Here is a 115343-nt window from a genome sequence, read left to right on the forward strand (position 1 = left end):
CCGTCAACCCATTCGGCCTGCGCCAGCAGGCGGGCATATTCAGCCACCTGGTCCGCCGTTAGCACGTCAGGAATGTGATACATCATTGCGGTGTCCTCTCAAAAAGGTGGGGCGCGATGGCCCCACGTACAGACTCAGAAATGGACGTTCGCCGTCAGCATAAAGGTACGGGGTTCGCCCGGATGATAGCGATAGCCGCTCTTGTTGATCGAAGCCACGTAATCGGTATCAAACAGGTTGTACATATTGAGCTGCAGATCGAGGTTGCTGTTGACCCGATAGCCCAGTTTGGCGTCGGCGACCCAGTAGCCCTCGGTATGATCCGGGGTACCCACCGCGCCATCGCTGCCCCGGCGCAGGCTTCCGACATAGCGCACGCCGCCGCCGACGGACAAATCGCTGGTGGCCTGATACTGCGTCCACAGCGTAAAGGCATGTTTCGGGGTGTAGGCCAGCGCGGAAGAGCCATCCTGCGCCACATTCTGCCCCTCTGTCACCTTGGCATGCTGCTGGGTGTAGCCGGCGATGATCGTCCAGTCTGGGGTCAGGTTCCCGGTCGCGGAGAGCTCATACCCCTCCACGCGCTTTTTGCCGTATTGCGACCAGGTTCCGTCATCGTTGGCGGCAACTTCGTTTTCAATATCGGTACGGAATAACGCCGCGCTGAGCAGCAGGCGCTTGTCGAGGATCTGCCACTTGGTGCCCAGTTCGCTGGATTTCGCCTTCTGCGGTTTAAAGTCGGTCCGGTTGGCGCTGTTGCCGCTGCCGCTGGCGGCGAGCGCGAAGCTGCTGCCCCCCGGCGGTTGCTGCGAGATGGCATAGTTGACGTAGATATTGCCCTGCTCGGTTAAGCGATACAGCGCCCCGGCCTTCCAGTTAACCAGGTTACCGGATTTGGCGGTATCGACTGTGGTGACCGGGCTGCCGGTCGACTGTCCTGGCGGGCAGGCGACAGCCCCGCGTCCGCTGCCGCCGCAGGCGGTGGCGCTGTCATATTTGGTATGGTAACTGTCGAGACGCAGCCCGCCGTTGACCTCAACCCGATCGGTCAGCGCCAGCGTATCGAAGGCATAAATGCCGAAGGTATCGGTCTGGCCGTTGGCGTTCGCCCCGTTTCTGTCCAGCCCGCCAATCGACAGGCTGCTCACCGGATGATAGAGATTCACCGCCGGGGCGGTCAGGGCGTTGACGCCATAGTTGGTCTGGTTTTCCCGGGTAAACTCCACGCCGGCGCTAACGTCATGGCCTATCGAGCCGGTATTGAAGGTCGAGGTGATATTGGTTTGGTTGGTCAGAATGCGGTTGCTGACATCTTTGGTATTAACCAGCCGTGACCAGCTCCAGGTATTGACGTCATTGATGTCGGGGGCAGTGATATTGCTCGCGCCGCCCATCACCGCAGTCAGGAGATACTCCTGCTTCACCCGCGACCAGCGGGTGGTATTGCGCACGGTGGTATTGTCCGTCAGATCGTGTTCGAAGCGCAGGGTGCCGCTGTCGGTGGTGGATTTATCATAATCGGAGTCGGTGCCATAGAAATTGCTGGTATTGACCTTACCGGCGGAATTGAGCGCGGCATACTTCGGCGAAGGCGCTGAATAGCCCGGCAGGCCGACGGTGGGGATCCCGCCATCCGGGGTGTTGTTCTGCCGGATGTGGAGATAGTTCAGATACAGACGGGTTGGGGTATCGAGTCCGAAGGCCAGCGACGGAGCGATGCCGTAGCGCTCGTTCTCAATCTTATCCCGGTCGGCGTCGTGGGTTTTTTCGCCCATCAGGTTGAGGCGAAACGCGGCGTTGTCGCCGAAGGCCTGGTTAAGATCAAGGGTACCCCGGCGCGACCAGGCGCTGCCGATGCTGGCCGAACCGTCGATCCCGGAGTCAAGACGCGGCTGTTTGCTGATCATATTGATCGAGCCGGAGGGCGCGCTGCGGCCATAGTCCGTGCCGGCGGGCCCTTTGATGACTTCCACCTGCTGGGTATTGAAGGTATCCCGCGTCACGCTGCCGATATCGCGAATGCCGTCCACATAAATACTGTTGGAGGTGTCCACGCCGCGCATAAAGATGGCGTCCCCGGTGGTTGAGCTGCCATTCTCCCCGGCGTAAAACGCCCCGACGCCAGGGACGTTCTTGAGGGCGTCAGTCAGGTTGGTGACGCCCTGATCTTTAATGACCTGTTCGGGGATCACGGTGATGGTGCGAGTGGTATCCACCAGCGGTTTATTAAACTTGGGATCGGCGGAGGCCCCGGGAGAATAAAGCGAAGGCGGGGCGGCTTCCACCACCAGCGTCTCTTCATTATTTTTGACTGATTTTTCCGCTGCCATGCCGGTTGCCGGCGCGGCCCCCAGACACAGACCCGTAAACAATGCCAATGAGTTGAAACTGCCAAACGGCAGAGAAGCGTTTTTTTCCATGATAAATGCAGGCTTATTTTTAGTTATTCGCACATATCACGCCGCGCAAAAGCGACGTTATTCGTCGTCTGGCTTGCGCTGACCCGGCGTGACTCTATAAATGATAAAAAGAATAGTTATCATTCGCCTTAATATTTACACAGAAAAGTTGACGTTTAAACTGATTTCTTCACCACCGTTTACAAATTTCATAAATTTTGAACAAAAAAGGCGAATTAGCTCGGCAAAGGCGGCGGGACAAAGCGGTACATGGCGTGGTGATCTGGGATCAATGACGCCGGGCGGGCGCCGGAGGACGCCCGGAGGCAGGCGTCCCGGCGGGCTTACCAGGGCACCGTGCGGCCCTGGTAATCCGGAAACTCCAGTCCCGGGCGCCGCTGCTTGTCGAGCAGGACGTTCACCAGGCATGGGATGGTCTCTTCGATGGTCAGGGGACGTCGGCCCCGCCGAGCTCGGTGCGGATCCATCCCGGAGCCATCACTACCAGCGGGTGGCAGGCCGAGGTGGGGCGAGCGGCGAAGCTGCGCATGAACATATTCAGCGCGGCTTTACTTCCGCGGTAGAGCTCCCGCTGGCCGCCGAGATTGTTCGTCAGACTGCCCTGGCCGGAGGACATCACGCCCAGCAGCCCCTGCGGCTTGACCGCCGGCTGTGGCAGCTGGTGCGTGAGGTGTGTTGTGAGTAAAAAAAAGCCCGCACAAGTGCGGGCAAAAATACTGGAAGCAATGTGAGCAATGTCGTACTGAATACCTGAGTTATTTACTCAACTATTCAGTAATGAGAAAGATAATATTTCTCATTTAAGATATCAACCCCATCTTTTGTGCGGAAGCGATTTTTATCCAAGGGTAAAGACCGTGCGCTGCTGGATAGCATCAGCGTGATGAACCAGCCGGTGCGCGATGAGCAGAACCTCCAGGCGGCTGGCGTCCAGCTGGAACAGATGCTGTTTCCGCTGCTGATGGCGGTAGGGCGTCATGGCCGGTGGGGGGTGAGCTGGCGGATCATTTAGGGCGCGATTACACCACCGTCAGTCGCCAGGTGAAGAAACTGGAAGCCCAGGGGCTCGCCTGTAAGCAACCGAACTAAATTCTCGCGTGTTGCCGCCCCGGCGCAACAATCATCTTTTTCCGTCACAAATCACGGGTCAGCTCGTCGATATTGTCGGAAAGTATCTCCAGTAGGGATCGCAAATAGATAGTGTTATTTCCCTGATGCCACATCGCGCTGAGGGGAAGGCCTTCGATATGTTTTTTGGGCGCGAGCTTAAGGTATTTCACGCCGTCCGCATTCATATCTTTATATGACGCAGGCACCAGAGCAATGCCCAGTCCAGCGGCAACAAAACTCAGGATAGTCTGCTTCTCTTCGGCATACTGCGCGATGACAGGCATGCTGCCACCCTCCTTGAAAATATTCATTGTCAGGTCATGGCTGTGACGCCGGGTGCCTCTTTCCGGCACGATAACCGGCTCGTGTCGGAAGTCATCGATACTGACTTCGTCATAACTGACCAGGCGGTGGTTAGCGGGCACGGCGAGCACGCAGGTTTCATTGGCGATAAAACGTGTTGTCAGCGTGGCATCAATATGTTCCGGCGGACGTACAAAGACCACATCCAGCCATCCTGAAATGAGTCGGGGGATAAGTTTATGAGATTTATCTTCCGTAAGATGAATGTCTGCCTCCGGAAAACGCCTGACGAAAAGATTAAGCAGTTCAGGAAGTAATCCTTTGGCTGCGCTATCGATAGCTCCGATCCGCAACGTCCTTTTCTGCAGCAGGCTATTTTTACGGAATCGCTGCCGTAGCGCATCGAAATCAGCAATGACCGTTTTGGCCTCATTTAAAAAGGCGGCACCTTCAGGCGTTAGCGACACATTGCGGGTCGATCGATTCAGTAGTCTTATCCCCAAATCATCTTCCAGCAGTTTGATGAAGCGACTCAGTGACGCAGGCATCATTTCAAGTTTACGGGCAGCACGGCCGAAGTGAAGCTCATCACCCAATACCACAAAGCAACGTAGCTGATTTATATCCATTTTTTCACCAAAACCTGATTATGCAAATTATTTATATAAAGCCATGCCGATGATAAAGCGGTTCAAAACTTCATACTGGGTTTATTACAAAACGATAACAACCCTACATCACTATGGAGCATCCGTCATGAAAAACGACCTCGAAAAGAAGGTGATGCGCAAGGTTACCCTGCGCATTATTCCTTTCATCATGCTGCTGTACTTCATTGCCTTCCTCGACCGTGTCAACATTGGCTTTGCCGCCCTGACCATGAATCAGGATCTGGGTTTTTCACCTACCGTTTTTGGGCTGGGCGCCGGCATCTTCTTCCTGGGGTACTTTCTGTTTGAGGTGCCGTCAAACTTAATTCTCCATAAAGTAGGTGCCCGCATCTGGATTGCCCGCGTCATGATCACCTGGGGCCTGGTCTCTGGCTGCATGGCTTTTGTGCAGGGTACGACGAGCTTCTACATTCTGCGTTTTCTACTCGGTGTAGCGGAAGCCGGTTTCTTCCCGGGAATTATCCTTTATCTCAGTTATTGGTTCCCGGCAGCCAGACGCGCGCAGGTTACCGCCATCTTTATGGCCGCAGCCCCGCTCTCTACAGCATTGGGATCGCCTGTTTCTGCCGCCCTGCTGGAGATGCATGGCTTTCTCGGCTACGCCGGCTGGCAGTGGATGTTTGTGCTGGAAGCCTTGCCAGCGCTGATACTCGGCGTTGTGGTTCTGTTCTTTCTTACCGATCGTCCGGCCAAAGCCAAATGGCTGACTGACGAAGAGCGTGCATGGCTGGAAAACACCATGCAGGCCGAGGAGCTGGCCCGGGCGGCAAAACAGAACCACAGCAGCGCATGGAAAGGACTGGCGGATAAGCGGGTACTGGCTCTGGCGCTGGTCTATTTCGGTACTTCTGCCGGCTTGTACACACTTGGCATCTGGTCCCCGCAAATCATCCGCAGCTTCGGTGCTACCTCACTGGAGATTGGCTTCCTCAACGCCTTCCCGGCGGTCATCGGCGTCATCGCCATGATCCTGTGGGCGCGGCATTCTGACCGCACCAGAGAGCGCAGCTGGCATGTGATTGGTGCCTGCCTGCTGGCAGCAGCCGGTCTGATTTACGCCGGTAACGTCAGCACACTGTTTACCGTGATTGTTGCCTTAACCCTGGTCACCGCAGGCATCAGCGCCTCGAAACCGCCCCTTTGGAGTATGCCTACTGTGTTCCTCAGCGGCCCGGCTGCGGCCGCGGGTATTGCCACGATTAACTCCATCGGCAATCTGGGCGGCTTTGTCGGCCCGATGATGATTGGCGTGATCCGCGAGCAGACCGGTAGCTACACCTGGGGCCTGTACTTTGTCGCCGGATTGCTGGCTATTTCGGCCCTCATTGTCCTGATCCTTTCTGCCGGGGCGGGTAAACCGCAAACGGCAGAACTCACTCATCCTCATACTCATTAACCGGAGAATTTACTATGCGTAACTATAAAATTGCCGCCATACCTGCCGACGGTATTGGTCCTGAAGTCATCTCGGCAGGTGTTGAAGTGCTGCATGCACTGACACGCCACGATCCGCAGCTGAAGTTTGATGTGGAGACCTTTGACTGGGGGTCGGACTATTACAAAAAACATGGCGTGATGATGCCGGAAGAAGGGCTGAACACACTAAAAAAATTTGATGCCATTTACTTCGGCGCGGTGGGCGCACCGGATGTCCCTGACCACATCACACTCTGGGGTCTGCGCCTGCCAATTTGCCAGGGGTTTGACCAGTACGCCAACGTGCGTCCAACCAAAATCCTGCCGGGTGTCACCTCACCGCTGCGCAACCGCGGGCCCGGCGATCTTGACTGGGTGATTGTGCGCGAAAACTCCGAAGGTGAGTATTCCGGTAACGGCGGCCGTGCACACCGTGGCTTACCGGAAGAAGTCGGCACCGAGGTGGCCATCTTCACCCGCGTCGGGGTTACTCGCATTATGCGCTATGCCTTCAGACTGGCGCAGTCTCGTCCACGAAAACTGCTGACCGTGGTGACTAAATCCAACGCCCAGCGCCACGGAATGGTGATGTGGGATGAGATTGCCGCCGAGGTGGCGCAGGAATTCCCGGATGTGCAGTGGGACAAGATGCTGGTCGATGCGATGACGCACCGCATGACGCTGCATCCCCAGACCCTGGATACCATCGTTGCCACCAATTTGCATGCCGATATCCTTTCCGATCTGGCCGGCGCGCTGGCGGGCAGTCTGGGCGTAGCGCCGACCGCCAATATTGATCCGGAACGCCGCTTCCCTTCCATGTTCGAACCTATCCATGGTTCAGCTTTTGATATCACCGGCAAAGGCATTGCTAACCCGATAGCAACCTTCTGGACTGCGGTACAGATGCTTGAACATCTGGGAGAGCGTAACGCCGCGGCGATGATTATGGAAAGTATCGAATATGTTTGTGAGAAAGGCATTCTGACGCCAGATGTCGGTGGAACGGCCAGTACCGCGGACGTCACCCGCGCTGTAGTGGAATTTATTGAAGCCAGAGCAAATATCGCCGAGACCGTATAACCATGATAAATGAACAGCCTGCAGAGATCCTGCAGGATATTTTTCAGCATGCTGTCGACAGCGCCCGAGCCGGGCCTGCGATCCTGTCTAACCTGCCGGAAAAACCGCGTGGCCGCTGCGTGGTAATCGGTGCCGGTAAAGCCTCGGCTGCAATGGCAGCGGCTGTGGATGCAGCCTGGCCGGATGTGGATGTGTCTGGCGTGGTGGTGACGCGTTACGGTTACGCGGTGCCTGCTGGTCGCATCCGGATTATCGAGGCTGCTCATCCGGTATCGGATTCGATGAGCGAAGTTGCCGCAATGCTGATTGTGGAAGCGCTGCGCGGATTGACCTCTGATGACCTGGTGCTGGCGCTCATTTCCGGTGGCGGTTCGGCGTTGATGGCGCTGCCCGCACCAGGATTAATATTGAAAGATAAGCAGGCCATTACCCGCGCGCTACTGCACAGCGGTGCCAATATCAAAGAGATGAATCTGGTACGTCGTCATCTCTCCGCGGTGAAAGGCGGCAAGCTGGCAAGAATGGCGCAACCGGCCCGTATTGTGTCACTGATTATCAGCGATGTGCCGGGGGATAACCCGGCAGATGTGGCATCAGGTCCTACTGTCGCCGATGACAGCACGCCGCTTGATGCGCTTCGGGTACTTCAGCGCTACGGTATTCAGACCCCGGAACCTGTTCATAAACTGCTAAGCCAGCCGGCAGGCCCGGTTGAAAGCGTAGTGAACAGCGAAGTAAAACTCATTGCCACGCCGCAGCTGGCTTTGCAGGCTGCCGCGCTGGCTGCGTGCAGACACGGACTGACGCCGCTTATTCTCGGCGATGCGTTAGAAGGCGAAAGTCGTGAAGTGGCCATTGTTATGGCCGGGATTGCTAAATCCGTGAAGCAATATGGTCATCCGGTTTCCGGTCCGGCAGTGCTATTGTCGGGGGGCGAAACCACCGTGACGGTAAGTCAGGGTCAGCACGGGAAAGGGGGTCGTAATACTGAATTTGCGCTCAGTCTGGCCTGTGCGTTGCAGGGAGAAAGCGGTATATGGGCAATCGCCGGCGACAGTGATGGTATCGACGGAACGGAAGATGCAGCAGGTGCGCTGGTATTCCCGGACACGCTAACACGCGGCAAAATGGGTGGTCTAAATGCGGCTAGTTATCTTGATGTACACGATAGCTATAGCTATTTTCATGCGCTCGATGACCTGGTAATGACCGGCCCAACGTTAACCAACGTCAATGATATTCGGGCAATATTGATTGCCTGACCTATCGCTCTCCTGTACCAGGGAGAGCGATATTTTTACTTTCAACATGGTGCAAATCTTCGGTATCCGCCCGCCATCAATTTCCACGTTAAAGCGCATCGCCTGGCGTCAAGGTGTCGATCATCGTTCAGTCTGATGTGCAGGCGTGCAAGATGACGTGGAAGGGGAGCTAACGCGAGGAAATCGCCGCCCGGCGCAAGGCCAGGCGGCTGACGGTCAGGCGGTTTTGGTCGCCGCCTTCAGGCTCTGGACGAAGGCTTTCAGCTCCTCGAGCATGGCCTGCGGCTCATCAAGATGGCGTTCGATGATTTTGACGATGGCGGAACCGGAGATCGCCCCGGCGGCGCCGGCGTCAATGGCGGCGCTCACCTGCTCCGGCGCGGAGATGCCAAAGCCCTGCAGCGGCGGCGCGGCGTGATATTCCGCCAGCTTCTCCACCAGATGGTGCAGCGGCAGCGCAGCGCGATTTTCCGCACCCGTCACCCCGGCGCGCGACAGCAGATAGGTGTAGCCGCGGCCATATGAGGCAATCTGGCGCAGTAAATCGTCATCCGCATTGGGCGGGCAGATGAAAATCGGCGCGATGTTATGGCGCATCGCCGCCTGGCGGAACGGGGCGGACTCTTCCACCGGCACGTCGGCGACCAGCACCGAGTCGACGCCGACGCGGGCGCACTGGGCATAGAACTCATCGATACCCGGGCTGAAGACGAGGTTGGCGTACATCAGCAGGCCGATTGGGATCGTCGGATGCTTCTGGCGGATCGCCGCCAGCATCTCAAAGCACTGCGCCGGGGTCACCCCCGCGGCGAAGGCGCGCAGGGCCGCGCCCTGGATGGTCGGGCCGTCCGCCAGCGGGTCGGAGAAGGGGATCCCCAGCTCAAGGGCATCGGCGCCGCCTTCGATCAGCGCATCGATAATTTTCAGCGACTGCTCCGGTCCCGGATCGCCAAGGGTCACAAAGGGGACGAAGGCGCCTTCCTGGCGGTTTTTTAGTTGGGCAAACAGCGTCTCATAGCGTTCCATCAGATTTCCCCTCGCGCTTTCAGGATGTCGTGTACGGTGAAAATGTCTTTATCGCCGCGGCCGGAGAGGTTAACCACCAGCAGCTGCTCTTTTTCCGGGTTTTCGCGCATCATCTTCAGCGCGTGGGCCAGGGCGTGCGAGGACTCCAGCGCCGGGATGATCCCTTCGTGGCGGGAGAGCGCTTTGAACGCGTCCAGCGCTTCGTCGTCGGTGATCGACACATAGTCGGCGCGCCCGGTGCTGTTCAGAAACGCGTGCTGCGGCCCAACGGACGGGAAGTCCAGCCCGGCGGAAATGGAGTAAGATTCCTCGATCTGGCCGTCGGCGGTTTGCATCATCGGCGACTTCATGCCGAAGTAGATCCCAACGCGACCATGCTTCAGCGGCGCGCCGTGCTCCCCGCTTTCGATACCGTGCCCGGCAGGCTCTACGCCGATCAGGCCGACGTGGGTTTCCTCGATAAAATCAGCGAACATGCCGATGGCGTTTGACCCGCCGCCGACGCAGGCGATCACCGCGTCCGGCAGGCGTCCCTCTTTTTCGAGGATCTGCGCTTTGGTCTCTTCGCCAATCATGCGCTGGAATTCACGCACGATGGTTGGGAACGGGTGCGGACCGGCGGCGGTGCCCAGCATATAGTGCGCCTTCTCGTAGCTGCCGGACCAGTCGCGCAGCGCCTCGTTACAGGCATCTTTCAGCGTGGCGGAACCGCTGTGCACCGGGATCACTTCGGCGCCCATCAGGCGCATACGGAAGACGTTCGGCGACTGGCGCTCGACGTCCTTAGCGCCCATGTAGATACGGCATTTCAGGCCGAGCAGGGCGCTGGCCAGCGCTGAGGCGACGCCGTGCTGGCCGGCGCCGGTCTCGGCGATAATTTCGGTTTTGCCCATCCGTTTGGCCAGCAGAGCCTGGCCCAGTACCTGGTTGGTTTTGTGCGCGCCGCCGTGCAGCAGATCTTCGCGTTTCAGGTACAGGGTGGTGCGGGTCCCTTCGGTCAGGTTCCGGCATTTGGTCAGGGCCGTCGGACGACCGGCGTAGTTTTTCAGCAGGTCGGTGAATTCCGCCTGAAAGGCCGGGTCCTTCTGCGCGCTGACAAAGGCTTCTTCCAGCTGGCGCAGGGCGGGCATCAGGATCTGCGGCACATACATGCCGCCGAATTCGCCGAAGTAGGGGTTCAGTAAAGTGCTCATTATTGCTCCTTAATATGCGCGCAGCGTCTGGAAAACGGAGGCCAGCTTGCTGGCGTCTTTAATCCCGGGTTGCGACTCTACGCCTGAATTGAAATCGAGTCCGGCACAGCCGCTTTTGGCCGCTTCCACACAGTTATCGGCGCCGAGGCCGCCGGCCAGCATAACGTTGCGCAGATCCTGGCCCTGCAGCAGGCTCCAGTCAAAACGCTGGCCGCTGCCGCCCTGGCCGTTGTCGAGCAGATACTTATCGACATGGCGGAGTGTACGGGCCGGCAACGTTTCACCAACGCTCAACGCTTTCCAGATGCGGACGTTATCCGCGAGGGCGTCGCGCAGCGCGTCGATATAGGCCTGGTCTTCATCACCGTGCAGCTGCACGGCGGCCAGCCCCAGGGCCTGGGCGCGGGCGACCACCTCGTCCAGCGGCGCATTGCGGAAGACGCCGACGTACTGCAGCGGCGCGGCGGCGATCACCGCTTTGGCCTGGGCGTCATTTACCGCCCGCGGCGAGGTCGGGACGAAGATCAGGCCGCCGTAAATGGCGCCGGACTCCCAGGCCACCTGGGCATCCTGTGGGCGCGTCAGGCCGCACACTTTGTTCTCGCCGAGCAGCACGCGTTTGACCGCCGCTTCCAGATCCGCCTGCTCCATCAGGGCGGAGCCGATCAGGAAGCCGTTGGCGAAGTGGCTCAGCTCACGCACTTCGGCATAGGTATGGATGCCGGATTCGCTGATCACCGTGACATCCGGGCCGAGACGCGCCGCCAGCTGACGGGTGCGGTTAAGGTCAATCGACATATCGCGCAGGTCGCGGTTGTTAATGCCCACCACCTTCGCCTTCAGAGCGATGGCGCGCTCCAGCTCCTCTTCATTGCTGACTTCGGTCAGCACGCCCATATTCAGGCTGTGAGCCACCGCGGAGAGCTGACGATATTGTTCATCGTCGAGCACCGAGAGCATCAGCAGGCAGGCGTCGGCCTGATAGTAGCGCGCCAGGTAGATCTGGTAAGGGTCGATGGTGAAGTCCTTACACAGGATCGGCTGCGGCGCGACCTTGCTGACGATCGGCAGAAAATCGAAGCTGCCCTGGAAATATTTCTCATCACACAGCACCGAGATCGCCGAGGCGTAGTGTTTGTAGATGCTGGCGATCGCCGCCGGATCGAAATCTTCGCGAATCAACCCCTTCGACGGCGAGGCCTTTTTGCACTCGAGAATAAACGCGGTGCGGGTGCCGGCCAGCGCGTCATAGAAATTGCGCTGCGTCGGGACGACCTCATTCTGAAAACTGGCTAACGGTTGTTGTTGTTTGCGGGCTTCCACCCAAATCGCTTTGTCGGCAACGATTTTTGCTAAAACGGTCTGCATTCTTTACCCTCTTGCCGCTAAGGCGGTCACTCTGTCATAGGCCGCGCCGCTGTGCAGCACATCCAGTACCTGCTGAGCGTTAGCTTTCAGATCTTCATGCCCGTGTAAACGCATCAACATGGCGACGTTGGCGGCGACGGCGGCTTCGTGAGCGGCTTCACCTTTACCTTGTAGCAAGCGCGTCAGAATGTCACGGTTTTCTTCCGGCGTACCGCCCGCCAGCTGCGCCTGATGGTAAGGCGTCAGGCCGAAGTCGTCGGCGGTCAACTGATAGCTTTTGATTTCTCCGGCATGCAGCTCGGCGACCACCGTGGGCGCATGCAGCGAGACTTCATCCATCCCGCCGCTGTGCACCACGGCCGCGCGCTGATAACCGAGTACGCGCAGGGTTTCCGCAATCGGCAACACCAGCTCCGGGCTGTAGACGCCAATCAGCGCCAGCGGCGGATGCGCCGGGTTGATCAGCGGTCCCAGCACATTAAACAGGGTACGGGTCTTCAACTGCTGACGGACCGGCATCGCGTGGCGGAAACCGGTGTGATACTTGGGCGCGAACAGGAAGCAGACGCCCAGCTCATCGAGCGCCGCGCGGGATTTATCGGCGTTCATATCGAGATTAATGCCGAAGGCCGCCAGCAGGTCGGAAGAGCCTGATTTACTGGAGACGCTGCGGTTGCCGTGCTTCGCCACTTTCAATCCACAGGCGGCGGCGACAAACGCGCTGGCGGTGGAGATATTAATGCTGTTGCTGCCGTCGCCACCGGTGCCGACGATGTCGGCAAACAGGTAGTCCGGGCGCGGGAACGGCGCGGCGTTTTCCAGTAGCGCGGTGGCGGCGCCGGCAATTTCCTGCGGCTGCTCGCCGCGCACTTTCATGCTGACCAGCGCGGCGGCCAGCTGTTCAGGCTTCACTTCGCCGCGCACCACGGCGGAGAACAGCTGGTGGCTCTCCTGCTGGCTCAGGGTTTCCGCCTGGTACAGTTTCTCCAGGATCGGCTGGAGGGTGTTGGTATGCTCCAGCTTCTGCAGCGCCCAGGCCAGAGTCTGCTCCAGCAGTCGCGCGCCCTGGGTGGTGAGGATCGATTCCGGATGGAACTGGAAGCCGCACACCCGATCCGCATCGTGACGCACCGCCATCACCATGCCGTTGAAATTGGCGTTAATCGTCAGCCCGGCGGGAATATTGCTGCCGACCAGCGAGTGGTAGCGCGCCACCGGCAGCGGGTTAGCCAGACCGGCAAACATCGCCTGGCCGTCGTGCTCAATGCTGGAGGCTTTGCCATGGAGGATCTCGCCCGCCTGGCCGACATAGCCGCCGTAGGCTTCGACAATGGCCTGGTGGCCGAGGCAGATGCCGATGATCGGCAGCTTGCCCCGCATGCGGGTCAGCAATTCCGGCATGCAGCCGGCTTCGCTTGGCGTACCCGGGCCAGGGGAGAGCATCAGCACCGGGTTGTCCATGGTGCCCAGACGCTCAATCAGCGCCTGCGCCGGAACGGAGTTACGGTAAATGACCACGTTATGGCCGTTGGCGCGCAGCTGGTCTGCCAGGTTATAGGTGAAAGAATCGATATTATCGAGCAGCAGAATGTCAGCCATCAGAAAATCTCCTTCGCGTGATGGGCCTGGGCAATGGCGCGCAGCACCGCGCGGGCTTTATTTCGGGTCTCATCCGCTTCCGACTGGGGAACCGAGTCGAGCACAATGCCGGCTCCGGCCTGGACGGTAGCGATACCCTCCTGCACGTAGGCGGAACGGATGACGATGCAGGTGTCGAGGTCGCCGTGGGCGGTGAAATAGCCCACCGCGCCGCCGTAGCTGCCGCGTCGTTTACCTTCGGCGGCGGCAATCAACTGCATGGCGCGAACCTTCGGCGCGCCGCTGAGAGTGCCCATGTTCATGCAGGCGCGGTAGGCGTGCAGCACATCAAGATCCTGACGCAGTTCACCCACCACCCGGGAGACCAGATGCATGACAAAGGAGTAACGGTCAACCTTGGTTAAATCGGCGACATAGCGGCTGCCCGGGGTGCAGATGCGGGCCAGATCGTTGCGCGCCAGGTCCACCAGCATCAGGTGCTCGGAAAGCTCTTTGTGATCGGTGCGCATTTCCAGTTCGATACGGCTGTCGAGATCGCGATCCAGCGAACCGTCGGCGCGGCGGCCGCGCGGCCGGGTGCCGGCGATGGGGTAGATCTCAATCTGACGGCTGACGGCATCGTACTTCAGCGAGCTCTCCGGCGAGGCGCCGAACAGGGTGAAATCGTTGTCCTGCATAAAGAACATATACGGGCTGGGGTTACTCTTCTTCAGCACATCATAGGCGGCCAGCGGCGACGGGCAGGGCAGCGAGAAGCGGCGGGAAGGGACCACCTGGAAGATTTCCCCGGCGCGGATCGCGCGCTGCATTTTGCGCACCACCGCGCCGTACTCTTCATCGCTCTGGTCAACGTCGCAGCGCATTTCGGCCACGGTGGTGACCGGCAGCGGCAGCGGCGGCTCGTTCAGCTGCTGGCGCAGCTGGCTCAGGCGCTGCTCCAGGCGCTGTTTTTCACTCTCCAGCGGCGTGAACAGGCTTGCCTGGATGCGGGTATGCTTGGTCTGATGGTCGATGACCAGCAGGGTCTCCGCCAGATAGAAACAGTAGTCCGGGCAGGCAGTGTCGCTCTGCAGCGGCGGCAGATCTTCAAAGCCGGCCACCAGGTCATAGGCGAACAGGCCGCCGAAGAACATCGCTTCACGCTCGTTGGCCGGGACGGTCACCAGCTCCTGCAGGAGACGGAAGGCGTCAAACACTGACAGCGAGCAGAGGCGGGCGTCTTCATCGAGCAGGGAGCTGACCGCCGGGAAGGTCAGGATGCGGCCGTTGGGCTGGCGCTGATTGGCGATCCCGGAGGGCAGCGCGCCGTCCAGCAGCTCCAGCAGCGCGGCGCCGTTGGCGGAGAGGGCCTGAATGGTGACAGTGTCACCGAGGGCAGTGATGCGCAGCGCGCTGTCGACCAGCAGAAGGCTTTTTAAGTCATCTTTGCTGTCGATGTCAGCCGATTCCAGCAACAGGGTGGCCGGACGGGCGCCGCACAGTTGGTGGAATAACGCCGTCGGGTTCTCCCGGTAGATGGCGTCGCTGGTGAGAAGCTCGAGTGCCGGTTTGGATGTTTGCATTATTGTTCTCGCCTGTTCGTATTATTTTTGTCCAATAAAAAGCCCGCTCATTGGCGGGCCGGGTATCTGTATGCTGAATGCAAAACGCGATCACGCCGCCCGTTATCAGGAGGTGCGCCACCAGCTGTGCAGAGTGATAAAGTGCATTTTCATCGTGATACCCCTTCATGTGAACTTGCGTACTAGTTAACTAGTTCGATGGAATAAAGTCAACCCTTGTTTGCAGATTTTCTCTGCCTGTCGGTATGATAATGCGCTTATTTACGTTGATGTCCAGCAGGAGTCCTTTTGAGCGACAGCCAATACGCAGTGATTTACGATCTGCACAGCCATACCACCGCCTCTGACGGGCGGCTGACTCCGCAGGAACTGGTCCATCGCGCCCATGAGATGCGCGTTGGCACGCTGGCGATCACCGACCATGACAGCGTGGCGGCTATCCCGGCGGCCCGGGAAGAGATTGCCCGCGCCGGATTACCCTTGACCCTGGTGAACGGCGTCGAGATTTCCACCCTCTGGGAGAATCACGAGATTCATATTGTGGGTCTCAATATTGATATTGCGCACCCGGCGATGACCGCCCTGTTGGAGGAGCAGAAAGCGCGGCGCCAGCAGCGCGGGCAGATGATAGCCGAGCGTCTGGAGAAGGCGCGCATCCCCGGCGCCTGGGAAGGGGCGCTGCGGCTGGCGGACGGTGGCGCCGTCACCCGCGGCCATTTTGCCCGTTTTCTGGTGGAGGCCGGCCACGCGAAGAACATGGCGGAGGTCTTCAAAAAATACCTTGCCCGTGGGAAAACCGGTTACGTGCCGCCGCAGTGGTGTACAATAAAACAAGCAATTGATGTCATTCATCATTCTGGCGGCAAGGCGGTGATAGCCCATCCCGGACGTTACGATCTTTCCGCCAAGTGGCTGAAGCGGCTGTTGGCCCACTTTAGCGAGCAGGGCGGTGATGCCATGGAAGTGGCCCAGTGCCAGCAGGCGCCCCACGAACGCGCTCAACTGGCCGCCCTGGCCGTGCAGTTTGGTCTTCTGGCGTCGCAGGGATCCGATTTCCATCAGCCCTGCGCGTGGATCGAGCTTGGCCGTAAGCTCTGGCTCCCTGCCGGCGTCGAAGGCGTCTGGCACAGCTGGGAAGCGGCCGCCGAATAAAAATTGAGAGGGAAGTATGAGCCAGTTTTTTTATATCCATCCGGATAACCCGCAGGCGCGGTTGATTAACCAGGCGGTGGAGATTGTGCGTAAGGGCGGGGTGATCGTTTATCCTACTGACTCCGGCTACGCGCTGGGCTGCAAAATTGAAGACAAGGGCGCGATGGAGCGGATCTGCCGCATCCGTCAGCTGCCGGACGGACACAACTTCACCCTGATGTGCCGCGACCTGTCCGAACTGTCAACCTACGCCTTTGTGGACAACGTGGCGTTTCGCCTGATGAAAAACAATACGCCGGGCAACTACACTTTTATCCTCAAAGGAACGAAAGAGGTGCCGCGCCGGCTGCTGCAGGAGAAGCGTAAAACCATTGGTATGCGCGTCCCATCCAACCCTATCGCTCAGGCGTTGCTTGAGACCTTAGGCGAACCGATGCTCTCCACCTCGCTGATGCTGCCCGGCAGCGACTTTACCGAATCCGACCCGGAAGAGATCAAAGATCGTCTGGAGAAAGTCGTGGACCTCATTATCCACGGCGGCTTCCTTGGACAGCAGCCGACCACGGTTATCGATCTCACTGAAGACGCTCCGGTGGTGCTGCGCGAAGGCGTCGGCGACGTGAAGCCGTTTCTGTAATCTGACGAAAAGTGGGCTGAAGCAACGCTCGAAGGTCAGGAGCCTGTCTGGCTCCTGAAAGTCTCATGGGAGAACCTGGTTATGCTTCATGAGCTGATATCGTTAATCAATGTTGTTATTTGGCCCGCTATTGTTCTGTTTTTTCTATGTCGATTTGGAACTGCAATCAACCGGTTTCTTGAAAACCTCAGCCGCCTTTCCATTAAAGGTCCCGGCTTTGAAGTCGAGACCTTCAATAAAGGGGCTGAGTCTAGTGCCAATCTTGCCGCTGCATTGGCCAGCAAAGGTACCATTGCTAAAGGCGAGGGTAATGTAGAGCAAAGCGTTCTGGATGACGTCAACGTAGTGACTCAGGCTGTAACGCCGAGAGTATTGCGAAGAGCGGGTGATGCCGTCATCTTATGGGTTGATGACAGACCCAATGGTAATCGCTTTGAACGTCAGTCCATGGAAGCTCTGGGCATAAGGTTTGTTAATGTAGTATCTACCGACGAGGCTCTCGAAAGACTAAAAAATCAGTCGTTTGATGTGATTATTTCCGATATGAAGAGGCCTGGGGATGATCGTGCGGGATATACTCTCCTGGATGAGCTAAGAAGAAAGGGCAAAGACATTCCATACATTATCTATGCGAGCTCCAATACTGCTCAGCATAAGGAACAAGCAAAACAGCATGGCGCTTTAGACGCGACCAATAATCCGCCGGAATTATTTCGCCTGGTCATGGGGGCGTTAAAAAAATAATTATCCATCAAATCCAGAGGATGGCTTCTGCATTCCACCTCTTGCTATATCCACGCTGGAGGCGGGTTATCTGTAAATTTCCTTTCCCGGATTGATAATCAATGACCCACCAGGTCTTTTCAGGTTCAGGCTGCTCGCAAATTTAAGCGTCCGCGCAAAATCTGTTCCATACTCAAGGCGCAATGTGGCGAACAGAAGCTTTCCCGACGAAGTTAGTGTAGTATGTTCGGCCACGATTACGGGCTCGCGGTGAATGTTTTGCGCATGCCAGCGAGACTTTACGTAAAAAGTATATACGTAACAATGAGTTGTTGATAAAGGCCTCATTGTTTCATAAAGCATACCAGACGCCTGGGAAGGCGACACCTTAAGGAAGCTCAATGAGCGAGAAACTGCAAAAAGTGCTGGCCCGCGCCGGCCACGGCTCCCGCCGTGAAATTGAAGCGAAAATCGAAGCTGGCCGCGTCAGCGTCGATGGCAAAATCGCCACCCTCGGCGACCGTGTGGAAATCGTCCCCGGTTTAAAAATTCGTATCGATGGCCATCTGATCTCGGTGAAAGAGTCCGCTGAGCAGATCTGCCGCGTGCTGGCTTACTACAAGCCGGAAGGCGAACTGTGCACCCGTAACGATCCGGAAGGGCGCCCGACGGTGTTCGATCGTCTGCCTAAACTGCGCGGCGCGCGCTGGATTGCCGTTGGTCGTCTGGACGTCAACACCTGCGGCCTGCTGCTGTTCACCACCGACGGCGAACTGGCAAACCGTCTGATGCACCCGAGCCGTGAAGTCGAGCGTGAGTACGCCGTTCGCGTTTTCGGCCAGGTGGATGAAGATAAGCTGCGTCAGCTGTCTCGCGGCGTGCAGCTAGAGGATGGTCCGGCGGCGTTTAAAACCATTAAATTCACCGGCGGTGAAGGGATTAACCAGTGGTATAACGTCACCCTGACCGAAGGGCGTAACCGCGAAGTGCGTCGCCTGTGGGAAGCGGTCGGCGTGCAGGTCAGCCGCCTGATCCGCGTGCGCTATGGCGATATTTTGCTGCCGAAAGGCCTGCCGCGCGGCGGCTATACCGAGCTGGACCTGGCGCAGACCAACTACCTGCGCGAGCTGGTGGAACTCACTCCGGAAACCAGCTCTAAGGTCGCCGTTGAAAAAGATCGTCGCCGGTTGAAAGCCAATCAGATCCGCCGGGCGGTGAAGCGCCACAGCCAGAGCAGCGCTAACCCGCGCCAGGGTAATAACAGCAACCGCCGTTCCAGTACCCGCAATAAGACCAACGGTTAATGTTGCGCGTTCCGGTGGTTTTGCGCCGGAACGCGGACTTCCTTTCGCCGTATCCGGCCCTCAGTAGTCAATCCCCATCTGTGCTTTAATGCCGGCATCAAAAGCATGTTTCACCGGGCGCAGCTCGCTGACGGTATCCGCAAGTTCAATAATATCGCGATGACAGCCGCGGCCGGTGATGATCACCGACTGGTGGGCAGGACGCTCACGTAGGGCGCTCAGCACCGCCTCCAGCGGCAGGTAATCGTAGGCCACCATGTAGGTCAGTTCGTCCAGCAGCACCAGATCGAGCTGGTCGTCGGCAAGCATACGGCGGGCATGCTCCCAGACCGCCAGACAGGCGGCGGTGTCGCTGTCGCGGTCCTGGGTGTTCCAGGTAAAGCCTGTCGCCATTACCTGGAATTCGACGCCGTGTGGCTCCAGCAGATTACGCTCGCCGTTAGGCCAGGTCCCCTTAATAAACTGGATCACGCCGACTTTTTTGCCGTGGCCGACGGCGCGGGTCGCGGTGCCAAAGGCGGCGGTGGTTTTGCCTTTGCCGTTGCCGGTAAAGACCATCACAATGCCGCGTTCGTCCTGGGCCGCCGCCACCCGGGCGTCAACTTTATCTTTCAGCCGCTGCTGGCGTTCGCGGTAGCGTTCATCACTCATTGGGCAATTCCTGGTTTACGCCCCGGTTGGGCGTCGAAGGTCATTCCCGTCTTGCGACGACTGTCGTCGCCCATCAGCCACAGATAGACGGGCATAATGTCAGCGGGGGTTTTCAGTTTCAGCGGATCTTCCGTCGGAAACGCGCTGGCGCGCATGCCGGTGCGGGTACCGCCAGGGTTGATGCAGTTCACGCGCAGGTGGCGGCTTTGGTACTCGTCGGCCAGCACCTGCATCATCCCTTCGGTGGCGAATTTGGAGACGGCATAGGCGCCCCAGTTGGCGCGACCCTGACGACCGACGCTGGATGAGGTAAAGACCAGCGAACCTGATTCGGAACGGAGTAATAAAGGAAGAAGCGCCTGGGTCAGCATAAAGGTGCCATTGACGTTCACCTGCATCACCTGCTGCCAGACCTCCGGTTTCTGCTCATCCATCGGGCAGATATCGCCGAGCAGGCCAGCATTGTGCAGCACGCCGTCAAGGCGGGGATAGTGCATGCTGATCTGCTGCGCCAGCTGCTGACACGCCTGCGGCGTGCAGGTTAGCAGGTCGAGAGTAAACCAGCGGGGGGAAATACCGCCCTCGCGTTCAATCTCCTGGGCGACGGCGCGCAGTTTTTCGTCGTTGCGGCCAAGCAGAATCACGCTGGCGCTGTAGCGGGCGTAGGTCAGGGCCGCTTCACGGCCAATTCCGTCGCTGGCCCCGGTGACCAGAATGATGCGATCTTTCAGCAAGTGGCGTTGCGGTTGATAATGCACGGCGACTCCTTTGGCGATCGGCTCTCGATCGCGCTTCATCTTTGGTATCTCACTTTTGCGCTGTTATGCCTGAAAGCGCCCGCCATTGCAATCGGCGAAGCGGAAAGTATTCACAAAATTAATATCTTGCAACGATTTCAGCCTCGCTGAAAAAAAACGGAATCCGCTGCGCAGAGGACACAAAGCACAAAGACTTCTCGCCAGGGGCTGATGTACACTGTGCAGCAACGTCAGTGCTTTACACAAGGTGAAAACGTGGAATTACTTGCTCAATATGGCTTATTTTTAGCCAAGATCGCGACCGTTGTCGTCGCTATCGCGGTGATTGCCGCTATTATCGTCAACCTGGCCCAGCGCAAGAAGCAGCGCGGCGAGCTGCGGGTGACGAATCTTAGCGAGCATTATAAAGAGATGAAGGAGTCGCTGGCGGTGGCCCTGCTGGATGGCCCGCAGCAGAAGCAGTGGCATAAGTCGCAGAAGAAAAAGCAAAAGCAAGAGGCGAAGGCGGCGAAAGCGCGGGCGAAGCTGGGTAACGTGGAGCCGGAAGGCAAGCCGCGCGCCTGGGTGCTGGATTTCAAAGGTAGTATGGATGCCCATGAGGTCACCAGCCTGCGCGAAGAGATCACCGCGGTGCTGGCCGCGGCGAAAGCGCGCGATCAGGTGGTGATTCGTCTGGAAAGCCCCGGCGGGGTGGTGCACGGCTACGGGCTGGCTGCCTCTCAGCTGCAGCGCTTGCGTGACAAACAGATCCCGCTGACGGTGGCGGTCGATAAAGTGGCGGCCAGCGGCGGCTATATGATGGCCTGCGTGGCGAACAAAATTGTCTCGGCGCCGTTTGCGATCCTCGGCTCTATTGGCGTGGTGGCGCAGATCCCAAACCTGCACCGTTTCCTGAAGAACAAAGATATTGATATCGAACTGCACACCGCCGGACAGTACAAACGAACGCTCACTATGCTGGGTGAAAACACTGAAGAAGGACGGCGCAAGTTCCGCGAGGATCTCAATGAGACGCACCATTTGTTCAAGGATTTCGTCCATCGGATGCGCCCGGGCCTTGATATTGAGCAGGTGGCCACTGGCGAGCACTGGTACGGGGTACAGGCGCTGGAAAAAGGGCTGGTGGATGCGGTTGAAACCAGCGATGAGCTGCTGCTGGGATTAATGGAAAGCCACGAGGTGATCGGGGTGCGTTATCAACAGCGTAAGAAAATGCTCGATCGCTTCACCGGTAGCGCGGCGGAGAGTGCCGATCGACTGCTGCTGCGCTGGTGGCAGCGCGGACAGAAGCCGCTGATGTAGATGATAAAACGCGAGGCTCTGCCTCGCGTTCTCGTTTAGAGCGGTCTTAATTTACGCCGGTCTTAATCGACAAGGTGATATTTGTCCGACAGCTCATGGGCGAGGTACTTAAACATATTAAATACCGCTGTACTCTTTGGCGTCGGCAGACCCTGCTCATCAAGATAAAACTCACCGCTAAACACCAGGACATTGTTGCGCTGAACGACGTCGGTGGCTTCGATACCGGCTAACGTATCCTCATGTTCGCGAATAAGTTTGTTGGCTTTTTCGAGCAGCGTCTGGCGATCGATTGGTTGGGTTGTACCTTGCATAACGGACTCCTCTTTTTCTCCGGGCGTAGTTTACGCCGCGCGGCGGCGCGGGGCAAATTTTCCATGGACAAAACAGGGGTAATCGTAACCAGTGGAGAAACAGCCGTTTACTGGCGTGATTCGCTTTTGCATGCTAATAAAGTTGCGTAACGAATTTTATCAGGTACAGTGTGACGCTTTCGGCGATCTGGCAACAGATTTGCTTGACATTCGGCCAAAAATTCTTCGTGCTATGTCACCTGACGAAAAAAGGTCAGTAAACTCAAGTGCCTGGTTTTACGGAGTTGAAACAGGTGTTCTGGGTTGATATTCACCGACGGTGCCGCAACATATGAGGCAGTCGCCAGTGGAGGGTGTATGAATGTGCGATGTATTCCTGGATGAATCAAATTAGGTAAAGGTGAATATGGGTAAAGCTCTCGTTATCGTTGAGTCCCCGGCAAAAGCCAAAACGATCAATAAGTATCTGGGTAATGACTACGTGGTGAAATCCAGCGTCGGTCATATCCGCGATTTGCCGACCAGTGGATCAGCTTCCAAAAAGAGCACCGACTCTACCGCCACCAAAGGGGCTAAAAAGCCTAAAAAGGACGAACGTGGTGCTCTGGTTAACCGCATGGGCGTGGACCCATGGCATGACTGGAATGCGCATTATGAAGTACTTCCGGGTAAAGAAAAGGTAGTTTCAGAACTCAAACAGTTGGCGGAAAAAGCTGACCACATCTATCTCGCAACCGACCTTGACCGCGAAGGGGAAGCCATTGCCTGGCACCTGCGGGAAGTCATCGGCGGCGATGAGCAGCGTTACAGCCGCGTGGTGTTCAATGAGATCACCAAAAACGCCATTCGTCAGGCTTTCGAAAAGCCGGGCGAGCTGAATATCGATCGGGTTAACGCCCAGCAGGCGCGTCGCTTTATGGACCGCGTGGTGGGTTATATGGTTTCGCCGCTGCTATGGAAAAAAATCGCCCGTGGTCTTTCTGCCGGGCGCGTGCAGTCCGTCGCGGTCCGCCTGGTGGTGGAGCGTGAGCGTGAAATCAAAGCGTTCGTCCCGGAAGAGTACTGGGAAGTTGATGCCAGTACCACCACGCCGGGCGGCGACGCGCTGCCGCTGCAGGTGACCCATAAGGATGATAAGCCATTCCGTCCGGTCAGCCGTGATGAGACGATGGCGGCGGTATCGCTGCTGGAAAAAGCCAGCTACAGCGTACTGGAGCGGGAAGACAAGCCGACCAGCAGTAAGCCGGGCGCGCCGTTCATCACCTCCACCCTGCAGCAGGCGGCCAGCACCCGCCTCGGCTTCGGCGTGAAAAAGACCATGATGATGGCTCAACGTCTCTATGAGGCGGGGCACATCACCTATATGCGTACCGACTCCACCAACCTGAGTCAGGACGCGCTGAACATGGTTCGCGGTTATATCAGCGATAAGTTTGGTAAAAAATATTTGCCGGAAAGCGCGAATCAGTACGCCAGCAAAGAAAATTCACAAGAAGCGCACGAAGCGATTCGTCCGTCTGATGTGAACGTGCTGGCGGAAACGCTGAAAGATATGGAAGCGGATGCGCAGAAACTGTATCAGCTGATCTGGCGCCAGTTTGTCGCCTGTCAGATGACGCCGGCGCAGTACGACTCCACGACGCTGACCGTGGCGGCGGGCGATTTCAAACTGAAAGCGCGCGGTCGTACCTTACGCTTCGACGGCTGGACCAAAGTGATGCCGGCCCTGCGCAAGGGCGATGAAGACCGGACCCTGCCGCTGGTCAAACAGGGCGACCAGCTGAGCCTGGTCGAGCTGACGCCTGCGCAGCACTTTACCAAGCCGCCGGCGCGCTTCAGCGAAGCCTCGCTGGTTAAAGAGCTGGAAAAACGCGGCATCGGCCGTCCATCGACCTATGCCTCGATTATCTCCACCATTCAGGATCGTGGTTACGTGCGAGTGGAAAACCGTCGTTTCTACGCGGAGAAAATGGGCGAGATCGTCACCGACCGACTGGAAGAGAACTTCCGCGATCTGATGAACTACGACTTCACCGCGCAGATGGAAGATCGTCTCGATCAGGTGGCTAACCACCAGGCCGAGTGGAAAGAGGTGCTGAACCACTTCTTCGGCGATTTTACCACCCAGCTGGAGACGGCGGAGAAAGATCCGGAAGAGGGCGGCATGCAGCCGAACCCGATGGTGCTTACCAGCATCGACTGCCCGACCTGCGGCCGTAAAATGGGTATCCGTACCGCCAGCACCGGCGTTTTCCTCGGCTGTTCGGGCTATGCCCTGTCGCCGAAAGAGCGCTGCAAAACCACCATTAACCTGGTGCCGGAAAACGAAGTCCTCAACGTGCTGGAAGGCGATGACGCCGAAACTAACGCGCTGCGCGCCAAACGCCGCTGCCAGAAGTGCGGTACGGCGATGGACAGCTACCTTATCGATCCCAAGCGTAAACTGCACGTCTGCGGTAACAACCCGACCTGCGATGGCTATGAGATTGAAGAGGGCGAGTTCCGCATCAAGGGCTATGACGGTCCGGTAGTGGAGTGCGAGAAGTGCGGCTCCGAGATGCACCTGAAGATGGGGCGTTTTGGGAAGTACATGGCTTGTACCAACGACGAGTGTAAGAATACGCGTAAGATCCTGCGCAATGGGGAAGTGGCGCCGCCGAAGGAAGATCCGGTGCCGCTGCCGGAGCTGCCGTGCGAGAAGTCAGACGCCTATTTCGTGCTGCGTGACGGGGCCGCGGGCGTCTTCCTGGCGGCCAACACCTTCCCGAAATCACGGGAAACGCGCGCGCCGCTGGTGGAAGAGCTGTACCGCTTCCGCGATCGTCTGCCGGAAAAACTGCGTTATCTCGCCGATGCGCCGCAGCAGGATCCGGAAGGCAATAAGACGCTGGTGCGCTTTAGCCGTAAAACGAAGCAACAGTACGTAGCGTCCGAAAAAGAGGGCAAAGCGACCGGCTGGTCTGCCTTCTTTATCGACGGTAAATGGACGGAAGCTAAAAAGTAACTGACCATTATCAGGCAGGAAAAGGGCGCTTTTCCTGCTCTGGCGGCCGGCAGGGGCCATGGATGCCTCTGCCGTGTCGTTTTCCTTTCTCTCCGCGCTTTTCACCCTCTTATAACCACCTATATTATTTTTCGTTACCGTCTATACAGTGTTGATATAAATGATATAGTGGTTATAGTTAATGCCTTTTTTATTATTAAAACGTCTTATACATCATCGCTTTCAGGATGCGTTGCGGCGCCACTATGGCCAACTGCCGGGAGGCCTGGGCTTCACCGGCGACAAGTTGCCTGAACGTAAAGTGTATTAAGCGGCTTCATTTTACGCGCAAACGGATATCAGCATGAAACTACAACAGCTTCGCTACATCGTTGAGGTGGTTAACCATAACCTGAATGTTTCATCCACCGCCGAAGGGCTTTATACCTCTCAGCCAGGCATCAGTAAGCAGGTGCGTATGCTGGAAGATGAGCTGGGCATCCAAATCTTTGCCCGCAGCGGCAAGCATTTGACTCAGGTGACGCCTGCCGGGCAGGAGATCATCCGTATTGCCCGCGAGGTGTTGTCGAAAGTCGATGCCATCAAATCTGTCGCCGGGGAGCATACCTGGCCGGACAAAGGGTCGCTATACGTGGCGACCACCCATACCCAGGCGCGCTATGCGTTGCCCGGGGTGATCAAGGGCTTTATTGAACGCTATCCGCGGGTGTCGCTCCATATGCATCAGGGTTCGCCAACCCAGATCGCCGAAGCCGTGTCGAAAGGCAACGCCGACTTCGCCATTGCTACCGAAGCGCTGCATCTGTATGACGACCTGGTGATGCTGCCATGCTATCACTGGAACCGGTCGATCGTGGTGACGCCGGAGCATCCTCTGGCCTCCAGGGGCTCGGTATCAATAGAAGAGCTGGCGCAGTACCCGCTGGTGACCTATACCTTTGGCTTCACGGGCCGCTCCGAACTGGACACCGCGTTTAACCGTGCGGGCCTGACGCCGCGCATTGTCTTTACCGCTACCGATGCCGACGTCATTAAAACCTATGTTCGCCTGGGATTGGGGGTTGGGGTGATTGCCAGCATGGCGGTAGATCCGGTCTCCGATCCGGACCTGGTGAAGCTGGATGCCAACGGTATTTTCAGCCACAGCACCACTAAAATAGGCTTCCGCCGTAGCACCTTCTTACGAAGCTACATGTATGATTTTATTCAACGTTTTGCACCCCATCTGACCCGGGATGTAGTGGATACCGCAGTGGCGCTACGGTCGAATGAAGATATTGAAGCGATGTTCAAAGATATAAAACTTCCGGAAAAATAACCACGTTAAAAATAATGGCATTCCGTGTAAGGAGTGCCATTAACTATCATGGCCCTTATTTAACAACTTAAACCTCGAACCAATCACAAAATTAAGAATTTCTGATAACGCGTTTTTCATAATGCCCGTCGCGATCAAATAACCGGTCAAATATATTCCATCAGGCCTAAATTCACTGGATTAATCGTTTATCCATAATTAAGATTTATCTGTACCTGATGATTTGAGCAATTGGTGGTGACAATATGATAAGTAATATCGATTACATGAAACTGGCGATGTCATACGAAAATGACAAAACCGAAATCGATCCCGTTCTGCGTAGTCGCGTATGGGGCGTAGTGTTGGTAGGGCTGGCGATGTTCTGGAGCATCATCGCGCTCACCATCTGCAACATCTGGATTGTCAGCTAAAGCTGTAGGTCATCGTTGTAGATACATGTCATTTTTATGACAGTGAAAGGAAACTGTAATATAAAATCAGTGACCGGCAATACAGGGAGAATATATTTTGCCGCGGGATTCATCCAACCTGAAATCAATCACAAGAGCTAATCGGCCAGCAGGTAATGATTAGCTCTTTTTTTGTCCTCGTGTACTAATACAATATCGCTTAAAAGACCTCTCTGCACTATTTTGGTGCTATTTCCTCTGCGCGTAGATAATTCCCTTTTAACCCCTCTCCGTCACATCAGATTTAGCAATTTGGGTTGTTATCAAAGTGTTATGCCCAGCATGTGTTATCTTTAATGGAGACCCTGAGGAGAATCGGGGTATGCCATCCCTGAGATAAAGGAGGAGCTATGTCGTCAACCCTACGAGAAGCCAGTAAGGATACGCTGCAGGTTAACGCGAAAACCTGGCATTACTACAGTCTGCCGCTGGCGGAGAAGCAGCTGGGCGATCTCAGTCGACTGCCCAAGTCGCTGAAGGTGCTGATGGAGAACCTGTTGCGCTGGCAGGACGGTGACTCGGTGACTGAAGAAGATATTCGCGCCCTTGCCGGTTGGCTGCAGCAGGCCCATGCCGACAGGGAGATTGCTTATCGTCCGGCCCGCGTCCTGATGCAGGACTTTACCGGCGTACCGGCGGTGGTGGATCTGGCCGCCATGCGCGAGGCGGTGAAACGCCTGGGCGGCGATACCGCGAAGGTGAACCCGCTGTCGCCGGTCGACCTGGTGATCGACCACTCGGTGACGGTCGACCGCTTCGGCGATGACGAAGCCTTTGAAGACAACGTCCGCCTGGAAATGGAACGTAACCACGAACGCTACGCTTTTCTGCGCTGGGGGCAGCAGGCCTTCAGCCGCTTCAGCGTGGTGCCGCCGGGCACCGGGATTTGCCACCAGGTCAACCTGGAATATCTCGGACGGGCGGTGTGGAGCGAAGAGGTGAACGGGAAGTGGATGGCGTGGCCGGATACCCTGGTGGGCACCGACTCCCATACCACCATGATTAACGGGCTCGGCGTGCTGGGCTGGGGCGTGGGCGGGATTGAAGCGGAAGCCGCCATGCTTGGCCAGCCGGTGTCGATGCTGATCCCCGATGTGGTAGGCTTTAAGCTCAGCGGCAAATTGCGCGAAGGCATTACCGCTACTGACCTGGTCCTGACGGTCACCCAGATGCTGCGCCAGCACGGCGTGGTCGGAAAATTTGTTGAGTTCTACGGTGACGGTCTGGATACCTTGCCCCTGGCCGACCGCGCCACCATCGCCAATATGGCGCCAGAGTATGGCGCCACCTGCGGTTTCTTCCCGATCGATGACGTGACGCTCAGCTATATGCGCCTCAGCGGACGTAGCGAAGAACAGGTGGCGCTGGTGGAAGCCTATGCCAAAGCGCAGGGCATGTGGCGCCAGCCGGGCGATGAGCCGGTCTTTACCAGTACCCTGGCGCTGGATATGGGCAGCGTTGAAGCAAGCCTCGCCGGGCCGAAGCGGCCGCAGGATCGCGTGGCGCTCGGCGATGTGCCGAAAGCCTTTGCCGCCAGCGGCGAGCTGGAGGTTAACCACCTTCAGCGTCAGCGCCAGCCGGTGGCGTATACGCTGAACGGGCATCACTATTCGCTGCCGGATGGCGCTGTGGCCATTGCGGCGATCACGTCCTGTACCAACACCTCCAACCCCAGCGTGCTGATGGCCGCCGGCCTGCTGGCGAAAAAAGCCGTCGAACGCGGACTGCAGCCGCAGCCGTGGGTGAAAGCTTCTCTGGCCCCGGGCTCGAAAGTGGTGTCGGATTATCTGGCCCATGCCGGCCTGACGCCTTACCTCGACCAGCTCGGCTTCAATCTGGTGGGGTATGGCTGTACCACCTGTATCGGTAACTCCGGCCCGCTGCCGGAACCTATTGAAGAAGCAATCAAAAAAGGCGACCTCACCGTCGGGGCGGTGCTCTCCGGTAACCGTAACTTCGAAGGGCGTATCCACCCGCTGGTGAAAACCAACTGGCTGGCCTCGCCGCCGCTGGTGGTCGCTTACGCGCTGGCCGGGAACATGAACATCGATCTTACCCGCGAGCCGCTGGGGCAGGGCAGCGACGGCGAGCCGGTCTATCTGAGAGATATCTGGCCGAGCGGGGAGGAGATTGCCCGCGCGGTGGAACAGGTCTCCACGGAGATGTTCCGCAAAGAGTACGCGGAAGTGTTTTCCGGGACAGAGGAGTGGAAGGCGATCAAGGTGGAGGCGTCAGATACCTACGACTGGCAGGAAGATTCGACCTATATTCGCCTGTCGCCGTTCTTTGACGAGATGGGCATCGAGCCGCTGCCGGTGGAGGATATTCACGGCGCGCGGATCCTCGCCATGCTGGGCGATTCAGTGACCACTGACCACATTTCGCCGGCGGGAAGCATCAAAGCCGATAGTCCGGCAGGCCGCTATCTGCAGGAGCATGGGGTTGCCCGGCGCGACTTTAACTCCTACGGCTCCCGTCGCGGTAACCATGAGGTGATGATGCGCGGCACCTTCGCCAATATCCGCATCCGCAACGAAATGGTGCCGGGGGTGGAAGGGGGCATGACCCGCCATCTGCCGGACCGCGAACCGGTGGCGATCTACGATGCAGCGATGCTATATAAAGCTGAGGGCATACCGCTGGCGGTGATTGCTGGTAAGGAGTATGGCTCAGGTTCCAGTCGCGACTGGGCGGCGAAGGGGCCGCGCCTGCTGGGGATCCGGGTGGTGATCGCTGAGTCCTTCGAACGTATCCACCGCTCCAACCTGATCGGGATGGGGATTCTGCCGCTGGAGTTCCCGCAGGGCGTCACCCGTAAAACGCTACAGTTGACCGGCGAAGAGCGGATTGATGTCAGTAACCTGCAGTCACTGCAGCCCGGCGCCACGGTGCCAGTGACCCTCACCCGCGCTGACGGTTCGCAGGAGGTGATCGCCTGCCGGTGTCGTATCGACACGGCGACCGAACTCACCTACTACCGCAACGACGGCATTTTGCACTACGTCATCCGCAATATGCTGTAAAACGAAGGGCCAGCATCGCTGGCCCTCTCTTAACGCTGCCGCCGGTATTATTCCGCCGGCTTGCTGTTCAGCAGATGGCCCATCTTGGCGGCTTTGGTGTCCAGATAGTGGGCGTTTTTCGGGTTGCGCCCGACGATCAGCGGAACGCGCTCCACAATGTTAATCCCGGCTTCGCTGAGGATTTCCACTTTTTTCGGGTTGTTGGTTAATAACCGCACTTGCTCAACGTTGAGCAGCTTGAACATATCGGCGCACAGGGTGAAGTCGCGTTCATCGGCGGCGAAGCCAAGCTGATGGTTCGCTTCGACAGTGTCATAACCCTGATCCTGCAGCGCGTAGGCGCGGATCTTATTCAATAAACCAATGTTGCGACCTTCCTGACGATGATAGAGCAGGATCCCCCGGCCTTCTTCGGCGATATGCGACAGGGCCGCCTCCAGCTGAAAGCCGCAATCACAGCGCAGGCTAAACAGGGCATCGCCCGTCAGACATTCTGAATGGACGCGGGCGAGCACCGGCGACTGCCCTGAAATATCGCCGTATACCAGCGCGACATGATCCTGTCCGGTTGCCAGTTCTTCAAAACCCACCATCAGGAAATCGCCCCAGGGGGTTGGCAGTTTGGCTTCTGCCACACGTTTAAGCTGCATGTGATTCTCCAGATTCTGTCAGCACCTGAATGTGCTTTCTGTTTACCGCTATTTTGCCACAACGCCGGGACGTTCTCCTAATCACGAACGGTTAGCCGCGCGGAAAGCGCACAAACGATCTACTTTCCGCTATGATGTTCATCTACAAGGAGAAGGAGAGAAAATGCTGTTGATTGCCCGACGAACCGCTCTCGCGGCGGCGCTGCTGCTGGTCATGCCCCTCACGGTCTGGCTGTCTGGTTGGCTGTGGCAGCCAGGACTGCCGGTGGTATGGCTGAAAAGCCTCTGGTGGGTGACGGAAACGGTGACCCAGCCGTGGGGAATTATCACCCATGTTGTGCTGTGCGCCTGGTTTCTCTGGTGCCTGCGCTTTCGCCTGCGCGCGGCGCTGATCCTGTTCCTCATTCTTGCCGCCGCCATCCTGGTGGGACAGGGGACCAAATCCTGGGTCAAGGCGCGGGTTCAGGAGCCGAGACCGTTTGTCATCTGGCTGGAAAACGCAAGGCAGGTGCCGGTGACGCAATTCTACGCGTTAAAGCGCAAAGAACGCGCTAAACTGGTGCATGAGCAGCTGGCGCAGGCGCAGGACATCCCGCCGTTTTTACGCAAACACTGGCAGAAAGAGACCGGGTTTGCATTCCCGTCAGGCCATACGATGTTCGCCGCCAGCTGGGCGCTGCTCGCTGCCGGGCTGCTGTGGCCGCGTCGGCGCTGGGGCACGATCGCGGTACTGCTGGCGTGGGCGACGGCGGTGATGGGGAGTCGCCTGGCGCTCGGTATGCACTGGCCGCTGGATCTCATCGTCGCTACGCTGATCTCCTGGCTGCTGGTCACGGTGGCCTGCTGGCTGACGCAGCGTCTTTGCGGGCCGCTTTCGCCGCCGGGGGAAGAGGCGCAGGATATTAAAAAACGGATGCCTGAAGCGGAATAATGTTGATTTTAGCGGCATCCGACCGCATATCCTGTCGAGTTGCCGTGCTTTTTCGTTCCACCGCTGCGGCGAAAATGATACTTTATAGGGCTGAAAGCGGGCTTTTTACGCGCAACCCACAGAACGGGAAGTCATGTGAAATATTTACTCATTTTCTTACTGGTGTTAGCAATCTTCGTCATTTCAGTGACGCTGGGGGCGCAGAATGACCAACAGGTCACTTTCAACTATTTGCTCGCTCAGGGTGAATTCCGCATTTCGACGCTGCTGGCGGTGCTGTTCGCCGCGGGCTTTGCCATCGGCTGGCTGATCTGCGGCCTGTTCTGGCTGCGGGTGCGCGTCTCGCTGGCGCGCGCGGAGCGGAAAATTAAGCGCCTTGAGCACCAGATTGCTCCTGTCAGCCCGGCGGCTGTCGAGGCAGGCGTGCCTGCGGTGAAGGAATAACCTCTTATGCTGGAGTTGTTGTTTCTGCTTTTACCCGTTGCCGCCGCCTACGGCTGGTACATGGGGCGCAGAAGTGCACAACAGTCCAAACAGGACGACGCGAGCCGCCTGTCACGGGATTACGTGGCGGGGGTAAACTTTCTGCTTAGCAACCAGCAGGATAAAGCCGTCGATCTGTTCCTTGATATGCTGAAAGAGGATACCGGCACCGTTGAGGCCCACCTGACCCTCGGCAACCTGTTCCGCTCGCGCGGCGAGGTCGACCGCGCGATCCGTATTCACCAGAGTCTGATGGAAAGCGCGTCGCTCACCTACGACCAGCGCCTGCTGGCGGTGCAACAGCTGGGGCGCGACTATATGGCCGCCGGGCTGTATGACCGCGCGGAAGATATGTTCAAACAGCTGGTGGATGAGACCGATTTTCGCCTCGGCGCGCTGCAGCAGCTGCTGCAGATCTACCAGGCGACCAGCGACTGGCAGTCGGCTATCGAGGTGGCTGAACGGCTGGTGAAGCTGGGGAAAGAGAAGCATCGTGGCGAAATCGCCAACTTTTGGTGCGAACTGGCCCTGCAGCAGATGGCGGCCAACGATCTGGATAAGGCGATGGCGCTGTTGAAGAAAGGCGCCGCCGCGGACCGCAACAGCGCCCGGGTTTCGATCATGATGGGCCGGGTGTGGATGGAGAAGGGCGACTACGCCAAAGCGGTGGAGAGCCTCGAGCGGGTTATCGATCAGGATAAAGAGCTGGTGGGTGAGACGCTGGAGATGCTGCAGACCTGCTACCAGCAGCTCGGCAAAGCCGATGAATGGGAAGTTTTCCTGCGCCGCTGTGTGGAGGAGAACGCCGGGGCGACCGCCGAACTGATGCTGGCGCAGATCCTTGAGCAGCGGGAAGGGGTCGAAGCGGCGCAAAACTACGTGACCCGGCAGCTTGAGCGCCACCCGACCATGCGCGTATTCCATAAGCTGATGGACTACCATCTCAACGAAGCGGAAGAAGGGCGGGCGAAAGAAAGCCTTGGGGTGCTGCGAAACATGGTCGGCGAACAGGTGCGCAGCAAACCGCGCTACCGTTGTCAGAAATGCGGCTTTACCGCTCATACTCTCTACTGGCATTGTCCGTCCTGCCGCTCCTGGGCGACCATCAAACCTATTCGCGGCCTCGACGGCCAGTAAGGTCAAAAAAAAGAGGCGCTTTAGTTACAACATACTTATCATTTCTTCCCCGTCACCGCCTGCAGCCCCGGCATCGCCATCGGCCGCGCAGGGCAAAACAGCAGCCTGTTATTTTGTTAGCTTCACAGGTAGAATGCTGCCCGTTTACCTTTTTTGCGCCCTCTGGCGCCCATCAACACTAAGGTCTGGTCATGACGTCAACAGCTATCCCATCTTCCCGCGCTGTCACTTCCTCTCCCGTTGTGGTTGCGCTCGACTATGATAATCGCGATAAAGCGCTGGCATTTGTCGACCGCATCGACCCGCGCGACTGCCGCCTGAAGGTGGGCAAAGAGATGTTCACCCTGCTGGGACCGCAGTTTGTCCGCGATCTGCATCAGCGTGGGTTTGAGGTGTTCCTGGACCTTAAGTTTCACGATATTCCCAACACTACCGCCCGCGCGGTGGCGGCCGCTGCCGAGCTTGGCGTATGGATGGTGAATGTCCATGCCTCCGGCGGCGCGCGGATGATGACCGCGGCACGCGAAGCGCTGCTGCCCTTTGGTCAAGACGCGCCGCTGCTCATCGCCGTCACCGTCCTCACCAGCATGGAGTCCAGCGACCTGCAGGATCTGGGCATTACCTTATCCCCGGCTGACTACGCGGCGAAGCTGGCGGCGCTGACCCAACGCTGCGGCCTCGACGGGGTGGTGTGTTCAGCTCAGGAGGCGGTACGCTTTAAGCAAGAGCTGGGGCAGGCGTTCAAGCTGGTCACCCCGGGTATCCGTCCGCAGGGCAGCGACGCTGGCGATCAGCGGCGGATCATGACTCCCGAGCAGGCTCAGGCGGCAGGGGTGGACTATATGGTTATTGGCCGCCCGGTTACCCAGTCGACCGATCCAGCCGCGACGCTGCGGGCGATCAACGATTCTCTGCGCAAGGGGGCATAATGAGCGATTCCAACAGCCGTCTGGTCTACTCCACCGAAACCGGGCGTATCGACGAGGCGAAACTGGCGCCGGTGCGCCCGAAAGGCGACGGTATTGTGCGGATCCAGCGCCAGACCAGCGGCCGCAAGGGCAAAGGCGTCTGTCTGATTAGCGGAATTGATGCCGACGATGCGGCGCTCACTGCGCTGGCGGCAGAGCTGAAGAAGAAATGCGGCTGCGGCGGCGCGGTGAAAGATGGCGTGATCGAGATCCAGGGCGACAAACGGGATTTACTGAAGTCGCTGCTCGAGGCGAAAGGGATGAAGGTGAAGTTAGCTGGCGGCTAATTGTTATTTCAACCCTAATTAATGGCCTGGTGAAATAACAAGGCCGCGGTGAATGCCGCGGCCTTGAATGTTTTAACGTGCGTAAGTCAATTCGTGTGAATTATTCTTTTATTTCGTCAGATAAATATATTATTTGCCGACCTGGTGACCAATAATACCACCGACTGCTGCGCCACCCAGGGTACCGAGTGCGCTACCGTCAGTTAACACCGCACCGCCGATGGCGCCGGCACCTGCGCCGATAGCAGTGTTACGATCGCGTTTAGACATGTTAGAGCAAGCGCTCAGAGACATTGCTACAGTGACAGCCAGAACAACAGCAGCCATTTTTTTGCTCGTTGAAGTCATCATTTTTTTCTCCTGAATAATCTATTCATGGATTACAGCGCTCCTGTAAGCATAGCCTGATAAAGCAGCTTTAGGGCAATTCCATGAAGTTAGGGTGCGCAGGTATCACGAAAATCACGCAGGTGATAGTCACTTCCTGTTATATCGCTAATAATAATTTTACTTTTTTTAAAATTTAGCGTCAGGTAAAAAGTCTTAATTACCGGCTCGGAATACTCTCAGAGCGTTAACGCGCCCGTCCGACGCTTGGCTGGGACGGGGCGGAGACACATCAGACGTAGGGTACAATATCCACAGTCAGGCCGCTGCGCAGCAACTGCTCACGGCAGTCGTTCGGCAGACGATCGTCGGTGATAACACGATTGAAGCGGCCGGCTGGCCCAAGCGGATAGGGGTGCACCGCGCTGAATTTTGAGCTATCGCTGAGGATAATCGCTTCGCAGTGCTTCTCCAGAACGGCGTTAACCACGTCCGCACGCATCATATCGCGACCGGTAAAGCCGGTTTCCGCCTGCCAGCCATCGATCCCGATAAAGGCTTTACTGAAATGCACCTGCTGGATGAACTGGCGGGTCAGTGGGCCAACCATACTTTCACTGCGTTTCTGGTAAATCCCGCCCAGCAGGATCACCTCTCCCGGCGTCTCTTTCAGCAGATGGGCGATATAGCTGCTGACGGTGATGATGGTGATATCGCCGCGTTCGGCCAGGGTGCGCGCCAGCAGGGCGTTGCTGCTGCCGTTTTCGATAAATACCGTTTCGCCGGCATTCACCAGCGCCGCGGCGCGGCTGGCCAGTTCACGCTTAATGGCGAAATGGGTCATCATGCGGGTTTCGACATCTTCACTGTCCAGTGGGACGGCGTAGCCATGGGTACGGCGCAGATAGCTCTGCTTCTCCAACAGGTTCAGATCCTGACGGATGGTGACCTCTGAAACTCCGGTCATCTTCGCCAGATCGGCGACGCTCATGCGGCCTTTATCGATGACCACTTGCAAAATACTTTGTTGTCGGGCGTTCATAGCAACATCACTGTTAGGGGGCTATACGGCGAGCAACCGGTCAGCATCGCCGGTTGCGGCATGTGGGCGATAATCAGATTTCCCAGGGCGCTTTGGGTGGTTTGTTTTGCTCGGCGTCGTCTGCCGCCAGCGCCAGCAGCTCCGCTTTGAGGATCTCCAGATTATGGATCGCAGAGTGGTAATCACCGGCAACCAGAATATCCAGCACGGTATCGATACGTTGGGCGAGCAGGTGGGCATTCACATCTGACATGGCATTATCCTGGTAACAAAAACGAATGAAATCAATGATGCTAAAAATGGGTGAAAAAGAGAAGCGAAAAAAACGCACAACCTTAATCGGTGCGACGGAAATGGCGGGACAGGGAGGAAAGAAGGAGCGGTTCCCGGAGGAACCGCTGTGATGAGACGTCAGGCAGCCGGACGAGCAATGATGCTACGAGTTTCCATGCGGACTTCAGCGATAGTGACATCGATAACATCGGTCACTTTGTAGACCACTTCTCCCTTAATCTGCACGGTGCCGTTTTCCTGGCTGCAGACCAGTTCGTCGCGCACGGCGTGAAGGAACGGGGCCGGAATAAAGGCGACCGCGCCATTGTCCACCAGACGCACGCGCATCCCGCCGCGGCTGATGTCGATGATCTCCGCCGCAAAGCGGGTATCGGTGCCGGCTTTATCGTTGAGGAAACGGGCATACAGCCAGTCGGCGACATCGCGTTCGGCCATGCGGTTGAGACGACGGCGCTCCGCCATCTGCACGGTGGCTTCATCCTGCGGGCGCGCAATGGTTTCGCCTTTGATGATGGCCTTAAGCAGACGGTGGTTGATCATGTCGCCATACTTACGGATCGGCGAGGTCCAGGTGGCGTAGGCCTCAAGACCGAGACCAAAGTGCGGGCCCGGCTCGGTGCTGATTTCAGCAAACGACTGGAAACGACGTATGCGGCTGTCGAGGAAACCGGTCGGCTGGGCGTCCAGTTCGCGGCGCAGCTTGCAGAAACCTTCCAGGGTGAGCACTTCCGTCGGATCAACGTGTACGTCGTGGGTCTTCAGCAGGGCCGCCAGCTGTTCGGTATTCGCCGGGTCGAAGCCGGTGTGGACGTTATAAACGCCGAAGCCGAGCTTGTCGCGCAGAACGCGGGCGGCACAGATGTTGGCAGCGATCATCGACTCTTCGACAATACGGTTGGCAATACGACGCGGTTCCGCGACGATGTCCAGCACTTCGCCTTTTTCGCCAAGGACGAAACGGTAATCCGGGCGGTCTTTAAACACCAGCGCGTGGGTCTGACGCCATTCGCTGCGACGCTGACACACGTCCTTCAGCAGCGTAATTTGCTGCGCGATTGCCTCGCTGCCCGGCTGCCAGCTGCCGCGGCCTTCCAGCCAGTCAGAGACGTCGTCATAGGCCAGCTTGGCTTTCGATTCGATGGTGGCGGCAAAGAACTCGATGTTGTCTTCAATGGTGCCATCGGCCGCCAGGGTCATCCGGCAGGCCAGCACCGGGCGCACTTCATCGGCACGCAGGGAACACAGGTCGTCTGACAGTTCGCGCGGCAGCATCGGGATGTTGAAGCCCGGCAGATAGTTGGTAAAGGCGCGTACTTTTGCGGCGTTGTCCAGCTTGCTGCCTTCGGCAATCCATGCGGTCGGGTCAGCGATCGCCACCGTCAGCAACAGTTTGCCGTCGGCGCCAGATTCGACATACAGCGCATCGTCCATATCTTCGGTGCTGGCGCTGTCAATGGTGACGAAGTCGAGGGCGGTCAAATCGCGGCGTGTCAGCCCTTCGTCAAGCATCTCGGTGGCGACGCCGTCCGGTGCCTCTTTTTCCAGATTATGGCGCGCCAGCGTCACCCACCACGGGACGAAGTGGTCGTCGCTGAAGGTGATGAACTGGGTCAGCTCCGCGTAAAATCCGCGGTCGCCTTTTAACGGATGACGGCGCATTTCAGCGACGGCCCAGTCACCCTGTTTGAAATCATGCTCAACGCCACGGGCGGCGCGGCAGGGAATGGCGTCTTTCAGCAGCGGATGGTCAGGAACGATAGCGAGGCGATCGTCTTTTTTCTGGACTTTACCGACGAAACGGGTCAGGAAAGGCTCAACCAGCGATTCCGGCTCGGCGCTTTCGCGTTCTTTTTCAGAATGGATCACCGCAACGATACGGTCGCCATGCATCACTTTTTTCATCTGCGGCGGCGGAATGAAGTAGCTCTTCTGAGCGTCCACTTCGAGGAAGCCAAAGCCCTTTTCCGTGCCCTTAACGACCCCTTCCGCGCGCGGCGTTTGGGAATGCAGTTGCTGTTTAAGCTGCGCTAGCAGCGGGTTATCCTGAAACATAATTAGGTATTTTCGTGGCTAAAAGAGCGGCTGACATTTTTACGCGATTATGCCTGTCGCAGCAAGCGCTGTTTCAGCAATTTACGTCTGCTGACGCACATTGCCGAGGGCGATTTTCAGACGATTCATCCAGCCGCACAGCCCGCTCCAGGTTAACAGATCGATCGCTTGTTCCGCTGAGAGTCCATATTCGCCGAGGGGTGTTAACTGGGCGGCGCTAAACCGGTCCGGGGAGCGGGTTAACAACTGTACCGCGGTAACGAGCGCGCGCGACTGAGGATGCTGCCCAAGCCAGCGATGGAGAGCCTGATCGCCCTCCCGTAAATGGCTGGCGAACGCTTCTTCACCGTGCCAGTGGGGGAGCCAGGCGTCAAAACAGGTGGCGCTGCCATTGGTGCGCGCGGTGAGTAAGGCGACCTGCGGGCCAAAGGTATCGTTGCCGCTGAGCTGGCGTAACAGCGTCTCCAGCGGCGCCATCAACTGCGGGTCGCAGGCCAGCAGCGGAGCCAGCGGGCCCAGGCCGGGCAGCGACTGCCAGCTGGCGATGCGCCGCTGGCGCTCGTCATCGGCATACTGCAGATCGGGATCTTCTATGTCGGTTTGCCACTCTCCCGGCGGGATGGCGAACAGGCCGGCGGGCGCCTCCTCTTGCTGCGGCATGCCGGGGATCCAGCGCACCGGGAAGCCCTGCGCCGCCTGCAGCACGGCAATCGCCCGCGCCTGGAAGCCGACGAAACCGATAATCTGGTTGATCAGGATAATATCCCGGCTGGTCAGGCCCACTTCGTCCAGCTGGCTGCGGGAAAGGGCGTTAATGACGGAGGGTGAACCGGCGAGCTGACGGGCGTATTGGGTGATCTGCGCCAGACGACGGTTGCTCTCGCGCGAAGAGTCGGGCCCCGGCAGGGGCGCCAGGCGGGCGGCATAGTGGTTACACAGTCGCTGGACGCCGTAGACCTGGGCGACGGTCAGCGCAGTGCTCAGGCGATCGTAGGCGGTAAAGGTTTGCAGGCGGCTTACCGGCACCTGGTCGGGAAACAGCCCCTCGGCGAGCTGGCGCGCGGGGCGTAGCCAGCCTGTGTGGGCGTGTAGCCAGGCGTCCGGCAGCGTCAGGTCCAGCAAAAAGCGGTCTTCAACATGGGCGGCTTCAGGGACGAGCGGCAGGACATCCACCGGGCAGATTGTTGACTGGGTTTCGTGATACCAGTGGTTTTTGCCATTCACGCGGCGTGGCTCCATGGGCTTTCCTTGTTCGGTATGTGGCGAACCGCCGTTCCGCGGATCGTTTATGCAGAACTATCCTGGCGTAACCCGGAAGCAGGAGAAAATATTGATACGTGCTAACAAATAGCCGATTGGAATAACAGGGGGAGCGCAAGGCCTGGGAAGGGAAAACCCTCCTCACCGGGGCGAGGAGGGGAAGGAACTTATTTCAGTTCCAGCTCGTTCATAGCGGCGATACTGAACCCGCCATCAACGTGAACGACTTCACCGGAGATACCCGCAGACAGGTTGGAGCACAGGAAGGCTGCGCTGTTACCCACGTCTTCAATGGTGACGGTGCGACGGATCGGGGTGACCGCTTCGCAGTGCGCCAGCATTTTACGGAAATCTTTGATACCGGACGCGGCCAGGGTACGGATCGGACCGGCGGAGATAGCGTTGACGCGAACGCCTTCCGGACCCATCGCGTTCGCCATATAGCGCACGTTCGCTTCCAGAGAGGCTTTCGCCAGACCCATCACGTTGTAGTTCGGGATCGCGCGCTCGGCGCCCAGGTAGGAGAGCGTCAGCAGAGCAGAATCCGGGTTCAGCATCGTGCGGCAGGCTTTAGCCATCGCCACGAAGCTGTAGGCGCTGATGTCGTGCGCGATTTTGAAACCTTCGCGGGTGACCGCGTTGACGTAGTCGCCGTCTAACTGGTCAGCTGGGGCATAACCGATAGAGTGGACGAAACCATCGAATTTTGGCCAGACTTTTTCCAGCTCGGTGAACAGCGCGGTGATGCTCTCATCTTCAGCAACGTCGCACGGCAGCACAATGTCAGAACCCAGCGCGGCAGCAAACTCTTCAACGCGACCTTTCAGTTTTTCATTCTGATAGGTGAATGCCAGTTCCGCGCCTTCGCGGTGCATTGCCTGCGCAATACCGTAGGCGATGGACAGTTTGCTGGCGACGCCAGTGATCAAAATGCGCTTACCGGAAAGAAAACCCATAGCTTTAATCCTTATCGTTATTGCTTATTTTTACTTTAACAATCATAACGTTAACATTGTTATTTCAAAATAACTCAAATTTAGCCGGGAATTATATCCCACTGACGACCCCTTGTGTCACGATATTTTTCAGCCGGCCCGCGCCGCGCGGGGCCAAAGCCGATCGCGATGGTTCAAGTATACCATTTTTATCTGCTGACTATTTGAGCGCAATCGCCGCCAGCAGCAGACGCCCATCGGCGCTGAGAGGCCGCAACTCGCCCGGAGCGTCGCCGTGCCAGCAGAGCCCGCTGCCGACGGCGCAGCGCCGTCCGGCCAGATCCCATTCACCCTGCAGCACATAAGCAACCCCGTCAGTGGCCGGTCGCTGCCGGTCGCTCACCACTTCAACCTGCGCGAGGGCTCGCCCGCGCTGGGTCATGACATTGAAGTCCAGTCCAGGCTCAACGATCCCGACGCTGGACAGCGCCCATTCGCCGGGAAACGCCCACGGCTGCCAGCGCGCCAGCGGATGGTCGATCTCCTCCCCGCGCAGCCGTAGCGGTTGCCCCGCCAGCAGGACGATCGTCCGGTCGACGCCGGGAAAAGGGGAGAATGGGCCATCGGCCTGCAGGGTGGCAATGCTCGCGCGCCAGAGAAAAGGCGCATCTACGGAAGGAACGGCGATAATTTCCCGGGTGGCGCCAGCGCCGTTCTTCCATGGCGTGACGGGCAAGGTAGCGTAATCAAAATAGGTGATCATAGTTTGCTCGGCGGAAGTCGGAAGTGGATAGTATTTGTTACACACTTGTCTCAATGTTCTTACAAATTATTTACAACAGGGCTCACAAATCCATCATTGAGCGCGTGTGCGGGTTTGTCAATGCTTGTATATACATGAGCAGTCATCTGCGAATTATCTTATCGCCTTGACCAGAGCCATCATGACAAAACGCGATCGGGAGAATGAAAATGCAACAGCGTATTACTTTCCGCCAGGCCTGCCTGGTCACCCTGTTTTCGGGGCTACTGCTGTCTGGTGGCTCAACATACGCTAAAGAGTGGAAATCGATCACCATCGCTACGGAAGGCGGCTATGAACCCTGGAATCTGACGCTTCCCGGCGGGAAACTCAGCGGTTTCGAGCCCGAGCTTATGGCGAATTTATGCCAGCGGATGCAGATCGAATGCAAACTGGTGGTGCAGAACTGGGATGGCATGATTGCCGGACTTAACGCCGGAAAATATGACGTGATCATGGATGCTATCGTCGTTACCCCAGAGCGCTCGAAGGTCGTGGCGTTTACCCAGGCATACGCAGCCACGCCGGCCTCTTTCATTGCGGTAAAAGGGTCGCTGCTACCGCCTTCGCCGGCGGTCAAGCTTCATGATAATGAGAAAGAGATTCAGGCGGCGATTGCGCCGCTGCGCGCGGCGTTGAAAGGGAAAACCATCGGCATCGCGTCCGGCACCGTGTACACCCCATTTATTGATAAGTATTTCAAGGATATCGCTGACGTCCGGGAATATAACAACTCAGCGGATGCGATCCTCGACCTGCAGGCTGAGCGCATCGACGCGGTGTTTGATGATATTACCTTTGCCAACACCACCCTGTCGCGCCCGGAGAATAGCAATCTGGCATTGAGCGGTCCGCTGATGAGCGGCCCAATCTGGGGAGGCGGTGAGGCGATGGGCGTACGCCTCGCCGATACCGAACTCAAAGCGAAACTGGATAGCGCCATTCAGGCGGCGCTGGCCGATGGGACGGTAAAAAAACTGAGTGAGAAATGGTTTAAAAGCGACGTGACTCCCTGAGCGAGGCAACCATGCTAAATCTTCTGAGTTTGGGTGAAAACGGGTGGGGGACGCTGATCCTCAGCGCAACGCTGACTACGTTGCTGCTGTCGCTCGCGGCGCTGGCCGTCGGTGCGGGGGTGGGCGGCGTTATCGCCGCCGCGAAGCTGTCCCGCCACGCGCCAGCGCGCTGGTTCGGCGCCGCCTGGTCGGTGGTATTCCGCGGTATCCCTGAATTACTGGTGATCTATCTGTTTTATTTTGGCGGCTCAGGGATGATTTCATGGCTGGGGCGTCTGTTTGGCGCAGACGGCTTTATTGAGGTTCCGCCATTTCTGATTGGCGCTCTGGCGATTGGCTTGATCTCCTCCTCGTATCAGGCGGAAGTCTACCGTGCTGCTCGTCTGGCGCTGATGCCCGGTGAAGTGGAGGCGGCTTCCGCCATTGGCATGCCGCGCTGGCGGATCCTGCAGCGCATCCTGTTGCCGCAGATTGTCCGTTATTCGCTGCCGGGTTTGTCCAACGTCTGGCAAATGAGCCTCAAAGACTCGGCGCTGGTATCGGTGACCGGGATGGTTGAACTGATGCGCGCCAGCCAGATTGCCGCTGGCTCTACCCGCGATTATTTCCTGTTCTATCTCATCGGCGGCGGCTGCTATTTGATCCTGACGCTGCTCTCTAACCGCGCGTTTACCCGGGCGGAGAGCCGTCTGAACCGCGCCTGGCTGCGTCGCAGCGCCGCGCAGGCGTAAGGAGCCCATATGATTATCGATTTTGCCTTTCTCGGTGAGACGTTGTTGAAGCTCGGCGCGGCGCTGCCGGTGACGCTGGGGCTCTTTATCTGCTCTTTTTTGCTCGGCGGCGTGTTGGCTCTTGGCGTTCTGGCGCTGCGAATGAGCCGCTGGCCGCTGGCAAGCGGTTTCGCCAAAGGCTATATCCTGATCTTTCGCGGTTCGCCATTGCTGATCCAGTTGTTTCTCATTTATTACGGGCTGGGTCAGTTTGGGGTGATCCGCCACAGTTTCCTGTGGCCGCTGCTGCGCGAACCCTTTATCTGCGCCGTTCTTGCGCTGGCGCTCTGTACGGCGGCCTATACCGCGGAAATTCTGCGCGGCGGGTTGCTGGCGATACCGCCGGGCCAGATTGAAGCCGGCCAGGCTTGCGGTATGTCGCGCTGGCTGCTGCTGCGGCGGATCATTGCCCCGGTGATGCTGCGCTATGCGCTGCCAGCCTACTCCACGGAGGCCATTTTATTGGTCAAGTCGACGGCGCTGGCAAGCCTGGTGACCGTCTGGGACGTCACGGGGGTGGCCCAACAGATTATTCAGCGTACCTACCGGACGATGGAGGTATTCCTCTGCGCGGCGGCCATCTACCTGCTGCTCAATTTCATCATTGTGCAGCTGTACGCCCTGCTTGAACGGCGTTTAACCCCGCATACCATGCCAAATCCGGCGACCGTGTCGCTCAAGCCGATAACCAAAGGAGAGTAAGATGCTCGATTCACGTCCGGTGACCTTATCGGTCAGCGATATTCATAAGTCCTTTGGCTCCCTGGATGTCCTGAAGGGGATCACCATCCAGGCGCAGCAGGGCGATGTCATTTCGATCCTCGGCGCCAGCGGCTCCGGTAAAAGTACGCTGCTGCGCTGCATTAACCTGCTGGAAACGCCCGATGCCGGAGTGGTCAGCGTCGGCGGCGAGACGATTGAAATGAAGCATCATGCCCGCGGGCATCGGCTGGCGGCGAACCCCCGGCAGATAGAGCGCCTGCGCTCGCGGCTGGGGATGGTCTTCCAAAGTTTTAACCTCTGGTCGCATATGACGGTTCTGCAGAATGTCATCGAGGGGCCGCATTATGTGCTCAAACGGGACAAACGAACCTGCATTGAACAGGCTGAGCAGTTGCTGGAGCGAGTGGGGATGTTGAACCGAAAGGATTTCTATCCTGCGCAGCTCTCCGGCGGCCAGCAGCAGCGCGTGGCGATAGCCCGCGCGCTGGCCATGGAGCCGGACGTCATGCTCTTTGATGAACCGACCTCAGCGCTGGATCCCGAACTGGTCGGCGAGGTGCTAAAGGTGATGCGCAGCCTGGCGGAGGAGGGACGGACGATGCTGGTGGTCACCCACGAGCTGGGATTCGCCCGCCATGTTTCCAACCGGGTGGTCTTTATGCACCAGGGGACGATTGACTGCGACGGTGCGCCAGAGGCGCTGTTTGGCAGCCAGGGGTCCGCGCGCTTCAAGCAATTTATCTCCAGCCACCAACAGCCAGGACAGGTCGTATGAAAATGATCCAGTGGGGCGATGCGCCGATACGCTGGCAGGAGGTGGCTTGCGTTGCGCGGGGCGAGGCGACCTTGAGCCTCAGCGACAGCGCCTGGTCGCGTATCGCGCAAGGGCGGGCGATTGTCCAGCATATCGTTAAAGCCGGCGAGGTAGCCTATGGGATCAACACCGGGCTGGGGGCGCTGTGCAATATTACGCTGCCGGAAGCGCAGCTACACCAGCTGTCGCGCAATACGTTGCTCAGCCACGCCGGCGGGGTGGGACCGTTGCTGGAGGTCGCCCCAACCCGGGCAATTATGTGCGCCGCGGTGGCCAATTTCAGCCACGGTAAATCCGGGATCTCCGCCGGGATAGTGCAGCAGCTGTTGGCGTTTTTGCAGCATGGCGTCACCCCTCAGGTGCCCTCCCAGGGGTCAGTTGGCTATTTAACGCATATGGCGCACATTGGCCTGGCCCTGATGGGGGTTGGCGATGTGCTCTGGCAGGGGCGAACGTGGTCAGCGGCAGAGGTCCTGTCGCAGCTAGATCTGCAGCCCATCGCGCCGGGAGCGAAAGAGGGGCTGAGCCTGGTCAACGGTACGCCGTGCATGACCGGTCTGGCCTGTCTGGCGTTAGACGACGCCGAGCGCTTAATGAACTGGGCCGATGTCACCGGCGCGATGAGCTTTGAAGCGCTGCGCGGCCAGCTTGTGGCATTCGATGCCGAGATCCTGGCGCTGAAAGCCAGCCCCGGGATCCAGACCAGCGGCCAGCGGCTGCGTGAGCTACTGGCGGACAGCCGTCTGCTGGCCGAAAGTGAAGGACTTCGCACCCAGGATGCGCTAAGCCTTCGCTCGATGCCTCAGGTGCATGGCGCCTGCCGCGATCAGTTTAGCCACGCGCAGACGCAGATAAATATCGAACTCAACGCCTGTACTGATAATCCGCTGATCCTGGGAACCGTTGAGCAGTGGCGGGTGGTCTCCCAGGCGCATCCGCACGGCGAATCGGTGGCGATGGCCTGCGATTTGCTGGCCATTGCCATGGCTGAGCTGGGCGCCATCGCTGAACGACGCCTTGACCGGCTGGTGAATCCTCTGGTGAGCGGGTTGCCGGCGTTCCTGGTCGCCCGACCGGGCGTGAATTCAGGCATGATGATTGCCCAGTACGTCGCCGCGTCGTTGTGCGCGGAAAACAAGCAGCTGGCGCAGCCGGCGGTGCTGGATAATTTTGTTACCTCGGGTCTGCAGGAGGATCATTTAAGCCTGGGCACCGGCGCAGCGCTGAAACTGCAGCGCCTGCTGGGCAACCTCTATCAGATCCTGGGCATCGAATATTTACTCGCCGCCCAGGGGCTCGATTTTCACGAGCCGAAGAAGCTGGCGGCGGGCACGCGCCGGGCGCGAGACCTGCTGCGCGAAAGCGTGCCTGGCTGGGAGGACGATCGCTGGCTGGCGCCGGACATCGCCAGCGCGGTGGCCATCCTTAAGCGAACCGCTGGCCACGCGCCGGCGTGAGGTCTGCGGGCGAGGTGAATGAGACGGCACTATTTGCCGTCTTTGCGCCAGGCGTCGGCGGTGAGAGCCTCACCGAAGTGGCCGGCGATCAGGCGTCGGGTCAGGTCGTGCAACGGTGAGGCCAGCACATCGGCGGTGCTGCCGCGCTCAACCACTTCCCCGTTATGCATCACCAGCACCTGATCGCTGATGTGCTTCATCATTCCCAGGTGCTGGGTGACATAGATGTAAGAGATGCCCTGTTTCTCCTGCAGCTCCAGCATCAGGTTGATGAGCTGGGAACGCATCGACATATCCAGCGAGGCCAGCGCCTCATCGCAGACGATGACCTTCGGGCGCAGGATCAGCGCCCGGGCGAGGCCAAGACGCTGCTTCTGACCCGGGGCCAGCATATGGGGATAGTAGCTGACGTGGTCCGGCAGCAGGCCGACCATGCGCAGGGTGTCGATGATCTGTTTCTGCCGCGCTTCGGCGTCAAGGTCGGTATTCAGCCGCAGCGGAAAATCGAGGATCTGCGAGATGCGCTGGCGCGGATTTAGCGACGTCGACGGATCCTGAAAGATCATGCGAATCTTCTGGCTGCGGTATGAGTAATCCCCGAAGGTCAGCGGATGGTCATCGATCAGCACCTCGCCGCTGGTGGGCTCCACCATGCCGGCCAGCATCTTCGCGAGGGTGGATTTTCCGGAGCCATTCTCGCCGATAATCGCCAGCGTCTGCCGTTCGCGCAGGGTAAAACTCAGCGGCTTAACCGCCTCCACCGTCTGGCGGTGAAACCAGCCGGTGCGATAGCGAAAGGTCTTACTGAGTTGGCGCACTTCCAGCAATGTTTCGACCATTTCACTCTTTCTCCATGTTCAGCGGGAAATGACAGGCGTACAGGTGATTGCGCGCCCCGGTAAGACGCGGGGTTTCAATACACTCGCGCTGGGCGTACGGGCAGCGCGGCCCCAGCCGACAGCCGATGGGCAGCTGCTCCAGCAGCGGTATCGCCCCCGGCAGGGTGTTGAGACGGCTTTTATGCGGCATGGCGCTGCCAAAATCCGGGATCGCGCGGATTAACGCCTGGGTGTAGGGGTGATGCGGCAGGGTGATCAGCTCTTCGCTGGGCCCGCTCTCCACCGTCTGCCCGCAGTACATGACGTTGATTTTATCCGCCCATTTGCTGAGCATCTGCAGATCGTGGCTGATCAGCAAAATGGTGGTGTTGTTGTTCTGGTTGAGCCGCGTCAGCAGGCGGATAATCTGCGCCTGCGTCGTGGGCTCCATAGCGTTAGTCGGTTCATCGGCGATCAGCAGGCGCGGCTGGTTGGCCAGGGCAATGGCAATCATCACCTTCTGGCACTCGCCTTCGGTCAGCTGATAGGGGAAGCTGCGCATGGCGTCTTTGTGATCTTTAATCCCGACGCGGTGCAACAGCTCGATGGCCCGACGTTTACGCCAGCCCAGCCGCTGCCACCAGCGGCCCTTGTAGGTCCAGCCAGGGATACTCTGGATCAGCTGCTGGCCGATGCGCTCAGAGGGGTCGAGGCACGACTGGGGCTCCTGGAATATCATCGAGACGTTGTGGCCGATCAGTTTCCGGCGTTCGCGGTTCGACAGCCGCAGCAGATCGATGTCGTCGAAACGCATGCGGTCGGCCGTGACCCGCCAGTTGTCTTTTGTCACGCCGCAGATAGCTTTGGCGATCAGGCTCTTCCCGGAGCCGGATTCCCCCACCAAGCCACGGATTTCGCCTTCGGTCAGGGTCAGGCTGACGCGGTCGACGGCTTTTACCCAGCCTTCGTTGGTTTTAAATTCGATGGTTAAGTGACGAATATCGAGTAACGGCATTATTCTACCCCGGCAATGATCGCCCGGCGAATACCGTCGCCCAGCAGGTTGACCAGCAGTACGCTGAGCATAATCGCGGCCCCGGGCAGCATCACGGTCCACGGCGCAACATAGATAAGCTCCAGCGCATCGCCCAGCATCGCTCCCCATTCCGGCGAAGGCAACTGAGCGCCGAGGTCAAGAAAGCCCAGCGCGGCGATATCCAGAATAGCCATCGACAGGGCGCGGGTGATCTCGGTCACCAGGCCGGAGGCGATATTGGGCAGGATGGCGAACAGCAGAATATTCAGCGTCGACGCGCCGTCGAGGCGGGCGGCGATAATGTACTCTTTCTCCAGCTCATCGTGGACCATGCTGTAGACGGAGCGCACCATGCGCGGCAGCAGCGCCAGCCAGACGGCAAACATCGCATGGCTGAGGTGCGGCCCGGCAAAGGCGACGACGATGATCGCCAGCAGCAGCGAGGGGATGGAGAGCAGGGTATCAAGGATATGGTTCATCACCGCCGAGCGCAGGCCGTGGGTCGATCCGGCAATGACGCCCAGCACCAGGCCAAACAGCGTGGCGCCGAGGGTGACGACAAAAGCGCCGCCGACGGTCGGCGCCGCGCCGCTCAGCAGTCGGCTGAGCACATCGCGCCCCAGGTCATCGGTTCCTAGGAAGAAAGAGACTTCCCCATAGCGCGACCACGATGGCGGCAGCAGCTGGTAGCCGAGGAACTGCTGGTCGATGCCGTAGGGGGCGAACCAGCCGCCAAAGACGCAAAGCAGCAGCAGCCCCGCGCAGCCGTACAGGCCGATCATCGCCGTGGTGTCGCCATAGAATTTACTCCATACGGTGCGCAGCGCGCCGGGCGGACGCTTTTCCAGATAAACGCTATCGTAGGGCATACCATTCCTTATGTTTCAGTGGGTTAGCCATGGCACCGAGAATATCGGAAATCACGTTGACAATAATCACCAGCGCGCCAATCACCATCACTCCGGCGGAGATCGCCGCGTAGTCCTGCTGACGAATGGCGTTGATAAGCCACCGGCCCAGCCCTGGCCAGCTGAATACCATCTCCGTGATCATCGCCAGGGTGAGCATGGTGGAAAACTGCAGGCCGAGGCGCGGGATCACCGGCGGCAGGGCGTTGTGCAGCACGTGGCGCAGTAAAATTTTGCGTCGCGAGACGCCGCGGGTGGCGGCCGCCTTGACGTAGTTGGTGTCATAGACTTCGCTGGTGCTAATGCGCATCAGGCGGATCACTTCGGTAGTGGGGGCTACCGCCAGGGTCAGCACCGGCAGCACCATATGCCGGGCGGCGCTGACGATCATCTCATGGCGCCACGGCGAGTCCGAAAGCCAGGCGTCAATCAGCGCGAAACCGGTGACGTTTTTCACCTCATACAGCAGGTCGAAGCGGCCGGAGACCGGAAGCCAGCCGAGGGTCAGGGAGAAGAAGAGGGTCAGGAGCAGCGCCAGCCAGAAGACCGGGATCGAGAAACCGACCAGCGCGACGGCGCTGATCAGGGTATCGGGCCATTTGTTGCGCATCACGCCGGCGATCATCCCCACCGGAATGCCAATCAGCAGGGCAAAGCCGAAGGCGAGGATGCACAGCTCCATGGTCGCCGGGAACACCTCGCGCAGCTGTTCGGAAATCAGCTGGCCGTTAATGCTGGAGACGCCAAAATCCCAGTGCAGCACCCCTTCAAACCAGAACAGCCACGCATTCCACAGGGTCGCGCCCTGCAGCGGGGCATGGGGAGTGAAGTAGCTCAGGCTGAAGCCGACAAAGGTCAGAAAAAAGAGGGTGACCAGCAACAGCAGCAGACGGCGCAGGGTAAAAATAATCATGGTTTTTTCACCTCTTCGGTTTTCTCCCGCGATACGCCAGCGAACGAAGCGTTACCGAAGGGGCTAAGCACCAGGCCTTTCATATCATAGCGATAGGCCTGCAACCGCAGCGACGAGGCCAGCGGCAGGACCGGCAGTTCACGAGCGAGGATGCGCTGGGCCTCTTTGTAAGCGTCCATCCGCGAGGAGAGCTGCTGCGAGAGCAGCGCTTTTTGCAGCACGTCATCAAATTCCCGGTTACACCAGTGGGCGAAGTTGGTTTGCGAGGCGATCGCCGCGCAGCTCAGCAGCGGCCGGAAGAAGCTGTCCGGATCGTTACTGTCCGTCGCCCAGCCGGAGAGCGTCAGGTCATGGTTCATGTCCATCAGCCGCGCCTCCTGGAAGCGCCCCTCCACCGGCATGATGATCACCTTGACGCCAATCTGCGCCATATCCGCCTGGATCAGCTCTGCTGTTTTCAACGGGCTGGGGTTCCACGCCTGCGAGCTGGTGGGAACCCACAGTTTGAGGGTCAGATTTTCCAGCCCCAGGGCCTTCAGCCGGGTGCGGGCCTCCTGGGGATTATATTCGGTAATCTTAGCGTCGTTATCGTAGGCCCACGAGGCGCGCGGCAGCATCGACGCCGCCGTCTCCGCAGTGCCATAGTAGATAGACTGCATCAGGCGCTGGTTGTTAATGGCCAGCGCCAGCGCGTGGCGCACCTCCGGGTTGTCCAGCGGCGGCTTGGCGGTGTTGAAGGCCAGCCAGGCAATGTTCATCCCCGGACGCAGCGTCAGGCGCAGGCGCGGGTCGTCACGCAGGATCGTCAACTGGCTGGCGGCCGGCCAGGCCAGCACGTCGCATTCGCCGGTCAGCAGTTTCGACAGGCGGCCGGTTCCACCGGAGCCGAGGTCGACCACCACCTGCGGCATCAACGGTTTGCCGCGCCAGTAGCCGGGGTGGCGCTGCAGGCGAACATACTGCCCGGAGCGGTACTCAGACAGCTGGAACGGGCCGGTGCCCACCGGCTGGCGATCGAGCTGTTCCTGACGATCGTCCTGCGTTAAGCGGGCGGCATATTCGGCGGAGGTAATCGACGCATAGTGGGTGGCCAGATGCCAGAGGAATGATGCATCCGGCCGCTTGAGGCGAAACTCCACGGTCTGATTATCGAGCTTGCGGACGCTCTCCACGCTGTCAGCAAACTGCAGGCTGTCGAAGTAGGGGAAGCTGCTGCCGTTGACGTTGTGCCAGGGGTGATCGCGGTTAAAAATGCGGCCAAAGGTGAAAATCACGTCATCGGCGTTGAAATCCCGCGTCGGGGAGAACCATGCCGTGCGTTGAAACGGGACGTGGCGGCGCAGGTGAAAGCGGTAGGTGGCGCCGTTATCGAGGACTTCCCAGCTCTCCGCCAGCTCGGGAACCAGCCGATAGGTATAAGGGTCGACGTCAAGCAGGCGATCGTAGATCTGCGCGGCCAGCGTATCGACGATCAGTCCGCTGCTCACTTTCTGCGGATTAAAGGTATTAACCTGGCCGCTGACGCAATAGACGAAACCGCTGTCGCGAATATCGGCGCGGTCGGGGAGCGCAGGGGCGGCAAAAGCCTGCCCACACAGCAGGGAAACCGCTGCCAAGAGAGATGACAATTTCAGGCGCATATTTTCTGTTTGATTATAGAGTTGAACTCTATCTTATTAAGATTCATAGACATTCACCACCGCCTTCAACAAGCCTGAGGGATAATGCGGTTACCGGGTGCGTATAGTATTCAGTCAATTGATTAAAATAGTCGCGGAACCGAGTCTGTATAATGAAACATGGTAACTTTTTATCGCCGATATCGCCAGTCAGCTCTGTTTGGCCGCGGTTGACCGGACGGTGGAAGCGACGCTAACGCCGGGGATAAATTCAGTATAGCGGGGAGAAAGCAGAGGGTCCGACGGGCGGGTAACCCTACCCGTCGGATGTCATACAGGGGGGAACGTATTTGCTTATCGTGACAACGTCACTTTTTGATAATCCATATTCCGCAAATCCTCCAGCAGCCCGGGGCCGACCGGCTGCCACTGCAATCGCTCGCGAGTCCATGCCGAGCTGGCGCGCAGGTCAAGGGCGGTAAAGGGGGCAAACCAGCCGAACCAGGCGTCAGCCTGCTCCTCATCCAGCTGGGTCAGCGGCAGATTTAAGCCCCGGGCGATGACTGCGGCAATCTCCCGTAACGCGATCCCCTCTTCAGCCACCGCATGGTAGCGCTCGCCCGCAGCGCCCTGCAGCAGTGCGCTGACGTACAGGCGCGCGACGTCATCGACATGGGCGGCGGACCAGCGGTGGTTCCCCTCGCCGCGCAGGGCCACCGCGCCGCTGGCGACCGCGCGTTCGATATAGCTGGTCAGCAGCCCCTGGCGCACGGTGTCATGCACCTGCGGCAGGCGAACGACCCGGACGTCCACTCCCGCCTCCAGCAGCTGCTGGCCGGCAAGTTCTGAGGCGGTCCGCGGGCTGGGGTGCGCGGCGTTAAAGCACGACTCGCGGGCCGGGGCGCCGCTCCCGTCGTCGCCCATCAGCGTGCCGGAGGTGATGACCAGCGGCCGCGCGCTGCCCCGCAGCGCCTGGCCCATGGTGAGGATCGCCTGGCGGTCTTTCTCGCAGTTGGCGGCAAAGCGGCTGAAGTCGTGGTCGAAAGCGGTATGGATCACCGCGTCGGCGCTCTCGACGCCCGCCAGCAACGAATCCGGGGCGTCCAGCGTGCCGCGGCGCACCTCGACCCCTGCCGCTTCCAGGGCCTGCTCCGTGGCGTCGCTGCGCGCGAGGCCGATAACCTGATGGCCCGACGCCTGCAGCGCCGGAAGAATACGCGAGCCGATAAATCCGCTCGCGCCGGTAAGAAATATACGCATTATGAACCTCCTGGACGGGTTATCAGGCGTATCCTACCCGCGATGTCATACTATAAAAGTAGAGACATTATCGGGGTATAAATTCTAACAGGCAGACTTACAGGCAGATGATGAACACTTCTGACAATCATGCTTTAGGTGATTTTCTCCGCGCCAGGCGCCAGCGTCTCGACCCGGTAACGTTTGGCTTCCCGGCGGGACGCCGGCGCACGCCGGGCCTGCGCCGTGAAGAGGTCGCCCAGCTCGCCAGCATCAGCCCGACCTGGTATACCTGGCTTGAACAGGGGCGCGGCGGGGCGCCTTCCCGCGAGGTGCTGGAGCGGATCGCCCGCGGTCTTCGGCTGACCACCCCGGAGCGCGAACATCTGTTTATACTCGCCTTCGGCCATCCGCCGCAGACCCGTTTGACGATCACAGATGATATGACGCCGCGGCTGCAGCGGGTGCTCGATGCCTTCGCCATTCCGGCGATTATCCGTACCGCCAGCTGGGACGTGATCGCCTGGAACGCGGCGGCGGCCAGGGTGCTGACCGACTACGGCCAGCTGCCGCTGGCGGAGCGCAACGTGCTGCGCCGCCTGTTTACCCGGCCTGAGGCCCGCTGCACCCTGGAGGACTGGCAGACGGTGGGGCAGCTTATCGTTAACGCCTTTCGCGCCGACGTCACGCGGATGGGCGCCACGACGGAAACTGACCAGCTGATCGCGGAGCTCAGCCAGCAGAGCGTCGAGTTCGCCCGTTTCTGGCAAAGCCACGACGTCGCCGGCCACGGCGAGGGCTATAAGCGCATTCACCACCCGCAGATGGGCCCGCTCGATCTGGAGTTCACCTCTTTTGCTGTGGAGGGCCGCCCCGATCTGTCGCTGCTGGTTTTCAACCCGGCGACGACGGAGAGCCAGCGCAAAATTCACGGCCTGCTTCAGGCGTCGGGATCCTCATCGGGGGAGTACTGAGGGGTAAATTCGTACAGGGCCAGGGCGTTGCTCTCCAGCGAGTCGACCCGCAGCCAGTGGCCGTCGAGTCGGGCTTCCTCCACGCTGAGCGCCGGACGGGCCTGATGCATCAGCCACTGATAATCTTCGGCGTCGGGGCCGCTGCGGCTGCGAAAGGCGTCCACCAGCGGGAACAGCGCGCCGTGGTGCTGATCGAAGAGGTGCTGTTTGATGCGCCAGCGGCCCTTGAGCCCCTGCAGCCGCACACTGTACGGCTGGCTGAAGCGTTGAATAAAAGCCGCTTCGCTGGAGAGCCAGGGGTTATAGACCACCGTATTGCGCAGCAGCAGCTGGTAGTGCCCCTGGTGATGGAGCAGCAGCAGGTTTTTGTCGTGAAACAGGATCTCGCCGCGCAGCCGTCGCCAGAGCCACAGCACCCAGTAAACCGGGCGCGGCAGCCCGTGCAGATAGTGCAGCGCCAGGCTGGAGGTATCCAGCTTGCCGTTGGCGCGGGCTTCGCCCTGGAGGCCGGAGTTTAACCAGAAGCCCGCCAGCCAGACCTGGTCCGCGACCCCCAGCAGATTATCCATCAACAGCGCGCCGCGAAAAAAGCGCCCGTTGGTGTCCCGCGTATCGCCGGTCAGCGTATTCCACGAGAGCAGCCATAGCGGCAGGTTAAGCTGCCGTTGACGCAGGGCGCTGTGGATCTGTCGCAGCTTATGCGCCGGATAGTGCTCGCTGGAGGCCAGACTGCTGCTGTCTGCCTGAGCCAGATCCAGCCGTTCGTTGGCATCCGCCTGGCAGGCGAGAAAATCGGCTTCCGCCAGCAGCGGCGAGTGGAACAGCGGATCGTCCCCGGGCGCGCTGGCGGCAAAGCGGTGCCAGATCCCCAGCTGCGGCTGCGGCAGCAGACGGTGAAGAACCTCGCGCTGCTGCCGCCAGGCGGCCTGGCGGGCCGCTTCGCTGGCCTGCGGCGACCAGTGCCAGACAAAGCGCCAGCTGCTGAGCGTCGTCGGTGGAAAATGGTTGGCGGCGAGTTGCAGGAAGCGCTGCAGCAGATCGCTGCGGGTGGTGACCCCGGTATGCAGGATCACCTGCCAGCCCATCGCCGCCAGCCAGCTGAAGATCTGCTGCAGGTTGTACCAGCAGGCGTAGCCAGCCATCTGCGGATCGTCCCAGCCGGTGCCGAACAGGCGGCTGCTGAGAAAGGCATCGTTGATATCAATGGCATACACCGGCAGGGCGCGGTGCAACTGCTCCAGTTCGCGGCGCACGTCCTCCCGCAGCAGATCGTCCAGCTCGCGCACGGTCACCACCATCCGGGTATGGCGCAGCACCGCGGCGCGCGCCGGTCGCTGGTGCAGGTTGATCTCCCGGGTTTGCGGCGGATTGATCAACAGCGGCTGACTCTCCCGGTCGCGTTGTTCCGGCTCATTAAGGCGGGCGTAGAGCCGGTCCACGGCCACCGGCTGCCAGCGATCGCCCTGCGGCGGGCGCGGTCGGCCCGGCTCCCGGGGGGACCGCTCGCGATACTGGCGCGGCGTCACCCCATGGTGGCGCTTAAACAGGTCGCTCATCATTCGCGTGCTGGCGAACCCCTGCTCGCGGGCAATTTGCTGAACGGGTTTGCGGGTGGTTAACAGCTGATCAGCGGCGTGGCGCAGGCGCAGCGCGGTGAGGTACTGGACAAAACTGACGCCAACCTCCTTGTGAAACAGGCGTGACAGCCAGGCCTCGGAGACAAACTCGGCGGCCGCCACCTCCTGTAAAGAGAGACGGCGCTGATAGTTGGCGTCGATCCGCGCCACTACGCTGGCTATCCTCCGGCTCCATTTTTCAGCATCGCGCCGTGGCGTGAAGGCAATGGGCTGGCTGAAGCGCGTGGCCAGCAGCAGCGCTATCTCACTCAGCCAACGGTTGGCCTCCAGCCGGTAATGGCCGGGATGATTGACCAGGCCGCTCACCAGCAGCTGGCGCATCAGGCGGCGCAGGCCGTCATCGGCATCGCGGGTGCGCGGCGATATCTGGTAGTCGACGGCAAAAAAGGCGTTGTCGAGGCGGGCCAGCCAGCTGGCGGAGAGGGTGAGGATCATCACCGCGTTGCCCCCGGCGCTGCGCAGGCTCCAGCGACGGTTGCGGTTAACGATCGCCAGCGCGTCGACGGCAAGCTGCTGCGGCGCGCCTTCCGCCTCCGCCAGATTTACGCTCCCCTCCAGCACCCACAGCAGCGTCAGCAGATCGCTCTCCGGCTGGCTTAGCTGACGCACATCGCGCACGGTGACGCTAAAGTCGCCTGAATGCTGCTCCACATGGTTCTCCTCTGTAGACAAAAAGCAACCGGTTGTTTTTTGTCATAACCGACATGTATGAAAAACACTCATTCATTTCTCGTCAATATAAAACAAAAAAACGCGCATGAAAGCTGTTTCACCCGCATAAACTCGAAAGTGTCGTGCAAACACAACACAGGAATAACAAAAATGACACATCCGTTGCTTGAAGCCTTGCAGGTCAACGAGGCGCAATTTATTGCCTTACGTCGCCGGTTCCACCAGCAGCCGGAGATCGGCTTTGAAGAGCATCAGACCAGCAGCGAGGTCGCCCGACTGCTTGGCGAATGGGGATACGAGGTTCATCGCGGCCTGGCGGGCACCGGGGTGGTGGGTACGCTGCGCGTCGGCCAAGGAAAAAAACGCCTCGGCCTGCGGGCGGATATGGATGCCCTGCCGATGCAGGAGCGGAGCGGGAAGCCGTGGGCAAGCCAGGTTGACGGACGCTTTCACGGCTGCGGCCATGACGGGCACACCACCACGCTGCTCTACGCGGCTGAATATCTGGCGCGCACCCGCCAGTTTAACGGGACGCTGCAGCTGATTTTCCAGCCCGCGGAAGAGTTGCTGTACGGCGGGCGGGTGATGGTCGAGGACGGTCTGTTTGACCAGTTCCCCTGCGACGCCATCTTTGGCCTGCACAATATGCCGGGTCAGCCGCTGGGTAAAATTGGTCTGCGCGACGGGGCGATGATGGCCTCCTCCGATACGCTGCATATTGAAGTGAAGGGCGTTGGCGGCCACGGCGCGGTACCGGAGCATACGGTGGATGCCACGCTGGTGGCCTGCCATATTACCCTCGCGCTGCAGTCCATCGTCTCGCGCAATATCACCCCGTTTGAGCCAGCGGTCGTGACCGTCGGCAGCATCCAGGCCGGACATGCGCCCAATATCATTAACGATCATGTGTTGATGAAGCTCACGGTGCGCACCCTCAATGAGCAGGTACGCGAGACCGTGCTGCAGCGGATCCATGATATTGCCGTGGCTCAGGCGGAGAGCTTTAACGCCACGGCTACGCTGACTCACGTCAACGGCAGCCCGGTATTACGTAACGATCCGGCGGCCAACGCCATGGTGCGGGAGGTGGCCACAGCGCTGTTTGGCGCAGAGCAGGTGGGCGAGGTGAAGCCGTTTATGGGCAGTGAAGATTTCGCCTTCATGCTGGAGCAGCACCCCCACGGCAGTTATTTCACTATCGGCGCTGGCGACGAGCCGGATCGCTGCATGGTGCATAACCCGGGCTATGACTTCAACGACGCGCTGTTGCTTAGCGGCGCGGCGCTGTGGTGCGGCCTGACGGAACACTATCTGCGTTAATCACCGGAAACGGGAGGGCCATGCAATGAGCACTGTCACCGTAAGCGACACCCCCTATGTCGGCAGCGATCGTCTGCTGGTGGGGATTGTGCTGAGCGTTTTAACCTTCTGGCTGTTTGCCCAGTCGGTGATCAACGTCGTGCCGGCGATGAAAAGCAGTCTTGATATTTCCCTTGAGACCTTAACCCTGGCCGTCAGCCTCAGCGCGCTGTTCAGCGGCTGTTTCGTGGTGGCCAGCGGCGGCCTGGCGGACAAGTTTGGCCGCATGCGAATGACCACCCTCGGGCTGGGGCTGAGCATCGCCGGCAGCGCTATGCTGGTACTGGCCCAGGGGCCGGGGCTGTTCCTCGCCGGCCGGGTGCTGCAGGGGCTGTCGGCGGCGTGCATTATGCCGGCGACGCTGGCGCTGATTAAGACCTGGTACCAGGGGCGCGCGCGTCAGCGGGCGGTCAGCTTCTGGGTCATCGGCTCGTGGGGCGGCAGCGGCCTGTGCTCCTTCGTCGGCGGAGCTATCGCCACCGGCCTGGGCTGGCGCTGGATCTTTGTCTTTTCCATCGCCGTTGCCCTGGCGGCGCTGGCGTTACTGCGCGGCACGCCGGAGAGCCGCAGCGCCAGCGCCAGCCAGCAGAAGCTGGACGTTGGCGGCCTGCTGAGCCTTATCGCCGGGCTGGTGCTGGTGAATCTGTTTATCAGCAAAGGCCACGGCTGGGGCTGGAGCAGTCCGCTGTCGTTGAGCATGCTGGCGGGGGCGCTGATCGCTGGCGCGGTGTTTATTCGCAGCGGGCTGCGCAAAGGCGAGGCGGCGCTGATCGATTTTGCGCTGTTTCGCAACCGGGCGTACGGCGCGGCGGTGCTGTCGAACTTTCTGCTCAACGGGGCGATTGGCACCATGATGATCGCCAGCATCTGGCTGCAGCAGGGGCACCACCTGACGCCGCTGGAGAGTGGAATGATTACCCTCGGCTATCTGGTGACCGTCCTGGCGATGATCCGGGTCGGCGAGAAGCTGCTGCAGCGCTACGGCGCCCGGCTGCCGATGATGGCCGGCCCGGTGCTGACCGCCATCGCCATCGGCCTGATATCCTGCACCTTTCTCGATAAGGCGCTCTATATCGGCGTGGTGTTCGGCAGCAATGTGCTGTTCGGCCTCGGGCTGGGCTGCTACGCCACGCCGTCAACGGATACGGCGGTGGCCAACGCGCCGGAGAACAAAATTGGCGTCGCCTCGGGGATCTACAAGATGGGCAGCTCGCTGGGTGGGGCGATGGGGATTGCCGTGACGGCGTCACTTTTCGCGCTGTTTTTGCCGCTCGGTATGGCCCATGCCGCCCAGTATGCCCTGTGGTTCAACGCCGCCTTATGCCTGGGGGCGATGGCGGTAAGCGCACTGCTGCTGCCGCGCGCCTCTCACAGCTGATGCTTTTTCAGCAGCGCGCGGAGCTGATGATAGGTTAAGCCCAACAGCTCCGCCGCCTGCTTCTGATGATACTTCGCCTGCTGCAGACTCCGCTGCAGCAGGCGTTTTTCCTGCTGTAGCTGAAAATCGCGGAGATCCAGCGGCAGGGCGGGCAGTTCGTCCCCGGACGCGGCCTCCGGCACGGAGGCCGCGGACTGACGGAAAGGGTTGAGGATAATGGCGTCCAGCTCGTGCTCGCTGTCGCCGTGGCGATAGACCGAGCGCTCGACGACGTTCTTCAGTTCACGAATATTTCCCGGCCAGCGGTAGCCGAGCAGCGTGGCGGTGGCTCGTTCGCTGAAGCCGGGAAACAGCGGCAGACCGAGCTCGCGGCACATCTGAATGGCAAACTGGTTGGCGAGCAGCATGATGTCGCTCTGCCGTTCGCGCAGCGGCGGGAGCTGCACCACGTCGAAGGCCAGACGGTCGAGCAGGTCGGCGCGGAAATGGCCTTCCTCCACCATCCGCGGCAGGTCGGCGTTGGTGGCGCACACCAGCCGGACGTTGACCTGCAGCGGCTGGCTGCCGCCCACGCGCTCCAGTTCGCCATATTCAATCACTCTTAACAGCTTCTCCTGCACCAGCATCGGGGCCGTCGCCAGCTCATCGAGAAACAGCGTCCCGCCGTCGGCGCGCTCGAAGCGTCCGGGATGGCGCTTGCTGGCGCCGGTGAAGGCCCCGGCTTCGTGGCCAAACAGCTCCGAATCGAGCAGATTGTCATTCAGCGCCGCGCAGTTCAGCGAGATAAACGGCCCCTGCCAGCGGGCGGAGAGGTAGTGCAGACGGTTGGCGATAAGCTCTTTCCCGGTACCGCGCTCGCCGATGACCAGCACCGGTTTGTCCAGCGGAGCCAGCCGGGAAACCTGTTCCAGCACCTCGAGAAAGCTGTTGGCCTCGCCCAGCAAATTATCCTTGTACTGCGCCATGATGAATTTCGCCATTAAGTAGTGTGATTAACCAGGTGACTGTAGCAATGCCCTGCCTGTTTCGCAACCACTCTGTTTAAAATCAATAAGATAAAAAGTTGGCACGCCATTTGTATTAGCTAAGCCACAGGTGAATGCCTGCAACCAGAACTATGAGGACTGAAATTATGGGTATTTTTTCTCGTTTTGCCGACATCGTGAACGCCAACATCAACTCCCTGCTGGAGAAAGCCGAGGACCCGCAAAAGCTGGTGCGTCTGATGATCCAGGAGATGGAAGACACGCTGGTTGAGGTACGTTCCACGTCGGCCCGCGCGCTGGCGGAAAAGAAACAGCTGACCCGTCGTATTGAGCAGGCGGTCGCCCAGCAGGCGGAATGGCAGGAAAAGGCCGAGCTGGCCCTGCGCAAAGAGAAAGAGGATCTGGCCCGGGCGGCGCTGATCGAAAAACAGAAGCTGACCGACCTTATTGCTCAGCTGGACCACGAAGTGCAGCTGGTGGATGAAACGCTGGCGCGCATGAAGAAAGAGATTGGCGAGCTGGAGAACAAACTCAGCGAAACCCGCGCCCGTCAGCAGGCGCTGGCGCTGCGTCATCAGGCGGCGAGTTCGTCCCGCGATGTGCGTCGCCAGCTGGACAGCGGTAAACTGGATGAGGCGATGGCGCGCTTTGAATCCTTTGAACGTCGCATCGATCAGATGGAAGCGGAAGCGGAGAGTCACCGCTTTGGCAAGCAGCAGACGCTGGATCAGCAGTTTGCCGAACTGAAAGCGGACGATGAAATCAGCGAGCAGCTGGCGGCATTGAAAGCCAAAATGAATCAGTCCAACCAGTAAGTACGATTGCGCGGCGCGGCGTTGCGCCGCGGCTCACCCCCTGTAAGGAGTACACATGAGCATGCTTTTTCTCGCCATTCCGTTGACGCTGTTTGTGCTGTTTGTTCTGCCGGTCTGGCTGTGGCTGCACTACAACAATCGCGGCGCCAACGGGACGCTGACGCAAAATGAGCAGCAACGGCTGCTGCAGTTGACCGATGACGCGAAGCGGATGCGCGAGCGCATTCAGGCGCTGGAAGCGATCCTGGATGCCGAACATCCGAACTGGAGAGACAAATAATGGCTGGACTGGATCTGAATAAAAAACTGTGGCGTATCCCGCAGCGCGGGATGGTCAAGGGCGTCTGCGCGGGTATTGCTCAGCATCTTGATGTCCCGGTGAAGCTGGTGCGCCTGATTACCGTGCTGGCGATGATTTTTGGCCTCTTTTTCTTCGTCCTGGTGGCCTACATCATTCTGACCTTCGCCCTGGACCCGATGCCGGACAGTGAGCTTTACGGCCACAAAGCGCCGAGCAATGGCGATCTGCTGGCCGCCGTGGATGCCGAACTGGCCTCCGGCGAACAGCGTCTGCGTGAGATGGAACGGTACGTCACCTCCGACACCTTCACGCTGCGCAGCCGCTTTCGTCAGCTGTAAATCCTGTTGTTAACGAGTGAGGCAACGCATGAATAGCAAATGGCAACGCGCCGGGCAGCAGGTTAAGCCCGGCCTGAAAATCGTCGGTAAGCTGGCGCTGCTGACCGCGCTGCGTTATGGCCCGGCGGGCGTTGCCGGCTGGGCGGTTAAATCGGTCGCGCGACGGCCGCTGAAAATGCTGCTGGCGGTGGCGCTTGAGCCGCTGCTCAGCCGGCTGGCCAACCGCGTCACGCGCGGGATGAAATAACGCCGCCGTGGGGAAGGCGCAAAAGGATTAACGTTCTCCTGCTTATCCCCGGCAGATAGCTTATGATGACGAGACACACCTTCAGGGCATAACGGACTGGCGATGAAGCGACTGAAAACTGAATTGAATGCGCTGGTCAACCGCGGGGTTGACCGGCATTTACGGCTGGCGGTGACCGGCCTGAGCCGCAGCGGCAAAACGGCGTTTATCACCGCGCTGGTCAACCAACTGCTGAATATTCACACCGGCGCCCGCCTGCCGCTGCTGAGCGCTGCGCGCGAAGAGCGACTGCTCGGCGTCAAGCGCGTACCGCAGCGGGACTTCGGCATTCCGCGATTCACCTACGATGAAGGGCTGGCCCAGCTGTACGGCCAGCCCCCCATGTGGCCAACCCCGACGCGCGGCGTTAGCGAGATCCGTCTCGCGCTGCGCTACCGTTCCAACGACTCCCTGCTGCGCCATTTTAAAGACACCTCCACGCTGTATCTGGAGATCGTCGACTACCCGGGCGAATGGCTGCTCGATCTGCCGATGCTGGCGCAGGATTATCTGAGCTGGTCGCGGCAGATGACCGGACTCCTGCAGGGACAGCGTGCGGAGTGGTCGACCCGCTGGCGGCAGTTGTGCGCCGGGCTGGATCCGCTGGCCCCTGCCGACGAGGCCCGGCTGGCCGAGATCGCCGCCGCCTGGACGGATTATCTGCACGCCTGTAAGCGTGAAGGGCTGCACTTTATCCAGCCCGGACGCTTTGTCCTGCCCGGCGAAATGGCCGGCGCGCCGGCGCTACAGTTTTTCCCATGGCCTGACGTCGATGCCGTCGGCGAAGCCAAGCTGGCGCAGGCCGATAAACACAGCAACGCCGGCATGCTGCGCGAACGCTACAAGTACTACTGCGAAAAGGTGGTGAAGGGGTTCTATAAAGAGCACTTCCTGCGCTTCGACCGGCAGATTGTGCTGGTGGACTGCCTGCAGCCGCTGAACAGCGGGCCGCAGGCGTTTAACGATATGCGCCTGGCGCTGACCCAGCTGATGCAAAGCTTCCATTACGGGCAGCGCACCCTGTTCCGCCGGCTGTTTTCGCCGGTCATCGACAAGCTGCTGTTCGCCGCCACCAAAGCCGACCACGTCACGGTGGATCAGCACAGCAATATGGTGTCGCTCCTGCAGCAGCTGATCCAGGACGCGTGGCAGAATGCCGCCTTCGAGGGGATCAGTATGGATTGCCTGGGGCTGGCGTCCATTCAGGCGACCCAGAGCGGGCTGATTGAGCTGAACGGCGAGAAAATCCCCGCCCTGCGCGGCAATCGGCTGAGCGACGGCCAGCCGTTGACCATCTATCCCGGCGAGGTGCCGGCGCGCCTGCCGGGGCAGGCCTTCTGGCAGCAGCAGGGATTTCAGTTTGAAAACTTTCGTCCGCAGGTCATGGATGTCGATCGGCCCTTGCCGCACATTCGCCTCGACGCGGCGCTGGAATTTTTGATTGGAGATAAACTGCGATGAGCGAACCGTTAAAACCGCGGATTGATTTTGATGGCCCGCTGCAGGCGGAAAAAACGCCGCCGCTGAAAAGAGCCCGCGCCTTCGACCGACGGGAAGCCGACAACTTCGCGCCGGCGCTTCTGGTGACCGGCGAAGAGGAAGAGGGGGCGGCAGAGGCGGTGGTGGAGTCGGTGCTGCGGCCGAAACGCAGTCTGTGGCGGCGGATGGTCAGCGCTGGCCTGGCGATCTTCGGCGTCAGCGTCGTGGCGCAAGGGGTGCAATGGACCGCCAACGCCTGGCAGACGCAGGACTGGATTGCGCTGGGCGGCTGCGCTGCCGGGGCGCTGATCGTCGGCGCCGGCGTCGGATCGGTGGCCACCGAGTGGCGCCGCCTGTGGCGACTGCGCCAGCGCGCCCACGAACGCGATGAAGCCCGCGATATGCTGCACAGTCACGCGGTCGGCAAAGCGAAATCCTTCTGTGAGAAGCTGGCGCAGCAGGCGGGTCTGGATCAGTCGCATCCGGCGCTGCAGCGCTGGTATGCCGCCATCCACGAAACGCAAAGCGACCGGGAAGTGGTCAGCCTCTATGCCCAGCTGGTGCAGCCGGTGCTCGATGCCCAGGCGCGGCGGGAAATCAGCCGTTCGGCGGCGGAGTCGACGCTGATGATCGCCGTCAGTCCGCTGGCGCTGGTGGATATGGCGTTTATCGCCTGGCGCAATCTGCGGCTGATCAACCGAATTGCCACCCTGTACGGCATTGAGCTGGGGTATTACAGCCGCCTGCGTCTGTTTCGCCTGGTGCTGCTGAATATCGCTTTCGCCGGCGCCAGCGAACTGGTGCGCGAGGTGGGCATGGACTGGATGTCGCAGGATCTGGCGGCCCGGCTGTCGGCGCGCGCCGCGCAGGGCATCGGCGCCGGTCTGCTTACCGCCCGCCTTGGTATCAAGGCGATGGAGCTGTGCCGCCCGCTGCCGTGGATCGCCGATGATAAACCGCGGCTCGGCGATTTTCGTCGCGAGCTGATTGGCCAGCTGAAAGAGACCCTGCAGAAAAGCAAAACCAGTCCGGAGAAGTAACCTCCGCTCAGAGACATCGCCGGGCGGCGGTTTGGCCTTGCCCGGCCTGCGAGGTCGAGTCCAGGCTTGCGCACCTGCCGCGCCGCGGGCAATGTCCGGTCATACGCATTCCGCCGCCAGCCACTCGCTGAAGGCGCGAAAGCGCGGGCGCGAGCGGTTCTCCTGCGGACAAATCAGATCATAGCCAAAGGGAGATTCCGCCTCGTCTTCGGACAAGGCTACCAGTCTCCCGGTGGCGAGCAGCGGCTGGATCAGCGTTTTACGCCCCATCACGACCCCGAGTCCATTCAGCGCCATCTCAATGGCCAGCGAGTGGTTGTTCACCGCGTAATACCGGCCGTCAAAGGGTAACGCCTGTCCGCTTTGCTGGCACCACAGGCGCCATTCGGCAAACTGATCCTGCACGTCGGTGGATTCGCAGGCATGGATCCAGACGATCGCCGCCGCGTCACCGCCGCTCAGCGGGCGATACTGACGGCGATACTCCGGAGAGCAGACCGGCAGCAAACTTTCCGCCATCAACCGTTGTTGATAAAGATCGGGATAGCGCGTGGCGCCGTAATAAATCGCGAGGTCCACCCGCTCCTCGTTAAAATCCATCACCCCGGCGCGGACGCGAAACTGTAGATTTAGTCCCGGCCACTGGGCCTGGAAGCGGGGCAGACGAGGCATCAGCCAAAGATGGGCCAGGGTCGGCGCAATACCAATATGCAGCGTGCCGCGCAGATCCTGTTCGCGAATATCCTCAATTTCATCGTTAATCGCCCGCAGCGAATGGCTCAACGTCGTCAGCAGGCGTTTGCCTTCCTCCGTCAGCGCCAGTTTACGCGTCATGCGAATAAACAGGCGAAATCCGATATGCATCTCCAGCTTGCGGATCCGATGGCTGACCGCCCCCTGGGTCAGGTTCATTTCATGCGCGGCGAGGGTAAAACTCAAATGGCGGGCGGTCACCTCAAAGGTCTGCAGCAGCGCAAGGATGCTTTGTTGTTCAAGCACAGGTTGTCTCCCTTATGCATTAATTTGCTTCATGCATAGGCCGATTTAATTCGTTTGTTACGCCAGTTTGGCCGGTTTTAAATAGTTATATCGTAACTAAACCGAGGTATACCATGTCAGGACTCAAAATTGTGGTGATTGGCGGCGGCTCCAGCTACACCCCGGAACTGATTGAAGGTTTGCTTAACCGCTATCACGAGATGCCGGTCGCTTCGCTATGGTTGGTGGACATTGAAGAGGGCAGAGAGAAAGTCGAGATCATCGCCGGACTGGCGCGGCGAATGATCGCCAAAGCCGGGCTGATCATCGAGGTGGTGGCTACCCTGGATCGGGAGAGCGCCCTGCGCGATGCCGATTTCGTCTGCTCGCAGTTTCGCGCCGGCTGCCTTGACGCCCGCATCAGCGATGAACGTATTTCCCTCAAGTATGGCCTGATCGGCCAGGAGACCAACGGCCTTGGGGGCTTCGCCAATGCCTGCCGTACCATTCCCATCGCCCTGGCGATTGCTGCCGATATGGAACGACTCTGCCCTGACGCCTGGCTGCTGAACTTTACCAACCCGTCGGGGATGGTGACCGAAGCGATCCTGCGCCACAGTCGCATCAAAGCCGTCGGCCTGTGTAATGTGCCGGTGATTATGCAAAAAGGGGTGACCACCCTGCTGCAATGCGCTGACGAAAAGGAGGTAGTGATGCAGGTCGCCGGCCTGAACCACTTTATCTTCGTGCGCCAGATCCTGCACAAAGGAAAAGAGTGGCTGCCGGAGGTCATCGCCGAGATCAATGCCGGTCGGGATCCGCTGGTGCCGCGCAACATTCCGCCGTTCCGTTGGCCGTCGCATCTCCTGCAGGGCTTAGGCATGATCCCCTGCGCCTATCTGCGTTATTACTACATGAAGGACGATCTGCTGCGTCAGGAGCTGGCGGAGGCGGGCGGCGAAGGGACCCGTGGCGAAGTGGTTAAGCAACTGGAAAAAACCTTGTTTGAACAGTACAGCGACCCGCACCTCGCGGTTAAACCGAAGGCGCTGGAGGGCCGTGGCGGTCAGTACTATTCCGAGGCGGCCTGCGAGCTGATGAATGCCATCTACAACGACAAGCGCATTATCATGCACGTCAACACGCGCAACAACGGCGCCATCAATGGCCTGCCGGATGACTGTGCGGTGGAGGTCAGCTCGCTGATCACCGCTTCCGGTCCACTGCCCCTCAACGTGGCGCCGTTCCCTGACGATACCCTGCGTTTGCTGCAGCTGATGAAATCTTTCGAACAGCTGACCATCGAGGCCGCCATCACCGGCAACCGCCATACGGCGTGGCGCGCGCTGGTGCTGAATCCGCTGATTGTCAGCGGCGAGAAGCTCGAACAAGCGTTGGATGAAGTGATCGCCCATAACCGCCAGTGGCTGCCTGCCTTCCATGCTTAACCCCCAATTAACCGGCCGGATGGCCGGTTAATTGACCACTGACCGCCTGACTTTACGGCGCAACGCCCATTTTTCCGCCATGCTGTCAATAATTGTTGACAGTTAGCTTCCCGAAAGTCCATTCCTGGCCTATTATTCTCCGGTCATTGGCACTTTTAGGGTGAACACTCCCATGCGTCTTGAAGTCTTTTGTGAAGACCGCCTCGGTCTGACTCGTGAATTGCTCGATTTGCTGGTGCTGCGCGGCATTGATCTGCGTGGTATCGATATTGACCCTATTGGCCGTATCTACCTCAATTTTGCCGAACTGGAGTTCGCCACCTTCAGCAGCCTGATGGCGGAGATCCGCCGTATCGCCGGCGTGACAGACGTGCGCACCGTGCCGTGGATGCCATCCGAGCGTGAACATCTGGCGCTGAGCGCGCTGCTGGTGGCGATGCCTGAGCCGGTGCTGTCGCTGGATACCAAAGGCAGGGTCGAACTGGCCAACCCCGCCAGCTGCCTGCTGTTTGGCCAAAGCCAGGCGAAGCTGCGCAACCATCCGGTGGCGCAACTGATCGACGATTTTAACGTCCAGCGCTGGCTGGAAAGCAGCCCGCAAGAGACGCTGGCGGAGCATGTGGTGGTGAATGGGCAGAACTACCTGCTGGAAGTGACCCCGGTTTATCTGGAAGGGGAGCATAACGAGCGAGTGCTGACCGGCGCCGTGGCGATGCTGCGCTCAACCGTGCGCATGGGACGCCAGCTGCAGACCATGACCAGCCAGGACACCAGCGCCTTCAGCCAGATCCTCGCGGTGGGGCCGAAAATGCGCCACGTGGTGGAGCAAGCGCGTAAGCTGGCGATGCTCAGCGCGCCGCTGCTGATTGTCGGCGACACCGGCACGGGTAAAGATCTGCTGGCGCACGCCTGCCATCTGGCCAGTCCGCGGGCGGGCAAACCCTATCTGGCGCTCAACTGCGGCTCCATTCCCGAGGACGCCGTTGAGAGCGAGCTGTTCGGTGACGCGCTGCAGGGCAAAAAAGGCTTCTTCGAGCAAGCTAACGGCGGCTCGGTGCTGCTGGATGAAATTGGCGAGATGTCGCCGCGAATGCAGACCAAGCTGCTGCGCTTCCTCAACGACGGCACCTTCCGCCGCGTCGGCGAGGATCATGAAGTGCACGTCGATGTGCGGGTGATCTGCGCGACGCAGAAAAACCTGGTCGAGCTGGTGCAGAAAGGGCTGTTCCGGGAAGATCTTTACTATCGCCTCAATGTCCTGACGCTGTATCTGCCGCCGCTGCGCGACTGCCCGCAGGACATTATGCCGCTGACCGAGCTGTTCGTGGCGCGCTTTGCCGATGAGCAGGGGATCCCCCGACCGAAGCTCTCCGCCGATCTCAGTACGGTACTCACCCGCTACAGCTGGCCCGGCAACGTCCGCCAGCTGAAGAATGCGGTCTATCGCGCGCTAACCCAGCTGGAAGGATTCGAGCTGCGTCCGCAGGATATTTTGCTGCCGGACCACGACGTCGCCTCGCTGCCGGTGGGCGAGGAGGCCATGGAAGGATCGCTGGACGACATTACCCGCCGCTTTGAGCGCTCGGTATTGACCCAGCTCTATCGCAGCTACCCCAGCACCCGTAAGCTGGCGAAGCGGCTGGGGGTGTCGCATACCGCCATCGCCAATAAGCTGCGCGAATATGGTTTGAGTCAGAAAAAGGGCGACGAATAATCGCTGAACGCCGGCGACGCTCGTCGCCGGTATCCCGGCCTGCAAAGCGGGCTAAACCTGTATATACTGGTTTTTTAATCCTTTTTCCGGGGTGGTGCATATTGGCGTCGCGTCGCGCGATCGGGCAATGGCTGACATTGCTGCTGCTCTCAATTCTCTTTTCCTCGCTGCTGTTACGCATTCATCTGCCGGCAGCGCTGCTGCTGGGGCCGCTGATTGCCGGTCTCATTTTGAGCCTGCGCGGGGTGAAGCTGAGGATCCCCCGCGCCTGTTATCTGGCGGCGCAGGCTATCGTCGGCTGTATGATCGCCCGCGCCATTAACCCCTCCGTTTTTGGCGTGCTGTTCAACAACTGGGCGCTGGTGCTGGCGATCCTGTTAACGACCCTGGCGATCAGCGGCCTCACCGGCTGGCTGCTGGTCCGCTATAGCGCGCTGCCGGGCGCCACCGGCGCCTGGGGAAGCTCTCCCGGCGGGGCGTCGGCAATGGTAGTGATGGCTCAGGAGTACGGGGCTGATGTACGCCTGGTGGCGCTGATGCAGTATCTGCGAGTGCTGTTTGTCGTCGGCGCGGCGGCGCTGGTGGTGCGCTATGCCCTGGGCAACGAGGCGCAAACAATGAGTCAGGCTATCGTCTGGTTTCCACCGTTGACCCTTCATTTCCCTTTAACGCTGCTGCTGACAGCGGCGGGCTGCTGGCTGGGCGTGCGGCTGCGCATTCCTTCCGGCGCCATGCTGCTGCCGATGCTGCTCGGCGCGCTGGCCCAGGGGGGCGGCTGGGTGATGCTGGAGCTGCCGGAGTGGCTGCTGGCGATGGCCTACGCGGTGCTGGGCTGGACGGTGGGACTGCAGTTTAACAAGGCGGTGTTTCTGTTGGCCCTGAAGACGCTGCCGCAGATTATCGCCTCCATTCTTGGGCTGATCCTGATGTGCGCCCTGATGGCCCTCGGCCTGACCCACATTCTGCAGATGGATTTCATGACCGCCTATCTGGCCACCAGCCCTGGCGGACTCGACACGGTGGCGATTATCGCCGCCGGCACCCGGGCGGATATGTCGTTTATTATGGCGCTTCAGACGCTGCGGCTGTTTACCATCCTGCTGACGGGCCCGGCGATGGCGCGGGCTATTTCCCGCTATGCGCCGCGGCAATAAAAAGCCCCCGCAGAGCGAGGGCTGAGTACATAGCATGTCCGCAGGCGCGATGCCCCCGGACAGTCTGTTATCAGGCTTTCAGGGCGGCCAGCGCGGCGTCGTAGTCCGGCTCTTCGGTGATTTCGTTCACCAGCTGGCTGTAGACAACCTGATCGTTTTCATCGATAACGACCACCGCGCGAGCGGCCAGGCCCGCCAGCGGACCGGCGGCGATGGCGACGCCGTAGTCAGCGAGGAACGAGGCGCCGCGCAGCGTGGAAAGGGTCACCACGTTGCTCAGGCCTTCCGCGCCGCAGAAGCGGGACTGGGCGAACGGCAGGTCAGCGGAAATGCACAGCACCACGGTGTTGTCCAGTTCAGCGGCCAGCTGATTGAATTTACGCACTGATGCGGCGCACACGCCGGTATCAATGCTCGGGAAAATATTCAGTACTTTACGTTTGCCGGCGTACTGGCTCAGCGCGACGTCAGAGAGATCTTTGGCGACCAGCGTAAACGGCTGCGCTTTAGCGCCTGCCTGCGGAATGGTGCCCTGAACAGAAACGGGGTTGCCCTGGAAATGCACGGTTTGTGACATGGTTATCTTCCTGTTTACATATAGTTAACGTCGCGAGTAGTGTATGACATCCGCCAGCTACACGGCAAACCCTATTTAACATTTACCAGAGAGGACAAGGGAATGCGCAACGTGCGAGTGTATGAGGAAGCCTGGCCGCTCCACACCCCCTTTGTGATCGCCCGCGGCAGCCGCAGCGAGGCAAAAGTGGTGGTGGTGGAACTGGAAGAGGACAGTGTGAAAGGGGTGGGGGAATGCACCCCGTATCCCCGCTATGGCGAGAGCATCGCTTCGGTCATGGCCCAGGTGATGGCGATCGGCGAGCAGCTGGAGGCGGGACTTACCCGCAAACAGCTGCAGCGGCTGCTGCCGGCAGGCGCCGCGCGCAATGCCATTGACTGCGCCCTGTGGGATCTGCAGGCGCGGCGCGAAGGCAAAACCTTGCCCCAGCTGCTGGGGGTGACGTTGCCAAACCGGGTGATCACCGCCCAGACGGTGGTCATTGGCACGGCGGATCAGATGGCGGCCAGCGCCGCGGCGCTGTGGCAGAAGGGCGCTCAGCTGTTGAAGGTGAAGCTTGACGACCGGCTGATCAGCGAGCGGTTAATCGCTATCCGTCAGGCGGCGCCGGAGGCTACGCTGATTGTCGACGCCAATGAATCCTGGCACAGCGAGGGGCTGGCGGCGCGCTGCCAGCTGCTGGCGGACCTCGGCGTGGCGATGCTTGAGCAGCCGCTCCCTGCCGACGCCGATGCGGCGCTGGAAAATTTCGTCCATCCGCTGCCAATTTGCGCCGACGAGAGCTGCCATACCCGGGAGAGCCTGCCCAGGCTGCGCGGACGCTATGAGATGGTCAATATCAAACTGGACAAAACGGGCGGCCTGACCGAAGCGCTGGCCCTCGCCGAGGAGGCAGAACGACAGGGCTTTGGACGGATGCTGGGCTGTATGCTCTGCACCTCGCGCGGGATCGCCGCCGCGCTACCCCTGGCGCCGCTGGCGCGCTTCGCCGACCTCGACGGCCCGACATGGCTGGCGGTGGACGTCGAGCCGGCGCTGCGGTTCAGCACCGGCGTGCTTCATCTTTAAGCCTGCCAGCGCAGCAGGTCGGTCATCGCCGGCAGGTAACGCTCGGTTGCCTCGTCGGCGGAGACCGGCGGGAACTCAGCGGTAATGCAGGGGAGTCCGATATCAGCGCACCAGCTGCCAAAGGAACCTGGGGTGTCGTAGCCCACGCTGCCGACCAGCGGTAGTGAGAAGGCGTCGGCCAGCCAGTGTCCCAGCGGGCTGTGTCCCGGGTCTTCGATGCAGGCCAGCGGATCGTGAAAGGAGACCACCCACGCCGGATGGATCTGATGGATCAACTGACACAGGGCCTGGGTCTCTCGCTCCGAGCCCGGCTGTTCGCCGGTCAATAACACCACGTCTCGTTCCGTCGCCGCGCTGTTCCAGCGGTACACCGTTTCCCCTTGTCTCCAGTTAGCGGCCGGAAAGTTGCGGTTGAGGTCAACGCCGCGGGCGTTGGCGCGCAGCCCGAGCTGACAGCCGTCAGGATTGACCGTCAGCACCACGTGGTGGCGGCGCAGCTCCGGCTTCAGGGTGCGCAGGGCGCAGGAGAGGGTCACAATCGACGAATTCTCATCGCCGTGGGTGCCGGCAATAATCAGGCCGCTGCGGCTGTCGGCCATCGGCGCAGGAAACCACAGCAGCGGCGCGCCCAGTTCCGAGCTGCCGTACTGCCGGGTCCCCGGCGGAAAGTCGCCGCGCTGCGGGCGAGGACGTGAAATAGACATAGGGCTTCCTGTGTGTCGTTATTATGTAGTGTTGGCGAAAAGCGTGTTGGAATCAAACCCATTCCCTGAGGCGTGAAATCCGACGGCACATCAATTTTCTATCATATGTTGTTTGCAATTTCAGGTGATGAAACAAATAATTATCGCTCTGTTGGCGGTGTTTTTTCTCATTTTAAAGGGGATCTTATGAAGTATCCTGTCGCTTTGACATGCGGCGCGCTGTGGTTAGCCAGCGTATCTTCTCTGGCCTGGGCGGCGGACGTACCGCCGGGCACGGTACTGGCGAAAAACCAGCTGTTAGTGCGCCATATCAAAGATGAACCCGCCTCGTTAGATCCCGCTAAAGCGGTGGGCCTGCCGGAAATTCAGGTGATCCGCGATCTGTTTGAAGGTTTAGTCAATCAGGATGCGAAAGGCAACCTGATCCCGGGCGTGGCGACCCGCTGGCAGAGCAACGATAACCGCGTCTGGACCTTTACCCTGCGCGATAATGCCCGCTGGTCCGACGGCACGCCGGTCACCGCTGAGGACTTCGTCTATAGCTGGCGGCGTCTGGTGGACCCGAAAACCACGTCGCCGTTCGCCTGGTTTGCCGCGCTGGCGGGGATCGCCAACGCGCAGAACATCATTGATGGCAAAGCCGCGCCGGAGACCCTGGGGGTCACCGCCGTCGACGCCCACACCCTGCGGGTGCAGCTGGATAAGCCGCTGCCGTGGTTCAGCAACCTGACCGCCAGCTTTGCCTTCTACCCGGTACAAAAGGCGAACGTCGACAGCGGGGCAAACTGGACGCGGCCCGGCAGCCTGGTGGGCAATGGCGCCTATGTTCTGAAAGATCGCGTCGTGAATGAAAAGCTGGTAGTGGTGCCCAACACCCACTACTGGGATAACGCCAAAACGGTGATCCAGCAGGTCACCTTTGTGCCGATCAACCAGGAGTCCGCTGCCACCAAACGCTATCTGGCCGGCGATATCGATATCACCGAATCTTTCCCGAAAAATATGTATCAGAAGCTGCTGAAGGATATTCCGGGGCAGGTGTATACCCCGCCGCAGCTGGGCACCTACTATTACGCCTTTAATACCCAAAAGGGGCCGACGGCGGACGAGCGGGTGCGACTGGCGCTGAGTATGACCATCGATCGCCGGGTGATGGCGGAGAAGGTGCTGGGGACCGGGGAAAAACCGGCCTGGCGCTTTACCCCGGACGTAACGGCGGGCTTCACGCCGCAGCCGTCGCAGTTTGAGAGCATGAGTCAGGCCGAGCTTAACGCTCAGGCGAAAGCCCTGCTGGCTGCCGCCGGCTATGGCCCGAATCGCCCGCTGAAGCTGACGCTGCTGTATAACACCTCTGAGAACCACCAGAAGATTGCCATCGCGGTGGCGTCGATGTGGAAGAAGAACCTCGGCGTGGAAGTGAAGCTGCAGAATCAGGAGTGGAAAACCTATATCGACAGCCGCAACACCGGCAATTTCGATGTGATCCGCGCCTCGTGGGTAGGGGATTACAACGAGCCGTCCACCTTCCTGTCGCTGCTGACCTCCACCCACAGCGGAAATATCTCCCGCTTTAACGATCCGGCATACGATAAAATCCTCGCGCAGGCGGCGGTGGAAAATTCAGCCAAAGCGCGTAACGACGATTACAACGCGGCGGAGAAGATCATTATGGTCAAAGCGCCGATTGCGCCGATCTATCAGTACACCAACGGTCGGCTGATTAAGCCGTGGCTGAAAGGCTACCCGATCACCAACCCGGAAGATGTGGCTTATAGCCGTACCATGTACATCGTTAAACACTGATGCGTACTGGCCTCCTGCTCAGGGCAGGTAGCCATAGCTGAACCCGGAGCTGGCGCGGATTACGGCGCCAGTTTCTCCTGCTCACCTTCTCCCGCCACAGTAGAAAACATCACTTTTCTGACGGTATTTTGACTTATTCAACAAAAAGCGGTTACGGTAAATTGCGGATTATACCGTCACAGCTTCCCCGAAATGACGGTAGATTTGAGCAGAGGATACCGTCATGCTGACTGATATCAGGCATAAACTTCTGAAAGCCGGAGTGAAGAACGACAAAATTGCAGACCGTGATGGTCAGTCTGTTTTGGTAACGCTCGCGGCTTCGGCGGCATTCCTGACGATTACGGAATCAATAGTCGGCGTGAAACGCTGGCCACCGGGCGGTATATAACAAGGCGGAATACGCAGAACAACGAGCATCGATGTTGCGTGACTGGGCGGATAGAGTTGGCAGGTGGATTAAGAAATTTAAATGAGTCAGGTACGGGAGAGCAGTCGGTAAATACTTATTTTTGCTAAAATCAGTTAGTCTGGTTCAACAGAATTTGGCGAAAATTAACCAAATTCTGGAAAGAATCATGCGAGCTGCACTCAGAACAGAAGAGTTGATAAAGCTAGTGCCTCTTTTTTTATGTAATTGATAAGCTGGAAAACACTGTGTTTTTACGATACGGTTTTAATGACATCACGGGTTGTTGCCTTTAACTGGGATTAAGTAGAAGCCTGGCTGGACGCGCGTCAGCAGACTTCCGACTTAAGATATGGAGATTGAAATTAGATTGAGAGAATGAGTCTATACTGCAACACGCCAGCCAGAAATTACTTTTTCTTAATTTCCATCACATAGGTAATTGCTGCTTTATCAATAAAATTCTTAACGTCATCATAAGCAGTTTTACCCACAGGTGAATTAAATGCACTAATTGCATCCTCTATTGAATCGAACCAAAGCTCTGAGAAGCCGTCAATAGGAGAGTCCGGATACTTTTCCCGGTCTATGGGATTGAGCACATATCCTCTTAAACCGGGTAACTGGAGTGCGATGGCAGTATGAACATTATCCCAGTAATTAACAAACTCTTCAAAACTCATGTCTTTTTTTCTAATAAGTAAACCTACGTGCTTAAATCCGGCATTGCTTTTCATTGTTACGTATCTCAAAGTTGGGTTGATTATTAATAATAGATATCGATGCTGGCGATGTAATAATTCCATCCGTTTAATTACTGCGATTTTATATGATGTGTGCTCATGTTTGTGAAAGTATATTAGTCTTTCATTTAGTGCTGTGAATTATCATCGTCACGATTAATTAACATTGCCTTATAAGCTCTGTTGAATTGAACCTCCGGTTTCCGGGGCATATAAATTGTTGAGAAGTTCATTATTACTAATTTTCTTAATAAAATAAATGGCGGTTTAGTCTGAAGTGTGTTGACATAGATTCAACAATGATGGCGTAATAACCACTATTGAAGATTTAATGTCAGTTTTAACATTGTAGGCTGTGATGATGGGCGTTGACCAGTGTGTGCATAAGACAGGCTGGGTGGTTATAATAAATTTGAATATTATCAACTCATTAGGAGCTACAGGTGCGTAAAATTGATCACCTTGGCGGCATTACCGCATTTGTCTCAACCGCAAAGCTGGGAAGCTTTACAGCGGCGGCAGAACAACTGGGACTCACAAAATCGGCAATCGGCAAAAGCGTGAGTCGCCTGGAAGATCGTCTAGGACTAAAGCTTTTTCAACGCTCCACAAGGCGATTAAGCCTTACACCTGATGGTGAACGTTTTCTTGAAAGTTGCCAGAGTGCGATAGAAATACTGGAGCAGGCAGAATCAGAACTCTCCTCGCATATCTGCGAACCCTCGGGTCGTTTAAGGGTCGACCTTCCGGCCGCATTTGGTCGTCAAAGAATATTACCGATACTGTTAAAAATTAACCAGGACTATCCAGAGCTTGTTCTATCTGTCACTTTTAGCGAACGCTTTGTTGATCTCATAGAAGAAGGTATCGATCTTGTTATTCGTATCGGTGAACTGGCGGATAGCAGTGCTTTGGTTGCGCGAAGGCTGACAACCCAAAAGTTAGTGATATGCGGCGCCCCTGATTATCTTGATAGCCATAAATCGCCGCTCACGCCCGAAGACCTGGCAGAACATAAATGTATTATGGGTTTTCGACGTAATCAGCCCATATCATGGATCTTAAAAGATAAAGACGGGTTGATAACGAGATGTATTCCTCCCGCAACCCATGAATTTGCGGATGGTGATGCGTTGCTTGCAGCGACGCTGGCCGGATGTGGCCTTTCGCAACTTCCCCTATGGTTAGTGAGGCCGTGGCTGGAAAATGGGCAATTACAAGAGGTATTGGCCGACTATGCTGGCGGAGAAATGCCCATCAGCGCATTGTGGCCCAGGAGTCGGCAGTTGCTGCCGAAGATTCGCTATGTTGTAGACACGCTCGTCTCGGCAGCGGAAGAAGGGCGACTGGATTAGGATGTGGTTTCGGTTTCAGGCCAGGAAGGGTAGTCAGTATAACCTTCCTCGCCGCCGCCATAGGTACCTGTCGGCTTGACCTCATTTAACGGCCAGTTATTAGCCATTCGCTCAACTAAATCAGGGTTCGCAATATAGGGGCGACCAAAGGCAATCAGGTCAGATTTATTAGTGGCCAGGTATTCTTCAGCTTTCGCTTTATCAAAGCCACCAGCAATAATCAACGTACCGGGGTACGCCGCTCTGAATTTTTCAATAAACCCTTCCGGGATTGCCTGTTGCCCGAGTGTCTTTTGGTCACTGAGATGCACGTAAGCGAGGGAACGTTGACCAAGTTTCTTCGCCAGAAGTAACCAAGTCTCTTCTTCGCCGTCAAAAGCGTGCATATCAAACAAATGGCCGAAAGGCGCCAGGCGGATGCCCGTTTTACTGGCCCCAATGGCGTTAGCAATGGCGTCAGTAACCATCAGGACGAATTTTAAGCGGTTCTCGGTATCCTTGCCGCCAAATTCGTCGTTGCGTGTATTCAGGCCGCCATTAATGAATTGTTCTAGCAGGTAACCGTTAGCCGCGTGGATCTCAATACCGTCAAACCCAGCGGTAATCGCATTTCTGGCTGCAATGACATAGTCTTGCACAATCCCCTCAATTTCAGCTGTAGTCAGCGCCTTAGGGGTGGAGACATCGACAGACCCAGGCTGACCATTTACATCATATGCAAAACAATGTGACCCTTCAGCTTTCACCGCGACGGAGCTGACCGGTGCTTGACCATTTGGCTGTAAACTTGTGCTTGAAATGCGACCAACATGCCATAACTGAATGAATATTTTTCCACCACGTTCATGGACCGCTTGAGTCGTCTTTTTCCAGCCTTCAATCTGGCTCTGGTTGTAAATTCCAGGCGTGAACAGGTATCCCTGTCCCTGAACTGATATCTGCGCTCCCTCAGTGATAATCAGTCCAGCAGAAGCTCGTTGAGCATAATATTTAGCCGTTAGCTCATCGGCTGTGTCACCTTTCCTGGCTCTGGAGCGTGTCATAGGGGCCATTACAATACGGTTATTAAGAGTTACATCGCCTAATTTAAAGGGGGAAAACAGTTCATTCATTATTCGTTCCTCAAGTGAATTTTGAAATGATGGGGATTTAAAGCGAAGAAAAAAATAGGGCTTTGTTCCGAACAGTTGTTCCATAAATTCTACAATCAAGACCTATTTGCTTTTGTGTGTTAATTAAGTGTTGGCGGTATCTGGTTTTGTATGCAAACAGACACAAACAATGAGATGATTTTATGTCAGGGTAAGATTGGAAATATTAATATTATTAGGTGTTTATGAATGATTTGTCTGCTGTTCAGTCCGTTGTTTTCGCGTATTAAAAAATTGTTGTTATGCATGGAAACTTGGTGAATCGGCTGAAGAAAAAGTACTATGAAAAATTAAAAAAATAGATAAAATCTAAGTAATTTATTGATTAATATGCGTTTTATTATGTTTTGCTTTTTTTTGAGATAGTTCACAGATTTCGACTGATTGTATCGTTATCGTGAATCACAGCATCACAGTGCTAATCAAAATCTGAATTGGGTGTTACAGTTAAAGCTGGCATGACCAAGTTCCGCATAACAGAAAGTTTATGCATGGGCTTGGTTTTTTTGTTTTTGTGGTTATTGAGGCTTATGGTCAAATGAAAGTACAAAAAATAATTAACAATAACCAAATAATTTGTACGGATCGTAACGGTGATGAGTGTATTGCGATTGGCAAAGGTTTGGGGTTTCAGTCTAAGCCTGGAGAAACAGTTGCACCGGAGAAGATTGAGAAAATATTTAAATTGGACGATACGGGTGTGAGCTCAAAATTTCAGAACCTGGTTAAAAAAATACCCTATGAGCACATACAGGTCACTGATGAAATAATCCAGTATTTTAAGTTGTCACTGGGGAAAAAATTAAGTGATAACATTTATATCTCACTGACGGATCACCTGAACTTTGCCATTGAAAGGACAAAAAAGGGAATAGTCTTTACAAATCCGCTGACATGGGAAACAAAGCGATTTTATAATCATGAATATGCATTAGGTCTGTATGCAATAAAACATATCAAGAACCGCATTGGTATTGAACTGCCTCAGGAGGAGGCCGGTTTTATCGCATTACATATAGTGAATGCATTAACAACTGGGATTTTTGATGAAACTATTGCGATGACTCGTCTCATTCAAGGGGTGTTAAATATTGTAAAATATAATTTTAACATTGAGTTTGATGAAGAAGGTCTTGACTATTATCGCTTTCTGACGCACCTGAGATTTTTCAGCCAAAGGTTACTAAAAAAACAAAGTTATACAAATGGTGACCAGGAGTTTATAAATACTATCCGTAGCCAGTACCCAAGGGAGTATGCTTGTGCGGATAAGGTTAAAAAATATGTTTTTGTAGAATATAAGTACAACATGACAGAAGAGGAAACATTGTATCTGGTCGTACATATAAATCGGCTACTTAATTCAAACAGATAATCAGCCCATTCAATCAATCTACAGATAGAACAGTATATTTTAGTAGTACCTGAGGCACTACTATGCCTACAATATATATGGAGTATGAAATGAATTACAAATCAAATGCTGGGGCTCTTCTTGAAGAGCTCGGCGGGGATAGTAATGTCAAAGGGCTTGTGCATTGTATGACTCGCTTGCGTTTCAACCTGGAAGATGACTCTATTGTTGATGATAATAAAGTCAGAAATATCGCTGGCGTATCCGGTGTTGTCCGACAGGGGAATCAGTATCAGGTTATTATTGGGAAGAATGTTGTTAAGTTCTATGATGAAGTAAAGAAGCTCGTTAATGTTGATGGCCTGACAAATACGGACAATGCACAAGCGAAGAAAAAGAGTGTTCTCGAACGTATCATTGATGTTATTGCCGGAAGCATGATGCCAGTGATCCCTGCCTTGATCGGCGCTGGGATGGTAAAAATTCTGTATCTCATACTTGGTTTTTTTGTGTCGACAGACTCAACTTCGATGAAGTTGTTAGGTGCCATCGGTGATGCCGCATTCTACTTTATGCCGATCCTCATCTCATATGCAGCAGCTAAGCGATTTAATACGAATGCACCATTAGTAGCTGTCGTCACGGCAGTACTTTTGCATCCTGATTTCGTAGCGTTGATGGGGGATGACTCGCAAAAATTACTTTTCCTGGGAGTGCCTGTTATCTCCGCGCACTATGGTTCGACGGTAATTCCCGCTATTTTGAATGCCTGGGTTATTTCATATATTGAGAAGTTCGTCGATCGTATTACCCCTAATATCACAAAAGGATTTCTGAACCCTGCGCTGATTATCCTTATCTCCGCGCCGATCGCATTCTTATTACTCGGGCCATTAGGAGCAATTTTTGGTAAATATCTCGTTTATGTCATCTCATCAATCCCCGACAGCTTCCATATTATTGTGATGGTAGTACTTAGTGCAATCATGCCATTTATTGTCATGACAGGCATGCACTGGGCATTTCTTACGATTACCATACCAGCCCTGGCCACTCCGGGCGGGGAGATGCTGATTATCCCGGCGATGTTAGTTATTAATATGGCGCAAGGTGCAGCTTGTATCGGTGTAGGTATCAAAACAAAAAATAATGCACTTAAGCAGAAGTCATTGGCGGCAGGGTTTACCGCTATATTTGCTGGTTTGACCGAACCCTGTATGTATGGCGTGAACTTACCACTGAAAAAACCTATGCTTGCGGCGTGTATCGCTTCGGGTATTACTGGCGGGATTGTTGGCGCATTTAAATTATCTGCTCATGGTTTTGGTATCGCTTCTCTGGTTGCTATGCCGATATTTATCGATCATTCGAATAACTTAAATCTTATATTAGCTTGTGTCGCTGCTGTTATTGTTATTGTCCTGACTATTCTTTTAACCCTCTTCTTAGGGTTTGAAGACCCGGTTGATGAGAACGCAAAAGAACTGAAAAAGGATGTTCTCCAGGATAAAAAAGTTGTCGCGGTTGAGATGAAAAATATTACTTCGCCCGTTGAAGGTGAAATCATTGCGTTAGGTGATGTATCCGATGCCACTTTTGCTAATGAAATTTTAGGGAAAGGAATTGGTATCCATCCAACGGTAGGCAAGGTTATCAGTCCATTCGATGGCGAAGTCCTCTCTATATTTACCACAAATCATGCCATTGGCCTAAAGTCACTTGATGGTATCGAGCTTCTTATTCATGTCGGGCTGGATACAGTGCAGCTTGATGGCAATGGTTTCAAAGCATTTATTAAAAATGGCGACAAGGTTAAAAAAGGCGATTTACTTATTGAGTTTGATATTGATTATATTAAGTCTGAAGGGTATGACCCGACGACAGTTGTTATCGTAACAAATACCGAAGAATATCAAGATGTCAGTGCATCGATGGATTCTAAGGCTGTATTTAATTCGAACATTCTGGCTATAGCTTGAAGGAGGTGTTATGAGTTTTCCGAATGATTTTCTCTGGGGAGGAGCCGTTGCGGCTAATCAGTGTGAAGGTGCTTTTGACGTTGATGGAAAAGGTCTTAGTATCCAGGATGTTCTGCCCAAAGGCATTATGGCTCCAGTCACTGAGCTGCCCACCTGCGATAACCTGAAACTAAAGGGTATTGATTTCTATCATCGGTATAAAGATGACATCAAAATGTTTGCCGAGATGGGATTTAAGGTCTTTCGGACATCAATTGCCTGGAGTCGAATTTTTCCAAACGGAGATGATTCCATCCCAAATGAAAAAGGGTTGAAGTTTTATGATGACCTTTTTGACGAATGTCATAAATACGGTATCGAACCACTGGTGACAATTTCTCACTATGAAACACCGTTAAATTTATCAAAAAAATATAATGGCTGGGCAAATCGCAGGATGGTGGAATTCTATACGAATTTTGCCACAACGATATTTGAACGTTATAAACACAAGGTTAAATACTGGCTAACATTTAATGAAATTAACTCAGTGTTACATCAGCCGCTGATGAGCGGAGGTATTTTTACGCCTAAAGAAGAGCTCAGTAAGCAAGACCTGTTTCAGGCGGTGCATCATGAATTTATTGCCAGTGCATTAGCGATTAGTAAAGGCCGTGAAATCATGCCAGATGCTAAATTTGGTTGTATGATCTTAAGCATGCCGATTTACCCATTGACACCAAATCCAGATGATGTTTTGGTTGCGATGCAAGCGGAGCATATGAATGATTTCTTTGGCGATGTTCATGTTCGCGGGTACTACCCTGGATATATGAAAAGATACTTCAAAGAAAATAATATCAGGATTCATTTTGAAGATGGCGATGAGAAAATTCTTCAAAATACCGTTGATTTTGTTTCATTCAGCTACTATGTGAGCGTGTGTGAAACGGCTGATAAATCGATCAAACCTGCTATTGGCAATCTTATTGGTGGTGTACCAAACCCATACCTCGAATCTAGTGAGTGGGGATGGCAGATCGATCCGAAAGGTCTACGGATTACATTGAACAAGTACTATGACCGCTATCAAAAGCCACTGTTTATCGTAGAAAACGGACTTGGAGCCCAGGATGTCTTAGTGACAGATATCAACGGTAACTTCACGGTCGAAGATGATTACCGGATTAAATACCTCAATGAACATCTGGTTCAGGTCGAGGAGGCCATTGCAGATGGCGTTCCTGTCATGGGATTTACTACCTGGGGCTGTATTGATCTCGTGAGCGCGTCAACTGCCGAAATGAAAAAACGCTATGGGCTGATTTATGTGGACCGCAATAACGATGGTTCAGGGACCATGGCCCGATATAAGAAAAAATCATTTTTCTGGTATAAAGACGTTATTAATTCTAATGGCAAATCATTGATGCGTTAATGCATATAGGTATAAATATGAATCTGGGTATTTTAGGCACAGGAATGATCGTCAAGGATGTGATGTCATTTATTAACGATCTTGAGCTGGAATCTGTTTCTATTCTGGGTACTGAAGCGACAAAAGACGAAACGGAAAAACTGGCTAACTTATGTCAAAATGGGAAGGCATTTTTTAGCTATGATGAGCTAATAAATAGCGACGTAGATACTATTTATGTGGCTTTACCGAATCATCTGCATTACACATTTGCAGTAAAAGCACTGGAAAGTGGTAAGCATGTGATCATAGAGAAACCCATTGTAATTGATGTTGCTGAGCTATTGCATCTGAAGGAGCTGGCCGAGTCTAAAGGCCTGGTTGTTCTTGAGGCCATGAATATTCACTATCTTGATTCATATTCGAATTTAAAACGTGATTTGCCAGCTCTTGGCGATATCAAAATCGTTAGTATGAATTATAGCCAATTATCATCGCGTTATAGTGACTTCAAAAATAATATTATCCATCCAGCCTTTGACGCCAGAAAGGGCGGCGGTGCTTTGATGGATATTAATATCTATAATATCCACTTTGTTGTTGGCCTTTTTGGTATGCCTGAAGGTGTCGTTTATCAGGCGAATATATCCCAGGGTGTCGATACCAGTGGAATGTTGCTCATGGACTATGGTTCTTTCAAGGCTGTATGCGTCGGTGCGAAAGACTGCCATGCGCCTGTGTCTTCAACGATTCAGGGGGAAATGGGGTGCATTACTCTCAATAAACCAGCAAATCAGATGGTTGGATATGAGCTAAAACCTAATGCCATACCCGCTAAACATATTGAGCATATTGAAAAGCATCGTTTGCTTCCTGAATTTAGAAAATTCATTGAAATTATATCAATGAGAGATTTTTCTCTGGCATCAAAAATGCTGGAAACCAGTATCAATGTCCTGAACGTTATTGAGATGGCTCGTCACCAACAGAATATCGGGGTTAAAAATGTCTGACAAAATGATTATTGGTTATATCGGTAACGGTAAAAGTGCAAACCGTTATCATTTGCCATTTGTGCTAGAACGGAAAGATTCGATCACTGTTAAAACCATTTATTCTGTGAATCTTGAAAGAGATCAGTGGCCACAAATTGATGGTATTCAATATACACAGGAACTTGCTGACCTGTTGAAAGATGACGAGATCGAGGCAGTGATTATTACTACTCCATCGCAGTTTCACTATGAAATGGCGAAGAAGGCCATTCTTGCGGGCAAACACTGTGTTGTGGAAAAACCCTTTACTGAAACACTGGAGCAGGCTAAAGAGCTTCTGGAGCTTGCTTCGCAGATGGGGGTGGTCGTTCAGTCATATCAGAATAGACGTTTTGATAGCGATTTTCTGACCGTTCAGAAAGTGATTGATAGCGGTGTCCTCGGAGACCTTCTGGAAATTGAGATGCACTATGATTATTTCAGGCCTCAGGTACCTGAATCTATTAACCATTTTGATAAAGTAAATGGTTATTTATTCGGACATGGTTGTCATACGCTTGACCAGATTATTTCTGTCTTCGGCACGCCAGATTCAGTACATTATGATGTGAAACAGATCCTTGGTCATGGACGGATGAATGATTATTTTGACCTTGATTTATATTATGGGAAATTAAAAGTTTCGGTTAAATCCAGCTATTTTAGAATTAAAGAAAGACCAAGTTTTGTAGTATATGGTAAAAAAGGGATGTTTGTAAAAGAGAAAAAAGACAAACAAGAGGAGCATCTGAAGTTAGGCTATATGCCTCATAATCCTGATTTTGGCATTGATCTCCCCGCAGATTATGGCGTATTGACTTATATAGATGATGCGGGTGATTTTAATGAACAGAGAGTTATTTCCGTTAATGGAGATTATGGTCGTTATTATGACGCGCTTTTCGCCACCCTTAAAAATGGAAAGGAGCGCCTTGTCACTCCTGAACAAATATTAAATCAAATTTCCTTATTAGAAAATGGAGTGAAAGAACTCTATTAATCATGAGGCCGCTGTATAGCGGCCAATTCCCGAATGATTGGATAACTAAATGAAAAATATAACCTTTAAGCAAGGATGTTTATCTTTGGCTGTATGTACTGCTATTCTATCCTCTAACTCTGCTCTTGCTACCTCAACTTTAAGTATTGAGGAGCAAATAGCTCAACTCCAGAAGCAATTAAAGGAAACACAGGCGGATCTCCAGGAAACAAAAAAGAAGTTGAACGCACAACAATTGGTGATAAATAAGAATGAAGAACTCCAGCGTTCTCACGTTGCGGCGAAACAACAACCAATATTATCTGATCAATCAGGAGATAGGGTTGAAACTATATCTGTCACTAAGCCATCAGGAGCAACGCAATCCCCAAATAATACGAGTGATAAAAAATATACTATCAAAGAAATATCTGCTTTTGTGAAGGATGATATCGGATTTAATTACTCCGGGTATTTTCGTTCTGGTTACTCGGTAGGGAATAGAGGACCTGCAAAATCGTATGCTATTGGGTCTTTGGGGCGTTTTGGGCAGGAAAATAGCTCATGGTTCGATCTGGAACTTTCTCAGCGCGTTTATAACGAGAATGGCAGAAGCGCCAAGGCAGTAGTCTTGTTCGATGGTAACGTTGGTTCTCAGTATAGCGCAGGCTGGTTTGATAGCAATTCAGAGAATCTGATGCAGTTCTCTGATATTTACCTTACGACAAAGGGATTTTTACCGTTTGCGAAGGATGCAGATTTCTGGGTTGGTAAACATAAATTACCTAAACTTGAAATCCAGATGTTGGACTTCAAGTATCATCAATCAGATGCCGCCGCCGGGGTTGGTATTGAAAACTGGCGTCTTGGCCCTGGCTATTTAAATATGGCCTTAACGCGTGAGGACTTAGACGCCCACAGCGTTAACCCGGATGATGACCAGACGCAACAGATTAACACGAATACCATTGACATTCGTTACAATAAAACGCCTGTCTGGTCTGATGCGACGGTTGACGTTTGGGGACGGTATTCCACTCCGAATAAAACCGACCTAAATAAGAAAAATGAAGATAACGGTACTTATTTTAGCGTTAAAGAGGCCTGGCATGTTGGTGGTACATTAACTCAAAACTGGAAAAGAGGTGGTTTTACTAATTTTAGTTTCCAGACTGCGAACAACTCGATTGCCAGCGGATTCTCATTAGTTACTGACTCCGGTGCTCTTTATGGCTATAACGGGCAGTATTATGGTGAGCATACTAATTGTAAAGCCTACAGATTCCTTTCAGAAGGTGAAAATTATATTGGTTCAAGATATATTGTTGCGCATGCATTTGTTTATAGTTTTGGTAATGATGTCTATGATTATTACACTGGTCCCCATACTGATTTTAACTCCACCCGAATTGTGGTAAGGCCTGCTTACATCTGGAATACCTATAATCAGAGTGGCATAGAGCTCGGCTGGTTTACTCAAACTAATAAAACTGGTGGTGTCGATTATAAAGAGTCGGGCCTGAAAACAACACTGTTCCATACCTTTAAAGTCAATACGAGTATGTTGACTTCAAGACCAGAAATTCGTTTTTATGCGACATATCTGAAAAGTTTTGATAATGAAATTACTCAGTTTGAATTTAATGATTACAAGAAAGACCAGTTTACCATTGGTACTCAAGCTGAAGTGTGGTGGTAAATCTACTATCTTATATGTTTAGGTGAACATGATTATATGTGTATTTTACCTTGACTTATATAAATCATATTTGGTTTCGGGTATATAATCGAGCGCTATACTCTGCGTGGCGTGTTCCGTTCTGTGACGATAACTTCGACAGAAGAGTGGTCGGGTTCAAGTATACCTATTTGTCATGAATATCAAATGGAGGGTGGGGGCGAGTGTTGTAAGACACGTCCGCCTCCAGTGTTGTTTTATAGATAGTGGCCATCAAATTGATGGTGGACATAATCAGACATAGTATTACAGGGGGAGTACGTAACCAGGCACTAAAAGCTCCATGTTACCTGCTGCCCGCAGGCAACCTCTGCTACATTCGCAATGTATCAATAACCGCTCTCAGCGCGGGCGACACATTGCGGTGCGGGTAATAGAGAAATGAACCTTCCAGACGCTGGCTATAACGCTGGAGTACCCGGATAAGCGTGCCCTGCGCTAGATCGTCGGTAATCAGTTCTTCCGGGACATAGGCCAGCCCCAGACCGAGCCTGGCCGCTTTGGCTTCCATATAGCTATCGGCGAATGCCCACTGTCCCTGCGGCGGATGAGTGATTTTTTTGCCATCCACGTTAAGTTCCCAGGCGTAAAGGCTGCCGTCGCCAAACTGATAAGCGATGCAGGGGTGGACGACTAAATCGGCGGGCGTTTGTGGAAAGCCGTAGCGTCGAAAATGTTCCGGTGTACCCACCACCGCCATCTCCATATCGGGAGAAATGCGTACCGCAATCATGCCGCTTCCGACTTCCGGGCCCAGACGTACGCCCGCATCGAATCGCTCCGCAATAATATCGACAAACCGGCTTTCGCTGATCAGTTCCAGTCTGATATCGGGATAGCGTTGTTTAAATACTGCCAGCTTCGGCAGCAGGACTTTATCAATGGCATGCTGGCTGGCATTGATGCGTACCGTACCGGATGGCGTTTGACGATAGTGGGCCAGCGTGGCGAGTCCCATATCTAAGGCGTCGAAACCGGATTCGACATTGTGATAGAGCTGCTCACCCGCCTGAGTGAGCGACAAACGGCGGGTGGTGCGCACCAGAAGCTGAACGCCCAGGCGCTCTTCAAGTTCACGAACCGCACGGCTGATCCCGGACTGCGCCAGGCCAAGTCGTTGCGCTGCGGCGGTAAAACTGCCTTCCCGCACCACCTGCATAAACAGATAAAGGTCATTATAGTTTTCTCGTTTCGCCATTCTACCGCCTCGTAATCCGCATGCCATTTAGAACAATATGGTATTAATCTTAGCATTTTTAACCCACTAATCAGCACTATTACTGCTGGCTACACTAAGCCCACGACAACAAAGCGCAGCAGCGTTGTCTACTGGAGATTTGCATTGATCACGTTTATTTAGGGGGCTTTGATGACGGTTTTCACCAAAAAACTGACAGCCGCGATACCCGCCATGCTGCTTTGCGCCTCATTAAGTGGAGTCACAACGATGAGTTATGCTGATACGACTAACCCGAATACGCCTGTCTCTTTGATTGAAAAATGGGACAAAACATTCCCTGAGAGCGTGAAAGTGGATCATCGTAAGGTGACCTTCCACAACCGCTACGGGATTACTTTAGCAGGAGACCTTTACCTGCCGAAGGATCGCGGCGACCGCAAACTGGCCGCCATTGCCGTTAGCGGTCCTTTCGGCGCGGTAAAAGAGCAATCCAGCGGCCTGTATGCCCAGACGTTGGCCGAGCAGGGGTTTGTCACCCTGGCGTTTGACCCATCCTATACGGGTGAAAGCGGTGGCTACCCACGTAACGTGGCTTCGCCGGACATCAATACCGAGGATTTCAGTGCCGCGGTGGACTTTCTGGGCCTGCAAAAAGAGGTGGATCGCCACCGTATCGGTTTGCTCGGCATTTGCGGCTGGGGCGGTATGGCCTTAAACGACGCGGCGATGGATACGCGCGTCAAAGCGGTGGCGACCAGCGTCATGTATGACATGAGCCGCGCGATGGGGCATGGAGTCGGCGATGGCAAAGACCGCTACACGACAGCCGACCGCCGAGCGGTACTGCAGTACCTGAACGCGCAGCGCTGGAAGGATGCGGCAAACGGCACTTTCGCCCCCGGCGGGCATGACATTTATGTTGATGATAAAGGCAACGTCAGCGCTGCCGATCGTATTTTGCCGGAAACCTTGCCCGCCAATCCCAACCCGGTCCTGAAAGAGTTCTTCGATTATTACCGTATGCCGCGTGGTTTCCATCCTCGTTCGGTTAATTCAACCGGGGCATGGAATGCGACGATGCCGCTGTCGTTTATGAATATGCCGCTGTTGAATTATGCCGGCGAAGTGACTATTCCGACGCTTATCGTGACGGGCGAAAAAGCCCATTCTCGCTATTTTGCCGAAGATGCCTATAAGGCTATTGGCAGCAACGAGAAAGAACTGGTGATTGTCCCTGGCGCAAACCATGTCGATCTTTATGACAACGCCGCAGGAAAAATTCCCTTCAGTCAGTTCGAGCAGTTCTTTAAAACCAACCTGAAATAGACCTCCTGTGCCGGAGACATCCCCAATGCCGCCACGCGCCTGCGGGCGGCTTTGTATGGTCGGAGCTAAATAATGTCTGCATTAAGTAACACCCGGGCACACTGGAGCGGCGTCCTGGCGATGACGCTCTGCGTATTTGTACTCATTGCCTCAGAATTTATGCCGGTCAGCCTGTTAACGCCCATCGCTGGCGATTTAGGCGTCACCGAGGGATTAGCCGGTCAGGGCATTGCCATTTCAGGCGCGCTGGCGGTGCTGACCAGCCTGAGCATTTCTCGCCTTGCGGGAGCACGGGATCGTAAATACCTTCTGTTAGCGCTCACGGCGCTGATGGCGGTCTCGGGAATGATGATTGCCCTGGCGTCCAGCTATCCAGTTTATATGCTGGGCAGGGCGCTCATTGGGATCGTCATCGGCGGCTTCTGGTCTATGTCGGCCGCAACGGCCATTCGCCTGGTGCCGCAACGTCAGGTCCCCCGCGCATTGGCCATCTTTAACGGCGGTAACGCGCTGGCCACCGTTGTGGCAGCGCCGCTGGGCAGCTACCTGGGGGCCACCGTCGGCTGGCGCGGCGCCTTTTTATGTCTCGTCCCGCTGGCGATGGTGGCCTTCGTCTGGCAATGCGTTAGCCTGCCGTCGATGAAAAACCAGCGCGCACCACAGCCGCAGGGAACCGTGCTGGGTTTGTTCCGCCGCTCGACGGTATTCCTTGGATTGCTGGCCTGCGGGCTGTTTTTTATGGGGCAGTTTACCTTATTTACCTATGTGCGACCGTTTCTGGAGACCGTGACCCGAGTCAGTTCCTCTGGCCTGTCCCTGATATTGCTGGCGATGGGTACCGCCGGTTTCGTCGGCACGCTGCTTATTTCGAGCGCGCTGAACGCCCGGTTTTATCCGACGCTGGTGGCTATCCCTTTGGTCATGGCCGCGATTGCCGGAACGCTTCTGCTGGCCGGACACCACCCGGGATCAGTCGCCGTACTGTTAAGCCTGTGGGGCCTGCTGGCGACGGCCGCACCCACCGGCTGGTGGATGTGGATTGCGCGGACGCTGCCCGAGGATGCGGAGGCGGGCGGTGGTCTGATGGTCGCCGTGATCCAGCTATCGATTGCCCTCGGGTCAACGGCAGGCGGCCTGGTGTTTGATATCCTGGGATGGCGCAGCAATTTTGCACTGAGCGGTCTGTTACTGCTGGCGGCGGCAGGGGCGACTTTTCTGCTCTCTGCCAAAATCAGCTCATCTCAGCGCACGCCAATTAATGAGCTGGATGCATAAGTCAAATCACAAATGACAGGGTAATCACGGCGACGTTTATGGCCTACCATGATGGTTAAACAAGATGAGGGCTGACCATGGAATATTGCGTATTAAGTAACAACCGTAAAATGCCGATGCTGGGTTTTGGCGTTTTTAAGGTAACCGATAAAGCAGAGTGTAAGCGGTCGGTGCTGAACGCCATTCGCACCGGCTACCGCCTCATCGATACCGCCGCCGTCTACGATAACGAAGATGCGGTGGGGGAGGCCGTTCGCGAAGCCATCGCCGAAGGTCTGTGTACCCGCGAGGCGCTGTTTATTACCTCCAAACTGTGGGTTCAGGACATGGCCAACGCCGGGATGGCGAAAGCCGGGATTGCCGCGTCCTTAAAAAAATCCGGGCTGGAATACTTCGATCTATATCTGTTGCATCAGGCGATGGGCGATTATTTCAGCGCCTGGCGCGCGCTGGAGGAGGCTTATGAAGCCGGTATCCTGAAAGCGATCGGCGTGTCCAATTTCTACGCCCATGTGTTAGCTAACTTCTGCGAAACCGTCAGAATCAGGCCGATGGTGAATCAGGTCGAATTGCATCCTTATTTCGCCCAGCCCGCGGCGCTGGAAACCATGAAGCACTATCACGTTCAGCCGGAAGCCTGGGCGCCGTTAGGCGGTGGCAGACATAATCCGTATGAAGAGGCCATGCTGCAGGAGATTGCCGATGCCCACCAAAAAACCGTTGCTCAGGTGGTCCTGCGCTGGAACGTGCAGCGAGGCGTCACGGTCATTCCTAAATCCACCCGCCAGGAGCGTATTGAAGAGAACTTTGCCATCTGGGATTTCTCGCTCACCGCGCGCGAAATGGCGCAAATTAGCGATCTGGATTTAGGTTACGTTGGCGAAGCAGTGAAACACTTTAACCCTGAATTCGTTCGCGGCTGTCTGGGGGTGAAAATCCACGACTGATCGTGGCTCAGCGTGACGCCTGCTTCATTTAGCTGCCTGCGCCGCAGCGACGGGTTCGGTATGCTGGTTAGCGCCCACGCGTGTGCCGCGACGGTTGTCGATGCGGTAGTCGACCGTCACGGGCTGCGGGCCGGCAGGGGTGACGGTCAGCTCCCTGACCATCTGGCCGGCGTCCGGTGGCAGGGTCAGGGTGGTTTCCCCCTGAGCGAGCATCTGGCCATTTTGCCTGACCTGCCAGGTCAGGCGACAATCCTCGCAGGCCGTCCAGGTATCGTTAATCGCCCACAGGCGCACCGTCGCCGGGCTACCCTGACGCCAGCTGGCGGTCACCGGCTCGATGGATGGCAGGATCGGCTGATAGGCGCGCTGCAGGGCATAGTAACCCGCCTTCGGCTGGCGCAGATAATCCACCACCCCCCAGTTGATGGAGGGCCATGTCTCGACAAACATAAAGTGGAACAGGGCGGTCACCGGCTGATAACGTTGGCGGCGATAGCTCTCCGCTGCCAGCGCCACCAGCCTGGCCTGATACGCCTGGGTGTTTTCAATCATCTCCTGAATAGTGTTGCCTCGTGGAATACCGGCAAATTTAAAGGTCTGGAAAGGCTGAAAATTATGGTACTTCCATCGCACCCAGCCGGGGTCGTCGGCGGCGGTGGTTTTCGGCCACAGCAGACGGGCCGGGATAATGGTCTTCAGGGTGGAGAGGCGGGGCAGCGCCTGGGCGCCAAACTCGGAAATAATCCCGGTTTTCGCCGGGGAGAGCAGGTCGCGCAGGGTGCCGAAATACCAGCCCGCCCAGTAGTGCTCTTCAACAGCGGAAAAGCGATGCACGATGCGGGAGGTATCTTCCGCCAGCGCATCGCCCACCCGCTGCGTCAGGGTCTGGTTTAAGGTTTTACGCCAGTCGGGGAAGCGTTTCTCCATCCACGGCGAGTTCCACGGCGGCTCGTTGTGACCGCCCCAGACAATAATCGCCGGCGAATTGCCGAACTGGTCCATCATCGCCCGGGTCTGGCGCACCGCGTTATCGGCAAAGGCGACGCTGTCATCATAACCCCACTGCAGCGGAACATCCTGCCAGATCATCAGCCCCATCTCATCGGCCACCTCATACAGCGCGCGGCCCGCCACGTGGCCATGAACGCGGATGGCGTTGGCGTTCATGGCCGTGACTAGCCTGAAATCCCGGCGATATTTTTTCCGCGTCATGGTGCTCAGCCACGGCGAGCCAATATAGTTGCTGCCCTTGATGAACAGCCGTTTGTCATTGATGCGCCAGCCCTGATTGTCCGCCAGCGCTTCCACCTTACGTAATCCGGTGCGGGTGACGGCGGAATCCATGATCCCCCGGTTATCCGCGAGGGTGGCGCGCACCCGGTAGAGGTTAGGTTTGCCAGCACCCACGGGCCACCAGAGCTTTGCCGAGGGCATGGGCAGCGAGACGCGCAGGACGCCTGCGGTGTTCTCCAGGGTGACCGCGAAGGCCTGTTGAAAACGCGGGCCGGAAAAATTGTCCGGGGTGGCCGTCAGGCGCAGCGTGACGGGGCCGGGGGTCACGGCGCGATAGCGGATTTCGGCACGCAGAATGGGCTGCTCCAGCCCTTGTCGCCAGTCCGGACGCAGGATCACCTCGTCGAGGGTGACGCCGCGGCTCAGATGGAGCTTCACCGGCGCCCAGATCCCCCCGGAATTGGCATCCTGCCCCTGAACCGACCAGGCGCCGCCCGGGCGGGTATCGTGCTGGTTCAGGATCCCTTTCATCAGCGTTTTGTGCAGCGGCCAGATCGTTTGCGGGTCTTCATAGGGGCTGTCGACCCGCACGGCGAGCTGATTATGGCGGCGAACGACCCCGGTGATGTCCACCGGGAAGCGCTGAAAATACCCTTCGTGCCGGGCCAGCGTCTTGCCGTTGAGCGCCACCTCGGCAAAGTAATCGACGCCGTCAAACACCAGGGTGGCCATGGCGTCCGGCGTCAGGCCATGCAGGGTAAACTGATGGCGATACCACAGGGCGCCCTGATGATCGTATCCGGCGCTGTACCAGTTTGCCGGTACCCGCAGCGTGCGCCAGTCGCCATCCGAAGCCTGCGCGCCGTCGAAGGCGCTGTCGTTGGCGTCATGCACCCGCCATTGTCCGGCCAGTGACCAGGTTACCGGCGCTGAGCCGGCGTGCGCCAGCGGCAGGCAAACCACCAGCAGCAGAAGACGTCTAGCGATCACGGGGAGCCTCCTGCATTCTGCGGCGCAGCCACAGGTGGCAACCCGCGATCGCCTCGGCCAGCGTGTCTTGCAGGTCGCCCGGCACGCTCTGGTCGGGCGAGGCTGCCTGGCTCTCCAGTTGCTGGAGCACCCCGGAAAGGCGCTGAAAGCCAAGGGTGGCCGCCTCACCGCGCAGTTTGTGGGCGGCGCGACGCCACGTCTCCCGGTCATTAGCGTTAATGGCGTGGGTAAGGGCGGCGGCGGCAGCGTCAAGCCCAGCAGCGAAGAGCCCCAGCAGCTCCTCGACCAGCTCAGGATCGTCGGCGCACTGTTTCAGCAGGCGGGCCTCGTCCGGCAGGCCTTCCTCTTCCTCCGGACCGCTATTTTCCGCCGCGCCGACGCGGGCGATGGCCTCCCGTAGCGCCTCCTGGCTCACCGGTTTGGCGATATAGCCGTCGAAGCCCATCGCCAGACAGCGCTCTCTATCGCCCTGCATCGCGTGGGCGGTCATAGCCATCGCGGGCTGGTGCTCCCGGCCGAGCGCCTGCGTCTCTTCGCGCAGCAGGCGGATGGCGGTTTCACCGTCCATCTCCGGCATTTGCAGATCGATCAGCAGGAGATCCCAGCAGTCGGCGCGCCAGCGCGCCAGCGCCTCCCGGCCGTTGTTCACCACTTCGCAGCGGTGGCCAAGCTGTTCCAGCAGCCGTCTGGCGACCTTCTGATTAACCAGATTGTCCTCGGCCAGCAGGATATGCAGCCCGGCCTGCTCCCTGACCGGTTCCGCAACGGGGGCTGGCGCTGTCGCCGCCACCGGCGTGGGAACCAGAATGCCGGCGATAACCTGATGCAGTTCGCGCTGCGCCACCGGTTTATGCAGATAGTGAGCAATGCCGATGCGCTTGAGCATATTGGCGTCAAAATGGCGGCTCATGGAGCTGAGCATAATAATCTGGCTTTGCCGGGCCTCGGGCAGGGCGGAAAGCTCCAGCGCCAGGGATACGCCGTCCATATCCGGCATCTGCGCGTCCAGCAGGATCAGCGGCCAGGGCGGCCCTTCGGCGGCCCGGCGTAGCGCCTCGCCGGCGTTGTCCACGCAGCTTGGCATCAGCCCCATCTGGCGAAGCATGGCGTCGAGCAGGCGCAGGTTGGTGCTGTTGTCGTCAACCACCAGCACCCGCTGGTGGTTAAAGTGGCCCAGCGGGGCGCTGTCGGCGGCGGCGTGCAGCGCTGCCAGCGGCAGGGTGAAGGCAAATTCGCTGCCCGCCCCGGGCTGGCTCTCCACCGTCAGCTCGCCGCCCATCAGGCTGACCAGGCGGGCCGAAATGGTTAACCCCAGACCGGTGCCGCCGTAGCGGCGGGTGGTGGAGCTATCGGCCTGGCTGAAAGCCTCGAAGATCGCCTTTTGCTTCTCCGCGGCGATGCCGATGCCGGTATCGCGAATGCGAAAGCGCCAGCGGTTTTCGTCGCCGGCCGGCGCTATCGCCAGCAGAACCTCCCCCTGATGCGTGAACTTCAGCGCATTACCCAACAGGTTGGTCAGGATTTGCCGCAGCCGGGGGCCATCGACGATCAGCACCTCGGGCACCGCTGGGGAGATATCCACCAGCAGCTCAATGCCCTTTTCGCTGGCGGCAGGCATATGCGGGCGGATCAGCGACTGAACAAAGGGGCGGATCTCCAGCGGCTCTTCGTCCACCTGCATCTTGCCCGACTCAATGCGTGAGAAATCAAGAATGTCGTTAATAATGTGCAGCAGCGACTGGGCTGAGCTCATCACCAGCGAAAGGTACTCCCGCTGCTCCGCGGTCAGCGGCGTGTCGAGGCAGAGCTGCGTCATGCCGAGAATGCCGTTCATCGGGGTGCGGATTTCGTGGCTCATATTGGCGAGGAAGGCGCTTTTCGCTTCGTTCGCCTCGCGGGCTTCCTTCGCCGCCTCAATGGCCAGCAGCTCTGCGGCTTTGCGCCGGGTAATATCCTGCAAGGTGCCGATCACCCGCTCTGCCTGCTGCTGCATATTGAGGGTGACGATCTGCCCCGAGAGCAGCATCCAGCGCCAGCCCTGCGTGGGGTGCTGGACGCGAAGTTCACATTCAAAAAACGGCATATGCTCGTTTTGCGAGGCGATCATCGCCTGCTGCAGGGTGGCGCGATCCTCCTCGTGGACCAGATTGAGCATAAAACGCAGTGGAAAGCGCCACTGCGCCCGTGACTGGCCGACCATCGCCAGCAGAGTGTCATTGACCTGCAGGCTGTCGCCGGAGACCTGCCAGTCCCAGATGCCGATCTGGATCGACTCCGCGGTGAATAAAAAGTCGTCGTGAAGCTGGTGACGCGAGCGTCGGGCCTCGTCAAGCTCGGTGATGTCGGTATGCAGGCTGACAATCCCGCCATCCGCCAGCCGCTGATGCTGAACGTAAATCCGGCGGTTGCCCGACTGACGGACCTCGCAGTGGTTCGTCTGGCGGCAGTTGCGGATTATCGCCTCGCGCAGCGTCTGTTGCCGGCCTGGGTCGATGTTATATCCGGCATCGATAAACTTCTCCGCCAGGCTCTCAAGAGAGGCGCCGACGGCGAGCCAGGGCGCGATCGTTGGATAAAACAGCGCCACCTTATCATTCCAGGCCTGCAGTCGTTCGCGCTCATCGTAGATCATCACCGCCGAGGGCAGGAGGTTGAGGTCGGTACGGTTAGCGGCATGCATGATTACTGGCCAGCGGTTTGATAGTGCAGCTCAGCCTGGCGGCGCAGATACTCAAGCCCAGGGGCGATGGCCATTGCCCATGCGGTGAGGATCTCCTCATCGCACAGCGGATCGCTGGCGCGGACGGTTTTGAGCATCGCTTCCCGCCAGAGGGCAAAAAAACGCGGCGGCAGACGCAGGCCTTCCTCGCTCTGCGCCCGCGCCAGCCGTTCCAGGAAATCGGGTACAAAGAGGTCGCCGTTGACCGCCAGCATGGCGAAAAAGCTTTTAAAGATCATCTGCTGGCCCTCTTCGCCGGAGCGTTGTGAGAAGTGCTGCTCGGTTTCAGCAGACATATGGATAAAAGTAGTGTAGAAGGCCTCGAAGAAGCGCTGTTTGTCGTGCTCCGGTACGACGCGATTCAGGCTGGCTTCAAAGAGATCGCGATAAAACTTCATGGTGCGCTCCTCATGACCCGTTCGCCCGGCAGGCAGCGGCGGGGCGGGTTAAATTCGTCCGTCGCGCGGCGGGAAAAATAGCTGTTGTCATCCGCGAGGCCGTTTTTGAACAACGGCCCGGCGTTGTGTTTGTAAAACAGCGCCTCCAGCACCATGGCGTTGGTGGAGAGGGTGAGGGTGGCGTTGACGTCGCCGGTGGCCTCGACCCGACCTTCAAACCAGCCGCGCTGCGGGTCGTTAAGATGGGTAGTGACCGCCATCAGCGCATCGGTATACTCGGTTTCCCACAGCGTCCACAGGACAAAGACCGCTTTGGTGGTCACCTGCGCCAGCCGGGGGTAGTATTTCCCGTCGTCCCCGAGCGTATTCCAGGCGTAGCCATTTCCCCAGACGGTGTCTTCCACGTGCCAGGGCGCCTGGGTAAGCGAAAAATCGGCCCGGGCGGTGAGCACCTTATCCTGCGTCCAGCGCGTTTTCTGGCTGAGCCATATCCCTTCCGCCCGGGCGCGCATGGCTTTTTGTACCTCTTCCGACACGCCAGGCGGCTGCCAGCCGAACTCCAGTCCCGGCAGCATGGCGGGCAAAGTGGAGAGCACCACGGGCTGCCAGGTGGTTCGCGGGTCGCGGTCGTCAACGGCGAGGCGGCGCTGATAAATAATCACATGTCGCGCCGGGGGAGAGAGAGCCTTGCCGGCCGGAAATCCCCACAGGCGGAACGCGCTGGCGGCGTATTCACTGTCTCCCAGCCGGAGCTCCTCGCGGATCGTCCGCTGCCCGTTCTGCAGTGAGGCGGACCACAGCTCACCGTCTTTATCGATCACCGGACAGAAGTTCCAGCGCAGGATAATTTTATCAATGTACTCGCCATACTGCGGCGCGCGTTCGGCGGTGAGCCGCAGGGCGAGCATCAGTCGCGCCATATCTTTCGCTGACCAGCCGCTCCCCGCCGGTTTGCCGCTGAAGTCGACAGGGGTCGCCGTCTGAGTGGAGTATAGCCTGCCCGGCGAACCGCCGTCGGTCAGCGTCAGTCGATTGAGGGTGCCGAGCAGGGGCGTCAGGCGGGCGTCGAATTCCGCTTCCTTTACCAGCCCCAGCTCTCTGGCGGCGAGCAGGGCGATAAGGGTGTCGCCCATCTGCCATAGCGTCGCGCGGGGCTGTTTGTCGCTGCCGTTGACGAGGCCGGTTTGCGGCTGGGTATTGTTCTCGACGTACCGCCAGGCGATCTGCGCCCACGTCCGCTCCTGCGGCGTCAGGCTGCTGATACGGGCGGTGGTGTGCCAGCCGCCTTTAGTCAGCCAGCGCCACCCCGCGCCTTCGCGACCAAACAGCGCCAGGGCGATAAGCAGCAGGACGACGGCGACGGCCAGCCAGCGGGCTATGGTTTTAAGCATTGCGCGGTCACCGGCGGAAGTTTAACGGGCTCGTCAGCCTTGCAGGCGGCGCACTGGCAGGCCTGGCAGGCGGGTTGGGTGCGCTGCGTGGTCCCGGTCTGCTCGCACCATGTTTTGACGGCCGGGGTGTTGCTCAGGAACGGGCGATTGCGCGGGCCGTTATTCGGTTCAAAGAGATCCACCAGCTTCTTGTCCCACAGCGACGGGGCGAAATTGCGGTTTTTCGGATTGTCGCTGGAAAACTGCAGCAGTTTGCCCTCTTTTTTAAACAGCAGCGCTTCCAGCATGATGCCGTTATTGTTGGCGGTAAATTCATTGATTGGCCCGTCGCCGTTCTCATACAGCCCCTCGTAATAGCCTTTACCCGCTTCGTTCGCATTTTCAATGGCGTCCAGCAGACGATCGGTATAGGGCGAGTTCCACAGCACCCACATCCCCATCGCCGCTTTGAGCGACACGGCGGCGCTGTTCGGTACGAACTGGCCTTTGTCGGTTATGGTGTTCCAGTTAAAACCATCGCTGAACACCGTGTCATAGACAAAGTACGGGGATTTATCGAGCTGATGCTCGGAGCGGGCGGTGAGGATCCCGGTGATGGCGTAGCGATTCTCCTGGGCCTGATAGACCCGGTCGGCAAAGTTTTTCATCCATGGATGGGAGTACTCGCGCGGGCTGTTGTTCCGGTCAGCAGGATTATCAAAGCCAAACTCCATGCCATACAGCACGTAAGATTCACTGACCACATAGTTATGCTGGCTGGTTTGCCGCGGGTCGCGCGAATCATAGGGGACCAGCACGCAGTAAATCTCCGCCAGCTCGTAGGGCTGCGGCCGGCTGGCCTGACAGGTGTTAAATCCCCACAGCTGAAAGCCTGCCGCGCCGTACTCCTCGTAGCCCAGGCGGCCTTCCTGAACGTATTTTGGCTGGCCGTTTTCCAGATACGCCCCGTACAGCGTGCCGCAGGGATCGACCACATGGCTGAAATCCCACCCCAGCACCACGTTATCGATGCTGTTGCTGTATTCCGGATAGCGCTCCTTGATCACCTTCAGCCAGATCAGCATTCTGCCGATATCCAGCGCCGAATAGCCGATTTCGCCCGGCTTGTTCTGGTAGTTCACCTTCTGTCCGCTCACGGTGTTATAGGCTTTGTTGGGCAATTCGTTACGGAATAAATCGAGCTTATTCAGCGTGGCGAGAAACTTCAGCATCCGACGGTCGAACTCCGCCTTATCAATAATCCCCAGCTCACGGGCCGCGGTCATCGCGGCCAGATAGGAGGCGCTGTCCCACATGGTGGTGGAGGGGTATTTGTTCACCGCATTGACCAGCCCGGTGGTGGGCTGAAAGTTGGCGACGAAATATTGCCAGGCGTTTCTGGCGATAGTCATCTCCCTCGGCGTCAGCTCCCCGCTGCGCGGGGCATATTCCGTAGCCGGCAGACCGGTCGCGGCCTGCGCGCCGGAGAGCGAGAGCCACAGCGCCATGAGTCCGGCCAGCAGGGGAAAACGGGATAAATAGATCAGCTTCATGGCGTTGCTCCTGCTGAGGACGAGGGGAGAGGGGCAGGGCTCAGGCAGGCCAGACACAGCATCTGCCCCCGGGAAATGTAGGCCAGGCTTTCCAGCACGATCGCGTTGGTATCGCCGTCAATAACGTCGTTGACGCTGCGGTTGAGGTTTAACCCGCGCTGCCAGCCCCTGCCCGGGACCTGCAGCGTCTGGACCTGCTGGCGCAGCGCTTCGCTCCAGCTATTACGGAACAGGGCGTACCAGGCAAAGGCGGTGCGGGTGGAGGTGATCGCCGATTGCTCCGGGGCGGCGCTGCGCGGGGCGAAGGCGCTCTGCGGCTGCCGGTCCGCCAGCGCGCTGGCATAATCCGGCGCGGGCTCGGCGTAGTCGGTGCTGATCGGCGGCTTGCTGACCCTCAGGCTATGACGGCGCTGCTGGATTTGCATGATGCGCCAGGCGATCTCCGCGCTCTGCGCGTCAAAGCCCAGCTCAAGCCCGGTGAGCAGGTACGGCAGGCTGATCAGCGAAGGCTGCCGACCCCAGGGCGTGCGCAGCCCCTCGTCGGGCACCATGATGCCGTCGATATCGATCATCTGCTGCCCCTGCGGCGGGTTGGTCACCGCCAGCCCCGCGGCGCTGTCGATCAGCCGCAGCGTATGGCTGGCGTACAGCCGGTAGCCAAAGCTGTCCCGCGGTTCATCCGCCGCCAGCGCCCAGTGGTGCAGCGGCGCCGCGGCCTGGCTGGCGGGGCTGTTGCTGATGAGCGCGCCGACCCGCCACTGATTAAACAGATCCCGCACCGCGGCGGCGTGCTGAGGATAGCGCCAGAGCAGCGTTTGCAGGGCGGTGAGCAGGCGTCCCATACCGATGGCGGAGGAGTCCGGGCTGCCGAGGATCTGCAGCGTGTCGGCATGGTACTGAGCGGCGGGCAATCCCTGGGCGTTGAGGGGCAGTTGACCGAGCGTAAACAGGGCGGCGGCAAGGCGCTCATCACCTTCGGCGGCGGTCACAATATGCAGCTGCTCTGCGGCGACCACGGCGAAAAGATAGCTGCCGACGCTCCACAGGCTAAGCCAGGGTTCGCCATCGTGCGCGTTGGCCAGACCGGTTGGCTGAGTATTATTCACATAATACTGCCAAGCCACTCGCGCCCAGATCGCCTCGTCAAAGGTCAGCTCGCGCGGGGCAGGGAGCGGCGGAAAATCCTGGCTCAACGTCATCCCACCGCTGCTCTCGACGCGCGCGGGCATCTGTTTTTCCACCCACACGACAATCGCAAAACCCAGCAGGAAGCCAATGAGGATGGTGAGGTAGCTGCGGGCGGGGAGCAGGGCGTCGCGGATCCTCATCGACTTGTCTCCTGCTCTTCGGGGGGCGTCCATATGGCGGCGAAGATCAGCGGCAGCATGGCGGCAATATTCACCGCGCCCCAGAAAATGTTGATGACGTACCCGGAGGGGTCGTCAACCTGCCCGCGCGCCACCTGAATGCCGCCCCATAGCAGCCCCGTCAGGGTGAGTATAACGATGGCAATTTGCGGCTTGACGAGATAGAGAAAACGGCCCGTCTGTCGCTCTTTTGGCGTGACGTGAAATTTGATCTGCTCCCCGCGCAAAACGGTGTTTAGCGCCCGCAGATTCATCGAGAAAAAGGAGAGGTAAGAGGCCCGGCCGTCCCAGGCCGAAATGCCCCAGGTGCCGAACATAAAGGCCAGTTCGGAGACAATAAAAAAGGGTAAAAAGTGCAGATAGAAAGGGGTAGACCACGCCGACACCGGGGGAATGCCGGTGAAGAGATAGATAATGGGCGAAATCAGGAACACGGTATTCCATACGCAGGCCAGATAGGACCAGAAGGTGGTCGCATACATCAGCGTTTGCGGCAGCGAGAGTTTAAAGCGGCGGCGGCTGAAGATGTTGTCATGGAACAGGATATCCAGCGAACCGGCAGCGTACTTAAAGCGCTGGATCATCCATGTCAGCATATCCTGCGGCGAGAGCATTTTCGACTCGATCCGCGGGTGCATTACCGAGCGCCAGCGGCGGGCAGCGTCGCCGTGCAGCAGGATGGAGGTATAAATATCTTCCGAGACGTGGAACTTATAGGGCGTCAGTTCAGTATCGTAGGCCACGTGGGGGCGCATGGCCTCCTGCAGCGCTTCCCGCGTTGCCGGGTCGCGAATATCCCGCGTATGACGCGCGATCTCGGCGTCAACGCTCCAGACGTAGCTGCGCAGCGCGGCCTGCATCACCGCTTCCCGCCGGTGAACGGAGGCGGCGCCACAGCAGAATGCGGCATTAGCCCAGTTGCGGCGCCGTAAAATCACGTCGTAAAACATGCGCGGATCGTTGAAAAACGGATCGCGACCAATGGTCACCGGACCGACGATTTTCTGCGCCAGCCAGCCCACGCCGTAGCCTGCGCCGCCCGCTTTACGCCGCAGCCAGCGCGCCAGATCCTCCCCCTCCGGGAGATCGAAAAACCATTGCGGGGTCTGCACCCAGGCGACGTCCGGATCGCGAAAATAGCCGAGCGTATTGCTCAGCAGGGTCGGGAAAACGCGGGTATCGGCATCACAGATGATCAGAAAGTCGCCATCGGTATGTTCCAGCCCATTGCGCAGGTTACCGGCCTTATAGCCGATATTGCTCTGACGGGTGATATAGTTCGCCCCCTCCTGCTCGCAGACCGCCTTCATCTCCGGGCGACGCCCGTCGTCAAGAACATGCACCTTATAGTCGAGCGGACCGGGATAGGTCATCCGCATGGCGTCACGGATCGACAGCCTGACCAGCTCCACATCTTCGGAGTAGGTGGCGATAAACAGATCGACTTTAATCGGCCTCGACTCCACCGCTTCATCCGCTCGCAGACAGTCGTTAATCTCCGTCGGGGGGACGCCTGGCGGAGGATCTTTTTCCTGCCATAAATTAATGGTGAACAGGACTGTGCCAATCCACGCCAGGGTTTCCGCCAGCGCCAGCGGAACGGCATACCATAGGGCGTCGGTATTTAAAGACGCGGTCCAGCGCCAGTAAATATAATTGGCGCCGAGAACCAGGGCGGCCACGGCTAATACCTGCCAGATCATCCTCACCCAGCGCGGGGTGCTGAGCGGCTCAGGCGGTCGACGATGTTCAAAACGGGAAAAATAAAAATCCATAGCAAGGATATCCTGATTCCGCGCTGAGTTTGAATGACTGGTCTGTTATTGATTGGCGGCGTTCTGCAGAACGCACAGGGGCTTATAAATAACAGTAAAGTGAGTGTAGATGGTGGCGTAAAAATTTCAACAGCGCGAAATGATAGTCACCGGGATGACTTAACATAGTGTGATGTACGCAGGCGGAATTTATAAAATGAGCATTGCAAGATAGCGCATTCTACACTATCTAAATAATTTGTAATAAATGTTGCAGGGTAGACGACGGGATCCCTCATGAGCCAGGTTGCTTCAGCGATTTCGCAAAAAGAAACTGATAAATCAACGGCCTGGCGTTACTCTCTGACCGGGGATCGCGACCTGCGTATCGACTTTATGCGCGGTATTGCTCTCGTGATGATGGTGGTTGCGCATACGGAAGTGATGTCGATATTTAATATTTTCAGCTGGGAACGATTTGGTTTGACCACCGGTGCCGAGGGCTTTGTGATCCTGTCCGGCTTCATGTTAGGGATGCTAAATCGTGTCAGATTACAAAAGGCAGTATTACTGACGGTGAGCTGGGGGCTTTATCTTCGCGCCTGGAAAATATATCAGGTTAATATTATTATTATTGTCTCTTTTCTTTTGCTGAGATATTTACCTCATATTAATGTCTATGAAGTCACTCATTTTACCGACCGCTTTTCCGGGACCAGTTGGTCGCTTTATCCGCTAACCCCACAAATAAAAGAGACGTGGTTTAACATTATCCTTTATCTGCAGATTGGCCCGCATCAGACGCAGATCCTCGGTCTCTATATTTTTTTGTTATTGCTCAGCCCGCTGTTTCTCGGCATGCTGCAAAAGGGTCACGTCTACCCATTACTAGGCGTCTCGCTGCTGATCTACGGCTGCTGGCAACGCTGGCCGGTACGGGTGACGCCCTGCGAATTTGAATTCGCCTTTCCCCTGATGGCCTGGCAATTTATCTTTGTGCTGGGAATGTGCTGCGGCTGGTACAAAGCGGAACTGATCTCTTTCGCCCGCACGCCGCCCGGCAAAGTCGCCGTCGCGGCGCTGGTGTGCATCGCGCTTATCCTTGCGTTTGTCGCCCAGAATCATACCAATCCTTTTATGCCGCCCGCGCTGCTGATGCACGTGATCCCACCGGCGGAATTTAACGCCTTTTACCATACCTGGGCGGCGAAAAACGGCCTCGGGCCGGTACGGATCCTTAATGATATCAGTCTGATGGTCACTATTTATCTGCTGTTGACCCGGTGCTGGCGCCCCCTGAACTGGCTGGCAGGCTGGTTCCTGATCCCGCTCGGGCAGCGTTCGCTCTACACCTTTATTTTGCATGTTTACATCGTGCTCGCCGTAAGCCAACTGGTCACCTTCGATCTGTGGCGCCAGGCGTGGATAGTGAACACCTTGATCCATGCCGCCGCGCTGGGCGTACTGTGGCTGATGGCCAAATACCGCGTCGCCGCACGCTGGATACCTAACTAAGGAAGGGCAAATGCGGGAGAAATATATGCTGGCCTGCGCGCTATGGTGCGCCATCGCAGGTGCCGAAGGAGCAGAGAAGAACGACGCACAACCGCTGCGTGATAAAAATGGTGAACCGGTGCAGGCCGGGGTGTTTACCAGCCGCTGGGGACGACTTTTTTCCGGGAATGACAAGGTGTTTTCCGGAGCGCTGAGCTTTAGTTCGGGTTTAAAAGAGCAGTGGATGACCGTCCCCAACAGCTCAGACAGCGCAGAACAGAAGAAAAAATATAATCAGACGCTGAACCTCAGCCTGCAATACTCGCCTTACAGCTTCTGGTTCGCCAACGTGACATCCCGTTTACCGGTGACCGATACCAGCCGCTATACCGCCGATTTTCGCTATAGTTTTGGCTACGACGACTGGCATGCCAACACCGTCAGCCTGGTTTACAGTAACTATGGCGATAACCACTTCTGGACCTCGGGCAGCAAGCGTCACACCTATTTTGAGCAGGGGGCGATTACCCTGGCGTATAAATTTTCGCTGCCGAAGCCCATGGAGCATGCGCTATTGATTAACAAAGGCGATGCCATTATCTGCCAGGTAGGCTACAGCTGGGTGCCGCGCTATTACGATCTGGAGAGCGATGACATCCGCAAAAACAAAAATGTGCTGCTCGGCGGCTGCGGATATACCTTTAAGCAGCATTTTTTTGTGCGCGCTACCGCGTTCTGGTATCCGGACAGTAGCCAGCAGCAGCCGTGGAATGGCGACTACAGTTACAGTTTCGGCTACGCGGGCTATACGCCAGGATCGTTCTCTGTGCAGTATGCCAACTATGCCGGTACCCGCTATCCGGGGCACGACAGCGGCAGCGGCAAGTTTCGTGAAGGCACGATCAGCCTTATCTGGTTCTTGCCGATTTAGGAGGCGCGATGTCGGCACAGCACGTCCTGATTGTTGAAGATTCGCTGGTTTATCGTCGGCTGCTAAGCCGGATGTTGACGCAGTGGGGCTATATCGTCAGTGAGGCGGAAAACGGCGTCGCTGCGCTGGCGATCCTCGAAAACCAGCCCGTCAGCCTGGTGATAAGCGACTGGGAGATGCCAGAGATGAATGGCCTGACGCTGTGCCGGGAAGTTCGCCGTCGCCAGTTTGGTCACTACGTTTATCTGATATTGCTTACCGCCCGCGAAGACCCTGGCGATTTAACGCAGGGGTTTGAGGCCGGGGCCGATGATTTTCTCAGCAAACCGGTAGAGCAGAGCGAACTGCGGGCGCGGCTGCACGCCGGGTCGCGGATCCTCTCCCTTGAGGCTGACCTCGCCGCGCGCAATGCGCGGCTGAGCGAAGCGCTGCGACAGATTGAACAGGATCTGGAGCTGGCGGCGCGCATTCAGCAGTCGGTTCTCCCGGCTCATCAGCTGCGTCATCAGGGATTTTTCTCCGACTGGATTTTCCTGCCCTCGGCCTGGGTGTCGGGAGATATTTTTAACGTCTTCCCGTTGGGCGATCGGCTCGGATTTTACTGCGTGGATGTCTCCGGACATGGCGTGGGGGCGGCGATGATGTCGCTCGCCGTCGCCCGCCAGTTTCTGCATGGCAGGGCCGTTGAGCGCTTTCTTTTTACGGCAGACAACCAGCCGGCGTCGCCTGCTGAAGTGGTGGCGATCCTTAATGGTCGTTTTTGCAGTGACGAAACAGAGATTGTCAGCTATTTCACCCTGATCTATGGCGTCATTGACCTGAAGACCGGCGCGGGCAAACTCTGTCAGGCCGGGCATCCCACGCCTTTTATCGTGAGCCCGGACGCAGCCGTCCGTCCGGTCGGCAGCGGCGGGGCGCCGGTGGGGTTGATAGACCATCTCTCGTGGGCAGATGTCAGTTTCTCACTGGCGCCGGGAGAGCGGCTGTGCCTGTTCAGCGACGGCATCACCGAATGTGAAAACCGGAGCGGTGAACAGTTTGGCGAGGCGCGTTTACAAGCGTGGCTGCAGGACAGCGTGACGCAGCCGCTGCCCGCGCTGCTGCCGGGGTTTGCCCGGCACCTGATCCGCTGGCGCAGTGGCGACGGGCAGGAGACTCAGGCGATGGCCGATGATGTTTCACTCTTGATTATTGAACGTACAGGGGACAGTGATGAAAATTGAAACCGAACGGCAGGCCTCGGTGACGATCCTGACGCCGGCGGTGCGTCGGCTGGATGCGTCCGTCGCGGTAGCCTTTAAAGCGGCAATCGCCCAGGAGATAGGCGAAGATCGCACCGATCTGATTGTTGATTTCAGTAAAATCGATTTTATCGACAGCAGCGGTTTGGGAACGCTGGTTTCCCTGATGAAAATGATGAATGGTAAAGGAGAAATGACACTGTGCGCGCTGAACCCCGGCATCCGCAATATGTTTACCCTGACCAGGATGGATCGTATTTTTCGTATTTGCGAGGATCGCACTTCAGCCCTTGCGCAGTTCAATCCGTGATGCGCCCGTGAATAACGTCATGCTGTTTCCTGCCCAACTCAGCTCGCTTTCACCGCTGGCGGCGTGGCTGACTCAACAAATGACGCCGCTGCACGTCGGGGAGGAGTGGCGCTTCGCGCTCGATCTTGCCGCCTGTGAGACGGCCGCCAATATCATTCGCTATGCGCTGCATGAGGATCGGCAACGCGTTTTTCGTGTCGAATTTATCGCAGCGGAGGACCGGGTGACGCTGCGCTTTATTGATGCAGGAGAGGTCTTTCCGGCAGAGCGCCTGGCGCTGGCGCGTAGCGATGAGCGCTTCGATGTCGATCCGTTAGCGGAAAGCGGCAGAGGTTTGCGGCTCATTCTGCGCGCGGTGGACTATTTTAATGTGGAAACCCGCGCCGGGGAGAATGTGACGACCCTGATAAAAGCGTTGCCGGATGCCGGCCTTCGCCATTCCACCGACGGTGCGCCAGGTGAAGGACCAGAGGTTGCCCCCAAGTGAATCACCGGGGGGATTTTCCCGCCCGCGTTCACCCGCTTCATCGTCTTATGGCTGTGCCTGAGCGGTGGACAGCGCGCCCAGGTGATAAGGGCGAATAGTATCTAAGGTCATCATGGCCGATTTGCAGAAAATGCATTTCGCACCAAAGGGATTTTTTTCCGTCACGTCAAACTGGGACGTTCTGTACTGGGAGCCATGGCAGCATGGGCATCTAAAATGGATATGTTCAATCATAATGTAAACCTTGTATGGGTAATGTTCTGTTGAAAAGACAATGGTCGTTTTCAGGGAAATTAACGCGGCTGATTTTTGTTAGTGGTAAGCCGGGTATTGGGTCAGACGGAGGGCTTTTTTAACGAGCCAACAGGGGTCTGACAGGGCCTGTTTACAGAAAAAGCAAAATACTAACGGGACTGCTCAAAGGAAGGTGGTATCAGGGATAACGCCTGGAGATGAGAACACGTGCTTCGATAATAATTTTTCGTCTGGTAAATCGACTTAATGATTAACGCACGAGCCGCAAATAATAGCAAACGTTATTTTAGCCTTCCGGATGCCTGCTGCGGAAGGGGCGCCTTCATCAGCGCCGTCACCCAGTCGATAAATACCTGTACCCGGGCAGAGAGCTGCCGGCTGCTGGGATAGAGCAGGGAGAGCGGCAGCGGCGCAGGGCGAAAATCAGCCAGCACCTCCGTTAACCCACCGGATGCCAGATCGGCCTCAAGGCGGGACAAGGGTGCCTGATACAGGCCAAAGCCCAGTCTGGCCGCTTCGGCGCCGACGTCGGCATCGGAAGTCAGCAGCCGACAGGGCAAACTGACCTCGGTCTGGCGGCCATCCAGGGTAAAACTGAGCGGCAAGGTACGGTGCGTGCGCGATGAAACAAAACCGATCGTCACGTGTCCCGCCAGCCCGTCAATCGTATGCGGGGTACCGTACCGGGCGAGATAGGCCGGGCTGGCGCAGGTGATCTCCTGCAGCATGGCGAGCGGCCGGCAAATCATCTCGCTATCGGGAAGATGGCCGCCGCGAATGACGCAATCTACCCCTTCGCGGACCAGATCGACGTCGCGCTCGCTTTCGCCAATCTGCAAGGTAATGGCCGGATAGCGGGCGAGAAACTGCGGTAGCGCGGGCAGCAGCAGGGTTCGCGCCAGATTGCCCGCCACGTCCACCCGAAGGGTGCCAGAGATGCTCCCTCCGGCGCTGCGGTTGGCCTCCTCCAGGGCCGCCAGGATGGAGACGCAGCGCTGATAATACAGCGAGCCCTCCGCCGTCGGCTGCACGTGCCGGGTGGTGCGCTGCAGCAGGCGCGCCCCAAGGCTGGCCTCCAGCGCCTTAATGGCCGCGGTCGCCACCGGCCGGGAAAAACCCAGATCCGCGGCGGCAGCGCTGAACGAACCCCGTTCGACGATACGCACGAACAGGGTCAGGGTATCCAGTTTATCCATGACATTGTTCCAGCTGGCAAAACAATCCTGTCGCACCATGAGGTCTTATCGTCGGCATTCAGAGGCCTATAATCGCTCATGTTTTCAGCAGAGATAAAAGGGGAAAACATGAACAATAGCGCAAAAATCGCCCTGGTGACAGGCGGCAGCCGTGGCCTGGGCCGCGCGACTGTTGAAGCGCTGGCTCAGCGCGGCGTGAACGTGGTATTGACCTACAACGCGCATTTCGCCGAGGCGAACGATGTGGTCGCGTGGGTTGAAGCCCAGGGCTCGCGGGCGATCGCGCTGCCCTTCAGCGCCGGCGAAACCGACACCTTTGACGGGTTTGTCAGCACCTTTCAGGCGGCCCTGGCGGAGCTGGGGGCCGATCGGTTTCATTACCTGGTCAATAATGCCGGCAATGCCAGCGGCATGGGGTTTCTGAACGCTACCGAAGCGGAGCTCGATGCGCTTTATCGCATCCATGTGAAGGGTGTTTTTTTCCTCAGCCAAAAATTATTGCCGCTGCTGGCCGATGGCGGGCGAATTGTGAATATCTCGTCCGGACTGACCCGTATCGTGATGGCGAATCGGGCGCCCTATGCAGTCATGAAGTCTGCGGTGGAAACCCTGACCCGTTATATGGCGTTTGAGCTGGGCGGCCGCGGGATCACGGTGAACTGCGTGGCGCCGGGCGCCATCGCCACGGATTTCAGCGGCGGGGTGGTGCGGGATAACCCGCAGGTCGCTCAGGCGGTGGCGAACATGACGGCGCTTGGCCGACCGGGGGTGCCAGAGGATATCGGGCCGATGATCGCCTCGCTGTTATCCGATGCTCATCGCTGGGTTAATGCCCAGCGCATTGAAGTTTCCGGGGGAATGCGCATCTGAGGCGAGGAGACAATCCGGCCAGCGTTTCGCTGAGCTGAATCAGGTTTGGCGGCAGCGGAAACGGCCGTTCGAAAACCGCCGGGCCGGTAACAAAGAGAGCGTCAGCGCGGCGATAGTCTTTCACTTAGTCAGAGAAAATGCGTTACTCCGCCAGCAGGGCGGCGAATTTCGCCAGCCACTGCGGGTGTGCCGGCCAGGCGGGGGCGGTGACCAGATTGCCGTCAACATGCGCCTGATCGATACCGATATCGGCATAATGCCCGCCGCTCAGGCGCACCTCCGGGGCGCAGGCCGGATAGGCGCTGCAGGTCCGCCCCTGCAGAATCCCGGCGGCGGCCAGCAGCTGTGGCCCGTGGCAGACGGCGGCGATAGGTTTACGTGCGGCGTCGAACGCCTGGACCAGTTTAATGACCTGTTCGTTCAGACGCAGATACTCTGGCGCGCGTCCGCCGGGGATCAGTAGCGCGTCGTAATCCTCGGCCTTCACCGCGGCAAAATCGGCGTTCAGGGTGAAGCGGTGCCCCGGCTTTTCGCTGTAGGTCTGGGCTCCGTCAAAATCATGGATCGCCGTCATCACATAGTCGCCGGCGGCTTTATCCGGGCAGACGGCATCGACCTGGTGGCCAATCATCTGCAGTGCCTGAAAAGGGACCATCGTTTCGTAATCTTCGGCGTAATCGCCGACCAGCATCAGGATCTTCTTGCTCATTATTTTTACTCGTTGTGGGAGAAAGGTGTCATAGATATAGCCTGGCGATCCGCAGAATGCGACCTCCTCAGGATGCCGATGACGGTGGCGTGCGCATCTTGTAACCGGGTTCATATTTTTTTGGTAACGACAACTTTTTTCGCCATCGCGCTGTGGTCAGTCGCCCAGAAAAATAAGCTCTTCAGCCACTGACGACTGTCTGCGGAGGAACATATCGCTGGGTCCGCGGTCATTCCTCGTCACGCTCGCTGACCGGTTAGCGCAAACCAGTTGCTGAGAAAAAGGTTGCTCTTGAATGTTTTGCCGCGCGGGTGACGATAAATTGCGTTGCGAGGGGATGATTTAATTCCAGGTGCTGTTATCGCTATGTTTATTCTTATATTTTTCTTTGGGGTGTAATTTGTTTTTATTATTGTTTTAGGTTTTGTATTTATTTATTAAATATTTATTTTGGCGCTAAGGGAAAATGAAATCATTCACCTTGTGAGTATATTCAATAAATCTTCTTGTTAAGTTGATCGATAATCTATTTCTGTTTTATTATCCTCAGGTTTTTACCGTCAACTCTTCAATAATTATTCCCTGAGGAAAGGAACTGCTATGGCTGATACGTTCCAGAATGAAGTGCCTAAGGCTCGCATTAATCTCAAATTATCTCTCCACACCGGCGGCGTGCAAAAAAAAGTTGAGCTGCCATTAAAGCTACTTACCATTGGTGATTTTAGTCACGGTAAAGAAAACCGGCCATTATCGGAAAGAGAAAAAATTAACGTCAATAAAAATAACTTTAACAGCGTACTTTCGGAATTTAGCCCGGAGGTGAATCTCTCGGTGCCGAATACGCTGGCTGGCAATGGCGAAGAGGAGAACGTCAGGCTGCGTTTTACCGATATCAACGATTTTGAACCGGAGCAGATTGCCCGGCAAATTCCACAACTCCGCGCCATGCTGGCGATGCGTAATTTATTACGCGATCTCAAATCCAATCTGCTTGATAACGCCACTTTCAGAAAAGAGCTCGAGGCAATTCTGAAAGATCCGGCGCTGTCACAGGAATTACGCGACGAAATGAGTGCGCTTGCTCCGAAATAATGGCGGGGCAAGTCTGTTAATGGAATAACCGGGAAAATGCTAATGTCTGTTACCACAGAAAACAGCCCTGTTCAGGGGCAAACCGCGCTGCAGGAAAACACGGCGAGCGAGGGCGTTTACGCGTCGCTGTTTGAAAAAATCAATCTCGCCCCGGCCGCTCGCCTCGGGGACATCAACGACTTTCTGGAAGATGCCGCGCTCTCCGAGGCGCCGGCGGCGGAGCGTCTGACCGCGGCGATGCAGGTGTTTATGGAGCGCATCCGCCAGTCCGGCCAGCGGGTGGAAAAGCTCGATAAAACGCTGATTGACCACCATATCGCTGAACTGGATTTCCAGATAAGCCGCCAGCTGGACGCAGTGATGCACCATCCGGAGTTTCAGCAGGTCGAATCCCTTTGGCGCGGCCTCAAACAGCTGGTGGACAACACCGACTACCGCCAGAACGTGAAAACGGAGATCCTCGACGTCTCAAAGGACGATCTGCGTCAGGACTTTGAGGATGCGCCGGAGCTGATTCAGAGCGGCCTTTACTGGCACACCTACACCGCGGAGTACGACACCCCCGGCGGCGAGCCGATCGGCTCGCTGATCTCGGCCTATGAGTTCGACGCCAGCGCGCAGGACGTGGCGCTGTTGCGCAATATCTCCCGGGTTTCCGCTGCCGCCCACATGCCGTTTATCGGCGCTGTCGGCCCGGCTTTCTTCCTGAAAGAGACCATGGAAGAGGTCGCCGCCATCAAAGATATCGGTAACTACTTCGAACGTGCGGAATATATTCGCTGGAAAGCGTTTCGTGAAACCGACGACGCCCGCTACATCGGCCTGGTGATGCCGCGCGTGCTGGGTCGTCTGCCGTATGGTCCGGACACTGTGCCGGTGCGCAGCTTCAACTATGTCGAGCAGGTGAAGGGGCCGGACCACGAAAAGTATCTCTGGACCAGCGCGGCGTTCTCTTTCGCCTCCAATATGGTGAAGAGCTTTGTCAATAACGGCTGGTGCGTGCAGATCCGCGGCCCGCAGGCCGGCGGCGCGGTGAAAGATCTGCCCATCCATCTGTACGATCTGGGCACCGGCAATCAGGTGAAGATCCCTTCCGAGGTGATGATCCCGGAAACGCGGGAGTTTGAGTTCGCCAGCCTGGGCTTCATTCCACTGTCGTACTACAAAAATCGCGATTACGCCTGCTTCTTCTCGGCCAACTCCGCGCAAAAACCGGCGCTGTACGATACCGCCGACGCTACCGCCAACAGCCGCATCAACGCGCGTCTGCCTTATATCTTCCTGCTGTCGCGCATCGCGCACTACCTGAAGATGATCCAGCGCGAGAATATCGGCACCACCAAGGACCGGCGCCTGCTGGAGCTGGAGCTGAACACCTGGGTGCGGAGCCTGGTCACTGAAATGACCGATCCGGGCGACGAGCTGCAGGCCTCCCATCCGCTGCGCGATGCCAGCGTGGTGGTGGAAGATATCGAGGACAACCCGGGCTTCTTCCGCGTGAAGCTGTACGCCGTGCCGCACTTCCAGGTCGAGGGGCTGGACGTCAATCTGTCGCTGGTCAGCCAGATGCCGAAGGCGAAGGCGTAGGGTCGGACGATGATGAAAACCGAACGTCCGTTATGGGGCCGGGGCATTATGGTGTCGCCCCAGCATTTTCAACAGCAGGCTGCGTATGCCGCCTGGGCTGCGGAAGCGATTGCCCGGATGGGCCTCAACCACCCCTGGGGAGTGGTTGAGGCGACCTTCGAACCAGAGATGCTCAAACTGGGCCGCCTGCAGGCTCACAGGCTGCAGGTCCGGTTCCAGGATGGCACGATGATTGATACGGACAATGCCGATGCGCTGCCGCCGGCTTTGTCGCTGGAGGGCGAATCTCGCACGGGAGTGGTGATGCTGGCGCTGCCTCTGATGAAGGCCAATGGCGGCAACTGCCTGAAGCCTGATGATGTGGCCGACAGGCCGGTGCGCTTCCGGCAGCGCTGGCGCGATGTCCGCAACCAGTTCGGGGATGATACCCGGCAGATTGCCGTCATGCAGCCGGAGCTGTCCCTCCGTTTCGCCCATCAGGATAACAGCGATTACCTGACCTGTCCGGTGGTACGCCTGCTGCGGGATTCGCAGGGGGCCTGGCTCATCGACGAGACGTTTCTTCCGCCGCTGCTGCAGATTCAGGGCAGCCGCTGGCTGGCGACGCAGCTTGAACTGCTGCTTACTCAGCTCCGGGCTCGTCTGACGCGCCTGATGGCCATGCGTCGCGAGAGCAATGAACGGATGGCTGATTTTGCCGTGGCCGATGTCTCTCTGTTCTGGTTGCTGAACGCGCTGAACAGCGCTGAGCCGGTGCTGGGGTATTTTCTGCGTTACCGGCAAAGCCCGCCGGAACGCCTCTATCCGGAGCTGGCGCGCCTGGCTGGCAGCCTGCTGACCTTTTCGCTGACCCATCAGGCGAATGCCGTCCCGATCTATCAACATGACCAGCTGAACGCGGTTTTTCCGCCGCTGTTTGATTTACTCAGCGACCTGCTGGAGGCGAGCCTGCCGTCGCGGGTGGTAGCGATTGCCCTGGAGCATGATGCCCGGCTGCACTTCTGGCAGGCGCGTCTGCACGATGCCCGGCTGCGGGAAGGGGCGGATTACTATCTGTCAGTTCGTTCGTCGGTACCGGTCGCTCAGCTGCAGGAACAGTTTCCGCGGCAGTGCAAAGTGGGCAGTCCGGATCATGTCAAAGCCATCGTCAACTCCTCGCGGACAGGGGTGCCCCTGACGCCATTGCGTCATGTGCCGGCGGCGATCCCGCTGCGTCTGGAAAACCAGTATTTCAGCCTCGATGTGTCCCATCCTCTGGCGACGGAAATGCTGCAGAGCGGTACCTGTATGTTCTACGTCCCGGGGATGCTTGGCGAGCCTGAACTTGAACTTTTTGCGGTGCTACGAACGTGAATGAACGTCAACGCGGCAACGCCGCGTCCATTGATATCGATGCGCTGCTGCAAAACACCTGGCTGCAGGTTATCAGCCTGCGCCATGGCCCGCAGTTCCGCGATGAGGAGGGGTACACGCTTTGGCAGCGCTGTATTGCTGATGTCGAGCGCGTGCAAACTGAGCTGAAGGCGAGCGGGCTTGATGACGTCAGCTGTCAGCATATTCTCACCGCCCAGTGCGCGCTGCTCGATGAAGTCGTGAAAGGGCGCGGCGTGGAGGATGATGCCTGCCTGCAGTGGTATGACATTCCGTTGCAGGGGCATTTTCTCGGCACCATGGACGCCGGCGACACCCTGTGCGAGCGGATGCGCGAGGTTCTGCATGATCCGACGCCCGACCTGGCTGTGGTCACCTGTTTTCAGCGGGTGATGCTGCTGGGTTTTGTTGGCAGCTTTCGCTCCCTCCACGACCCGGAGCGCCTGAAGCTGGTCAACGCGCTCAGTGAACATGTCCCGCCTTTCCGTTGTCCGCAGGGCGCTCCGGTGCTGATAGAGAGCCGCGCCGGACTGGGGATAAGCGGCTGGTTGGCCTCCTGGCCGGTACGTGCAGGGCTGAGCGTGGCGGTGGTCGTGGCTCTGTGGTGGGGATTGAACCACTGGCTCGATCATCTGCTGCTGACCCTGCTGCCGGGGGAGGTGAAATGAGCCCCGCCCAGCAGCGCGGGCTGGCGCTGTGGGCAGGCTTGCTGAGCGCGCTGGTGTGCCTGCTATTTTTGCCGGTTCCCCGCTGGGGGGCGTGGCTCATTCTGCTGGTCACGCTGGCCCTGATTATCGCGATCTGGCGTATTGCCCATCGTGGTGCCGAACGTCACGTCTCGTCAACCCTGCACGAACTTCCGACGATCGCTTATCGCCAGCCGGTAGTCCTCGTTTGCGGCGATTTGCCGTGTGTCTGGCCGCAGCCGTCCCCGGTGCGGGTCGTCAAACAGGGCTGCTGGATCCGGGTGGAAAAGACGGAGGAGCTGCCGCAGGTTGCGCGCCAGATATTAAGCCAGCGACCGGAGTGGGGGCCTCAGCTGTCGGTGCTGCTCTGCGTCTGCCCGCAGCGGCACGCGCAAAGCGACGCGCTGACCAGCGCCCTGCTGGCCCTGCGCTGGCAAATCAGCCAGCTGCGGCAGCAGACGAGGTATGCCGTACCGCTGGTGCTGCAGGGGCAGGTGGGCAGCGCGATGAGCCCCAGTCTGCTCTGGCAGGCGGCGTTCCCGGGTGAGGCGGTGAAAGTCTGGCAGCCATCCTGCGCCCCCTGTTCTGTGTCGACCTGGTTGAGCGTCGGCGGCGCGGCGGCGCTGCAGCAGCAGGTGTTAATGAACAGCCTGATGGGCTGGTTCGAACGGCACGTCCTTGCCGTGTTAACGGAGGAGAATGCCGACCTGCCACCCTTGACCCCAGCGGCCGTACTTTGGGGGATCGGACCCACCCATGCCGGGAGCCTGGCGTCGTCGGCATGGACGAGGTGGTTATCCCGGCATACCGGCCTGACGCGGGTAGCTGGCTGGCAGCCAGGCGAGACCGACACCCCGGATGCGTCATCCTTGCCGGATTTCATCCTGTCGCAGTTACCGGCGGGACGGGGGCTTACGCCATGGGGCAGGGCCTGGCGCGCGGCGCTCGCTGTTTTCACTCTTGCGGCTGTCGCCGCGCTGCTCAGCAGTGGCTGGAACAATCGACAACTGCTGCAGCGCGTGGGCGTTGATATTGCCCGTTATGAGCGGATCGCGATGGATGATTATGGGGCAAAAGCCAGCGTCGTCAGGGTGCTGCGTGAAGATGCCGCGCTGCTGGATAGCTGGGCGCGTAACGGCGTCCCGCTGCGCCTGAGTCTTGGCTTATATCGCGGGGAGCGGATTCGCCTGCCGTTGCTGGAGGCTATTCGCCGCTACGTGCCGCCGCCACCGCCCCCCAGGCCGGTGCAGCGCGTCGCGCCGCACGTCATCCGCCTTGACAGCATGTCGCTGTTCGATACCGGGAAATGGGTACTGAAACCCGGTTCGACAAAGCGGCTTGTCCACTCGCTGGTGGACATTAAGGCCAGGCCCGGGTGGCTTATCGTGGTGGCCGGCCACACCGACAGCGTCGGTGAGGAAAAAGCCAACCAGCTATTGTCGCTGAAACGCGCGGAATCGGTCCGCGACTGGATGCGCGATACCGGCGACGTGCCGGACAGCTGCTTTGCCGTTCAGGGCTATGGCGAAAGCCGCCCAATTGCAACAAACGACACGCCGGAAGGCCGGGCGCTGAACCGACGTGTCGAAATCAGTCTGGTGCCGCAGGTCGACGCCTGCCGGTTACCGGACAAACCCTCTGCGTCATCCCAGGATGATGGCGCTTCACTACACAATGGAGAGTAATTCCATGGCAATTCCTGTTTATCTTTGGCTGAAAGACGACGGCGGCGCGGACATTAAAGGGTCTGTCGACGTTCAGGATCGTGAAGGCAGTATCGAAGTGGTGGCCCAGGAGCATAACCTGTACATCCCGACCGATAACAACACCGGCAAACTGACCGGCACGCGGATCCATACGCCTTTCCTGTTCACCAAGGAGATCGACTCCTCCAGCCCCTACCTGTACAAGGCGGTGACCACCGGTCAGACCCTGAAATCCGCCGAGTTCAAGTGGTACCGGATCAACGATGCTGGCCAGGAAGTGGAGTATTTCAACACCACGCTTGAGAACGTCAAGGT

At 57.5% G+C, this 115343-nt stretch carries 103 protein-coding genes, 4 pseudogenes and 1 other annotated feature (2 of these 108 only partly in view); of the genes and pseudogenes, 63 read left to right on the forward strand and 44 right to left on the reverse strand.

Annotation, left to right across the window (positions count from 1 at the left end; all coding sequences use genetic code 11):
• From ybiX to MKR05_RS01745, 3 genes and pseudogenes are all read right to left on the reverse strand, one after another.
• Positions 1-86, reverse strand: the 5' portion of a protein-coding gene (gene ybiX, locus MKR05_RS01735; RefSeq protein ID WP_032428774.1) for a PKHD-type hydroxylase YbiX. The gene continues 592 nt to the left of window position 1, outside the view; only the first 86 of its 678 coding nucleotides appear in the window; its start codon is at positions 84-86; its stop codon lies off the left edge, out of view.
• A 48-nt stretch (positions 87-134) separates the two neighbouring features.
• On the reverse strand, positions 135-2420 hold the full coding sequence (locus MKR05_RS01740; protein WP_275298596.1) for a catecholate siderophore receptor Fiu: 2286 nt from the start codon (positions 2418-2420) through the stop codon (positions 135-137).
• A gap of 323 nt (positions 2421-2743) precedes the next feature.
• Positions 2744-3072 (reverse strand): annotated as a pseudogene (locus MKR05_RS01745) (short-chain dehydrogenase); the annotation flags it as partial.
• A 171-nt stretch (positions 3073-3243) separates the two neighbouring features.
• On the opposite strand from MKR05_RS01745, the pseudogene MKR05_RS01750 reads away from it, so the two are divergent.
• A pseudogene (locus MKR05_RS01750) lies at positions 3244-3506 on the forward strand (MarR family transcriptional regulator); the annotation flags it as partial.
• 47 nt (positions 3507-3553) lie between these two features.
• On the opposite strand, the gene MKR05_RS01755 reads toward MKR05_RS01750, so the two are convergent.
• Positions 3554-4462, reverse strand: coding sequence for a LysR family transcriptional regulator (locus MKR05_RS01755; protein ID WP_004203855.1), 909 nt, complete (start codon positions 4460-4462; stop codon positions 3554-3556).
• 127 nt (positions 4463-4589) lie between these two features.
• On the opposite strand from MKR05_RS01755, the gene MKR05_RS01760 reads away from it, so the two are divergent.
• Genes MKR05_RS01760 through MKR05_RS01770 form a run of 3 tightly spaced genes read left to right on the forward strand, consistent with a single transcriptional unit; the run spans position 4590 to position 8265 of the window.
• On the forward strand, positions 4590-5900 hold the full coding sequence (locus MKR05_RS01760; RefSeq protein WP_101976734.1) for an MFS transporter: 1311 nt from the start codon (positions 4590-4592) through the stop codon (positions 5898-5900).
• 14 nt (positions 5901-5914) lie between these two features.
• Positions 5915-7003 carry a tartrate dehydrogenase gene (locus MKR05_RS01765; protein WP_004203857.1) on the forward strand — a complete coding sequence of 363 codons (1089 nt, stop codon included), beginning with the start codon at positions 5915-5917 and terminating at the stop codon, positions 7001-7003.
• A gap of 2 nt (positions 7004-7005) precedes the next feature.
• Complete coding sequence (locus MKR05_RS01770; protein WP_238875504.1) at positions 7006-8265, forward strand: glycerate kinase; 1260 nt, start codon at positions 7006-7008, stop codon at positions 8263-8265.
• A gap of 216 nt (positions 8266-8481) precedes the next feature.
• Here MKR05_RS01770 and trpA read toward each other — a convergent pair whose 3' ends face one another.
• The 5 genes from trpA to MKR05_RS01795 are packed head-to-tail and all read right to left on the reverse strand — an operon-like array spanning position 8482 to position 15013.
• Entirely contained in the window at positions 8482-9291 is an 810-nt protein-coding gene (gene trpA, locus MKR05_RS01775; protein ID WP_065812736.1) for a tryptophan synthase subunit alpha, read from the reverse strand.
• Entirely contained in the window at positions 9291-10484 is a 1194-nt protein-coding gene (trpB, locus tag MKR05_RS01780) for a tryptophan synthase subunit beta (RefSeq protein WP_032452535.1), read from the reverse strand. Before trpB ends, trpA begins: the two co-directional genes overlap by 1 nt.
• Positions 10485-10493: 9 nt before the next feature.
• Positions 10494-11852 (reverse strand): bifunctional indole-3-glycerol-phosphate synthase TrpC/phosphoribosylanthranilate isomerase TrpF, encoded by a 1359-nt coding sequence (trpCF, locus tag MKR05_RS01785; RefSeq protein ID WP_023289324.1) that lies wholly within the window; start codon positions 11850-11852, stop codon positions 10494-10496.
• A 3-nt stretch (positions 11853-11855) separates the two neighbouring features.
• Complete coding sequence (gene trpD, locus MKR05_RS01790) at positions 11856-13451, reverse strand: bifunctional anthranilate synthase glutamate amidotransferase component TrpG/anthranilate phosphoribosyltransferase TrpD (protein ID WP_023289325.1); 1596 nt, start codon at positions 13449-13451, stop codon at positions 11856-11858.
• Positions 13451-15013 (reverse strand): anthranilate synthase component 1, encoded by a 1563-nt coding sequence (locus MKR05_RS01795; RefSeq protein ID WP_023289326.1) that lies wholly within the window; start codon positions 15011-15013, stop codon positions 13451-13453. Before MKR05_RS01795 ends, trpD begins: the two co-directional genes overlap by 1 nt.
• A gap of 33 nt (positions 15014-15046) precedes the next feature.
• Positions 15047-15142 (reverse strand) — a sequence feature (Trp leader region).
• Between the two features lie 159 nt (positions 15143-15301).
• Here MKR05_RS01795 and rnm point away from each other — a divergent pair.
• From rnm to rluB, 4 genes are all read left to right on the forward strand, one after another.
• Positions 15302-16165 carry an RNase RNM gene (gene rnm, locus MKR05_RS01800; RefSeq protein ID WP_023289327.1) on the forward strand — a complete coding sequence of 288 codons (864 nt, stop codon included), beginning with the start codon at positions 15302-15304 and terminating at the stop codon, positions 16163-16165.
• Between the two features lie 16 nt (positions 16166-16181).
• Positions 16182-16802, forward strand: a complete 621-nt coding sequence (locus MKR05_RS01805) for an L-threonylcarbamoyladenylate synthase (protein ID WP_065883008.1) — start codon at positions 16182-16184, stop codon at positions 16800-16802.
• Positions 16803-16883: 81 nt separating this feature from the next.
• Positions 16884-17546 (forward strand): response regulator, encoded by a 663-nt coding sequence (locus MKR05_RS01810; RefSeq protein ID WP_065812737.1) that lies wholly within the window; start codon positions 16884-16886, stop codon positions 17544-17546.
• Positions 17547-17926: 380 nt separating this feature from the next.
• Positions 17927-18829 (forward strand): 23S rRNA pseudouridine(2605) synthase RluB, encoded by a 903-nt coding sequence (rluB, locus tag MKR05_RS01815; RefSeq protein ID WP_023289330.1) that lies wholly within the window; start codon positions 17927-17929, stop codon positions 18827-18829.
• A 60-nt stretch (positions 18830-18889) separates the two neighbouring features.
• Here the strand turns inward: rluB and cobO are convergent, their stop codons facing one another.
• Together cobO and MKR05_RS01825 are read right to left on the reverse strand one after the other, a co-directional pair.
• On the reverse strand, positions 18890-19480 hold the full coding sequence (cobO, locus tag MKR05_RS01820) for a cob(I)yrinic acid a,c-diamide adenosyltransferase (RefSeq protein ID WP_023289331.1): 591 nt from the start codon (positions 19478-19480) through the stop codon (positions 18890-18892).
• Positions 19477-20238 (reverse strand): YciK family oxidoreductase, encoded by a 762-nt coding sequence (locus MKR05_RS01825; protein ID WP_032452539.1) that lies wholly within the window; start codon positions 20236-20238, stop codon positions 19477-19479. Before MKR05_RS01825 ends, cobO begins: the two co-directional genes overlap by 4 nt.
• A 255-nt stretch (positions 20239-20493) precedes the next feature.
• Here MKR05_RS01825 and sohB point away from each other — a divergent pair, with 255 nt between their 5' ends.
• Positions 20494-21540, forward strand: a complete 1047-nt coding sequence (sohB, locus tag MKR05_RS01830; protein WP_032429135.1) for a protease SohB — start codon at positions 20494-20496, stop codon at positions 21538-21540.
• Between the two features lie 62 nt (positions 21541-21602).
• Here sohB and MKR05_RS01835 read toward each other — a convergent pair whose 3' ends face one another.
• Positions 21603-21854, reverse strand: a complete 252-nt coding sequence (locus MKR05_RS01835) for a YciN family protein (RefSeq protein WP_002901761.1) — start codon at positions 21852-21854, stop codon at positions 21603-21605.
• A gap of 406 nt (positions 21855-22260) precedes the next feature.
• On the opposite strand from MKR05_RS01835, the gene topA reads away from it, so the two are divergent.
• From topA to acnA, 4 genes are all read left to right on the forward strand, one after another.
• Entirely contained in the window at positions 22261-24858 is a 2598-nt protein-coding gene (gene topA / locus MKR05_RS01840; protein WP_023289334.1) for a type I DNA topoisomerase, read from the forward strand.
• Between the two features lie 343 nt (positions 24859-25201).
• Positions 25202-26176 carry an HTH-type transcriptional regulator CysB gene (gene cysB, locus MKR05_RS01845; RefSeq protein ID WP_004203875.1) on the forward strand — a complete coding sequence of 325 codons (975 nt, stop codon included), beginning with the start codon at positions 25202-25204 and terminating at the stop codon, positions 26174-26176.
• Between the two features lie 245 nt (positions 26177-26421).
• The gene (locus tag MKR05_RS01850) at positions 26422-26589 is read left to right on the forward strand and encodes a YmiA family putative membrane protein (RefSeq protein WP_002901776.1); all 168 of its coding nucleotides are present in this window, start codon (positions 26422-26424) and stop codon (positions 26587-26589) included.
• 389 nt (positions 26590-26978) lie between these two features.
• The gene (acnA, locus tag MKR05_RS01855; RefSeq protein ID WP_023289335.1) at positions 26979-29651 is read left to right on the forward strand and encodes an aconitate hydratase AcnA; all 2673 of its coding nucleotides are present in this window, start codon (positions 26979-26981) and stop codon (positions 29649-29651) included.
• 47 nt (positions 29652-29698) lie between these two features.
• On the opposite strand, the gene ribA is transcribed toward acnA, so the two are convergent.
• Positions 29699-30301, reverse strand: a complete 603-nt coding sequence (ribA, locus tag MKR05_RS01860; protein WP_023289336.1) for a GTP cyclohydrolase II — start codon at positions 30299-30301, stop codon at positions 29699-29701.
• 163 nt (positions 30302-30464) lie between these two features.
• Here ribA and pgpB point away from each other — a divergent pair, with 163 nt between their 5' ends.
• From pgpB to yciH, 5 genes are all read left to right on the forward strand, one after another.
• The gene (gene pgpB / locus MKR05_RS01865) at positions 30465-31232 is read left to right on the forward strand and encodes a phosphatidylglycerophosphatase B (protein ID WP_023289337.1); all 768 of its coding nucleotides are present in this window, start codon (positions 30465-30467) and stop codon (positions 31230-31232) included.
• A gap of 135 nt (positions 31233-31367) precedes the next feature.
• Entirely contained in the window at positions 31368-31676 is a 309-nt protein-coding gene (locus MKR05_RS01870) for a LapA family protein (protein ID WP_023289338.1), read from the forward strand.
• Positions 31677-31682: 6 nt separating this feature from the next.
• Positions 31683-32852: a lipopolysaccharide assembly protein LapB gene (gene lapB / locus MKR05_RS01875; protein ID WP_004203879.1), complete on the forward strand. Its 1170-nt coding sequence runs from the start codon at positions 31683-31685 to the stop codon at positions 32850-32852.
• Between the two features lie 191 nt (positions 32853-33043).
• Positions 33044-33781: an orotidine-5'-phosphate decarboxylase gene (gene pyrF / locus MKR05_RS01880; RefSeq protein WP_023289339.1), complete on the forward strand. Its 738-nt coding sequence runs from the start codon at positions 33044-33046 to the stop codon at positions 33779-33781.
• Entirely contained in the window at positions 33781-34107 is a 327-nt protein-coding gene (gene yciH / locus MKR05_RS01885) for a stress response translation initiation inhibitor YciH (RefSeq protein ID WP_073900767.1), read from the forward strand. Before pyrF ends, yciH begins: the two co-directional genes overlap by 1 nt.
• 129 nt (positions 34108-34236) lie before the next feature.
• On the opposite strand, the gene osmB is transcribed toward yciH, so the two are convergent.
• From osmB to MKR05_RS01900, 3 genes are all read right to left on the reverse strand, one after another.
• Complete coding sequence (gene osmB, locus MKR05_RS01890) at positions 34237-34455, reverse strand: osmotically-inducible lipoprotein OsmB (RefSeq protein WP_002901783.1); 219 nt, start codon at positions 34453-34455, stop codon at positions 34237-34239.
• A 271-nt stretch (positions 34456-34726) separates the two neighbouring features.
• Positions 34727-35476: a DNA-binding transcriptional regulator YciT gene (locus tag MKR05_RS01895; RefSeq protein ID WP_023289340.1), complete on the reverse strand. Its 750-nt coding sequence runs from the start codon at positions 35474-35476 to the stop codon at positions 34727-34729.
• Positions 35477-35549: 73 nt separating this feature from the next.
• Positions 35550-35729, reverse strand: coding sequence for a hypothetical protein (locus tag MKR05_RS01900; RefSeq protein ID WP_004203883.1), 180 nt, complete (start codon positions 35727-35729; stop codon positions 35550-35552).
• 25 nt (positions 35730-35754) lie between these two features.
• Here MKR05_RS01900 and MKR05_RS01905 point away from each other — a divergent pair, with 25 nt between their 5' ends.
• Complete coding sequence (locus MKR05_RS01905) at positions 35755-35880, forward strand: hypothetical protein (protein ID WP_254915175.1); 126 nt, start codon at positions 35755-35757, stop codon at positions 35878-35880.
• Positions 35881-35887: 7 nt separating this feature from the next.
• Here the strand turns inward: MKR05_RS01905 and MKR05_RS01910 are convergent, their stop codons facing one another.
• From MKR05_RS01910 to MKR05_RS01925, 4 genes are all read right to left on the reverse strand, one after another.
• Positions 35888-37822: an exoribonuclease II gene (locus MKR05_RS01910; RefSeq protein WP_023289341.1), complete on the reverse strand. Its 1935-nt coding sequence runs from the start codon at positions 37820-37822 to the stop codon at positions 35888-35890.
• An 81-nt stretch (positions 37823-37903) separates the two neighbouring features.
• Positions 37904-39061, reverse strand: coding sequence for a carboxymuconolactone decarboxylase family protein (locus MKR05_RS01915; RefSeq protein ID WP_072413031.1), 1158 nt, complete (start codon positions 39059-39061; stop codon positions 37904-37906).
• A 188-nt stretch (positions 39062-39249) separates the two neighbouring features.
• A complete protein-coding gene (gene fabI / locus MKR05_RS01920; RefSeq protein WP_023289343.1) occupies positions 39250-40038 on the reverse strand; it encodes an enoyl-ACP reductase FabI in 789 nt (262 codons plus the stop codon).
• Between the two features lie 199 nt (positions 40039-40237).
• Positions 40238-40780, reverse strand: coding sequence for a HutD family protein (locus tag MKR05_RS01925; RefSeq protein ID WP_048297337.1), 543 nt, complete (start codon positions 40778-40780; stop codon positions 40238-40240).
• A gap of 209 nt (positions 40781-40989) precedes the next feature.
• Between MKR05_RS01925 and MKR05_RS01930 the strand changes: the two genes are divergently transcribed.
• The 5 genes from MKR05_RS01930 to hutH are packed head-to-tail and all read left to right on the forward strand — an operon-like array spanning position 40990 to position 45599.
• Positions 40990-41835: a transporter substrate-binding domain-containing protein gene (locus MKR05_RS01930; protein WP_023289345.1), complete on the forward strand. Its 846-nt coding sequence runs from the start codon at positions 40990-40992 to the stop codon at positions 41833-41835.
• 11 nt (positions 41836-41846) lie between these two features.
• Positions 41847-42566: an ABC transporter permease gene (locus MKR05_RS01935; RefSeq protein ID WP_023289346.1), complete on the forward strand. Its 720-nt coding sequence runs from the start codon at positions 41847-41849 to the stop codon at positions 42564-42566.
• A gap of 9 nt (positions 42567-42575) precedes the next feature.
• Entirely contained in the window at positions 42576-43307 is a 732-nt protein-coding gene (locus MKR05_RS01940) for an ABC transporter permease (RefSeq protein ID WP_238875501.1), read from the forward strand.
• Position 43308: 1 nt separating this feature from the next.
• Positions 43309-44103, forward strand: a complete 795-nt coding sequence (locus MKR05_RS01945; RefSeq protein ID WP_017900863.1) for an ABC transporter ATP-binding protein — start codon at positions 43309-43311, stop codon at positions 44101-44103.
• Positions 44100-45599, forward strand: coding sequence for a histidine ammonia-lyase (gene hutH / locus MKR05_RS01950; protein ID WP_238875499.1), 1500 nt, complete (start codon positions 44100-44102; stop codon positions 45597-45599). The genes MKR05_RS01945 and hutH overlap by 4 nt, the downstream gene beginning before the upstream one ends.
• 29 nt (positions 45600-45628) lie before the next feature.
• Here the strand turns inward: hutH and sapF are convergent, their stop codons facing one another.
• From sapF to MKR05_RS01980, 6 genes are all read right to left on the reverse strand, one after another.
• Complete coding sequence (sapF, locus tag MKR05_RS01955) at positions 45629-46438, reverse strand: putrescine export ABC transporter ATP-binding protein SapF (RefSeq protein ID WP_004203898.1); 810 nt, start codon at positions 46436-46438, stop codon at positions 45629-45631.
• Position 46439: 1 nt separating this feature from the next.
• On the reverse strand, positions 46440-47432 hold the full coding sequence (sapD, locus tag MKR05_RS01960; RefSeq protein ID WP_023289349.1) for a putrescine export ABC transporter ATP-binding protein SapD: 993 nt from the start codon (positions 47430-47432) through the stop codon (positions 46440-46442).
• Complete coding sequence (gene sapC / locus MKR05_RS01965) at positions 47432-48322, reverse strand: putrescine export ABC transporter permease SapC (protein WP_238875498.1); 891 nt, start codon at positions 48320-48322, stop codon at positions 47432-47434. Before sapC ends, sapD begins: the two co-directional genes overlap by 1 nt.
• Positions 48309-49274 (reverse strand): putrescine export ABC transporter permease SapB, encoded by a 966-nt coding sequence (sapB, locus tag MKR05_RS01970; protein ID WP_017900865.1) that lies wholly within the window; start codon positions 49272-49274, stop codon positions 48309-48311. Before sapB ends, sapC begins: the two co-directional genes overlap by 14 nt.
• The gene (gene sapA / locus MKR05_RS01975) at positions 49271-50914 is read right to left on the reverse strand and encodes an ABC transporter substrate-binding protein SapA (protein WP_023289350.1); all 1644 of its coding nucleotides are present in this window, start codon (positions 50912-50914) and stop codon (positions 49271-49273) included. The genes sapB and sapA overlap by 4 nt, the downstream gene beginning before the upstream one ends.
• A gap of 333 nt (positions 50915-51247) precedes the next feature.
• Complete coding sequence (locus MKR05_RS01980; protein WP_238875533.1) at positions 51248-52156, reverse strand: SDR family oxidoreductase; 909 nt, start codon at positions 52154-52156, stop codon at positions 51248-51250.
• 107 nt (positions 52157-52263) lie between these two features.
• On the opposite strand from MKR05_RS01980, the gene MKR05_RS01985 reads away from it, so the two are divergent.
• The gene (locus MKR05_RS01985; RefSeq protein ID WP_060591009.1) at positions 52264-53106 is read left to right on the forward strand and encodes a helix-turn-helix transcriptional regulator; all 843 of its coding nucleotides are present in this window, start codon (positions 52264-52266) and stop codon (positions 53104-53106) included.
• On the opposite strand, the gene MKR05_RS01990 is transcribed toward MKR05_RS01985, so the two are convergent.
• Positions 53073-55394: a helix-turn-helix domain-containing protein gene (locus MKR05_RS01990; RefSeq protein WP_080819730.1), complete on the reverse strand. Its 2322-nt coding sequence runs from the start codon at positions 55392-55394 to the stop codon at positions 53073-53075. The genes MKR05_RS01985 and MKR05_RS01990 overlap by 34 nt on opposite strands.
• 171 nt (positions 55395-55565) lie before the next feature.
• Between MKR05_RS01990 and MKR05_RS01995 the strand changes: the two genes are divergently transcribed.
• Both MKR05_RS01995 and MKR05_RS02000 read left to right on the forward strand, forming a co-directional pair.
• Positions 55566-56735 carry a M20 aminoacylase family protein gene (locus MKR05_RS01995; RefSeq protein WP_023289354.1) on the forward strand — a complete coding sequence of 390 codons (1170 nt, stop codon included), beginning with the start codon at positions 55566-55568 and terminating at the stop codon, positions 56733-56735.
• A 25-nt stretch (positions 56736-56760) separates the two neighbouring features.
• Positions 56761-58152, forward strand: a complete 1392-nt coding sequence (locus MKR05_RS02000; protein ID WP_214632765.1) for an MFS transporter — start codon at positions 56761-56763, stop codon at positions 58150-58152.
• Here MKR05_RS02000 and pspF read toward each other — a convergent pair.
• Positions 58143-59132 carry a phage shock protein operon transcriptional activator gene (gene pspF / locus MKR05_RS02005; RefSeq protein ID WP_072199080.1) on the reverse strand — a complete coding sequence of 330 codons (990 nt, stop codon included), beginning with the start codon at positions 59130-59132 and terminating at the stop codon, positions 58143-58145. The genes MKR05_RS02000 and pspF overlap by 10 nt on opposite strands.
• Positions 59133-59284: 152 nt before the next feature.
• Here pspF and pspA point away from each other — a divergent pair, with 152 nt between their 5' ends.
• The 6 genes from pspA to MKR05_RS02035 all read left to right on the forward strand — a co-directional run bounded on the left by pspA (position 59285) and on the right by MKR05_RS02035 (position 63397).
• Entirely contained in the window at positions 59285-59953 is a 669-nt protein-coding gene (pspA, locus tag MKR05_RS02010) for a phage shock protein PspA (protein ID WP_004203910.1), read from the forward strand.
• 55 nt (positions 59954-60008) lie between these two features.
• A complete protein-coding gene (gene pspB / locus MKR05_RS02015) occupies positions 60009-60233 on the forward strand; it encodes an envelope stress response membrane protein PspB (RefSeq protein WP_023289357.1) in 225 nt (74 codons plus the stop codon).
• On the forward strand, positions 60233-60592 hold the full coding sequence (gene pspC, locus MKR05_RS02020; RefSeq protein WP_004203911.1) for an envelope stress response membrane protein PspC: 360 nt from the start codon (positions 60233-60235) through the stop codon (positions 60590-60592). The genes pspB and pspC overlap by 1 nt, the downstream gene beginning before the upstream one ends.
• Positions 60593-60620: 28 nt before the next feature.
• The gene (gene pspD / locus MKR05_RS02025) at positions 60621-60839 is read left to right on the forward strand and encodes a phage shock protein PspD (RefSeq protein WP_002901915.1); all 219 of its coding nucleotides are present in this window, start codon (positions 60621-60623) and stop codon (positions 60837-60839) included.
• 102 nt (positions 60840-60941) lie between these two features.
• Entirely contained in the window at positions 60942-62339 is a 1398-nt protein-coding gene (locus MKR05_RS02030; protein WP_032452561.1) for a YcjX family protein, read from the forward strand.
• The gene (locus tag MKR05_RS02035; RefSeq protein ID WP_214632764.1) at positions 62336-63397 is read left to right on the forward strand and encodes a YcjF family protein; all 1062 of its coding nucleotides are present in this window, start codon (positions 62336-62338) and stop codon (positions 63395-63397) included. Before MKR05_RS02030 ends, MKR05_RS02035 begins: the two co-directional genes overlap by 4 nt.
• Positions 63398-63496: 99 nt before the next feature.
• Here MKR05_RS02035 and MKR05_RS02040 read toward each other — a convergent pair whose 3' ends face one another.
• Positions 63497-64366, reverse strand: coding sequence for a LysR substrate-binding domain-containing protein (locus MKR05_RS02040; RefSeq protein WP_223825673.1), 870 nt, complete (start codon positions 64364-64366; stop codon positions 63497-63499).
• 143 nt (positions 64367-64509) lie between these two features.
• On the opposite strand from MKR05_RS02040, the gene MKR05_RS02045 reads away from it, so the two are divergent.
• The 3 genes from MKR05_RS02045 to MKR05_RS02055 all read left to right on the forward strand — a co-directional run bounded on the left by MKR05_RS02045 (position 64510) and on the right by MKR05_RS02055 (position 68691).
• Positions 64510-65823, forward strand: coding sequence for a 6-phospho-beta-glucosidase (locus MKR05_RS02045; protein WP_048297344.1), 1314 nt, complete (start codon positions 64510-64512; stop codon positions 65821-65823).
• A 172-nt stretch (positions 65824-65995) separates the two neighbouring features.
• Positions 65996-67537 carry a transcriptional regulator TyrR gene (tyrR, locus tag MKR05_RS02050; protein ID WP_023289362.1) on the forward strand — a complete coding sequence of 514 codons (1542 nt, stop codon included), beginning with the start codon at positions 65996-65998 and terminating at the stop codon, positions 67535-67537.
• A gap of 101 nt (positions 67538-67638) precedes the next feature.
• Positions 67639-68691, forward strand: a complete 1053-nt coding sequence (locus MKR05_RS02055) for an AbrB family transcriptional regulator (RefSeq protein ID WP_023289363.1) — start codon at positions 67639-67641, stop codon at positions 68689-68691.
• A 70-nt stretch (positions 68692-68761) separates the two neighbouring features.
• On the opposite strand, the gene tpx is transcribed toward MKR05_RS02055, so the two are convergent.
• The gene (gene tpx, locus MKR05_RS02060; RefSeq protein ID WP_008805229.1) at positions 68762-69268 is read right to left on the reverse strand and encodes a thiol peroxidase; all 507 of its coding nucleotides are present in this window, start codon (positions 69266-69268) and stop codon (positions 68762-68764) included.
• Between the two features lie 102 nt (positions 69269-69370).
• Here tpx and ycjG point away from each other — a divergent pair, with 102 nt between their 5' ends.
• A complete protein-coding gene (ycjG, locus tag MKR05_RS02065; RefSeq protein WP_238875494.1) occupies positions 69371-70336 on the forward strand; it encodes an L-Ala-D/L-Glu epimerase in 966 nt (321 codons plus the stop codon).
• Here ycjG and mpaA read toward each other — a convergent pair.
• Complete coding sequence (gene mpaA / locus MKR05_RS02070) at positions 70333-71040, reverse strand: murein tripeptide amidase MpaA (RefSeq protein ID WP_032452569.1); 708 nt, start codon at positions 71038-71040, stop codon at positions 70333-70335. The genes ycjG and mpaA overlap by 4 nt on opposite strands.
• A gap of 72 nt (positions 71041-71112) precedes the next feature.
• Between mpaA and MKR05_RS02075 the strand changes: the two are divergent.
• From MKR05_RS02075 to MKR05_RS02090, 4 genes and pseudogenes are all read left to right on the forward strand, one after another.
• Positions 71113-71226: pseudogene (locus MKR05_RS02075) on the forward strand (hypothetical protein); the annotation flags it as partial.
• Positions 71227-72843, forward strand: coding sequence for an ABC transporter substrate-binding protein (locus tag MKR05_RS02080; RefSeq protein WP_048335009.1), 1617 nt, complete (start codon positions 71227-71229; stop codon positions 72841-72843).
• Between the two features lie 223 nt (positions 72844-73066).
• On the forward strand, positions 73067-73234 hold the full coding sequence (locus MKR05_RS02085) for a hypothetical protein (protein WP_158238128.1): 168 nt from the start codon (positions 73067-73069) through the stop codon (positions 73232-73234).
• Positions 73215-73319, forward strand: a pseudogene (locus MKR05_RS02090) (integrase); the annotation flags it as partial. The gene MKR05_RS02085 and the pseudogene MKR05_RS02090, both read left to right, overlap by 20 nt.
• Positions 73320-73662: 343 nt before the next feature.
• On the opposite strand, the gene MKR05_RS02095 reads toward MKR05_RS02090, so the two are convergent.
• The gene (locus MKR05_RS02095) at positions 73663-73989 is read right to left on the reverse strand and encodes an EthD family reductase (protein WP_049013556.1); all 327 of its coding nucleotides are present in this window, start codon (positions 73987-73989) and stop codon (positions 73663-73665) included.
• Positions 73990-74438: 449 nt separating this feature from the next.
• Between MKR05_RS02095 and MKR05_RS02100 the strand changes: the two genes are divergently transcribed.
• Entirely contained in the window at positions 74439-75350 is a 912-nt protein-coding gene (locus tag MKR05_RS02100; RefSeq protein WP_049013557.1) for a LysR substrate-binding domain-containing protein, read from the forward strand.
• On the opposite strand, the gene MKR05_RS02105 is transcribed toward MKR05_RS02100, so the two are convergent.
• Positions 75347-76462 (reverse strand): alkene reductase, encoded by a 1116-nt coding sequence (locus MKR05_RS02105; protein ID WP_284118038.1) that lies wholly within the window; start codon positions 76460-76462, stop codon positions 75347-75349. The genes MKR05_RS02100 and MKR05_RS02105 overlap by 4 nt on opposite strands.
• Positions 76463-76988: 526 nt before the next feature.
• Here MKR05_RS02105 and licT point away from each other — a divergent pair.
• The 6 genes from licT (at position 76989) to MKR05_RS02135 (ending at position 84942) form a co-directional block, all read left to right on the forward strand.
• Entirely contained in the window at positions 76989-77876 is an 888-nt protein-coding gene (gene licT / locus MKR05_RS02110; RefSeq protein ID WP_238875490.1) for a BglG family transcription antiterminator LicT, read from the forward strand.
• A gap of 89 nt (positions 77877-77965) precedes the next feature.
• Complete coding sequence (locus tag MKR05_RS02115) at positions 77966-79834, forward strand: beta-glucoside-specific PTS transporter subunit IIABC (protein ID WP_238875488.1); 1869 nt, start codon at positions 77966-77968, stop codon at positions 79832-79834.
• A gap of 10 nt (positions 79835-79844) precedes the next feature.
• Positions 79845-81251, forward strand: coding sequence for a glycoside hydrolase family 1 protein (locus tag MKR05_RS02120; RefSeq protein ID WP_049013432.1), 1407 nt, complete (start codon positions 79845-79847; stop codon positions 81249-81251).
• 17 nt (positions 81252-81268) lie between these two features.
• Entirely contained in the window at positions 81269-82243 is a 975-nt protein-coding gene (locus MKR05_RS02125; protein ID WP_238875485.1) for a Gfo/Idh/MocA family protein, read from the forward strand.
• Positions 82236-83264, forward strand: coding sequence for a Gfo/Idh/MocA family oxidoreductase (locus tag MKR05_RS02130; RefSeq protein ID WP_110243529.1), 1029 nt, complete (start codon positions 82236-82238; stop codon positions 83262-83264). The genes MKR05_RS02125 and MKR05_RS02130 overlap by 8 nt, the downstream gene beginning before the upstream one ends.
• 49 nt (positions 83265-83313) lie before the next feature.
• Complete coding sequence (locus MKR05_RS02135; RefSeq protein ID WP_238875484.1) at positions 83314-84942, forward strand: carbohydrate porin; 1629 nt, start codon at positions 83314-83316, stop codon at positions 84940-84942.
• Between the two features lie 352 nt (positions 84943-85294).
• Here the strand turns inward: MKR05_RS02135 and MKR05_RS02140 are convergent, their stop codons facing one another.
• Positions 85295-86179, reverse strand: coding sequence for a LysR family transcriptional regulator (locus MKR05_RS02140; RefSeq protein ID WP_023289368.1), 885 nt, complete (start codon positions 86177-86179; stop codon positions 85295-85297).
• Positions 86180-86350: 171 nt separating this feature from the next.
• Here MKR05_RS02140 and MKR05_RS02145 point away from each other — a divergent pair, with 171 nt between their 5' ends.
• From MKR05_RS02145 to MKR05_RS02155, 3 genes are all read left to right on the forward strand, one after another.
• Positions 86351-87487 (forward strand): alpha/beta hydrolase, encoded by a 1137-nt coding sequence (locus MKR05_RS02145; RefSeq protein ID WP_032428790.1) that lies wholly within the window; start codon positions 86351-86353, stop codon positions 87485-87487.
• Between the two features lie 72 nt (positions 87488-87559).
• Positions 87560-88762, forward strand: coding sequence for an MFS transporter (locus MKR05_RS02150; protein WP_238875480.1), 1203 nt, complete (start codon positions 87560-87562; stop codon positions 88760-88762).
• Positions 88763-88839: 77 nt separating this feature from the next.
• Entirely contained in the window at positions 88840-89709 is an 870-nt protein-coding gene (locus MKR05_RS02155) for an aldo/keto reductase (RefSeq protein ID WP_110243524.1), read from the forward strand.
• A gap of 24 nt (positions 89710-89733) precedes the next feature.
• Here MKR05_RS02155 and MKR05_RS02160 read toward each other — a convergent pair whose 3' ends face one another.
• From MKR05_RS02160 to MKR05_RS02190, 7 genes are read right to left on the reverse strand one after another with little or no spacing between them, the layout of a single operon-like run.
• Positions 89734-91932, reverse strand: coding sequence for a glycosyl hydrolase 2 galactose-binding domain-containing protein (locus tag MKR05_RS02160; RefSeq protein WP_238875478.1), 2199 nt, complete (start codon positions 91930-91932; stop codon positions 89734-89736).
• Positions 91922-94612, reverse strand: coding sequence for a response regulator (locus tag MKR05_RS02165; protein ID WP_238875476.1), 2691 nt, complete (start codon positions 94610-94612; stop codon positions 91922-91924). Before MKR05_RS02165 ends, MKR05_RS02160 begins: the two co-directional genes overlap by 11 nt.
• Positions 94613-94614: 2 nt before the next feature.
• Complete coding sequence (locus tag MKR05_RS02170; RefSeq protein ID WP_023289374.1) at positions 94615-95049, reverse strand: hypothetical protein; 435 nt, start codon at positions 95047-95049, stop codon at positions 94615-94617.
• Positions 95046-96440 (reverse strand): DUF3131 domain-containing protein, encoded by a 1395-nt coding sequence (locus MKR05_RS02175; RefSeq protein WP_238875474.1) that lies wholly within the window; start codon positions 96438-96440, stop codon positions 95046-95048. Before MKR05_RS02175 ends, MKR05_RS02170 begins: the two co-directional genes overlap by 4 nt.
• Positions 96425-97972, reverse strand: a complete 1548-nt coding sequence (locus tag MKR05_RS02180) for a DUF3131 domain-containing protein (protein ID WP_044522496.1) — start codon at positions 97970-97972, stop codon at positions 96425-96427. Before MKR05_RS02180 ends, MKR05_RS02175 begins: the two co-directional genes overlap by 16 nt.
• Positions 97969-99300, reverse strand: coding sequence for a DUF3131 domain-containing protein (locus MKR05_RS02185; RefSeq protein WP_284118040.1), 1332 nt, complete (start codon positions 99298-99300; stop codon positions 97969-97971). The genes MKR05_RS02180 and MKR05_RS02185 overlap by 4 nt, the downstream gene beginning before the upstream one ends.
• A complete protein-coding gene (locus tag MKR05_RS02190) occupies positions 99297-101114 on the reverse strand; it encodes a glycosyltransferase (RefSeq protein ID WP_060590979.1) in 1818 nt (605 codons plus the stop codon). Before MKR05_RS02190 ends, MKR05_RS02185 begins: the two co-directional genes overlap by 4 nt.
• Before the next feature lie 276 nt (positions 101115-101390).
• Here MKR05_RS02190 and opgC point away from each other — a divergent pair, with 276 nt between their 5' ends.
• From opgC to MKR05_RS02215, 5 genes are read left to right on the forward strand one after another with little or no spacing between them, the layout of a single operon-like run.
• Positions 101391-102608: an OpgC domain-containing protein gene (opgC, locus tag MKR05_RS02195; RefSeq protein WP_238875472.1), complete on the forward strand. Its 1218-nt coding sequence runs from the start codon at positions 101391-101393 to the stop codon at positions 102606-102608.
• Between the two features lie 10 nt (positions 102609-102618).
• A complete protein-coding gene (locus MKR05_RS02200; RefSeq protein WP_044522506.1) occupies positions 102619-103518 on the forward strand; it encodes a hypothetical protein in 900 nt (299 codons plus the stop codon).
• Between the two features lie 8 nt (positions 103519-103526).
• Positions 103527-104741: a PP2C family protein-serine/threonine phosphatase gene (locus tag MKR05_RS02205; RefSeq protein ID WP_048334817.1), complete on the forward strand. Its 1215-nt coding sequence runs from the start codon at positions 103527-103529 to the stop codon at positions 104739-104741.
• Entirely contained in the window at positions 104731-105069 is a 339-nt protein-coding gene (locus MKR05_RS02210) for an STAS domain-containing protein (RefSeq protein ID WP_023289382.1), read from the forward strand. The genes MKR05_RS02205 and MKR05_RS02210 overlap by 11 nt, the downstream gene beginning before the upstream one ends.
• 19 nt (positions 105070-105088) lie before the next feature.
• Complete coding sequence (locus MKR05_RS02215; RefSeq protein ID WP_284118200.1) at positions 105089-105556, forward strand: ATP-binding protein; 468 nt, start codon at positions 105089-105091, stop codon at positions 105554-105556.
• A 45-nt stretch (positions 105557-105601) separates the two neighbouring features.
• Here the strand turns inward: MKR05_RS02215 and MKR05_RS02220 are convergent, their stop codons facing one another.
• Together MKR05_RS02220 and MKR05_RS02225 are read right to left on the reverse strand one after the other, a co-directional pair.
• Positions 105602-105790, reverse strand: a complete 189-nt coding sequence (locus MKR05_RS02220; protein ID WP_023289384.1) for a hypothetical protein — start codon at positions 105788-105790, stop codon at positions 105602-105604.
• Between the two features lie 302 nt (positions 105791-106092).
• Positions 106093-107007, reverse strand: coding sequence for a LysR family transcriptional regulator (locus MKR05_RS02225; RefSeq protein ID WP_044522511.1), 915 nt, complete (start codon positions 107005-107007; stop codon positions 106093-106095).
• Between the two features lie 108 nt (positions 107008-107115).
• Between MKR05_RS02225 and MKR05_RS02230 the strand changes: the two genes are divergently transcribed.
• Positions 107116-107877 carry an SDR family NAD(P)-dependent oxidoreductase gene (locus tag MKR05_RS02230; protein ID WP_180265678.1) on the forward strand — a complete coding sequence of 254 codons (762 nt, stop codon included), beginning with the start codon at positions 107116-107118 and terminating at the stop codon, positions 107875-107877.
• Positions 107878-108019: 142 nt separating this feature from the next.
• Here the strand turns inward: MKR05_RS02230 and MKR05_RS02235 are convergent, their stop codons facing one another.
• On the reverse strand, positions 108020-108586 hold the full coding sequence (locus MKR05_RS02235) for a DJ-1/PfpI family protein (RefSeq protein ID WP_023289387.1): 567 nt from the start codon (positions 108584-108586) through the stop codon (positions 108020-108022).
• 600 nt (positions 108587-109186) lie between these two features.
• Between MKR05_RS02235 and tssB the strand changes: the two genes are divergently transcribed.
• The 6 genes in view from tssB to hcp are tightly spaced (at most 42 nt apart) and all read left to right on the forward strand, a layout consistent with a single transcriptional unit that may run on beyond the window.
• Positions 109187-109678 carry a type VI secretion system contractile sheath small subunit gene (gene tssB / locus MKR05_RS02240; protein ID WP_023289388.1) on the forward strand — a complete coding sequence of 164 codons (492 nt, stop codon included), beginning with the start codon at positions 109187-109189 and terminating at the stop codon, positions 109676-109678.
• Between the two features lie 42 nt (positions 109679-109720).
• Positions 109721-111265 carry a type VI secretion system contractile sheath large subunit gene (gene tssC, locus MKR05_RS02245; protein ID WP_233672868.1) on the forward strand — a complete coding sequence of 515 codons (1545 nt, stop codon included), beginning with the start codon at positions 109721-109723 and terminating at the stop codon, positions 111263-111265.
• A gap of 9 nt (positions 111266-111274) precedes the next feature.
• A complete protein-coding gene (gene tssK, locus MKR05_RS02250) occupies positions 111275-112618 on the forward strand; it encodes a type VI secretion system baseplate subunit TssK (RefSeq protein ID WP_072420330.1) in 1344 nt (447 codons plus the stop codon).
• Entirely contained in the window at positions 112615-113304 is a 690-nt protein-coding gene (gene tssL / locus MKR05_RS02255; protein WP_023289391.1) for a type VI secretion system protein TssL, short form, read from the forward strand. The genes tssK and tssL overlap by 4 nt, the downstream gene beginning before the upstream one ends.
• Positions 113301-115007 carry an OmpA family protein gene (locus MKR05_RS02260; RefSeq protein ID WP_238875470.1) on the forward strand — a complete coding sequence of 569 codons (1707 nt, stop codon included), beginning with the start codon at positions 113301-113303 and terminating at the stop codon, positions 115005-115007. Before tssL ends, MKR05_RS02260 begins: the two co-directional genes overlap by 4 nt.
• 4 nt (positions 115008-115011) lie before the next feature.
• Positions 115012-115343: the 5' portion of a type VI secretion system effector Hcp gene (hcp, locus tag MKR05_RS02265; RefSeq protein ID WP_023289393.1), read on the forward strand. Its footprint extends 160 nt past the window's final position; the window shows 332 of its 492 coding nt (coding positions 1-332); it begins with the start codon at positions 115012-115014; the stop codon falls past the right edge of the window.

Source organism: Klebsiella sp. K5-204 (assembly GCF_030128585.1).
Lineage (GTDB): Bacteria > Pseudomonadota > Gammaproteobacteria > Enterobacterales > Enterobacteriaceae > Klebsiella > Klebsiella quasipneumoniae.

Excerpts from the sequence above, each read along its gene's own strand:
- MKR05_RS01925 (WP_048297337.1), bottom strand. The coding sequence starts at position 40,780 with ATGATCACCTATTTTGATTACGCTACCTTGCCCGTCACGCCATGGAAG.
- MKR05_RS02180 (WP_044522496.1), bottom strand. The coding sequence starts at position 97,972 with ATGAAGCTGATCTATTTATCCCGTTTTCCCCTGCTGGCCGGACTCATG.
- MKR05_RS02230 (WP_180265678.1), top strand. The coding sequence starts at position 107,116 with ATGAACAATAGCGCAAAAATCGCCCTGGTGACAGGCGGCAGCCGTGGC.
- ycjG (WP_238875494.1), top strand. The coding sequence starts at position 69,371 with ATGCGCAACGTGCGAGTGTATGAGGAAGCCTGGCCGCTCCACACCCCC.
- MKR05_RS02200 (WP_044522506.1), top strand. The coding sequence starts at position 102,619 with ATGCGGGAGAAATATATGCTGGCCTGCGCGCTATGGTGCGCCATCGCA.
- MKR05_RS02235 (WP_023289387.1), bottom strand. The coding sequence starts at position 108,586 with ATGAGCAAGAAGATCCTGATGCTGGTCGGCGATTACGCCGAAGATTAC.
- MKR05_RS01835 (WP_002901761.1), bottom strand. The coding sequence starts at position 21,854 with ATGCAAGGTACAACCCAACCAATCGATCGCCAGACGCTGCTCGAAAAA.
- pspA (WP_004203910.1), top strand. The coding sequence starts at position 59,285 with ATGGGTATTTTTTCTCGTTTTGCCGACATCGTGAACGCCAACATCAAC.
- MKR05_RS02125 (WP_238875485.1), top strand. The coding sequence starts at position 81,269 with ATGAATCTGGGTATTTTAGGCACAGGAATGATCGTCAAGGATGTGATG.
- MKR05_RS01900 (WP_004203883.1), bottom strand. The coding sequence starts at position 35,729 with ATGTCAGATGTGAATGCCCACCTGCTCGCCCAACGTATCGATACCGTG.
- MKR05_RS02185 (WP_284118040.1), bottom strand. The coding sequence starts at position 99,300 with ATGAGGATCCGCGACGCCCTGCTCCCCGCCCGCAGCTACCTCACCATC.
- MKR05_RS01905 (WP_254915175.1), top strand. The coding sequence starts at position 35,755 with ATGAAATCAATGATGCTAAAAATGGGTGAAAAAGAGAAGCGAAAAAAA.
- tssC (WP_233672868.1), top strand. The coding sequence starts at position 109,721 with ATGTCTGTTACCACAGAAAACAGCCCTGTTCAGGGGCAAACCGCGCTG.
- acnA (WP_023289335.1), top strand. The coding sequence starts at position 26,979 with ATGTCGTCAACCCTACGAGAAGCCAGTAAGGATACGCTGCAGGTTAAC.
- MKR05_RS01945 (WP_017900863.1), top strand. The coding sequence starts at position 43,309 with ATGCTCGATTCACGTCCGGTGACCTTATCGGTCAGCGATATTCATAAG.
- MKR05_RS02130 (WP_110243529.1), top strand. The coding sequence starts at position 82,236 with ATGTCTGACAAAATGATTATTGGTTATATCGGTAACGGTAAAAGTGCA.
- MKR05_RS01915 (WP_072413031.1), bottom strand. The coding sequence starts at position 39,061 with ATGGAGCCACGCCGCGTGAATGGCAAAAACCACTGGTATCACGAAACC.
- MKR05_RS02000 (WP_214632765.1), top strand. The coding sequence starts at position 56,761 with ATGAGCACTGTCACCGTAAGCGACACCCCCTATGTCGGCAGCGATCGT.
- mpaA (WP_032452569.1), bottom strand. The coding sequence starts at position 71,040 with ATGTCTATTTCACGTCCTCGCCCGCAGCGCGGCGACTTTCCGCCGGGG.
- MKR05_RS01755 (WP_004203855.1), bottom strand. The coding sequence starts at position 4,462 with ATGGATATAAATCAGCTACGTTGCTTTGTGGTATTGGGTGATGAGCTT.
- tpx (WP_008805229.1), bottom strand. The coding sequence starts at position 69,268 with ATGTCACAAACCGTGCATTTCCAGGGCAACCCCGTTTCTGTTCAGGGC.
- MKR05_RS02220 (WP_023289384.1), bottom strand. The coding sequence starts at position 105,790 with ATGATTGAACATATCCATTTTAGATGCCCATGCTGCCATGGCTCCCAG.
- pspD (WP_002901915.1), top strand. The coding sequence starts at position 60,621 with ATGAATAGCAAATGGCAACGCGCCGGGCAGCAGGTTAAGCCCGGCCTG.
- licT (WP_238875490.1), top strand. The coding sequence starts at position 76,989 with ATGCATGGGCTTGGTTTTTTTGTTTTTGTGGTTATTGAGGCTTATGGT.
- MKR05_RS01930 (WP_023289345.1), top strand. The coding sequence starts at position 40,990 with ATGCAACAGCGTATTACTTTCCGCCAGGCCTGCCTGGTCACCCTGTTT.
- MKR05_RS02165 (WP_238875476.1), bottom strand. The coding sequence starts at position 94,612 with ATGCATGCCGCTAACCGTACCGACCTCAACCTCCTGCCCTCGGCGGTG.
- MKR05_RS02045 (WP_048297344.1), top strand. The coding sequence starts at position 64,510 with ATGTCAGGACTCAAAATTGTGGTGATTGGCGGCGGCTCCAGCTACACC.
- fabI (WP_023289343.1), bottom strand. The coding sequence starts at position 40,038 with ATGGGTTTTCTTTCCGGTAAGCGCATTTTGATCACTGGCGTCGCCAGC.
- MKR05_RS01805 (WP_065883008.1), top strand. The coding sequence starts at position 16,182 with ATGAGCCAGTTTTTTTATATCCATCCGGATAACCCGCAGGCGCGGTTG.
- MKR05_RS01765 (WP_004203857.1), top strand. The coding sequence starts at position 5,915 with ATGCGTAACTATAAAATTGCCGCCATACCTGCCGACGGTATTGGTCCT.
- MKR05_RS01985 (WP_060591009.1), top strand. The coding sequence starts at position 52,264 with ATGAACACTTCTGACAATCATGCTTTAGGTGATTTTCTCCGCGCCAGG.
- yciH (WP_073900767.1), top strand. The coding sequence starts at position 33,781 with ATGAGCGATTCCAACAGCCGTCTGGTCTACTCCACCGAAACCGGGCGT.
- MKR05_RS02035 (WP_214632764.1), top strand. The coding sequence starts at position 62,336 with ATGAGCGAACCGTTAAAACCGCGGATTGATTTTGATGGCCCGCTGCAG.
- MKR05_RS02150 (WP_238875480.1), top strand. The coding sequence starts at position 87,560 with ATGTCTGCATTAAGTAACACCCGGGCACACTGGAGCGGCGTCCTGGCG.
- MKR05_RS01940 (WP_238875501.1), top strand. The coding sequence starts at position 42,576 with ATGATTATCGATTTTGCCTTTCTCGGTGAGACGTTGTTGAAGCTCGGC.
- MKR05_RS01740 (WP_275298596.1), bottom strand. The coding sequence starts at position 2,420 with ATGGAAAAAAACGCTTCTCTGCCGTTTGGCAGTTTCAACTCATTGGCA.
- MKR05_RS02120 (WP_049013432.1), top strand. The coding sequence starts at position 79,845 with ATGAGTTTTCCGAATGATTTTCTCTGGGGAGGAGCCGTTGCGGCTAAT.
- MKR05_RS02215 (WP_284118200.1), top strand. The coding sequence starts at position 105,089 with ATGCTGTTTCCTGCCCAACTCAGCTCGCTTTCACCGCTGGCGGCGTGG.
- MKR05_RS01895 (WP_023289340.1), bottom strand. The coding sequence starts at position 35,476 with ATGAACGCCCGACAACAAAGTATTTTGCAAGTGGTCATCGATAAAGGC.
- MKR05_RS02095 (WP_049013556.1), bottom strand. The coding sequence starts at position 73,989 with ATGAAAAGCAATGCCGGATTTAAGCACGTAGGTTTACTTATTAGAAAA.
- tssK (WP_072420330.1), top strand. The coding sequence starts at position 111,275 with ATGATGAAAACCGAACGTCCGTTATGGGGCCGGGGCATTATGGTGTCG.
- MKR05_RS01760 (WP_101976734.1), top strand. The coding sequence starts at position 4,590 with ATGAAAAACGACCTCGAAAAGAAGGTGATGCGCAAGGTTACCCTGCGC.
- MKR05_RS02140 (WP_023289368.1), bottom strand. The coding sequence starts at position 86,179 with ATGGCGAAACGAGAAAACTATAATGACCTTTATCTGTTTATGCAGGTG.
- pgpB (WP_023289337.1), top strand. The coding sequence starts at position 30,465 with ATGCTGTTGATTGCCCGACGAACCGCTCTCGCGGCGGCGCTGCTGCTG.
- MKR05_RS01795 (WP_023289326.1), bottom strand. The coding sequence starts at position 15,013 with ATGCAAACATCCAAACCGGCACTCGAGCTTCTCACCAGCGACGCCATC.
- MKR05_RS02115 (WP_238875488.1), top strand. The coding sequence starts at position 77,966 with ATGAATTACAAATCAAATGCTGGGGCTCTTCTTGAAGAGCTCGGCGGG.
- pspC (WP_004203911.1), top strand. The coding sequence starts at position 60,233 with ATGGCTGGACTGGATCTGAATAAAAAACTGTGGCGTATCCCGCAGCGC.
- lapB (WP_004203879.1), top strand. The coding sequence starts at position 31,683 with ATGCTGGAGTTGTTGTTTCTGCTTTTACCCGTTGCCGCCGCCTACGGC.
- trpD (WP_023289325.1), bottom strand. The coding sequence starts at position 13,451 with ATGGCTGACATTCTGCTGCTCGATAATATCGATTCTTTCACCTATAAC.
- trpCF (WP_023289324.1), bottom strand. The coding sequence starts at position 11,852 with ATGCAGACCGTTTTAGCAAAAATCGTTGCCGACAAAGCGATTTGGGTG.
- MKR05_RS02080 (WP_048335009.1), top strand. The coding sequence starts at position 71,227 with ATGAAGTATCCTGTCGCTTTGACATGCGGCGCGCTGTGGTTAGCCAGC.
- tssB (WP_023289388.1), top strand. The coding sequence starts at position 109,187 with ATGGCTGATACGTTCCAGAATGAAGTGCCTAAGGCTCGCATTAATCTC.
- MKR05_RS02190 (WP_060590979.1), bottom strand. The coding sequence starts at position 101,114 with ATGGATTTTTATTTTTCCCGTTTTGAACATCGTCGACCGCCTGAGCCG.
- MKR05_RS01850 (WP_002901776.1), top strand. The coding sequence starts at position 26,422 with ATGATAAGTAATATCGATTACATGAAACTGGCGATGTCATACGAAAAT.
- rluB (WP_023289330.1), top strand. The coding sequence starts at position 17,927 with ATGAGCGAGAAACTGCAAAAAGTGCTGGCCCGCGCCGGCCACGGCTCC.
- MKR05_RS02210 (WP_023289382.1), top strand. The coding sequence starts at position 104,731 with ATGAAAATTGAAACCGAACGGCAGGCCTCGGTGACGATCCTGACGCCG.
- tyrR (WP_023289362.1), top strand. The coding sequence starts at position 65,996 with ATGCGTCTTGAAGTCTTTTGTGAAGACCGCCTCGGTCTGACTCGTGAA.
- MKR05_RS02205 (WP_048334817.1), top strand. The coding sequence starts at position 103,527 with ATGTCGGCACAGCACGTCCTGATTGTTGAAGATTCGCTGGTTTATCGT.
- sapB (WP_017900865.1), bottom strand. The coding sequence starts at position 49,274 with ATGATTATTTTTACCCTGCGCCGTCTGCTGCTGTTGCTGGTCACCCTC.
- MKR05_RS02170 (WP_023289374.1), bottom strand. The coding sequence starts at position 95,049 with ATGAAGTTTTATCGCGATCTCTTTGAAGCCAGCCTGAATCGCGTCGTA.
- MKR05_RS01810 (WP_065812737.1), top strand. The coding sequence starts at position 16,884 with ATGCTTCATGAGCTGATATCGTTAATCAATGTTGTTATTTGGCCCGCT.
- MKR05_RS02030 (WP_032452561.1), top strand. The coding sequence starts at position 60,942 with ATGAAGCGACTGAAAACTGAATTGAATGCGCTGGTCAACCGCGGGGTT.
- MKR05_RS01770 (WP_238875504.1), top strand. The coding sequence starts at position 7,006 with ATGATAAATGAACAGCCTGCAGAGATCCTGCAGGATATTTTTCAGCAT.
- hutH (WP_238875499.1), top strand. The coding sequence starts at position 44,100 with ATGAAAATGATCCAGTGGGGCGATGCGCCGATACGCTGGCAGGAGGTG.
- MKR05_RS02135 (WP_238875484.1), top strand. The coding sequence starts at position 83,314 with ATGAAAAATATAACCTTTAAGCAAGGATGTTTATCTTTGGCTGTATGT.
- MKR05_RS01935 (WP_023289346.1), top strand. The coding sequence starts at position 41,847 with ATGCTAAATCTTCTGAGTTTGGGTGAAAACGGGTGGGGGACGCTGATC.
- MKR05_RS02225 (WP_044522511.1), bottom strand. The coding sequence starts at position 107,007 with ATGGATAAACTGGATACCCTGACCCTGTTCGTGCGTATCGTCGAACGG.
- sapA (WP_023289350.1), bottom strand. The coding sequence starts at position 50,914 with ATGCGCCTGAAATTGTCATCTCTCTTGGCAGCGGTTTCCCTGCTGTGT.
- pspB (WP_023289357.1), top strand. The coding sequence starts at position 60,009 with ATGAGCATGCTTTTTCTCGCCATTCCGTTGACGCTGTTTGTGCTGTTT.
- osmB (WP_002901783.1), bottom strand. The coding sequence starts at position 34,455 with ATGACTTCAACGAGCAAAAAAATGGCTGCTGTTGTTCTGGCTGTCACT.
- sapF (WP_004203898.1), bottom strand. The coding sequence starts at position 46,438 with ATGGTCGAAACATTGCTGGAAGTGCGCCAACTCAGTAAGACCTTTCGC.
- MKR05_RS02105 (WP_284118038.1), bottom strand. The coding sequence starts at position 76,462 with ATGAATGAACTGTTTTCCCCCTTTAAATTAGGCGATGTAACTCTTAAT.
- MKR05_RS01910 (WP_023289341.1), bottom strand. The coding sequence starts at position 37,822 with ATGTTTCAGGATAACCCGCTGCTAGCGCAGCTTAAACAGCAACTGCAT.
- opgC (WP_238875472.1), top strand. The coding sequence starts at position 101,391 with ATGAGCCAGGTTGCTTCAGCGATTTCGCAAAAAGAAACTGATAAATCA.
- MKR05_RS02155 (WP_110243524.1), top strand. The coding sequence starts at position 88,840 with ATGGAATATTGCGTATTAAGTAACAACCGTAAAATGCCGATGCTGGGT.
- MKR05_RS02175 (WP_238875474.1), bottom strand. The coding sequence starts at position 96,440 with ATGCTTAAAACCATAGCCCGCTGGCTGGCCGTCGCCGTCGTCCTGCTG.
- cysB (WP_004203875.1), top strand. The coding sequence starts at position 25,202 with ATGAAACTACAACAGCTTCGCTACATCGTTGAGGTGGTTAACCATAAC.
- trpB (WP_032452535.1), bottom strand. The coding sequence starts at position 10,484 with ATGAGCACTTTACTGAACCCCTACTTCGGCGAATTCGGCGGCATGTAT.
- MKR05_RS02085 (WP_158238128.1), top strand. The coding sequence starts at position 73,067 with ATGCTGACTGATATCAGGCATAAACTTCTGAAAGCCGGAGTGAAGAAC.
- ribA (WP_023289336.1), bottom strand. The coding sequence starts at position 30,301 with ATGCAGCTTAAACGTGTGGCAGAAGCCAAACTGCCAACCCCCTGGGGC.
- trpA (WP_065812736.1), bottom strand. The coding sequence starts at position 9,291 with ATGGAACGCTATGAGACGCTGTTTGCCCAACTAAAAAACCGCCAGGAA.
- cobO (WP_023289331.1), bottom strand. The coding sequence starts at position 19,480 with ATGAGTGATGAACGCTACCGCGAACGCCAGCAGCGGCTGAAAGATAAA.
- sapD (WP_023289349.1), bottom strand. The coding sequence starts at position 47,432 with ATGCCGTTACTCGATATTCGTCACTTAACCATCGAATTTAAAACCAAC.
- MKR05_RS02145 (WP_032428790.1), top strand. The coding sequence starts at position 86,351 with ATGACGGTTTTCACCAAAAAACTGACAGCCGCGATACCCGCCATGCTG.
- sapC (WP_238875498.1), bottom strand. The coding sequence starts at position 48,322 with ATGCCCTACGATAGCGTTTATCTGGAAAAGCGTCCGCCCGGCGCGCTG.
- MKR05_RS02260 (WP_238875470.1), top strand. The coding sequence starts at position 113,301 with ATGAGCCCCGCCCAGCAGCGCGGGCTGGCGCTGTGGGCAGGCTTGCTG.
- pyrF (WP_023289339.1), top strand. The coding sequence starts at position 33,044 with ATGACGTCAACAGCTATCCCATCTTCCCGCGCTGTCACTTCCTCTCCC.
- MKR05_RS01995 (WP_023289354.1), top strand. The coding sequence starts at position 55,566 with ATGACACATCCGTTGCTTGAAGCCTTGCAGGTCAACGAGGCGCAATTT.
- topA (WP_023289334.1), top strand. The coding sequence starts at position 22,261 with ATGGGTAAAGCTCTCGTTATCGTTGAGTCCCCGGCAAAAGCCAAAACG.
- pspF (WP_072199080.1), bottom strand. The coding sequence starts at position 59,132 with ATGGCGAAATTCATCATGGCGCAGTACAAGGATAATTTGCTGGGCGAG.